The sequence below is a fragment of the Pseudomonas sp. Tul2A7 genome, assembly GCF_054790505.1.
The window spans coordinates 1972501-2083647 of the sequence record NZ_CP186499.1 but is presented as its reverse complement, the minus strand read 5'-3'; the positions used below and the strand labels follow the sequence as shown (position 1 = coordinate 2083647).

The following is a 111147-nucleotide window of genomic DNA, read 5'->3' as shown; positions in this document are numbered from 1 at the left end:
CAAGATCAGGAGTGACCTGTGGAAAAGTTTAAAGGCGCCTTGCTGGTAGGCGCTCTGCGGCTGTTTGCCCTGCTGCCATGGCGGGCCGTGCAGGCCGTGGGTTCGGCGATCGGCTGGATCATGTGGAAAACCCCCAACCGCTCCCGCGACGTGGTGCGGATCAACCTCGCCAAATGTTTTCCCCAGATGGATCCGGCCGAACGTGAACGTCTGGTCGGGCAGAGCCTGAAAGACATCGGCAAGTCGCTGACCGAAAGCGCCTGCGCGTGGATCTGGCCCGCGCAGCGTTCGATCGATCTGGTGCGCGAAGTCGAAGGTCTCGATGTGCTGAAAGATGCCTTGGCCTCGGGCAAAGGCGTGGTCGGCATCACCAGCCACTTGGGCAATTGGGAAGTGCTCAACCACTTCTATTGCAGCCAGTGCAAACCGATCATTTTCTACCGTCCGCCGAAGCTCAAGGCTGTGGACGAATTGCTGCGCAAACAGCGCGTGCAACTGGGCAACAAAGTCGCCGCGTCGACCAAGGAAGGCATCCTCAGTGTCATCAAGGAAGTGCGCAAGGGTGGTGCAGTGGGCATTCCCGCTGACCCGGAACCGGCCGAATCCGCCGGGATCTTCGTGCCGTTCTTCGCCACGCAGGCGCTGACCAGCAAATTCGTGCCGAACATGTTGGCTGGCGGCAAAGCCGTCGGCGTGTTCCTGCATGCGCTGCGCCTGCCCGACGGTTCTGGCTACAAAGTGATCCTCGAAGCCGCGCCGGAAGCCATGTACAGCACCGATACTGCCGAGTCCTGCGCAGCGATGAGCAAAGTGGTCGAGCGTTATGTCGCGGCGTATCCGAGCCAGTACATGTGGAGCATGAAGCGCTTCAAAAAGCGTCCGCCGGGCGAAGAGCGCTGGTATTGAGCTGATTGGCATGATCTGTGGATAACCTCACGGGCGAGGTTATCCACAACCGTTCATCAAAGGGCGCAAGAAGATGTCCGAACAACGTAAATCCTTCCGCATCAAGATCACCCACGACAGCTTTGGCGAATGCCTGGGGCAGACGCGCAATCTGTCGCCCACCGGGGTGTTTGTGCAGCATCCGGTTTTGGCTTCTTTGCCCAAAGGCGCAGTGGTTTACGGCCAGGTGCAGGGGTTACCCACAGGCGCGCCACGGGTGCGCATGGAAGTGGTGACGGTAGATGCCGACGGTATCGGTCTTCGCTACCTTTGACTTATTGCGGCTGACGATCGAGCTTCTTCAGAAACACCGTCATTTCCTTTTCGGCCTGCTTGTCGCCATGGGCGCGGGCCGCTTCCAGACCTTGTTCCCACGCTTGCCGCGCGGCGGCGTGATCGCCCAGCGCCAGATGCGCCTTGCCCAATAGTTTCCATGCCGCCGAATACTTCGGATCAAAACCGACACAGCGCTGGAAATGCTCGGCAGCCTTGGCGTTTTCGCCCAGATCCAGATAACCCTTGCCCAGGCCGAAGCGCAGCAGGGAGTTATCCACACCCTTGGCGAGCATTTTTTCCAGGGATTCGAGCATCGGTGGAGTCCTTTCTTGGGTGTCAGGTGTTGATGGGGTTTATTGAGACCGCCTTCGCGAGCAGGCTCGCTCCCACAGGGGAAACGCATTCCAAATGTGGGAGCGAGCCTGCTCGCGAAGGCGCCGGTGCCGTCAGCGCAAACCTCAGAAGAAGCTCAACCCCACATGAAACAGCTTCTCCACATCGCGAATATGCTTTTTATCCACAAGGAACAGAATCACGTGGTCGCCCGCTTCGATCACCGTGTCATCGTGGGCGATGATCACTTGTTCATTGCGGATCACCGCACCAATCGTGGTGCCCGGCGGCAGGCCGATCTTCTCGATCGGTTTGCCGATGACCTTGCTCGACTTCGCATCACCGTGGGCAATCGCCTCGATGGCTTCTGCGGCACCGCGACGCAATGAATGCACGCTGACGATATCGCCACGGCGCACATGGGCCAGCAGGGTGCCGATGGTCGCCAGTTGCGGGCTGATTGCGATGTCGATATCGCCGCCCTGGATCAGGTCGACATATGCCGGATTGTTGATGATCGTCATGACCTTCTTCGCCCCCAACCGTTTGGCCAGCAGCGACGACATGATGTTGGCTTCGTCATCGTTGGTCAGCGCGAGGAAAATATCGGCGTCGGCGATGTTCTCTTCCAGCAGCAAATCACGGTCCGACGCGCTGCCCTGCAAGACCACGGTGCTGTCGAGGGTGTCGGAGAGATAGCGGCAACGCGCCGGGCTCATCTCGATAATCTTCACCTGATAACGGCTTTCGATGGCCTCGGCCAAACGCTCGCCAATCTGCCCGCCGCCAGCGATGACGATGCGTTTGTAGGTTTCGTCGAGACGGCGCATTTCGCTCATCACTGCGCGAATATTCTCACGGGCAGCGATGAAGAAGACTTCGTCATCGGCCTCGATCACCGTATCGCCTTGCGGCAGGATCGGCCGGTCGCGGCGGAAAATCGCGGCGACGCGGGTTTCGACATTCGGCATGTGCTCACGCAATTGACGCAATTGCTGACCGACCAGCGGCCCGCCGTAATAAGCGCGCACCGCCACCAGTTGCGCCGCGCCTTCGGCGAAGTCGATCACCTGCAAGGCGCCGGGATGCTGGATCAGACGCTTGATGTAGTTGGTCACCACTTGCTCGGGGCTGATCAACACGTCGACTGGAATCGCTTCGTTCTGGAACAGTTGCTCCTCGCGATTGAGGTAAGACGCTTCGCGCACCCGGGCAATTTTGGTCGGGGTATGGAACAGGGTGTGGGCGACCTGGCAGGCGACCATGTTGGTCTCGTCGCTGTTGGTCACCGCCACCAGCATATCGGCGTCGTCGGCGCCGGCCTGACGCAGCACCGACGGCAGCGAGCCACGGCCCTGCACGGTGCGAATATCGAGGCGATCGCCGAGGTCGCGCAGGCGCTCGCCGTCGGTGTCGACCACCGTAATGTCGTTGGCCTCGCTGGCCAAATGCTCGGCCAGCGAACCGCCGACCTGTCCCGCACCGAGGATGATGATTTTCATCCAGTCACTCCGTTGAATCCGTTTAGCCGCGCGCGGCAGCGATCTTGATCAGCTTGGCGTAGTAGAACCCGTCATGCCCGCCCTGCTGGGCCAGCAATTGGCGACCATGGGGCTGTTTGATTCCGGCCGTGGTGGCCAGATCCAGTTCACGGGCGCCCGGCGTACGCTCAAGAAACGCGGCGATGACCTCGGTGTTTTCGGTCGGCAGCGTCGAGCAGGTGGCGTAGAGCAGGATGCCGCCGACTTCGAGGGTTTTCCACATGGCGTCGAGCAGCTCGCCTTGCAATTGCGCGAGGGCAACGATGTCGTCCGGTTGACGCGTCAGCTTGATGTCTGGATGGCGGCGAATCACGCCAGTGGCCGAGCATGGTGCGTCGAGCAGAATGCGCTGGAACGGTTTGCCGTCCCACCATTTCTCGGTGTCGCGACCGTCGGCGGCGATCAGTTCGGCGTTCAGGCCGAGGCGCTCAAGGTTTTCCTTAACGCGCACCAGACGCTTGGCTTCCAGATCCACCGCGACTACGCCGGCCAGTGCCGGTTCGGCTTCGAGGATGTGGCAGGTCTTGCCACCGGGGGCGCAGCAGGCGTCGAGCACGCGTTGGCCCGGGGCCAGATCGAGCAAATCGGCGGCCAGTTGCGCCGCTTCGTCTTGCACACTGATCCAGCCTTCGGCGAAACCTGGCAGGCTGCGTACGTCGGCAGCGGCTTCGAGGATGATGCCGTCGCGGCTGTAGACGCACGGTGTTGCGGCAATCCCGGCCTCAGTGAGCAAACCAAGGTACGCGTCGCGGCTGTGATGACGGCGATTGACCCGCAGGATCATCGGCGGATGCGCATTGTTCGCCTCGCAAATCGCTTCCCACTGTTCCGGCCAGAAGGCTTTCAGGGATTTTTGCAGCCAGCGCGGGTGAGCAGTGCGCACCACCGGATCACGTTCCAGCTCAGCGAAAATTGTCTCGCTTTCGCGCTGGGCGTTACGCAGCACGGCGTTGAGCAGGCCTTTGGCCCACGGCTTCTTCAGCTTGTCGGCGCAACCCACGGTTTCGCCGATGGCGGCGTGGGCCGGCACGCGGGTGTAGAGCAATTGGTAGAGACCGACCAGCAGCAACGCTTCGACATCGGCGTCGGCAGCTTTGAACGGTTTCTGCAGCAGTTTCTCGGCCAATGCCGAAAGACGTGGCTGCCAGCGCGCGGTGCCGAAGGCCAGATCCTGAGTGAAACCGCGATCGCGATCCTCGACCTTGTCCAGTTGCGTCGGCAGGGAGCTGTTCAGCGAGGCTTTACCGCTGAGCACGGCGGCGAGTGCCTTGGCGGCGGCCAGACGTGGGTTCATTGCGCGTCCACCGCTGCGCCAAGCACGGTACCGACGGCAAATTTCTCACGACGGCTGTTGAACAGGTCGCTGAAGTTCAACGCCTTGCCGCCGGGTAATTGCAGGCGGGTAAGGCACAGCGCTTGTTCGCCGCAGGCGACGATCAGGCCGTCCTTGCTGGCGCTGAGGATTTCACCGGGTGCGCCTTTGCCGTCGGTGAGTGTTGCCGCCAGGACTTTCAGCGCTTCACCGTTAAGGGTGCTGTGGGTGATCGGCCATGGATTGAAGGCGCGCACAAGGCGTTCCAGCTCAACCGCCGGGCGGCTCCAGTCGATGCGTGCTTCGTCTTTGTTCAATTTGTGCGCGTAAGTGGCGAGCTCGTCGTTCTGCACTTCGCCTTCCAGCGTGCCAGCGGCCAGACCGGCAATCGCCTGCACCACGGCTGGCGGGCCCATTTCGGCGAGGCGGTCATGCAGGCTGCCGCCCGTGTCTTCGCCGGTGATCGGCGTGACGACCTTGAGCAGCATCGGTCCGGTGTCGAGGCCGGCTTCCATACGCATCACGGTGACGCCGCTTTCCGTGTCACCGTGTTCCACGGCGCGTTGAATCGGCGCCGCACCGCGCCAGCGTGGCAGCAAGGACGCGTGACTGTTGATGCAGCCCAGACGCGGAATATCCAGCACCACTTGCGGCAGGATCAGGCCGTAGGCGACCACCACCAGCAAGTCCGGTTTCAGCGCGGCCAGTTCAGCCTGGGCGTCGGCGTTACGCAAAGTCGGTGGCTGCAACACCTGGATATTATTTTCCAGGGCGAGCTGTTTGACCGGGCTCGGCATCAGTTTTTGCCCGCGACCGGCCGGACGATCCGGTTGGGTGTAGACCGCAACGATCTCGTAAGGGCTGTTCAGCAGGGCCTTGAGGTGTTCGGCGGCGAATTCCGGGGTGCCGGCAAAAACGATGCGCAGTGGCTCAGTCATGAAGGGCGTCTCATAAAAAGAAAAAGGCTTGCCGCAGCAAGCCTTTGAAGGGGGGGCATCAAGCGTTCTGGCGGTGCTGCTTTTCCAGTTTCTTCTTGATCCGGTCGCGTTTGAGCGTGGACAGGTAATCGACGAACAATTTGCCGTTGAGGTGGTCGCATTCGTGCTGGATGCACACCGCGAGCAGGCCTTCGGCGATCAGTTCATAGGGCTTGCCGTCGCGGTCCAGCGCCTTGATCCTGACCTTTTGCGGGCGATCGACGTTTTCGTAGAAACCCGGTACCGACAGGCAGCCTTCCTGGTATTGGTCCATTTCTTCGGTCAGCGATTCGAACTCGGGGTTGATGAACACCCGCGGTTCGGTGCGGTCTTCGGAAAGGTCCATCACGACGATACGTTTGTGCACGTTGACCTGGGTCGCGGCAAGGCCGATGCCCGGCGCTTCATACATTGTTTCAAACATGTCATCGACCAACTGACGCACTTCGTCGTCCACTACAGCCACAGGCTTGGCGATAGTGCGCAGACGCGGGTCCGGGAATTCGAGGATGTTTAAAATGGCCATAGGCTTTGATTGCTGCACACGTTGAGTAAAGTCGGGCGATGGCCTGGCAGGTCCGAAGATGCAGGCTACCGTTGTGAAGCGTAGCTTGTGCATTTTGCACAAGCGAGCCACGGGGGCTCTGACGGTTCACGCGAATGCACATGATAAAGGGATTCACTGCATGAGGAAAACACTACTCGCCCTGCTGCTGTTGGCTTCGGCCGGCGTGGCACAAGGGCAAGTGCAACTCAGGGATGGTTTTCCACAGCAATACACGGTGGTTTCGGGGGATACGCTCTGGGACATTTCCGGCAAATACCTGCGCGAGCCCTGGCAGTGGCCACAACTGTGGCGGGCCAATCCGCAAATCGAAAACCCCAACCTGATCTATCCCGGCGACACGCTGACGCTCAGCTATGTCGACGGCCAACCGCGTCTGACCCTCAATCGTGGCGAGTCGCGCGGCACCATCAAGCTCTCGCCACGAATCCGCACCAGTCCGGTAGCCGAGGCGATTCCGAGCATTCCGCTGAAGTCCATCAACAGCTTTTTGCTGAGCAACCGCATCGTCGACAAGGTCGAGGACTTCGATAAGGCGCCGTACATCGTCGCCGGTGATGCCGAACGCGTGCTCAGCGGCACTGGTGACCGCATCTTCGCACGCGGCCATTTCGATCCGGATCAGCCGGTCTATGGGATCTTCCGTCAGGGCAAGGTCTACACCGATCCGCAGACCAAGGAGTTTCTCGGGATCAACGCCGATGACATTGGCGGCGGTGAAATCGTCGCCACCGAAGGCGACGTCGCCACCCTCGCCCTGCAACGCACCACCCAGGAAGTGCGCCTCGGCGACCGTCTGTTCAGTGGCGAAGAGCGTTCGATCAATTCGACCTTCATGCCCAGTGCGCCAACGACCAGCATCAACGGCGTGATCATCGATGTGCCGCGCGGCGTCACCCAGATAGGTGTGATGGACGTGGTCACGTTGAACAAAGGCAAGCGCGACGGTCTGGCCGAAGGCAACGTGCTGGTGGTGATGAAAACCGGCGAAACCGTGCGTGACCGCATCACGGGTCAGCCACTGAAGATTCCCGATGAACGCGCCGGGTTGCTGATGGTGTTCCGCGCTTACGACAAACTCAGTTACGGCCTCGTCCTTAACGCTTCACGCTCGCTGGCGGTGCTCGACAAGGTGCGAAATCCGTAAGCTTGCTTCACAAGTTACCAACAGAGTTATCCACAGCTTGTTCCGAATGGTTCGGGGCTTATAACGATCAAGGATGATCCATCATGTTGCCTGTCTGTACGCCAGTTTCCCCGGCGGAACTGGAAGCGCGTCTGCGCCTGCACCGCTTGCGGGATGTCGGCCCGAAACGCTTTGCCAAATTGCTCGAAGCCTTTGGCTCGGCGTCCAAAGCCATCAGCGCGCCGGCCAGCGCCTGGCGTTCCCTGGGTTTGCCGGCGACGTGCGCCGAAGCGCGGCGCTGTCCCGAGGTTCGCGACGGCGCCAGCCATGCAATGCGCTGGCTAGAGCGCCCGGAGCATCATTTGCTGATGTGGGACCAAGCGAATTACCCGGCGTTGCTGGCGCAGATTCCCGATCCGCCACCACTATTGTTTGTTGCCGGTGATCCGTTGATTCTGGAAAAACCGCAACTGGCGATGGTCGGCAGTCGCCGTGCCTCGCGTCCGGGGATGGACACGGCGGCGGCGTTTTCCCGCAGCCTCGCCGGGGCCGGTTTTGTCATCGTCAGCGGTCTGGCATTGGGCATCGATGCCGCTGCGCATCAAGCGGCGCTGGATGTCGGCGGGCTGACTGTCGGTGTGCTTGGCACGGGACTGGAAAATTTTTATCCACAGCGCAACCGCCGCCTGGCTGACGCGATGATTGCATCCGGCAGTGCGGTGCTTTCCGAGTTTCCACTGGACGCCGGGCCAACGGCGAGCAACTTCCCGCGCCGCAACCGCATCATCAGCGGTTTGTCCCTAGGTGTGTTGGTGGTCGAGGCCAGCGTGGCCAGTGGTTCGCTGATCACCGCGCGGCTGGCGGCGGAACAGGGACGCGAGGTTTACGCGATCCCTGGTTCGATCCATCACCCCGGTGCGCGCGGTTGCCATCAGTTGATCCGGGATGGCGCGGTACTGGTGGAAACCATTGAACATATCCTCGAAGCCCTGCGCGGTTGGCAGCATCTGCCGCTGTCCAATGACACGGCGAACGTCGATCACCCGTTACTCAGCCTGCTCCACGCCGCCCCGCACACCAGCGAAGGCTTGGCCGACAGCAGCGGCTGGACATTGCCCAAAGTGTTGGCGGCGCTCACCGAACTGGAAATGGACGGCCGTGCGGTCTGCGAAAACGGCCGCTGGTTGGCCAGGACACGCTAGGTTTTACAAAGAAGATCGGTAAACTGCGCGAAACCTGATTGCGGAGAGTTTTTTCATGGTCAACAGTTGGCGTGTGCAACAAGCCGCACGAGAGATTCGCGCCGGGGCGGTGATTGCCTATCCAACCGAAGCCGTCTGGGGGCTGGGTTGCGACCCGTGGAACGAAGAAGCAGTGGATCGTCTGTTGGCGATCAAGAATCGTTCGGTGGACAAGGGCCTGATTCTGGTCGCCGACAACATTCGCCAGTTTGACTTCCTGTTCGAAGACTTCCCGCAAGAGTGGATCGACCGCATGGCCAGCACCTGGCCGGGACCGAACACCTGGCTGGTGCCGCATCAGAATCTGTTGCCGGAATGGGTTACCGGGGTGCACGACACCGTGGCGTTGCGGGTCAGCGATCATCCGCAGGTGCGCGATCTGTGCTCGATGGTCGGACCGCTGATTTCAACGTCGGCCAATCCGCAAGGGCGCCCGGCGGCTCGCACGCGTTTGCGGGTTGAGCAATATTTCCGTGGGCAGGTGGATCTTGTGCTGGGTGGCAGCCTTGGCGGACGGAAAAACCCCAGTGTCATCCGCGATCTTGCCTCCGGTAGGATCATCCGTCCCGACTGACCCGATATCTTCCTGATTGCTTGCGAACTCCTCGACTGTATTGGCGAGGAGTTTTTCGCCTGCGTGAGATTTATCCTTTAACTTGCTGCGGAACTTAAACAGTCTGTTGTTTATATGGGTTCTTCGTGTGTCAGATAAATCTATAAGTTAAAATTTTCAGTAACTTTTCCCACGTCATTATCAGAAGTCGCGCAGTGGCGATATTTCTAAAAGCATCCATTATTTCAATGCGCTCAGAAAACTTCGATAAGTTAACGTCTGCGGAGAAGGAATGGATACTACGAACTTACAGCTCAAGGATTATCTGCAGGGGCTTCAAGAGAAATTAATCAGGCAGCACTCTGAATATCGTATCGCTACTCTTGATGCGGGATCAGATGCCCGCGAGTTTGAAAGATTCATCGGGCGGCAGTTTCGTCTCCGATTAAAGCATTACATGCTGACGTCCAGAGCCCGGGCACTTGAAGCAAAGCTGGCGATTTCATCGCGCAGTACGCATTTTCTGCTGTACCAGCGCGAGCAACTGACGGCGGTTTTGAGAGTGACCCCTTCGCCGTTCGAATGGGCTTCATTGACACACCAGTACGTCTCGCCGACCGTGGCGCTGGCGCGGCATGTCGAGTTCAGTCGTCTGATCACACATTCGCAACAACACCGGCCCGTGCCGATCAATGCACTGCTTGCCGCCGCCACTGAATGGGCGATCGATCGCGGATACCAGGGCGTTACCGCCTTGTGCAGATCGCCACAACGGCGGCTGTTCCAGCGTTTTGGCCTGACCCCGATCACCTCTGACTCGCTTCATATCGAACATCGCGCTCGCGGCGATTACTGGCTGCTGTCTGCGCAATGGCGGCAAATCCTCACAGCGCTTCAACAACCCTTTCCCATGAACGCCAACTACCCGGAGAGTCGCGATGAATGCATCCATCAGTTTTGAACAACAGTTGATTCTGCTCGATCAGCGAATCGAAAAAACATGGGCCGATATCCTGGACAACTCCCGGCTGGTGAAGGCGATACGCGAGGGCAGTGTTTCCAGGGCGCTATATGCCATCTATATGATCGAAACCTTTCATTACACCGCGCACAATGCGCGGAATCAGGGGCTGGTGGGTGTAAGGCATGCCGATAACCCTGTTTATGCAAAGTTCTGTTTTGAACATGCTGCGCAAGAAGTCGGTCATGAAAAAATGGCTTTGCATGATGTCATGAGCCTGGGATTGAAAAGTGACAACTTTGATATACCGCTGGCACTTGCAGAAACTGAAGTACTGATCGCTTACTTGTACTGGATTTCTTTCACCGGTAATCCGTTACAACGACTGGGATACAGCTACTGGGCGGAAAACGCCTATCACTTCATCACGCCACTGATAAACCAGCTGAGTGAAACACTGGCGCTGAAACCTGCACAACTGACGTTTTTCATCGCTCATTCAGATATCGATGTCGAGCACTTCAACGAAATCAAAATCATCCTGCAGCGTACCTGCAAGCGCCAGGCTGACTGGGATGCCATCGCCAGCGTGATGGAAACCAGTCTGCGCCTGACCGGCAATATGCTTGAGGCCGTTTATAAGCAATACGAAGCCTGGCAAAGCGGCGATGCGCCCCGCTACGAATTCCTCCATGCCCTGGATAACTCATGACGTCTTCACATGCATTTTCAAAATGGGCAGGGGGAGGTCGAGATGGCTGATTACTTCGAGCGGTTGAACTACTCGCTCGGGGATGAAGACACGGCGCTCGAGTACGCCCTTCTTCCTCAGCATGCCAGGCATGTGGTGGGCGTTGCCGGTTGTGGTGGTCGGCTTCTGCCATTGCTGGCCCGCAGTCCGGCCCGCATGACCTGCGTTGATATCAGTGCGCCGCAACTGGCTTTTACCCGCTTGCGTTTTGCCCTGCTGGAGCAGACCGATCACGAGTCATTCATGGACTTCATGGGTTTCCTGTCGGGGGCCTCTGCGAAACGGCGCCAGTCCATTTTTCGCCATCTGGACCTGCCTCCGCCGGATCGCCGCTGGCTGGCGGATTTGTTTCACTCTCGTCACTGGGGGGCACCGGTGTACATGGGGGCTTTCGAGCAGACTTTGCAGCGGCTGGCAAAGATCAACGGACTGTTCACGGGCAAAGCGGGCCGGGCGATTTTCCAGTGCCGCGACCTCGGTGAGCAATCGGCTTATTACCAACGACACTTCCCCCAAAAGCGCTGGAAGGTCGTGATTGCATTGTTGGGTAATGCAGCGGTGCTCAATTCGCTGCTGTACCGGGGGGCATTTCCTCGCAACAACCTGGGGATCCGTTCCCGTGAGGCGTATCTGGGTATTTTCCATACCTTGTTTACCACTCAAGTGGTGCGCGACAGCTTTTTCCTGCAAATGCTGTTCTTCGGTGAACTGCGGTATCCGCAAGGCTTGCCGCTTGAGTGTGATCCGCAGATATTCCAGCGGGCTCGCAAGGCACTCCAGGGGTGCGAGTTGGCCGTGGTTCAGGGCGACATTTTCGACTGCGTTGCCGCGTGCAGGGATGTCGATTTTGCCTCGCTTTCCGACGTGCCTTCATTCCTGCCCCCGGCGATTGGCACCCGTGTCCTGCAGCGAATTCAGCCTGCCTTGGGCAAACATGCGCTGACGGTCATTCGTGGCCATTTGCATGTGGTCAGGCCCGATTGCAATGGCTTCTGCGACGTTACCGCGCAGTTTCAGGACGCAATCGCACGTGAAAAAACCCAACTCTGGCGAGTACAGGTCTACCGCCAGACCTCACCTGTGCAGGTATTTCGATGAATACACCTCATCCGACCGTCAATTGGGTCAAGAACCGCGTTCGCCAGGCCCGTGACGATCAGCAGCAATTATTCGATGCCGGCCTCAATGGCCTGAAGTTGGTAAAGCGCGAGGGCAAGGTCATCGAGTTGGGCAATGGCGAGCGGTTGACCGAGTTTCTCTCATGTTCCTATCTGGGACTTGAGAGCGATCCCCGTCTGATTCAAGGCGCAGTGCAAGCCGTCGAGTCTTTCGGTGTGCAATTCGCGGCCGCCCGCACCCGAGCGCTACTGCCGCCGATGCGTGAACTTGATGAGCAGTTGAACCGCATATTCCAGGGGCATACGGTGACCTTCAATTCTGTGGGCAGTGCCCATCTCGGTTGTTTGCCGCTATTGGGCTCCGGCGAGTTGCCGTCGTATCCCTTGCGGCGTGGGCCAGGCTGGATCGTTGACCGCGCCGCTCATGCCTCGATGCAAGTGCTGCAAGGCATTCTGTGGCAGTTCGGCCCCGTGCAGCGCTGCGATTGCAGTGATCTTCAGCAAGTCGAAGACGCTTGTTCCACCGCTGTTGCTGCCGGCAATACGCCCATTATTCTGACTGACAGCATTGGCTCGATGCGGGGACTTTATCCCGTCAATCGGCTGCTGCAACTGGCTGAGCGCTTTGAGGGTTATCTGTATGCGGATGACGCTCACGGCACTTCGATTCATGGCGCGGCCGGGGGCGGTTATGCCCTCGTGTCTGCCAATGAGCCGTTGCGCGCCCGTTTGATCCTGCTGTCGTCATTGTCCAAGGCCTTCGGTGCAACCGGCGGTGCGATTACCGTGCTGACAGCGGCCGATGCCGAGATGATTCGGCGCCATGCGTCGACTTATGCCTTCGGTGGGCCGCTGTCCATGGGCGGTGTCGGCGCGGCAGTCGCCTCGGCCAGGATCCATCTTTCTGCACAGCTGGGCCGGTTGCAGGCCTCGCTATGGCGAAATGTGGCGGTCATTGACGATCTGCTCGGGCCGGTACTGGGCAACCATCAGATTGCTTCACCGATACGTTTCGTCCGGGTCGGCGCCGAGCGTGACGCCATCAACCTGGCGTTGCACCTGCGTCGGCAAGCCATCGCGGTCACCACCGCATTGTTTCCGGTGGTGGCAAAAGGCGAAGCGATCCTGCGGCTGGCCATCAGCGCGAATCATAGCCATGTCCAGTTGGAACATCTGGCCAGCGCCGTCAACGACGGTTTTGCTGAGTTAGGTATTCGTCAGGGAGAGCCGCGTCATGCGCGTTGACCCGATGATGCATGCCGGTTCGACGGCTGTTCTCGCTGCCGCAACAGAGGCCTTCGCGCTTAAATTGGCCCATGCGCGGTCACTGTCATGGTTCTGCGCATTGTGTCCGCAGATGCGGCACGTTCGGACCGCAGAGGATTTGCACCGGTTGCCGATCCTGGCCGTGGAGGACGCACAGGGCGGATTGCTGTTTACGCACCTCGGCGAGGCATCACACCGTGCGGCGGGCGGTGGGCTGACCCTGACTTCGGGTGGCAGCACCGGCAACTGCAAACACATCACCCATTCCTGGGCATTCAACGACAGCATCGTGCCCTTGGGCGCGCGGGTGTTTGGTGCGACCGATGACCCTCCTCGTGTCGTCATCAATTGCCTGACGCCTGGCGAAATGCAGGGCGCCTTCCAATACGCGGCGGGCATCGTCCGGCACATTGGCGCGCGCCTGCTGCCTGCAGGCGCGCTGATGGGTATTCAACGCATAGCCCGGTTGATTCACTCCCAAGCGGTCGATGCATTGATCTGTACCCCTTCATTTGCGGCGGCATTATTCAATCATGCCGATGTCGATGAGGCGCAGTTGAGCAGTCTGAGATGGCTTTATTACATTGGAGAACCCTGCCACCAGCCTCTACGCGAGCAACTGGCCCGGGACTGGCCGGCCTTGAACATACGGTCATTGGGCTATAGCTCGACGGAGACAGGGCCGATCGGCTTCCAGTGCGCGCACCTCGAACATGGTTTCTATCATCTGCATGCGGACGCCATGCTGCTGGAAGTGGTTGATCCCGTCAGTCTGCGAGCGGTGGCCGACGGTGAAACCGGCGAGTTTCTGCTGACGCCTTTGCTGCCCGATCACGCGCCGTTGCTGCGATATCGCATTGGCGACCGTGGACGAATCCTGGGCGGGCAATCAGATTGTGCCTGTGGCAGTGCTCTGCCAATACTGGAGCTGCAGGGGCGAGTCGAAACCTCGATCAAACTGGGCGGTGCGATCATCACTCAACGCCAGGTTCTTTGTATCCTCGCAGAGGCGTTGCCCGAACTGCACGCTTCGGATGTGCAGGTGCAAATTGATCGCCAGGCCAACGGTGCGCATCTGCATTTGCTCATCGCTCAGGAGCGATTACCGGCCGGAGCAGAACGCGTTATCGAAGAGGCTTTACACAAGGAGGCGCAGGCGAACGCATTGCTCGGGTTGCCCGGTGTGCTGGGCTTGCAGGTGCGGCGTCTGGCTCGTGGTGACTTTGAAACCACCGTGGCCGGCAAAACGCCGTTCTTTGTTGAGGTGCGAGGCGCCCCGGCCAAGTCATGACGCCTGGCCGGGGGCTTCGTCTGCAAGCTACCTGTCAGGGTTGCAGGACGGTAGAGCCGGTGGTGCGCCGCGCCGACAGTTCGGTTTGCGCCTTCGCCGCATCAGCCAGTGGATAACGCTGGCTGATGTCTACCTTCAACTTGCCGCTGATGATCATCTCGAACAGTTCATCGGCCATTCGCTGCAGGTTCTCGGCATTGTTGGCATAAGTCGCCAACGTCGGCCGGGTCACGTAAAGCGAACCCTTGGCTGCCAGAATGCCCAGATTCACGCCGTCTATCGCACCGGAGGCATTGCCGAAACTCACGACCAGGCCGCGCGGCGAAACGCTGTCGAGTGATGTCAGCCACGTGTCCTTGCCGACACCGTCATAGACCACCGGGACTTTCTTGCCATCAGTCAATTCCAGCACGCGCTGCGCAACATTTTCGTGGCTGTAATCGATGGTCGCCCAGGCGCCATTGGCCTTGGCCAGTTCGGCTTTCTCTTTGGAACTGACGGTGCCGATCAGCTTTACGCCCAACGCCTTGGCCCATTGGCAGGCCAGCGAACCGACACCGCCGGCCGCCGCGTGGAACAGAATGGTTTCGCCACCCTTGAGCTCATAGGTCTGACGCAGCAGATATTGCACGGTCAGGCCCTTGAGCATCACCCCGGCAGCGGTTTCGAAACTGATTTCGTCGGGCAGGTGCACCAGATTGTCCTGGGGCAAAACGTGAAACTCGCTGTAAGCGCCCAATGGGCCGCTGCCATAGGCCACTCGATCGCCGACCTTGAACCGGGTGACGTCGCTGCCCACGGCATCGACGATGCCTGCACCCTCAGCTCCCAGGCCGGATGGCAAGGCGGGCGGCGCATACAGACCGCTGCGGTAATAGGTGTCGATGAAGTTCAGGCCGATGGCCTTGTTGGCCACGCGCACTTGATTCGGGCCGGGCGCGGCGGGTTCGTAGTCAACATATTCGAGTACTTCGGGACCGCCGTGGGCGCGGAACTGGATACGCTTTGCCATCTGCCTGCTCTCCTTGGGTCTTTTGTAAGCCCCCTATCCAACTCCCATGCTTGATCTTCGTCAACTGCGGCGCGTCGCTATGCGGTGGTATGCTACGCGCCCATTTGCGTCGCCCGTCTGCCGGGGCGCCGCCCGATTCAAGGTGAAGCCATGACGACCCGCACCGACGCCGTAAAGGCCTATCTGCTCGATCTGCAAGACCGCATCTGCGCTGTCCTCGAAACCGAAGACGGCGGCACGCGCTTCGTCGAAGACGCCTGGACCCGGCCGGCCGGCGGTGGCGGGCGTACCCGCGTGATCGAAAACGGCACAGTGATCGAAAAGGGCGGCGTCAACTTTTCCCACGTGTTTGGCAGCGGTTTGCCGCCTTCGGCCAGCGCCCATCGCCCGGAATTGGCCGGTCGCGGTTTTGAAGCCCTTGGCGTGTCGCTGGTCATTCACCCGCACAATCCGCATGTGCCGACGTCCCACGCCAACGTACGGTTTTTCATCGCCGAGAAGGAAGGTGAAGAGCCGGTCTGGTGGTTCGGCGGCGGCTTCGACCTGACCCCGTATTACGGCAACGAAGAAGACTGCATCCACTGGCACCGCGTCGCCGAGCAGGCCTGTGCGCCGTTCGGGGCGGACGTCTACCCGCGTTATAAAGCCTGGTGCGACACCTACTTCCACATCAAGCATCGCCACGAACCGCGCGGTATCGGCGGTCTGTTCTTCGATGACCTGAACGAGTGGGACTTCGACACCAGTTTCGCCTTTATGCGCGCCATCGGCGATGCTTACATCGACGCCTATCTGCCGATCGTGCAGCGCCGTAAAAACGATGCCTTCACCGCGCAGCAGCGTGAATTCCAGGAATTCCGCCGTGGTCGTTATGTCGAGTTCAACCTGGTTTATGACCGTGGCACGTTGTTCGGCCTGCAATCGGGCGGGCGTACCGAGTCGATCCTGATGTCGCTGCCGCCGCAAGTGCGCTGGGGCTATGACTGGAAGGCTGAGCCGGGCAGCGAAGAAGCGCGCCTGACCGAGTACTTTCTGCAAGACCGCGACTGGCTGGCCGAGGCCTGAGGACATCCGATGGATCGTTACGTCGTTTTCGGCAACCCGATCGGCCACAGCAAATCGCCGATGATTCACAAGCTGTTCGCTGATCAGACTGGTCAGAGCCTCGACTACAGCACCTTGCTGGCGCCGCTTGATGATTTCGCTGGCTGCGCCACGGCGTTTTTCCAGGAAGGTCGCGGCGCCAACGTTACCGTGCCGTTCAAGGAAGACGCTTACCGTTTGGCCAATAGCCTGACTGCTCGTGCGCAGCGGGCCGGCGCGGTGAACACCTTGAGCAAACTCGCCGACGGTTCGCTGCTCGGCGACAACACCGACGGCGCCGGGCTGGTGCGGGATCTGACGGTGAATGCCGGGTTCAGCCTGACGGGCAAACGCATCTTGCTGCTCGGCGCCGGCGGCGCCGTGCGTGGGGCGCTGGAGCCGTTGCTGGCGGAGCAACCGGCGTCGGTGATCATCGCCAATCGAACAGTGGACAAGGCTGAGTTGCTGGCCGAGTTGTTCTGCGACCTCGGGCCGGTGTCGGCCAGTGGTTTTGACTGGTTGCGTGAGCCGGTGGACGTGATCATCAACGCCACGTCGGCGAGTCTCTCCGGCGACGTGCCGCCGATTGCGCCAAGCCTGATCGAGCCGGGCAAGACCCTGTGCTACGACATGATGTACGGCAAGGAACCGACCGCGTTCTGCCGTTGGGCCAGTGAGCATGGCGCGGCGGTGGCGATGGATGGCTTGGGAATGTTGGCGGAGCAAGCTGCTGAAGCGTTTTACCTGTGGCGCGGCGTACGCCCGGCCACGGCGCCAGTATTAGCCGAACTGCGCCGCCAACTGGCGCAGTAATCCCCTGTAGGAGTGAGCCTGCTCGCGATAGCGGAGTGTCAGATAAAATCTCATCGACTGACACTCCGCTATCGCGAGCAGGCTCACTCCTACAGGGTTATGCGGTGCTATCGGATCAATCCTCAAACCGGATCGGGCATTTCTCCGGCCCTTCAAGTTTCCGCAACTCTTCCACAACCTGCGGCCGCGCCCGGCGCAACGTCAAACTGCGATTCTGGCGTAACAACCGTCGCGCCTCCTGATGCAGCATCTCCACCCCCGAATAGTCGATGAAGTTGATCTGCTGCGCCTCGATCACCACTCGCGCACCGTGCATGCGTTGCAATCTCACCTGCAGATAATGGCTGGCGCCGAAAAAAATCGAACCGCCGACGCGCAAAATATCGTCCTCGCCATCGCGCCAGTGCTGCACGCGCGGTTGCGAGGTGCGCTTGAGATAGAAGAACAGCGAGGCCAGCACACCGGCATAAATCGCCGTCTGCAACTCCAGCAGCAACGTCGCCAGACACGTCAGGGCCATGACCACGAACTCGGCGCGGCTAACCCGCAACAAGGCGCGAATGCCGCGATGATCGACCAGGCCCCAGGCAATCAAAAGAATGCTGCCCGCCATCGCCGGAATCGGTATGTGCGCGATCAGCCCGGCGCCGAATATCGCAAACAACGCCACCCAAATCGCCGAAAACACCCCGGCCAGCGGCGAGCAGGCACCCGCCTCGTAACTCAAACCCGAGCGAGTAAACGAGCCTGCCGACAACGACCCGGAAAAGAACGCCCCGACAACATTCGATAAACCCTGCGCGCGGACTTCCTGATTGGCATCGAGCAACTGTTGCGACCGCGCCGAAATCGAGCGCGCAATCGACAGACTGGTGACCAACCCGAGCATGCCCACTGCGACGGCGCTCGGCAGCAGGCGCAAGATCAAATCAAGATCCAGCGGCAACGCACTGAACGGCGGCAACCGCCCGACAAACGCGCTGACCAGATGCACATGGCCGAACATCGCCGGCCACAGCCACACCAGCAGACTGGCCAGAGCGAGGGTTATCAACAGCGTCGGCCAGCGCGGCAGCAATTGTTTCAACACCACACCGACAACCACCGTCGCCACACCGAGTACCAACGAAGGTTTATCCACAGCCCTGAAGTGATGCAGCAGATCCATCAGACTCGCCAGCGCCGTGGCTTTCGCCGGCAACTCCAGCCCCAACAGATTCGGCAACTGCCCGATGGCAATCACCACCGCCGCGCCAAGGGTGAAGCCCAGCACCACCGAATGCGAAACGAAATTCACCAGCGCACCGAAGCGCAGCAGGCCGAGCAGCCATTGGAAAATTCCGGCAAGCAAGGTCAGCAACAAGATCAGCGTGATGTAGTCCTGCGACGCCGGGACCGCTAAGGGACTGACACTGGCAAACAGCACGATCGAAATGGCTGCCGTCGGGCCGCAGATCAAATGCCACGACGAACCCCACAGGCAGGCAATCAGCACCGGGATGATTGCGGCGTAGAGGCCATATTCAGGTGGGAGACCGGCGATCAGCGCGTAGGCGATCGACTGGGGTAACGCGAGAATCGCACCGCTGAGGCCGACGATCAGATCCCGTCCGACGCTGGCGCGGGTTTGCCGCGGTAGCCAGGTGAGGAAGGGCAAGAGAGAGTGGCGGCTGGGGAAGGCCATGGGTCCTCGCGGTTGGGGTTTTGTTCAAGGTTATCAGGGTGCCAGGGGAAAAGGCCCCTCACCCTAGCCCTCTCCCGGAGGGAGAGGGGACTGACCGTGGTGGATGAGGGAGGTACGCTGACCTGAGATATCCAGTCGAACTCGGGTTTTGAATAGCATAAAGATCGGCTCCCTTTCCCCCTCGCCCCCCTGGGGGAGAGGGCTGGGGTGAGGGGGCAAAAATCTCAAGCCGAGCAAAATTCAAAAAAACCCACAATCAAAGCTTCGCTTTCACCGCCGCCAACGCATCCTTGCCATCCACGGTCTTCACCCCCTCCAGCCACTTGTCCAACACTGCCGGATTCGCCTTGATCCACGCCTTCGCCGCTTCGGCATTGGTGACCTTCTTGTTCACCACTTCGGCCATGATGCTGTTCTCCATCTCCTGCGTGAACGACAGATTGGTCAGCAACTTACCCACATTCGGACACGCCTCGGCATACCCTTTACGCGTCAGCGTAAACACGCTGCCAGTGTCGCCAAAGTACTTCTCGCCGCCCTTGAGGTAATGCATCTTCAACTGCACATTCATCGGGTGCGGAGTCCAGCCGAGGAAGGTGACGAATTTCTGCTTCTTCACCGCTCGCGACACTTCCGCCAGCATCGCCTGTTCGCTGGACTCGATCAGCTTCCACTGGCCCATGTCGAAGTCGTTCTTCTTGATGATCTCCTGCAGCGAGATGTTGGCCGGCGCGCCCGAGCCGATGCCGTAGATCTTCTTGTCGAATTTGTCCGCGTATTTGTTCAGGTCGGCAAAGTCATGCACACCCGCGTCCCACACGTAGTCCGGCACGGCGAGGGTGAACTCGGTGCCGTCGAGGTTCTTCGCCAATTGCGTGACGTCACCGGTAGCGACGAACTTGTCGTAGAAGCCCTGCTGCGCCGGCATCCAGTTGCCGAGGAACACATCCACCTGGCCATCCTTCAACCCGCCAAAGGTGATCGGCACTGCGACAGTGTCGACCTTGGCCTTGTAGCCCATGCCGTCCAGCAGAAACCCGGTGATCGCATTGGTCGCGGCAATATCGCTCCAGCCCGGGTCGGCCATTTTCACCGTGTCGCAGCTCTGCTCGGCGAAGGCCGAAGCGCTGCTCATCGCGATCAGGCCAACCGTCACTACTGTGGATAACTTGCGCATGGACTTCCCCTTAACATTATTGGTTTTGGCAGGGTTGTGGATAACGTGCTTTGCGCTCCAGATCATCGAGATCGATGTGGTTGCGCATGTACTGCTGACTGGCGTCCACCAGCGGCTGGTGATCCCAGCTCTTCAGCTTGCCGATGGTCAGCGCGTCGGCAACAAAACGCCGGCGGCGCTGGCTGGCAAGGACTTGCCGGTGAATCGCCGGAATGTTCCATTTGGCCCGCGCTTCGGCAAGAAAATCGTCGAACAGCGGGCGATGCTGCGGCGATTGGCTGAGTTCTTCCAGTTCGCGCGGATCGTTGTCTACATCGAAGAGTAGGCAGGGGTCGCTTTCACTGTAGATAAATTTGTAGGCGCCGCGACGGATCATCATCAACGGGCTGATGGTGCCCTCGGCCATGTATTCGCCGAACACTTCGTCATGACCGCCCTGCCCTTGCAGGTGTGAAACCAGTGAGCGGCCGTCCAGCGGCAAACCCGGCTCCAGCGTGCCGCCGGCCAGTTCAACGAAGGTTGGCAGCAGGTCGGCGGTCGACACGGCTGCGCTGACGCGGCCTGACTCGAACTGCCCCGGGGCACTTATCAACAGGGGCACACGGGCTGCCATTTCGTACCAGTGCATTTTGTACCAGAGGCCTTTCTCGCCGAGCATGTCGCCGTGATCACCGGAGAAAACGATGATGGTGTCATCGATCAGCCCGGTTTCTTCCAGTGTTTGCAAAAGTTTGCCGACGTTGGCGTCGATATAGCTGCAGGCACCGAAGTACGCCCGGCGCGCATCGCGAATCTTGTCCACAGGCAGTGGTTTATCCCACAGGTCGTAAACTTTGAGCAGGCGCTGCGAGTGTGGATCGAGTTCGTGTTGATCTGGCGTTGTAGGCAACGGGATATCGGCATCGTCGTACAAATCCCAGAACGCCTTGGGAATGGTGTACGGATCGTGTGGGTGAGTCATTGATACGGTCAGGCAGAACGGCTGATCGCCCTCCTCGCGAATGTGATCGAACAGGTATTGCTGCGCCTTGAACACCACCTCTTCATCAAAATCGAGCTGGTTGGTACGCACACACGGACCGGCCTGCAGCACTGAGGACATGTTGTGATACCAGCTCGGGCGCACGTCCGGCTCGTCCCAGTTCACCGCCCAACCGTAATCGGCCGGGTAGATATCGCTGGTCAGGCGTTCTTCGTAGCCGTGCAACTGATCGGGGCCACAGAAATGCATCTTGCCCGACAGCGCGGTGCGATAACCGAGGCGGCGCAGGTAATGGGCGTAAGTCGGTACATCGGCAGGGAAATCAGCGGCATTGTCATAAGCGCCGATCTTGCTCGGCAACTGGCCACTGACCAGGGTAAAACGCGACGGCGCGCACAACGGGCTGTTGCAGTAAGCGGCGTCGAACACCACGCCTTGGGCGGCGAGGCGGGAAAGATTCGGCAGTTTGATCGGCGAAGGGCCGTAGAACGGCAACATTGGCGCGGCCATCTGATCGGCCATGATGAAAAGAATATTCTTGCGCTTCATGTGATCGCGGCATTCCATAGTGAATATTTATGCGACATTGCTGCGATCGAGCATGGAGTCCATGCTGAATCCGGTAAAGCCCGTGCCGGACAATGACTAGGATAAGCACAGCTTATGTATGAAGCCTTGGGTGATCTGTCGCTCGACCTGCTCCGCGCCTTCGAAGCGGCGGCTCGGCAGCGCAGTTTTACTGCTGCCGCGGTTGAGCTTGGCACCACGCAACCGGCGATCAGCCAGCAGATCAAACGGCTGGAAGAACAGCTCGGCACGCGCCTGTTTGACCGAATCTACCGAGGCATCGAGCTGACCGAAGTCGGCGCGATCCTGTTTGAGCAAGTTTCCTTGGGTTTGCAGAATATCGACGCTGGATTGAGTGCGATCAGCGCACAACAGCAACACGAGGTGCTGCAAGTCGCCACCGATTTTGCCTTCGCCGCTTATTGGTTAATGCCACGCTTGCACCGTTTTCACGAAGCCAATCCGCAGGTTGACGTGAGCCTGGTGACCAGCGAACGCAACCACAATATGCTGCGCACCGACATCGACGTGGCGATCCTGTTTGGCGACGGGCGTTTCAAGCAGGGCGAAAGCCATTGGCTGTTCAGCGAGGAAGTGTTCCCGGTGTGCAGTCCGCAGTTGCTCAAGGATCGCGCCCTGCCCCTGCCTGCTCAGGCGTTACTGGAGTTTCCGTTGTTGCACCTGCGCGGGGAAAACAGCAGCAACTGGTTTGACTGGAGTGGTCTGTTCCGTGAACTCGGTATCAATACACCGCCGGCGCCGGGGCAATTGCGCTTCGACAATTACACGCTGTTGATTCAAGCGGCGATTGGCGGGCAAGGCGTGGCGATTGGTTGGCGGCACCTTGTGGATAACTTGCTCACTCAGGGTTTGTTATGCCGGCCGATTGCTGAAACGACGCTGTCGCGGTTGGGTTATTACGTGGTGCTGCCGCAACGCAAACGTCGGGGCGCGCTGATTCAGCAGTTTGTCGATTGGTTGATGGTGGAGCAGGCGAGCAGCGCGCAATCCTTGAGTGGGCTGGCGCTGCCTTCGATTGCGGTTTGAAAGTCAAAAGATCGCAGCCTGCGGCAGCTCCTACATCTGGAACGCGGTCCCCTGTAGGAGCTGCCGAAGGCTGCGATCTTTTACGAATCTGAAGCCGCCACAAAATTCACGTGCTGACCCACATGCAAATTCAGTCTTAGCTCATCGGCTATACCCACCGCCACGCGATTCAAACGCTCCAACGGTTCAGCCAGACCCGGTTCGAGATTGCCGCCAACCTGACTGAAATGCTCAATCGTCAGCCCGGCCACACCGTGCGGCGCATTCACCAGCGTCCAGTGCAGCGGACTGCTTTGCACGGCTTCGAGAATTTCTTCGGCGGCATGGCGTTGCAGGCGATCATCGACATCCGGCTCATCGAGCACGGCAAAATCCCCCACCAGAAACAGTCGCGAAACATTGGCGGCTTGCAGGCCATCGACCAACGCGTCGACGGCCAACACCTGCTCGACCGGGCCGAGCACGACCGAGCGTTCCACATGATCGCTGCTGAACGGCAAGCCCGGCGCATCCAGTAAACAGATGACCGCCGAGCTGCCGGCCACACTCTGATTGACCCGCTCCAGATCGAACAGATCACCCGTTTTGGTGCGCAAGCCAGGACGCGGCGCCAGTGCGGTCAAATCGTCGAGAATGGCAATGACTTCATGCTGACGGCGCAGCAATTCAGCCATCAACGCGCTGCCCAGGCTACTCATGGCACCATAGAGCACCACTTTTACCGCCGGGGTTTCGGCATTTTTCATGGCTGATCCCTTTTGTTATCCCTTGTATGGCGTGTGACATACGGGCAACGCCGAGGGTTCGAACCGATTCAGAGGCTTTCAGATGCAAGCGATCAAGGGTTACCACGCCCACGTCTATTTCGACGCCGGCACCATCGATCAGGCGCGCGCGTTGTGTGAGCAAGCCGCGCAGTTGTTTCCATTGAAAATGGGCCGCGTCCACGAACGCCCGGTCGGCCCGCATCCGGACTGGAGCTGCCAATTGGCCTTCGGCCCGGAGCTGATCGCCGATGTACTGCCGTGGCTGGCGCTCAATCGCCAAGGCCTGGTGGTATTCCTGCACCCGGATACGGGCGATGACCTGCTCGACCACACTGAACACGCGATCTGGATGGGCGCGATGCGACCGCTGAATCTGTCTGTTTTCTGATCACAGCGTTTCTTCGGCTTCGCCCGGCAGATGCTCGTCCAGATGCAGCCAGGGCAATTGGCTGTCCGTCCAGATGTGTCGCTCGGCGGGTGCCTGCTCTGGGTGATCAAGTGTGGCGATGGTCACGTCGATGCTTTCAGGGCTGAGCAACGTCACCAACGCCAGTTGCGCGCCACACCGCGGGCAGAAGTACCGCGCGCAACTGTCGGATGAGTCATAACGCGCCGGCTTAGCGGCCAGCCATTGAAAATTCGCCGCCGGCACGGTGATCCACGTCGTGACGATTCCACCGCTGACCTTGCGGCAAATCGAACAATGGCAATGGGCGATATCCTGCAACGCCCCGCTGAACTGATATCGAATGTGTCCGCAATGGCAGCCGCCGCTGTGCAATTCGCTCATGGCCAAGGCCCTCCTTCCCGTGTTTATTGACTCTGGTTCGCATCCGACGGCCGGTTGACCGTTCACCCAAAGCTTTCTGCAGCGAAAGGTAGCTGAAAGCTTCCCGGATTAGGATCGCCTCACTTCCGGCAACAGACCGGTTGGCCAATGCGTGTGATACCTCGCACGAACGGCCCAATTAACAACAACAATGGTGATTCTGATGTCCTCTGTAGCCCGCCTCCTCGCTCTGACTCCGCCCGTACGCCTCGTGCTTCCCGTTCTGCGCTGATCCACCCGATCCGCTCATTTAACTAGCCGCGCTACGCCTGGAGTATTCCCATGCTGACTTTCCTTGGCTTCGCCATGGTCATCACGTTCATGTTCCTGATCATGACCAAGCGCCTGTCCGCGCTGATCGCTCTGATCATCATCCCGATTGTCTTCGCCCTGTTCGGCGGTTTTGCACCGAAGATCGGTCCGATGATGCTCGAAGGCATCACCAAGCTCGCGCCGACTGGCGTGATGCTGATGTTCGCCATTCTCTATTTCGCCCTGATGATCGACTCCGGCCTGTTTGACCCGGCCGTGCGCAAGATCCTCAAACTGGTCAAGGGCGACCCGCTGAAGGTTTCGGTCGGCACCGCCGTACTGGCGCTCGTCGTTTCCCTCGATGGTGACGGCGCGACCACTTACATGATCTGCGTGGCCGCCATGCTGCCGCTGTACAGCCGCATCGGCATGAGCCCGCGGATCATGGCCGGTCTGATCATCCTCGCCGGTGGCGTGATGAACATGACCCCGTGGGGCGGCCCGACCGCGCGTGCGGCGAGTGCGTTGCATGTCGATCCGTCGGACATTTTCGTGCCGATGATTCCGGCGATGGCGGCTGGTGTTCTGGCGATCCTGGTCATCGCCTACTTTTACGGTAAGCGTGAGCGTGCGCGTCTCGGTGAGCTGCATCTGGTTGGCGATGATGTCGATCACAGCGAAATCAGCGTGTCGCAGTTCCCGGATGCTCGCCGTCCGAAACTGATCTGGTTCAACGGCGCCCTGACCTTCGGCCTGATGTGCACGCTGATCGCCGGCCTGCTGCCATTGCCGGTGTTGTTCATGGTCGCGTTCAGTATTGCCATGATCGTCAACTACCCTTGCCTGCAGATGCAGAAGGATCGCGTCGCGGCTCACGCCGGTAGCGTGCTGGCAGTGGTCGGGCTGATCTTTGCGGCGGGTATCTTCACCGGTATCCTGTCCGGCACCGGCATGGTCGATGCGATGTCGAAGAGCCTGTTGGCAGTGATTCCGGATTTCCTCGGCCCGTACCTGGCCGTGATCACGGCGCTGGTGAGCATGCCGTTCACCTTCTTCATGTCCAACGATGCGTTCTACTATGGCGTGTTGCCGGTGTTGGCCGAAGCCGCCAGCCACTATGGGATCACTGCAGTGGAAATGGCCCGTGCCTCGATCGTCGGTCAGCCCGTCCACTTGCTGAGCCCGTTGGTGCCATCGACGTATCTGTTGGTGGCCCTGGCCGGCATTGATTTTGGTGACCACCAGCGTTTCACCCTGAAATGGGCGATCCTGGTTTGTATCTGCATCCTGATTGCTGCACTGCTGTTGGGGACTTTCCCGGTGTTCAGCACTCTATAAGCCCAAGACTCACCGTTTCGGGTCCTGGCTTCGCGGTTTGAAGCCCGGACCTTTTTCGGTTTAACAATCGCTCAAAGGAATACACATGGAATGGCTGACCAACCCCGAAATCTGGGTTGCCTTCTTCACCCTGACCGCCCTGGAAATCGTCCTCGGCATCGATAACATCATCATGATTTCGATCCTGGTCAGCCGCATGCCCAAACACATGCAGCAGCGCACCCGGATCTTCGGTCTTGGCCTGGCCATGATCACCCGCATCCTGTTGCTGCTGTCGATCACTTGGGTCATGCGCCTCACCGCTGACCTGTTCGAAGTGTTCGGCCAAGGCATTTCCGGCCGCGACCTGATCCTGTTCTTCGGTGGCCTGTTCCTGCTGTGGAAGAGCTCGCAAGAGATGTACCACGCGCTGGAAGGCGAAGACGAAAGCGACGAAACCCCGGGCGGCAAGGGTGGCAACTTCCTCTACACCATCATCCAGATCGCGATCATCGACATCGTCTTCTCGCTGGACTCGGTGATCACTGCCGTGGGCATGGTTTCTCATGTGCCGGTGATGGTCGCGGCGATTGTCGTGGCAGTGCTGGTGATGATGCTGGCCTCGGGCAAGATCAGCGAGTTCATCGACAAGCACCCGTCGCTGAAAATGCTCGCGCTGTCGTTCCTGCTGGTGGTCGGTACCGTGCTGATCGCCGAGTCGTTCGATGTGCATGTACCGAAAGGCTACGTCTACTTCGCCATGGCGTTCTCGCTGGCGGTGGAAGCGATCAACATCAAGCTGCGCGGCGCAATGGCCAAGAAGCGACAGCAGCAAGATCCGGTGAAACTGCGCAAGGACATTCCGGGCCAGTAACCCGGTAGTCTGGCAATACGCAGTACCCCTGTGGGAGCGAGCCTGCTCGCGAATACGGAGTGTCAATCGACAGAAATGTTGGCTGACCCACCGCTTTCGCGAGCAGGCTCGCTCCCACATTTGTTTAGGTGCACTGAATAATCTGGGTCAGCCACAAGACCTGTAGGAGTGAGCCTGCTCGCGATAGCGGTCTGTCAGTCACAACAATGTTGAAGCTGATGGCTCTATCGCGAGCAGGCTCACTCCTACAGGGGATCGTGTTGATTTCAGATGAGGTGAATGAACCCGTTTTCATGACACTTTTGTTTCAATCCACACTTTAGCTGTGCAATGCTGGCGCCCAGACCGTTAGCCAACTACAGCTTAAGTATCAAAAACGTAGAAACCGCGCGGTACCGTCCACTTGCCCCTCTGGGGCGCTGCTACTACAGGGGGTTTGTATGCTCACCCTGCTCAATCTGCTTTCCGCCGTCGCCCTGCTGATCTGGGGCACGCACATCGTTCGAACCGGCATCCTGCGGGTGTACGGCACCAACCTGCGCCATGTGATTGGCCAGAACATGTCCAAGCGCTGGCTGGCCTTTGTCGCCGGCATCGTCGTGACCGCGATGGTGCAGAGCAGCAATGCCACGGCCATGCTCGTTACCTCTTTCGTCGGCCAGGGCCTGATGGCGCTGACCCCGGCACTGGCGACCATGCTCGGCGCCGACGTCGGTACCGCGCTGATGGCGCGGGTGCTGACCTTCGACCTGTCGTGGCTGTCGCCGCTGCTGATTTTCCTCGGGGTGATTTTCTTTCTGTCGCGCAAACAGACGCGGCTTGGGCAGATGGGCCGGGTGTCCATTGGCCTCGGGCTGATCATTCTCGCGTTGCAATTGATCGTCGAGGCCGCTGCGCCGATCACCCATGCCCAAGGTGTGAAGGTGATTTTCGCTTCGCTGACCGGCGACATCCTCCTCGACGCCTTGGTCGGCGCGTTGTTCGCGATGATTTCCTACTCCAGCCTCGCCGCCGTGCTGCTCACCGCGACGCTGGCCGGTGCTGCGGTCATCAGTTTACCGGTGGCAATTGGTCTGGTGATCGGCGCCAACATCGGCAGCGGCATTCTCGCCTTTATGAGCACCAGCATGCAGAACGCCGCTGGCCGGCAAGTGGCGCTGGGCAGTCTGCTGTACAAACTGATCGGCCTGCTGCTGATCATCCCGGTGCTCGACCCGCTGGTGCACTGGATCGACAGCCTCGATTTCAGCCCGCAGGAAATGGTCATCGGCTTCCACTTGCTCTACAACACCGCGCGCTGCCTGATTCTGCTGCCAAGCGTCGGGCCGATGGCACGCCTGTGTGCTTGGCTGCTGCCGGAGCGACCCGAAGTTAATGGCACGGCCAAACCGCGTCACCTCGACGCGACGGCGCTGGTGACGCCGAGCCTGGCGCTGGCCAACGCCGCGCGGGAAACCCTGCGCATGGGCGATCTGCTCGACAACATGCTTGATGCGACGCTCGATGTGTTGCGCGGCAAGCAGACCGCCGTCACCCAGGAAATGCGTCGGCTGACCGATGACGTCGAAGCGCTGTACAGCGCAATCAAGCTGTACCTGGCGCAAATGCCCCGCGAAGACCTCGGCGAGCACGACAGCCGGCGCTGGGCCGAGATCATTGAACTGGCGATCAACCTGAAACTGGCCAGCGACCTGATCGAACGCATGCTGCGCAAGATCCAGCAGCAGAAGACCTCGCAGCGCCGTTCGTTTTCCGAGGAAGGCCTGGAGGATCTGGCCGGATTGCAGCAGCAACTGATTTCCAACCTGCGTCTGGGCCTCTCGGTATTCCTCAGCGGCGACCGCGAAAGTGCCCGGCAGTTGTTGCGCGAGAAACGCCGCTTTCGCGCGCAGGAGCGCCGGTTGGCCCATGCGCATGTCAGCCGTTTGCAACGCAAGATCGTGCAGAGTATCGAGACCAGTTCGCTGCACCTGGAGTTGATTGCCGACATGAAACGCCTGAATTCGCTGTTTTGCGGCAGTGCGTATGTGGTGCTGGAAACGGCGGACACCGGGGCGCTGGCGGCGGATGATATTGCCGATATAACGCATTCGCCTTGAACGACTGGGGTTAAGGTCAGTCAGTAACACAGAGTTCAGCCTCAAGGGCCTCATCGCTGGCAAGCCAGCTCCCACAGGGTTTTGTGAACGCCGCAAATCCTTGTGGGAGCTGGCTTGCCAGCGATGGGCCCCTGACTGACGACACGGATCTCCAAATCAGCCGTATGGAAGCCTGTTATGCGTTGCCTGTTGTTCGCCTGTCTGTTGCTCGGTTCCCTGCCCGCCTTTGCCCTGGATCGTTTTCAGGTCGAAGGCTATGCGCTGCCCAACGGTTTGCAACTGATGCTCAAACCCGGCACCGAGCGTGGGCACGTGGCGATCCGGCTGGTGGTCGGCGTCGGCCTTGATGATTTCGATTGCGATGAAAAGGAGCTGCCGCACCTGCTTGAACACTTGCTGTTCAGCGGCATCGATGCCACTGGCGAAGGCGGCCTGGAAGAACGCATGCAAGCGCTGGGCGGTGACTGGAATGCGTTCACCAGTAATGCCGACACCACGTTCGTCATCGAAGCGCCGGCGAAAAACCAGCGCAAGGTACTCGACCTGCTGCTCGCTCTGCTCACACAAACGCGCATCGACGACAACGCCATCAACGCCGCCAAGCGTGTGGTTGAACGTGAAGATGGCGGCCATTACACACGGCTGCAACGCTTTCTCGATCGCCAGGATCTTGGCCACACCGCGAGCAATCAGCTCGCCGTCGAACTGGGCCTGAAATGCCCGCAGCGTGCCGAAGTCGGTCACCTGACTCAGGAGCAGTTGGAAAAGGTGCGCAAAGCCTGGTACGCGCCAAACAACATGACCCTGATCGTCGTCGGCGAACTCGACAAACTGCTGCCGGCCTATCTGGAGCGCACGTGGGGCGCGCTCGACGCGGTCGAGCCGAGCGAGCATCGGCCACTGCCGGACATCAGCACCAGCGCCGCCCATGAACGCACCCTGACCCGTGGTTTTATCGGCGACAGCGCCAAGCTGCACTGGCTGGTTCCGGAACCGGTGATCGATGATCAATACGATCAGACCTTCGACATTCTCAAGGATTATCTCGACTGGGCGTTGTACCGACAGATCCGCCTCAACCACGGTTTGTCCTACGGGCCGTGGGCTGAGCGTGAGGTGTTTGGCGGCGTAGGTTTCATGAGCCTGAATGCCGATCTCGATCGCGACGATGTCGACGAGGCCATTCAGGTGCTGGAAGATCTCAAGGCCGACCTGCTGAAAAACGGCCTCGACCCGGATACCTTTGCGCGGATCAAGCAGGCTTCGATCGCCCATCAGGCTTGGGCGGTACAGGGCAACAGCGCGATGGCGGATTATTACTGGAGCGCCCTCGCTGATTACCAGGACGGTCGCTTTGCCAACCCCGCGCGCGAGCTGCAAGGAGTGACCTTGGAAGCGGCGAACAAGGCCATGCGCGAGTTGCTGCTGCAACCGGGGTATCTGCGGATCGAGAAGCCATTGATCAGTGATGATCAGGTGTTGTGGTTGAGTGCGGGTGGCTTGGGTCTGGTGTTGCTGATCCTGATCGGCTGGCGTTTGCACCGCCGCCGAAAACCCGCCGAACACTAACCCTGTAGGAGTGAGCCTGCTCGCGATAGCTGTCTACCAGACGAAGAGATAGTGACTGAACGACCGCTATCGCGAGCAGGCTCACTCCCACAGGGGGAATGCGTTGGCTTTAAGTGACCGGCAGCCTCGCCACAACGCCCGACGGGCGCTACTCTGTCGAGGTTTTTTCCTATCCAGTCGTGAACCGCCCAAATGCCGAAAATACAGCTCCTGATCCAGCGCATCCTCGAACTGATGAAGCGCTATCCCGGGGTTATTGCGCTCGGCGGTTTCATTTCCGGGGTCGGCAGTTTCATCATGGTCGATCGTCAGCAAGGGCTGGCGAGCTGGATCACCGTGATCATGCTGCTCAGCTGGATCTGGCTGATGCTGGAAAACACCCTGACCGGCCTCTTCACCCGCATTTTCAAACGCGAGATTCCCCAGCCACTGCTGCGTTACGCGACGCAGATGATCCATCAGGAAAGCCTGTTTTTTGTCCTGCCGTTTTTCTTCATCACCACGACCTGGAACAGCGGCCAGTTGTTCTTCACCGGCCTGCTCAGCGTCGCCGCGTTGATTTCCATCGTCGATCCGCTCTATTACAAATGGCTGGCGCCACGGCGCTGGGCGTTTCTCGCGCTGCACACCCTGACCCTGTTCGCCGCCCTGCTCACTGCGTTGCCGGTGATCATGCACCTGACCACGGCGCAGAGCTTCAAGTGGGCGCTGGGCATTGCCGTGCTGTTGTCGTTCCCGAGTCTGGCGTCGATCTTCCCGATCCGCACGCTGCGCAATGCTTTGGCGATCCTGTGCATTACCGTTGGTATTGGCGGCGTCGGTTGGGCGTTGCGTTCGTGGGTGCCGCCAGCGACGCTATGGATGACCGACGTGGCGATCAGCACGCAAATGCAGGACCGCACTCCCGGTGCCAGCCTCGACACGGTCAGCGCCGAGCAGATTCGTGGCGATGGCCTCTACGCCTACACCGCGATCAACGCGCCGCGCGGGCTCGATGAGCGGATTTATCACGTCTGGCAATTCAACGGCAAAGAGGTCGACCGCATCGCCCTCGACATCCACGGCGGGCGCAAGGAAGGCTACCGTGCCTGGACGCACAAGCAGAACTTCCCCGGCAACCCGGCGGGCAAATGGCAGGTGCGGGTGCTGACCGAGGATGGCCAGTTGATTGGCGTACTGCGCTTCGAAATCACAGACAGCACAGCGATCAAAGAAAAGTAATCCGGTTCGTGCTATTACGTTAGTTCGCATAAAGGCCGAACAAGCACGGAGCTTATGACCAGCAGCTCGATCAGCGGTAATGCCCAACTGGACACGTCGATCAGCCCTGCCCGCTTGCGGGTCACGGGGGACTGGACGCTTGCCCATTACGCCGAGCTCAAGACGCTCAGCGAAAAGCTCCACGGCCAGTACGACGCCAACACTCCGATCGACCTCAACAGCCTCGGCGCCCTCGACACCGCTGGCGCCTCGCTGCTGGTTGAACTGCTCGGCTCCGAGCGCCTCGGCAAATCCGCCGAACACCCCGATTGCACCCTGACCTCCGCCGACCGCGCGCTGCTGCAAACCGTGTACTGCTCAATGACCGACTTCTGCGTGCCGATCAAGGAACCGGAAATCAGCGTCAGCGTGCAACTGCTGACGCGCATTGGTCGCGCCGTCGACACCGTCTGGCAAGACACCCTGCAACTGCTCGGTTTCGTCGGCCTGATCATGGAAACCATCGCGCGCAGCCTGTTCCGGCCCAAGCGCTGGCGGATCACACCGATGATCGCGCACATTGAACAGACCGGCCTCGACGCCGCGCCAATCGTGGCCTTACTGACCTTTCTGGTCGGGGCGGTGGTGGCGTTTCTCGGCGCGACGGTGCTGGCCAGTTTTGGCGCGACGATTTTTACCGTGGACCTGGTGGGCTTCTCGTTCCTGCGCGAATTTGGTGTGCTGCTCACGGCAATCCTCATGGCCGGACGCACCGCCAGCGCGTTCACCGCGCAGATCGGCTCGATGAAGGCCAACGAAGAAATCGACGCGATCCGCACCCTCGGCCTCGACCCGATGGAGCTGCTGGTGGTGCCGCGCGTGCTGGCGATGCTGGTGGCGCTGCCGATGCTGACCTTCCTGGCGATGCTCTGCGGGATCATCGGTGGCGGCGTGGTGTGTGCGGTGTCGCTGGATATCTCGCCGGCGATGTTCCTGACGTTGTTGCAGTCGGACATCGGCGTTCAGCACTTTCTCGTAGGCTTGGTGAAGGCGCCGATCTTCGCCTTCATCATTGCCGCGATTGGTTGCCTGGAAGGCTTCAAGGTCAGCGGCAGTGCCGAGTCGGTCGGTGCCCACACCACGTCCGCCGTGGTCCAATCGATTTTCGTGGTCATCGTGCTCGACGCGGTGGCCGCGCTGTTCTTCATGGAGATGGGCTGGTGAGTCGTCTACCCCGCGCGCCCTCGGAGGCGGTGATCGAAGTCCGTGGCCTGTGCAATCGCTTCGGCAGCCAGAGCGTCCACGAGAACCTCGATCTGGATTTGTACAAAGGCGAAATCCTCGCCGTGGTCGGCGGTTCCGGCAGCGGCAAATCGGTGTTGCTGCGCAGCATCGTCGGTCTGCGCCGGCCCAGCGAAGGCATGGTCAAAGTGTTTGGCAAGAACCTGCCGAGCCTGTCCGAGCACGAGCGTTCGCTGGTCGAGCGGCGTTTTGGCGTGCTGTTTCAGAAAGGCGCGCTGTTCTCCTCGCTGACGGTCACCGAGAACGTCGCCCTGCCCCTCATCGAACACGCCGGCCTCAGCCGCAACGACGCCGAGCACCTGGCGGCGGTGAAGCTGGCGCTGGCCGGATTACCACTGTCGGCGGCGGACAAATACCCGGCGTCACTGTCCGGCGGCATGATCAAACGCGCGGCGTTGGCGCGGGCCTTGGCGCTGGATCCGGACATTCTGTTTCTCGACGAACCCACCGCCGGTCTCGATCCGATTGGCGCGGCGCAATTCGATCAATTGATCCTGACCCTGCGCGATGCGCTCGGCCTTAGCGTGTTTCTGGTGACCCACGACCTCGACACGCTCTACACCATTACCGACCGCGTGGCGGTGCTGGCGCAGAAAAAGGTCTTGGTCGCAGGGCCTATCGACGTCGTCTCGGAAACCGACGACGCGTGGATTCACGAATACTTCCACGGCCCGCGCGGCCGCTCGGCGCTGGACGCCGCCAAATTGCTCAACGAGGTCTGACATGGAAACCCGAGCGCATCATGTGTTGATCGGCCTGTTCACCGTGATCGTGGTGGCAGGCGCCCTGCTCTTCGGTCTGTTCCTGGCCAAGTCCAGTGTCGACACCGAGTTCAAGGATTACGAGATTGTCTTCAGCGAGGCGGTCAGCGGCCTGTCCAAGGGCAGCCCGGTGCAGTACAGCGGGATCAAGGTCGGCGATGTGATCAATCTGCGCCTTGATCCAAAGGATCCACGGCGGGTGCTGGCGCGGATTCGTCTGGCCGGTGATACGCCGGTCAAGGAAGACACCCAGGCCAAACTGGCGCTGGCCGGGATCACCGGGACGTCGATCATCCAGCTCAGCGGTGGTACGCCCGAGAGCCCGAAATTGCGTGGGCATGACGGTAATCTGCCGACCATCGTCGCCTCGCCCTCGCCTATTTCGCGCTTGCTCAATGACTCCAACGATTTGATGACCGGCATCACTGCGCTGCTGCAGAACGCCAATCAGATGTTCTCTGCCGAGAACGTCGAGCGCGTCAGCAAAACCCTCGCGCATCTGGAGCAAACCACCGGAACGATCAACGATCAGCGCGGTGACATCAAACAGGCGATGCAGCAACTGGCGACCGTCGGCAAACAGGCCGGCAGTATGCTCGAACAGACGTCGCTGCTGATGCGCAACGCCAACGGTTTGATCAACGATCAGGGCAAGCAAGCGCTGGGCAGCGCCGAGCAAGCGATGAAGTCGCTTGAGCAAAGTACGACCACCATCAGCACGTTGCTCAGCAAAAACGAAAACTCCCTCGACAACGGCATGCAGGGCCTTAATGGCCTGGCCCCGGCAATCCGCGAACTGCGTGAGACGCTGACCTCGCTGCGCGCCATCTCGCAACGCCTTGAGGCCAACCCCAGCGGCTACCTGCTGGGCCGTGACAAGAACAAGGAATTCACGCCATGAAGCTGACTCGACTTGCCCTCTTCGCCGGCTTCACGCTGATCTGCGCCTGTTCGATTCTGCCGCAGTCCGAGCCGTCGGATGTCTATCGCTTGCCCACCGCACAGGCGCCCGCCTCGGCCAGTTCGGCGGCGACTCAGTCCTGGTCGTTGCGGCTGAACAAGTTGCAGGCCAGTGAAGCATTGAACCGGCCGACTATTGCGGTGATTCCGCAGGGCGATGTGATCAGCAGCTACAAGGGCTCGCGCTGGAGTGATCCGGCACCGGTGCTGGTGCGTAATCGTTTGCTCGACGGCTTTCAGCGCGATGGCCGGGTGACGCTGCTCAGTACCGATGACAGCAACTTTGCTGCGGATCTGGAATTGGGCGGGAATTTGCAGGCGTTTCAGACTGAATATCAGGGCACGCAGGCCAGCGTTGTGGTGCGGGTTGATGCGTTGCTGGTGCGCGGTTATGACCAGCGCATTCTGGCCAGCCGCCGCTTTGAAGAGCGTCAGTCTCTGAACGATGTGCAGGTGCCAGCGGTGGTCGCCGGGTTTGGTCAGGCCAGTGATCGCCTCACCGCCAAAGTCGTGGCCTGGGCCGTCGACCAAGGCCAGAAACTGGCCCCCCAAAGACCTTAAGCCCCAACACCAACCCCTGTGGGAGCGAGCCTGCTCGCGAAGGCGTCGTGTCAGACACATCAACGTGAATGACACACCGCTTTCGCGAGCAGGCTCGCTCCCACATTGGATATTTGTTCAGCCGAAGAACCAGTAGCAGACGAAAATAGCCCCGACCACACCGGCAAACTCCGCCAACAACGCACACCCCACCGCATGCCGCGCCCGCTGAATTCCCACCGCACCGAAATACACCGCCAGCACATAGAACGTGGTTTCGGTACTGCCCTGAATCGTCGCCGCGACCAGCGCCGGGAAGCTGTCGACACCGGACGTCTTCATCGTCTCGATCAACATCGCCCGCGCCGCGCTGCCGGAGAACGGTTTGACCATCGCCGTCGGCAACGCATCGACAAACCGCGTGTCCCAGCCGGCCCACTCGACCAGATACCGAATGCCGTCCAGCCCGAAGTCCAGCGCCCCCGATGCGCGCAATACGCCCACCGCACAGAGCATCGCCACCAGATATGGCAGCAGGTTCTTCGCGACATCGAAGCCTTCCTTCGCGCCTTCAACGAACGCTTCGTAAACCTTCACTTTCCTTAAAGCGCCGATGATCAGAAACAGCATGATCAACCCGAACAGCGTGAGATTGCCGAGGATCGACGACAATCCCGCCAATGCCGTTGCCGATAGTGTGCCCAGCAGCGCCATAAAGCCACCGAGAATCAGCGCGCCGGGAATCAGATAAGCCAACACCACCGGATCCCAGATCCGCAGCCGCTGCATGAACGCCACCGAGAGGAAGCCGACAATTGTCGAGCAACTGGTCGCCAACAGAATCGGCAGGAACACCAGCGTTGGATCCGGCGCGCCTTGCTGGGCGCGGTACATGAAGATCGTCACGGGCAGCAGGGTCAGGGAGGAGGCGTTGAGCACCAGGAAGAGGATTTGCGCGTTACTGGCGATGGTGGCACTGGGATTGAGCTCCTGCAGCGCCTTCATGGCTTTCAGGCCGATCGGCGTGGCGGCGTTGTCCAGACCGAGGCCGTTGGCGGCGAAGTTCAAAGTGATCAGGCCAAGGGCAGGGTGACCGGCCGGGACTTCCGGCATCAGCCGCAGGAACAAAGGGCCGAGCACCTTGGCCAGCCATTCGACGATCCCGGCCTTTTCGGCAATGCGCAGAAAGCCCAGCCACAGGGTGAGGGTGCCGAACAGCAGCACCATGACCTCGACCGAGAGCTTGGCCATGGCGAAAATGCTTTCCACCATCGCCGCAAAGATCCCGGCATTGCCGCCGATCAGCCACTGCGCCAGCGCCGAAACGGCTGCCACGATGAAGAAGCCAAGCCACAGGCCATTAAGCATCAGTCAAATCCCCCGAAGAATGCGGCGAATGATAGCGGGGTCGCCAGAAACGACAAACCCCGGATTTCTCCGGGGTTTGTATGGCTGACTCGGTCCACTGTAGGAGTGAGCCTGCTCGCGATCGCGGTGTATCAGACAACAGAGATGTTGAATGTACAGCCCTCATCGCGAGCAGGCTCACTCCTACAGGGATTTGTGTCAGTTCTTGGAAATCTCGCCTGCCGGCAGTTTTTCCTTGCTGCGCCAGTGCGGCAGGGAGTTCCAGTAGCGCTGGCCCTTGGCGTCGTCGTACATGCCTTCCCAACGTGCGATAACCAGTACCGCCAGGGCGTTACCAATCACGTTCAGAGCGGTACGCGCCATGTCCATGATGCGGTCGACACCGGCGATGAACGCCAGACCTTCCAGCGGAATGCCGACGCTGCCCAGAGTCGCCAGCAGTACCACGAAGGACACGCCCGGTACGCCGGCGATGCCTTTGGAGGTGACCATCAGGGTCAGCACCAGCAGCAGTTGTTGGCTGATCGACAGATCGATGCCGTACAGCTGAGCAATGAAGATCGCGGCGATCGACTGGTACAGGGTCGAACCGTCGAGGTTGAACGAGTAACCGGTCGGGACCACGAAGCTGCAGATGGCTTTCGGTGCGCCGTAGGCTTCCATCTTCTCGATCACGCGCGGCAGCACGGTTTCCGAAGAAGCGGTGGAGTAGGCCAGTACCAGCTCATCCTTGAAGATGCGCATCAGCTTGATCACCGAGAAGCCGAACAGCTTGGCGATCAGGCCCAGTACCACGAAGGCGAAGAAGGCGATGGCGACGTAAACCAGGATCACCAGTTTCGCCAGCGGCAGCAGCGAGGCGAAGCCGAAGTTGGCGACGGTCACCGCGATCAGGGCGAATACGCCGATCGGCGCGTAGTTCATGATCATGTGGGTGACTTTGAACATGCTTTCCGAGACGCCCTGGAACATCTTCACCAGCGGCTCACGCAAGTCCGACTGCAGGCTCGACAGGCCGAGACCGAACAGCACGGAGAAGAAGATGATCGGCAGCATTTCGCCGCGGGCCATGGCCGCGAAGATGTTCGACGGGATCAGGTTGAGGATGGTCTCGATGAACGCGTGTTCATGCTGTACTTCGGCGGCAGTCGCCTGGTACTTGGAAATGTCCACCGTACCCAAGGTGCTCATGTCGATGCCGGTACCTGGATGGAACAGGTTGGCCAATACCAGACCGACGACGATGGCGATGGTGGTGACGATTTCGAAATAGATGATCGTCTTCAGGCCGATACGCCCCAGCTTTTTGGCGTCGCCCACGCCGGCGATGCCGACGATCAGGGAAGAGATGACGATCGGAATCACGATCATCTTGATCAGACGGATAAAGATATCGCCTGCCGGTTGCAGGACGTTGCTGATCCACCAGGCCTTTTCGGCACTGAAGTGATTGAGCAACGCACCAATTGCAATACCCAAAACCAGACCGATGAGGATCTGCCAGGCGAGGCTAATTTTTGCCTTCTTCATTATCTTTACCCTTACTTGCGTTTGACTCAGGCACATGCAGGAACTGGAACGCTCTTTAGCGGAAAAGTCTGTGCATCTGCCTCCGTATAAGGTGCCCCGAAGCGCGTATTTACAGCTCTTCGGCAGGCGAAAAAAGGCGCAACTATTCCGATGCAAGGTTGCGCCGTCTAATGCCGTAAACGCCTACCCTATGCCGAATCGGCATGAGCTTTTTTTAATGAAACTGGCGTCCCAACCGGTTCGATTGTGACATTTCGGCCGGCATAAGTGCCGTGAACCGGTCATCACAGCGAAGGTTGGTTGTTTTTTGAACAAGAAAAATCGACTAAAAACTTAGGAAAAAGCCTACGTTGGAAGACTAGAAGTCCTACTGTTTAAACGGTTTTTTTGTCGATATACGGTCGCCAGGAAACACCGCGTAATGTTTTCGCGCGCAGTGTCAGCGATAAAAGGAATGAGCTGGACGCTCTGGATCAACGTTTTAACTGATTGAAAGCTCAGCGCAAGTCCGTCGAACCACTGTGGGTCGGCGAACCTGCGGCGCAGCTTTTACCCTGACCCGGCCCTTGCGCAGGCACTCCCTGTACCCGTAGGTCACTCCGACCCTGCAACAGTCAGAACGTCCCGGCCCCTTGGTCATGCGCCTGCCTTCCTCAGGTGGGCGCAATGGAAAGCAGCAGGGGTGCTGCTTTCATGTTCGAATCAGTACCACTTCGGATCTTTCTTCAGGGTTTCCATCAAAAGATCCTGCATGCCCTGGTCGGGTTTGCCGAGGAAGCGGTAGGTGGCATGTCGCGTTGGCGACTTGTCGGCCGGCAATCCTTCGGGCACATCGACGAGCATGGCGTAAGCATCTTTCTTGTCGAAACTGAAGGCGACGATCAAGCGGTGGTTGAGGCATTTGTCCGCAGATTCGCAGAGCGGTCCAACCAGATATTGATCGCCATCTTCAGTCACGGCATTCATCTGCTGGTCAGGCGTGCCGGACAGGTTCATCACCCATTCCGGCAGGCGTTCTTCCTTCTTCACCACGCCTTCCCAGGTTTCGCGGTATTGCGGGTCGGAACTCAGGAGTTCGTTGACCCGCGTCTGGCCGTCATTGGCCGCCATCGCCATGGCACTACCGCCCAGAAGCAGGGCGGCTGCCAGTGTCTTTAACGCACTCATCGTTAACCTCGGCCGCGACGGCCAAAGAAGAAGGAAGCGATGAACATCACCAGGAACACGACAAAGAGAATCTTGGCGATACCCGTGGCGGTGCCCGCGATACCACCGAAGCCCAGTACTGCAGCGATGATGGCAATGATCAAGAATGTAATTGCCCAGCTCAACATGGTGATTCTCCTTACTTCTCTATTTGGGGGTGTTACGTGTTCCGACGCGTTGCGTCTGAATCTGTTCAATCAATTAGAAAACCCAGCGCTCTTCACGTGGCATCTGATCCTGTGGTTGCACTTGATCGACGTCCATCATGCGCATCGAGGTGGTCTCGGTATGGCTGCTGCTGACGGCGCTGAAGTGCACTTGTGTCGCATGCTGCACCGAGATCAACGGCTCTGGGCGCTGGCTGTTTTCCCAGCTCAGGTACTGCTGGCAGGCAATCAGGGTGATCAACAGCGCAAGTACGCCGAACAGGCCTTGCTGGATATGCAGTGGCGAGATACGCACTTGGGCGGCACGTTGGCGAGTCATCCTGGGTTCCTCACTCTTATTCGGTTGGGGCAGTTCATTTCTGCCCGGGGCTGAGTGAGTTATTGCAGCCTGCGTGCCAGTTTTTTAATTGAAAAATATTCAATAAAATCAATGGCTTGTAAGCCGGATGAAAAACATCCGCGACGCATCCTGCACGATGGGTCATCTGGGATCGTGCGCAATGCACGATTTTTTCGTAGGAGATTTCAATCTTATGGAATTGAGAGCGGGGCGCAGATGTCAGAAAAGTACGCAGGGAATGCCCTGCAAATCGGTGATGGTTTAAAAAATCAACAAAACCAATAACTTGGCTGTAAAGGCAGGAGAGAGCTACCCTCCTATGGCTGGCATCGTTCAGAATCAACCATGCAACTTGCCCGATTTCTCCGGGACTAACATAAGACCAATCACTATGGAGCGTAGGAAAAATGGAATCTGCCACTGAGCATCAAGGCCGCATTCTGCTGGTGGACGACGAGTCCGCCATCCTGCGTACCTTCCGTTATTGCCTCGAAGATGAAGGCTATACGGTTGCCACAGCCAACAGCGCGGCTCAGGCCGACGCCTTGTTGCAACGCCAGGTCTTCGACCTGTGCTTCCTTGATTTACGCCTGGGCGAAGACAATGGGCTCGACGTGTTGGCGCAGATGCGCATTCAGGCGCCGTGGATGCGCGTGGTGATCGTCACCGCGCATTCGGCTGTCGATACCGCCGTCGATGCGATCCAGGCAGGCGCCGCCGACTATCTGGTCAAGCCGTGCAGCCCGGATCAACTGCGTCTGGCCACCGCCAAACAACTGGAAGTGCGCCAACTGTCCGCGCGCCTCGAAGCCCTTGAGGGCGAGATCCGCAAACCCAAGGACGGTCTCGATTCCCACAGCCCGGCGATGAAGGTCGTACTGGAAACGGCTCGCCAGGTTGCCAGCACTGACGCCAACATTCTTATCCTCGGCGAGTCCGGCACCGGTAAAGGCGAGCTGGCCCGAGCGATTCATGGCTGGAGCAAACGCGAGAAGAAATCCTGCGTGACCATCAACTGCCCGTCGTTGACCGCAGAATTGATGGAAAGCGAGTTGTTCGGCCACAGTCGTGGTGCGTTTACCGGTGCCAGCGAAAGCACCTTGGGTCGAGTCAATCAGGCCGACGGCGGCACACTATTTCTCGACGAGATCGGCGATTTTCCCCTGACCTTGCAACCGAAGTTGCTGCGTTTTATTCAGGACAAGGAATACGAACGGGTAGGGGATCCCGTCACCCGTCGCGCCGACGTACGCATTTTGGCGGCGACCAACCTCAATCTGGAGGACATGGTCCGTGACGGCCGCTTCCGTGAAGACCTGCTCTATCGACTGAACGTCATCACCTTGCACTTGCCGCCACTGCGCGAACGTGCCGAGGACATTCTCACCCTGGCCGACCGTTTCCTCGCGCGCTTCGTCAAGGAATATGCACGTCCAGCGCGCGGCTTCAGCGACGAGGCCCGTGAAGCGCTGCTCGGTTACCGCTGGCCGGGCAATATTCGTGAACTGCGTAACGTGGTCGAACGGGCAAGCATCATCTGCCCGCAGGAACGCGTGGAAATCAGCCATCTCGGCATGGCCGAGCAACCGGCCAACAACGCGCCACGAGTGGGCGCGGCGTTGAGTCTGGATGAGCTGGAGAAAGCTCACATCGGTGCAGTTCTGGCCACCGCCGGAACCCTGGACCAAGCAGCCAAAACCCTGGGCATTGACGCCTCGACCCTGTATCGCAAGCGCAAGCAGTACAACCTGTGAGTGCCGGGCGATGAAACTGGCGATGAAGTTGCGGACCCGGTTGTTTCTGAGTATCTCCGCACTGATCACCGTGGCCTTGCTCGGGCTGTTGCTTGGGCTGGTCAGCGTGATGCAGATGGCCGGAACGCAAGAAGCTTTGGTGCGCAGCAACTTCGTCACTTTGGATCTGGGGCTCAAGTTGCGGCAGACGTTGGGTGATCAACTGATCATCATGCTCGCGGAAAAGCCGGATCCCGTGGCATTCGAAGCGTCGAAGCAGCATTACTTCGAGTTGCTGGACCAAGGCATCGCCCAAGAGCAAGAGGGCGATGGCCGGCTATATGGCTTCAGTCGGGCAAAAGCGGATTATCTGAGCTTTCTGGAAGCATTCGATTTGTCGCGTGACCCGGCCGGCTCCATAAGCAGCAGCGCTGACTTCAGGGAGCGCTTCAACACGCTGCGCAACGGACTGATCACCGAGCACAAGCATGCACTGGACAACATCAACGCGGTACAGAGTGAGGCGCGTGACCGAGCCTTGTTGATTGCGGGTCTGCTGGGATTTGTCGGATTGGCGGTGCTGATCATCGGTTTCATCACGGCCCACGGCATTGCCCGGCGTTTTGGCGCGCCGATCGAGGCTCTGGCGAAAGCGGCGGACAATATCGGCCAGGGCAATTTTGAAGTAACCCTGCCGATTTCTTCGGCGATGGAGATGAATCTGCTGACCAAACGCTTCGGCCTGATGGCCGAGGCACTGCGCGAGCATCAGGCGACCAATGTCGACGAATTGCTCGCCGGTCAGCAACGCTTGCAGGCGGTGCTCGACAGTATCGATGACGGTTTGCTGATGATCGACCGACAAGGGCATCTCGAGCACCTCAATCCGGTCGCCCAGCGACAATTGGGCTGGGAGGATGATCGCCTCGGCCAGGGGCTGGGCACGGCGCTGGAACGCCCAGAGCTGGATGCGCAGCTGCAACTGGTGCTGCGTGGCGGCACGCTGGAGCGGGCGCCGGAAGATTTGAGTATCGAGGTCGACGGCGAATCACGCTTGCTGACCTACAGCCTGACCCCGGTCAGTCACACCCAAGGTCATATCCTCGGCGCGGTGATGGTGTTGCACGACGTCACCGAGCAGCGCGCCTTCGAACGGGTACGCAGTGAATTCGTCTTGCGCGCCTCCCATGAACTGCGCACGCCGGTCACCGGCATGCACATGGCGTTCGGTTTGTTCCGCGAACGGGCGAAGTTTCCAGCGGAGTCGCGCGAGGCTGATCTGCTCGACACCGTGAACGAGGAAATGCAGCGCCTGATGCAGTTGATCAATGACCTGCTCAACTTCTCGCGTTATCAGAACGGCCTGCAGAAACTCACGCTGGCGCCGTGCTCAATCGAAGATTTGCTGGAGCAGGCGCAATTGCGCTTTGCCGATTCGGCGGCGGCCAAGGGCATCGCCCTGAATGTCGAAGTGCAGGGGCCGCTGCCACGTTTGCAGGCCGATCAGGCGCAACTCGATCGCGTGCTCGACAACCTGATCGACAACGCGCTGCGTCATACCGCCCGCGACGGTCAGATCCGTTTACAGGCGCGTCGACATGGCGAGCGGGTGATCATCAGCGTCGAGGACAATGGCGAAGGCATTGCCTACGGCCAGCAAGGCCGAATCTTCGAGCCGTTCGTGCAGGTCGGCCGCAAAAAGGGCGGTGCCGGGCTTGGTCTGGCGCTGTGCAAGGAAATCGTCCAGCTGCATGGCGGACGTATGGGGGTTTATTCGCGGCCGGGGCAGGGCACGCAGTTCTATATGGCGCTCGCCGTTTAGGCTTCGTCGTCCATGCGCCTTCCCGCGAGGCGTCGGCCACGGGTGATCAATTCAATGAATTGCACCGCGCTCAGCGCATGGGCGAACAACCAGCCCTGACCGAACTTCACGCCTTCGCTGCTGAGCAATTGCGCCTGTGATTCCAGCTCGATGCCTTCGGCAATCACTTTCAGATCCAGCGCCTGGGCCATGTGAATGATGTGCGGGGCGACGCCGCTGCTCGCCGCGTCATGGCCCAGTGCATCAATGAACGCCTTGTCGATTTTCAGGCAATCGACCGGCAAGGTCTGCAGGTAGGCGAGGCTGCAATAGCCGGTGCCGAAGTCATCAATCAGCACTTGATGGCCGACATCGCGCAAGGCTTGCAGGTTTTCCCGCGCCACCACCACATCAATCAACCCGCGTTCGGTAACCTCGAAGGCAATCTGCCGCGCGGCGACTCGGTGCAATGTGAGCAAGCGCGCCATGACCAGACCGATGCGCGGCACCATCACGTCGCAGGCTGCGAGGTTGACCGAGATATACAGCTGCGGATTGGCGCGCAGCAATTGGCCCAATTGCTCCAGCAAACGCTGCAGGACGAAGTCGGTCATCTGGCGGATCTGCCCGGTGTTTTCCGCCATGGGGATAAACAGGTCAGGGCTGGTCAGTGTGCCGTCCGGGCGGCGCCAGCGCAGCAGGGCTTCGGCGCCCACGCAGTTGCGGCTGTCGAGATCGAAGATCGGCTGATAGAGCACCTGCAACTCACCGCGACGAATCGCGCCGTGAAGCTCGGCGTCCATCGACTGACGCTGGCGCACCAGCAGGAAAACGAAGAATCCCGAAAAGGCGCCAAGCAGCACACAAGCCGGGACCATCCACCACCAGATGGCAGGAATATGCATACCGGTTCTGGGTGTGATCAGCACCAGCTGATATTCCGGGTTGTCGGTGGGCATGCGATAGATCAGCCGGGTTTGTGTGACTTGCAAGGCATCGCGGCTTTTCGGTGGCCATTGTTCCGTGGGTGGCCAGGCTTGCGCCAGGCCGAGTACCGGAATGGCCCGGGTGCCGTGATCGAGTACTACCAAAAGGCTGCTGCCGGGCGACAGATCGACCATGTCGGTCAGGTGCCCGCGCGAAGTGGCTACGCGGAAATTGCCGCGCCCCAGCATCAGCGCCGCGCGGTTTTCATCGGGTTCGGTGGTGGTGTTCAGCCAATAGCTGTAAGTCGGCCCTTTGATATCCGGCGCCCGCACTACCGACACGCCTTCCTGACGCGGACGGTTGGAGCAGATCCGTGAGGCGTCCATATAGGCTGCTTCATAGACGAAGCGATAGTTGAAGGTGACTTGCTGCAGGGTGGCGATCATTTCATCGTCACAACTGCGCAATGGTTGCGCTTCGAGGTCGTCGAGACTTTCGCGCAACTGGCCGAACAATTGTTCGAGGCGGGCGAGGAAACGCTCGCCTTGCGCGTTCATTTCCTGACTTTCGCTTTGCTCGACCTGACGCATTGCCACGAACATACCGCCGGCGATCAGCAGGCTGGCACTGAGGACAGCCGCGATCATCGCCAAAAACCAGGGGCGATAAAACCAGCTACGCAGCGTCTCTCGGGTAGCAACCATTATGGAATATCCGAAGAATTACCAATGAGTTATAGCTGCTGATTGCGATTTCGCCCTGACCGTCGGGCGGGCGTCATTATTTTGTCTGGTTCAGTACCAGCAACAGCGCTGCCGTTTGCGCATCCGGCGTGCCATCGAAGCGCGAAGGGCGGAAGTGCATCTGGAAGGCCGCGAGGACATGGCGCGTTGCGACATCCAGCTCGCCGGTCTGCGGCGTGTCGTAACCAAGGTGCGCCAATTGCGCCTGGAACCAACTGATGCTCGGCAGCTCGCCGTTGTTGAAGAGCATTTGCTGGCGCGCCACTGCCTGTTCATTCGGCCACACACCCAAACCCTCCGCGGCCAGGCGTTTCCACGGAAACAACGGCCCGGGATCAAGCTTGCGAAGAGGCGCGATGTCGCTATGGCCGATGATGTGCTGCGGGCTGATGCCGTTGCGTTTGCTGATGTCCTTGAGCAGTACGATCAGCGATTGAATCTGCGCTTCGCTGTACGGATACCACAGCCGTCCGGTCGGCGTGTCCTTGAAGCCCGGGTTGACGATTTCGATACCGATCGAGCTGGAGTTGAGCCAGGTGCGGCCCTGCCATTGGCTTTCGCCGGCGTGCCAGGCGCGCTGGTTTTCGTCCATCAGCTTGTAGATGGTGCCGCTCTTGTCGTCGCCGATCAGGTAATGGCTGCTGACTTCGCCGTGGGTCAGCAATTGCAGCGAGCGCTCCAGCGAGGCCGACGTGTAATGCACGACCACAAACTGAATGCGGCTGTCGTAATTGGCCGAAGGATGGCTGGTGTCGTAGCGCGGGGCGCTGGCACAACCGGCCAGAACGAGCAGCGAAGCGAGGAGGGCAAAGAATTTCATGGCAGAAGGCAGTACACGCAAGACAGTAATGCAACAGTGTAACGTACTGCCTTGCGTCTTGACGGTCAGTGGGCGGATTTAAACAAAATGGAACAAATTGCTCAGCCCAACTCGACCCGATTGCGCCCCGCATTTTTCGCCCGGTACAACGCCTGATCGGCTCTTTTCAGCACCAGATCGCTGTGTTCTCCGGCACGGAATGTCGCCAGCCCCATGGAAATGGTGATGGTTACCCGCTCGCCCTTGAAGTGGAACGGGCAGGCTTCGATCGCTGCGCGCAGGGTTTCCAGCAGTTTGGCGCCGAGCGCTGGCGGGGTCGCCGGCATCAGCAGAACGAACTCCTCACCGCCGAAACGGGCTATGAAGTCGGAGCCGCGCAGGCGTTTGCGCAGCACGGTGGCGATGATTTTCAGCACCTTGTCGCCAGCCAGATGGCCGTAGTTATCGTTGATCCGTTTGAAGTGATCCAGATCGAGCATCGCCAGACTCAGGGTGTTGCCGTGCTGCTGCCACTGCTTGATCTCATGCTCGAGGCGTTCGCTCCACGCCGCGCGATTGGGCAGGCCGGTGAGCGGGTCTATAAGGGCTTTCTGCCGCTGTACTTCAAGGTGTTCGCGGAAGCCCTGGGCTTCCTGCTCCATATGCGCCACGCGCTCCGACAGGCTTTTCAGCCGCGTGGCGACTTCTTGCTCGCGGGCATCGCGCTGCTTCTGGTGCTGGTCCATGGTGCCGAGCAGGCCTTCGAGATGGTTCTCCAGCACTTGCTTGAGGTCATCCAGATCTGCAGCTTCCTGCATGCTGGTCTGCAAGCCGTCGACTTGCTCACGGATTTGCGTGTCCATCGCTCGCGCTGCCGAGCTGTTATCGGCGTGACCTTCACTGGCGGCTTGCAGGTTGCTCTGGAACGCTTCGAGGCGTTCGTTGAGCTGTTGCAGATAGGCTTCGAATTCGTGCTGACCGCTGTCAGTGATCGCCAGCATTAATGTGGCGAGATCGTCGAGGATCGGGATCAGTTCGTACCAGTTCAAGCCGTGCTTGAGGCGCTCGCGCATTGCCTCGGCCTGCGGGCGGTGGCGCTCCGGCAGGGTCAGGTCGTCGAGCAGCCCAATCAGGGTGTCTTCGATGTGCTTGGCCACGGAGCTGTAGGACGGCTCTGGAGTGTCCGGCAGGGCGAACAGGATGTCGTGCTCGGGCTGCTCCGGGTCGATGGCCGCCAGTGCCTGAGCAATCGGTTCGGGCAGGGGCAGGCTGTCGAGGATCAGCGGTGTCGGGTCGCCGGGGTGGATCAATTCGTCGGGGTTGAAACTGGAGACCGTGACTGGTGTCGGCCTGACACTGGGCGCCATGGCAACTTCAGGTTCGGCCTGCGCTGCTTCAGCGGCAACGGGCGCTGCTGCGCTGGGGAGGGGTGGTTGAAACGCAACCACGTCAGGTTCCGGCTGAGGTTCCGAGAGCGGTGAGGGTATCTCAGTCGCGGGCTCGAGTTGTTTGATCACGGCGGCGGTGATGACCGGCCCTGCAACAGCGGCAGTCTGCAAGGGCGCTGGTTCTGGCTCGGCTTCTGATGCGACAGGCGCTTGCGCATCACGTGGTGCCGGAGTTGGCGCGGTTGCTTCTGCGCTCGGGGCTGGCGCTTCTTCGCTGTCACGGCTACCAAACAAACGCTGCAACAATCCTGGGCGTCCCGGTTCGGCTGGCGTTTCCAGCTGACTCAAAGCCTTGCCCTGCAAGCCGCTGAGTTCACTCAGCAGCAATGGCATTTCTCGCGCAGAGCCGACGCGGCCATCCAGTTGTTTGGCGAACTTTTTCAGTGGCTGAGCGACTTCACGCGGCAGCGGCAATGCCTGCAACTGAGTGACCAGCGACGTCAGCGCGGTACTGACCTGATCGATACGGGTTTCGCGGCGCTGCTCGGAATCGAGCACGGCTTTTTCCAGGCGCGGCAGCAGGGCGGCGAGGCCGGCGTCCATGTCGTCAGTGCGCACTACGTCGCGCATCTCCTTCATGCACTGATCAACGACTTTATCGGTGCCTTCAGCCGCCAGTGTGCTGCGCACCAGACCGCGACGCAGCAAATCGAGCCTGGCGGCCCAGCGGCGTTCGAGTTTGTCCTGTTGTTCGATGCTTTTGAGGTACTTCTCTTTCCAGCGCTGGGCGTCGTCGCTCATTCAGGGGTTCCGCGAGGGGCAGGACTCAACGCGGGCAATGCATCGGCCGTGAGCGAACCCGGCAGACGAATCTCTACCGCGACCGGCAGGTGATCGGAAATCGGTTGGGCCAGCACTTCGACCTTTTCAAGGGTCAGGGTCGGGCTGAGCAAAATATGATCAAGGCAACGCTGAGGACGCCAGCTGGGGAATGTCGCTTCCACCTGCGGGGCCAGCAGGCCGAGATCGCGTAACGGAGAATGTTGTAGCAGATCGCTGGCGTGGGTGTTCATGTCACCCATCAACACTTGGTGTTTATAGCCACCGATCAGCTCACGAATATAGGCCAGCTGCAGGCTGCGGGTTCGCGCGCCAAGGGCCAGGTGCATCATTACCACCACCAGCGCTTCCGGGCCTTCGCCGAAACGCAGAAGGATCGCGCCGCGACCTTTCGGGCCGGGCAGCGGGTGATCTTCGATCGCCGACGGTTTCAGGCGACTGAGCACGCCATTGCTGTGCTGGGCCAGCCGACCGAGGTTGCGATTGAGTTGTTGGTACCAGTAGGGGAAGGCGCCGAGATGGGCCAGGTGTTCAACCTGATTGACGTAGCCTGAACGCAGGCTGCCGCCATCGGCTTCCTGCAGCGCGACCAGATCGAAGTCGCCGAGCAGGTCGCCGATCTTTTGCAGATTGCCTGAGCGTCCGGTGTGCGGCAGCAGATGCTGCCAGCTGCGGGTCAGGTAATGTCGATAACGCTCGGTGCTGATACCGACCTGGATATTGAAGCTAAGCAAGCGCAGACGATGGTCTGCTGGCAAGCCTGTCGATGCCAGGTGGTGCTCGTTGACCTGCGGGTCATGCAGGCCAACGATGCGCTCCGACTTCCAGCGGCGCATGGCAGTTGCCGCGCTTAGTTGGCAGCAGCCTTGGTTGCCGCTCGCTCTTTGGCGACCAGTTGGTCAGCCAGTTGCAGCGCTTGCTCGGCACCACCGGCAGAGCCGATGTCGAAGCGGTATTTGCCGTTGACGATCATGGTTGGCACGCCAGTGATTTCATACTTCTTGGCCAGTTCACGGGCCTTGACGATCTGGCCTTTGATGGCGAACGAGTCGAAGGTGGCGAGGAACTTGTCCTTGTCCACGCCTTGGGTGGCGAGGAAGTCAGCCATGTCGTTCTTGTCGGTCAGCTTCTTGTGTTCTTTCTGGATTGCGTTGAACACGGCGTTGTGAACCTTGTGCTCGACACCCATCGCTTCCAGGGTCAGGAACATTTGACCGTGAGCGTCCCACGGGCCGCCGAACATGGCTGGAATACGCACGAAGTTGACGTCCTTGGGCAGTTTTTCAACCCATGGGTTGATCACCGGCTCAAACGCGTAGCAATGCGGGCAGCCATACCAGAACAGCTCGACCACTTCGATCTTGCCAGGCTCTGCAACCGGCACCGGGTTGGCCAGTTCCACGTAAGGGGCGGCAGGTGCTTCGGCGGCTTGAGCGGTCACGCCGAACAGGCTGGCAGCGACGAGGGCGGCGCTGATGATCAGATTACGCATGCTTTACTCCTGGACAATTTGGGTCGCCTCGCGCGACCTGTTTTCAGACAGATCCTGGCGGGCATGAGTTCTGTAGTGTAACGGCAGCGGCCACAAAAAAGGGCGGCCAAAGCCACCCTTTTTATACTTGCTGCGACGGATTAATCGAGCGTTAACGTTGCGCGAGATCTATCGCTGCCAAATGCTCTTAGTGCAGACCTTGAATGTAGCTGGAGACCGCGGCGATGTCTTCGTCGCTCAGGCGCTTGGCGATGGTCTGCATGGTCATGGTGTCGCCGTCGTTGGTACGACCGCCTTCTTCCTTGCGGAAATCGGTCAGCTGCTTGGCGATGTATTGAGCGTGTTGGCCACCCAGATGCGGGAAGCCGGCCGCGGCGTTGCCGGTGCCGTTCGGTGAGTGACAGCCGGTGCAGGCTGGCAGGCCTTTGGCGAGGTTGCCGCCACGGAACAGCGCTTCACCGCGAGCGACGATCTTCGGATCGGCGGCGCCGACGCTGCCTTTCTGGCTGGCGAAGTAGGCGGCGATGTCGGCCAGGTCCTGATCGCTCAGGTTGGTCAGCAGGCCGGTCATTTCCAGAACGGTGCGCTTGCCCGACTTGATGTCCTGCAATTGCTTGGTCAGGTAGCGTTCACCTTGACCGGCCAGTTTCGGAAAGTTTGGCGCCATGCTGTTGCCGTCCGGGCCATGGCAGGCTCCGCAAACGGCGGCTTTTGCCTGGCCCGCTGCGGCATCACCGGCAGCATGGGCGAAACCTGAGATTCCCACGGTCAACAGCAGACTCACGATCAATTTGTTCATCAGCTAATCCAACTACGGCTAAGGGTTAAGTTATGGACCGGGTTTACTCGCTCATCCAAAGGATGATGGCTTGGTAATCCTCGGCACTGCAGTCCATGCACAAACCACGCGGCGGCATCGCCTTGAAACCCTGGGTCACGTGTTGCACCAGCGTCCCCATACCTTTCGCCAACCTCGGCGTCCAAGCTTCCTGATCGCCTCTTTTGGGCGCCATGGGTAGTTGGCCGGAATGACAGGCACCACAAACACGGTTGTACACAGCTTCCGGATCCTGTGTAGCCTGTGCGCTGTAAAGCGGCATCAAGACTCCGGCAGCCAGCAGCCATTTCGTCATAAAACGACCTTTTCAGGGTTGAGAGCGTTCTGCGTTCTAATGCGCAATCAAGGTCTGTCGCTCTCGTGAACTTCATCCTACGCTGGGACAAAGCACACACAAAATCTGCGGCATTATATACTGGCGTCACTGAAACGGAAGCGACACCGCGTTCCGCGCCCAATCCCGGCGCCGCCCACATCGGAAATCCCATGCAACTCAAGAATCCCATCCTCGGCCTGTGCCAACAGTCCACGTTCATGCTCAGTGCCGCCAAAGTCGATCAATGCCCTGACGACGAAGGCTTCGAAGTAGCGTTTGCCGGTCGTTCCAACGCCGGCAAATCCAGCGCACTGAACACCCTGACTCACGCCAGCCTGGCGCGTACCTCGAAAACCCCGGGTCGCACACAGCTGTTGAACTTCTTCAAGCTAGACGAAGATCGCCGTCTGGTCGACCTGCCGGGCTACGGTTACGCAAAAGTACCGATCCCGCTGAAGATGCACTGGCAGCGTCACCTTGAGGCTTACCTCGGTGGCCGCGAGAGTTTGAAGGGTTTGATTCTGATGATGGACATCCGTCATCCAATGACCGACTTCGACCTGCTGATGCTCGACTGGGCCGTTGCGGCCGGCATGCCGATGCACATCCTGCTGACCAAAGCCGACAAGCTGACGTACGGCGCAGCCAAGAACACCCTGCTCAAAGTGCAGTCGGAAATCCGCAAGGGCTGGGGCGATCTGGTTACCATCCAGCTGTTCTCCGCGCCAAAACGCATGGGTCTGGAAGAGGCCTACACTGTACTGGCCGGCTGGATGGAACTGGCAGACAAAGGCGCCGAGGCGGCTGAGTAATCAGGGATCTGGAAAATTGGCTGTGGTGCGCGCAGGCAAGGCGGAAGTGCAGCTCGAAAGCGGAGTTTAGGGGCCTAAATGAGCATTTCGAGCTGCACTTCCAACGCAGCCTGAGCGTGCCACAGCCGATTTTTGGGCAAAAAAAGCCCCGGATTTCATTGGGGAGGGAGAAATTCCGGGGTTTAAGTTCCGAACCGCTAGGGCGGGGTTCAGATATCTGCCAACACTTAACACAACATAGGAGCATCGAAGGGCTTCACCAGCCATTCAGTATCTCTGAGTGGTGTCCTTCCAGATTAGTTCAGATTTTTTTCAAAAAGCTTTGGAATAATCTCAAGCGCCTTTCGAAATAAGCAGGTATTACCGTCGCTGCCGCGACAACAGGTCGCGGCAAACCGTGTTCAAAAGGCTCAGTGAGCCTCATCCCAATTGTTGCCCACACCCACTTCGACCAGCAGCGGCACATCCAGTTTCGCCGCTTCGCTCATGTGCACGCGGATCTCGGCACTGACCTGTTCGACCAGATCCTCACGAACCTCCAGCACCAGTTCATCGTGTACCTGCAGGATGACTTTGGCGTCCAGCCCGGACGTCGCCAGCCAGTTATCCACAGCCACCATGGCTTTCTTGATGATGTCCGCAGCCGTGCCCTGCATCGGCGCGTTGATCGCCGTGCGCTCGGCGGCAGCGCGCTCCTGCGGCTTGTTCGAGTTGATTTCCGGCAGGTACAGACGACGACCGAAGAACGTCTCGACATAACCCTGATCCGCCGCCTGCGCGCGGGTGCGATCCATGTATTCGCGAACCCCCGGATAACGGGCGAAGTAGGTGTCGATGTAAGCCTTGGCGGTCTTGGTGTCGACGCCGATGTCCTTGCCGAGCTTCTGTGCGCCCATGCCGTAGATCAGGCCGAAGTTGATCGCCTTGGCGCCACGGCGCTGGTCGGAGGTGACTTCGTTGAGTTCGACTTTGAACACTTCGGCAGCGGTGGCGGTGTGCACGTCCAGGTTGTTGCGGAAGGCATTCATCAAGCCTTCGTCCTTGGACAGGTGCGCCATGATCCGCAGTTCGATCTGCGAATAGTCCGCCGCCAGCAGTTTGTAGCCTTTCGGTGCGACGAACGCCTGACGAATACGCCGGCCTTCAGCGGTACGCACCGGAATGTTCTGCAAGTTCGGATCGCTGGAGGACAAACGCCCGGTCGACGCCACAGCCTGGTGATACGAAGTGTGAATACGCCCGGTGCGCGGGTTGATCTGCTCCGGCAGACGATCGGTGTAGGTGCTTTTCAGCTTGCTCATCGAGCGGTGCTCCATCAGCACCTTCGGCAAGCGGTGATCGTCTTCGGCGAGTTTCGCCAGCACTTCTTCAGCGGTGGACGGTTGACCCTTGGCGGTCTTTTTCAGCACCGGCAGGCCGAGTTTCTCGTAGAGAATCACGCCCAATTGCTTCGGCGAACCAAGATTGAATTCTTCCCCGGCGATCTCGAACGCTTCGCGCTCCAGCGCGACCATTTTGTTGCCCAGCTCGATGCTCTGGATGCCGAGCAGTTCCGCATCAACGAACGCGCCTTGACGCTCGATGCGCGCCAGCACCGGCACCAGCGGAATCTCGATGTCGGTCAGCACGCTGGCCAGGCTCGGAATGGCGCTGAGTTTTTCGAACAAGGTCTGGTGCAGTCGCAGAGTGATGTCGGCGTCTTCGGCGGCGTACGGCCCGGCCTGTTCCAGGGCGATCTGGTCGAAGGTCAGCTGCTTGGCGCCTTTGCCGGCGATGTCCTGGAAGCTCACGGTGGAGTGATCCAGGTACTTCTGCGCGAGGCTGTCCATGTCGTGGCGGGTGGCGGTGGAGTTGAGCACGTAAGACTCAAGCATCGTATCGAAGGCGATGCCGCGCACGGTGATGCCGTTGTTCTGATCGCCGCCGATGGCGCAGTTGGCCAGGATATTCATGTCGAACTTGGCGTGCTGGCCGACCTTGAGCTTGCTCGGGTCTTCGAGAATCGGCTTGAGTGCGCGCAGTACGGTGTCGCGATCCAGCTGCTCCGGCACGCCGATGTAGGAGTGGGTCAGCGGAATGTACGCGGCTTCGTTGGCCTGTACGGCGAACGATAGACCGACCAGTTGCGCCTGCTGCGCGTCGATGCCGGTGGTTTCGGTGTCGAAGGCGAACAGCTTGGCGTTGTTGAGTTTTTCCAGCCAGACGTCGAAACGTGCCTGATCAAGGATGGTTTCGTAGGCAGCTTCGGCGGGAGCGGCAGGCGCTTCTTCTGCTGGCGCGCTGAACAGATCGCCGGCCGGTGCAGGCTCGATGGCCGCGCTCAGTTCCAGACGTTTGGCGTCGCGATCCAGATCATTGATCCAGCTTTTGAATTCCAGCAGCGAGTACAGCTCGTAGAGCTTGGCCGGGTCTTCCGCGCCCATCTGCAGATCATCGAGTTCGACGTCCAGCGGCACGTCGACCTTGATGGTCGCCAGTTGATAGGAGAGGAATGCCATCTCCTTGTGCTCTTCGAGCTTGGCCGGCAGGGTTTTCGCGCCGCGAATCGGCAGGGTCGGGACGATGTCGAGATTGGCGTACAGCTCGGTGAGACCGCCATTGACCCCGACCAGCAGGCCGGATGCGGTCTTCGGGCCAATGCCCGGAACGCCCGGAATGTTGTCGGACGAATCGCCCATCAGCGCCAGATAATCGATGATCTGCTCCGGTGCGACGCCGAATTTCTCCTTCACGCCTTCCACGTCCATCGAACTACCGGACATGGTGTTGACCAAGGTAATGTGGCCGTCGACCAGTTGCGCCATGTCCTTGTCGCCGGTGGAGATCACCACCGGGCGATCCGCCGCGGCGCTGCTGCGAGCGAGGGTGCCGATCACGTCGTCGGCCTCGACGCCTTCCACGCACAGCAGCGGGAAGCCGAGGGCGATCACGCTCTGGTGCAGCGGCTCGATCTGCACGCGCATGTCGTCGGGCATGCTCGGGCGATTGGCTTTGTATTCGGCGTACATTTCATCGCGAAATGTCCCGCCCTTGGCGTCGAACACCACGGCGAACGGGCTGTCCGGGTACTGCTTGCGCAGACTCTTGAGCATGTTCAACACGCCTTTGACCGCACCGGTCGGCAGGCCTTTGGAGGTGGTCAGTGGTGGCAGTGCGTGAAAGGCGCGGTACAGGTAAGACGAACCGTCCACCAGGACGAGGGGGGCTTGGCTCATGAGCAGGATCAACCTTTTCGGCGGGTCCGGCGCTAGAATAGCGGGACCGTTGACGACAAAGGGACAAGGTTATCATGCGTACGTTAAATCGCTTGCTGCTGGTCGGTCTGATTGCTGCCTCACCGTTGGCCGCGATGGCGGCGGATGATGCGCCGTCGGGAGATCCTGAAGTCACCATTCGCACGGAAGGCGACAAGACGATTCAGGAGTACCGGCAAAACGGGTTCCTGTACGCGATCAAAGTCACGCCGAAGGGCGCACCACCGTACTTTCTGGTGCGCGCAGACGGGACGGATGCCAACTTCATCCGCTCGGATCAGCCGGATATGCTGATTCCGTCATGGAAGATTTTCGAATGGAAGTAAGTTTTTAATTCACCCGGCGCCGCGATTGGCGGCGCCCGTATTGGCAGTTAAAACATGTCTGTGTTCACTCCCCTGGCTCGGCCCGAGCTGGAAACCTTTCTCGCCCCTTACGGGCTTGGCCGTCTGCTTGATTTCCAGGGGATCGCCGCCGGCAGCGAAAACACCAATTTCTTTATCAGCCTGGAGCAGGGCGAGTTCGTCCTGACCCTGGTCGAGCGCGGCCCGGTGCAGGAGATGCCGTTCTTCATCGACCTGCTCGACGTGCTCCACGAAGCCGACTTGCCGGTGCCGTACGCGTTGCGCACCACTGATGGCGTGGCGCTGCGTGAGCTGAAAGGCAAACCGGCGCTGCTGCAACCGCGCCTGTCTGGCAAGCACATCAAGGTCGCCAATGCTCAGCATTGCGCGCAGGTCGGCGAGTTGCAGGCGCACTTGCATCTGGCGACCCAGGGCGAGCGCATGATCAAGCGCAAGACCGACCGTGGCCTGGACTGGATGCTGGAAGAGGGCACGGAGTTTCTCTCGCACCTGAGCGAAGAGCCGCGTGCGCTGCTGCACAAGGCGTTGGAGGAGATCACCGAGCGCAAAGACAAGATTCTCGCGCTGCCTCGGGCGAACATTCATGCCGACCTGTTCCGCGATAACGCGATGTTCGAAGGCACGCACCTGACCGGGCTGATCGACTTCTACAACGCCTGCTCGGGGCCGATGCTGTATGACGTGGCGATTGCCTTGAATGACTGGTGCTCGAACGAGGACGGTCTGATTGACGGGCCGCGTGCCCGCGCGTTTCTTGGCGCTTATGCGGCGTTGCGACCATTCACGGCGGCGGAGGCCGAGCTGTGGCCGACGATGCTGCGCGTGGCCTGTGTGCGGTTCTGGCTGTCGCGGTTGATCGCGGCGGAGCAGTTTGCCGGGCAGGACGTGTTGATTCACGATCCGCAGGAGTTTGAACAGCGCTTGGCGCAGCGGCAGCAGGTGCACACACCGCTACCTTTCGCCCTTTAAAAGCTTCTTCGGAACGCCGCCCGGAGCAGGCTCGCTCTCACATTGGTTCTGGGCCGGGCACAAATCTAATGTGGGAGCGAGCCTGCTCGCGAAGACGTCGGTACATTCAGTCTCTATGTTGACTGACACACCGCTTTCGCGAGCAGGCTCGCTCCCACAGGGTTTGAGTTGTTACAACGATTCCAGGCACCCGGCCAGATCGTTGCCCAACTTCTCCAACACCTGCTCATAGCCCTGAGCCGTCGCCGGGGTGTACCCGCCCAACGCATCCAGCTCAGCCAGTTTCACTGGCAGGCCAGCGACCAAGGTTTCGGCCAGACGCGGACGCAACGGTGGCTCGCTGAACACACAGGTCTTGCCCACTTCCTGCAAACGCTTGCGCATCGCCGCAACATGCTGCGCACCAGGCTGCACTTCGGCGGCCACACTGAACACGCCGCTGTGCTTCAGGCCGTAAGCCTCTTCAAAATAATCAAACGCCTCGTGGAAGACGAAGTAGGGCTTGCCTTCAACACTGGCCAGACGTTTCTTCAAACGCTGATCCAGTGCGTCCAGACGTTCGTCAAACGCCTTGGCGTTCTTCTGATAGCGCTCGGCATTGGCCGGATCTGCGGTGCTCAAGTCAGCGGCCATTTTGTCGGCAATCACCCGCGCATTCACCGGCGATAACCACAAATGCGCATCCAGCGAGCCCGGACGGTGATCGTGATCATGTTCGTCAGCGTCTTCGGCGTGGGAATGGCTGTCCTCAGCAAAACGCCGCAGTTTCATCCCCGGCAAATCCTGCACGGCGACGCTCGGCAGCGTACGACCGTTCAGCACGCGCGGCAGGAAACCTTCCATGTCCGGGCCGATCCAGTAGAGCAGATCGACCGATTGCACCTTCCGTACGTCGGATGGCCGCAGTGCGTAATTGTGTGGCGACGCACCCGGCGGCAGCAGCACTTCGGGAATCGCCACGCCGTCCTGCACGGCCGCTGCAATCAGCTGCAACGGTTTGATGCTGGTGAGGACTTTGACCTCGGCCTGAGCCGAACCGATCAGCAGAAAACTGGCGACAAAAGCCACAAAAACAGAAAAAAGTCGGGACACGATGACCACTCAAGGAGGCGAGAACGGGTAACATAATAACGTCTCTATCAAAACTCGTCGCCGCCCATGCCTATTACACCGATCGCCAGCCGTCCCCACGACCACTCACATTGCGTGCACAGCGCTTTGTCCGAGGCCGATACCTTGTGCGCCCAGAAAGGCTTGCGCCTGACCGCGTTGCGCCGCCGGGTGCTGGAATTGGTATGGCAAAGCCACAAGCCGTTGGGCGCCTACGACATTCTTGCCGTGCTGAGCGAGCAGGACGGTCGCCGCGCTGCGCCGCCAACCGTGTACCGTGCGCTGGATTTCCTTCTGGAAAACGGCTTGGTGCACCGCATCTCCTCGCTCAACGCCTTCGTTGGCTGCGTGCACCCGGAGCACGCGCATCAGGGCCAGTTCCTGATTTGCCGCGATTGCCACGCCGCCATTGAACTTGAGCAAAAAGTGATCAGCGACGCGATCATCAACAGCGCCAAAGACGTCGGGTTCATCGTCGAAGCGCAGACCGTCGAAGTCGTCGGCCTGTGCTCCGGTTGCCAGGGGGCTTGATGAGCAATGCGCTGATCCGTCTGGAGCAGGTCGCCGTCACATTTGCCGGGCAGGCTGTGCTGGACAACATCGAACTGAGCGTCGAGCCGGGGCAGATCGTCACCCTGATCGGCCCCAATGGCGCCGGCAAGACCACGCTGGTGCGTGCCGTGCTCGGGCTGTTGAAACCGGACAGCGGCAGCGTCTGGCGCAAGCCGAAACTGCGCGTCGGTTACATGCCGCAAAAACTCCACGTCGATCCGACTCTTCCGCTGTCGGTGCTGCGCTTTCTGCGCCTGGTGCCGGGCGTTGATCGTCCGCGTGCGCTGGCGGCGTTGAAAGAAGTCGGCGCCGAGCATGTCATCGACAGCCCGGTGCAAAGCGTTTCCGGCGGTGAAATGCAGCGCGTACTGCTCGCTCGGGCGTTGCTGCGCGAACCGGAACTGTTGGTGCTGGATGAGCCGGTGCAAGGCGTCGACGTCGCCGGGCAAGCCGAGCTGTACAGCCTGATCACCCGTCTGCGCGACCGCCACGGCTGCGGCGTGTTGATGGTGTCCCATGATTTGCATCTGGTGATGAGCACCACCGACCAGGTGGTCTGCCTCAACCGTCACGTCTGCTGCTCCGGGCATCCCGAGCAGGTCAGCGGCGATCCGGCGTTCGTCGAGCTGTTCGGCAAGAACGCGCAGAGCCTGGCGGTCTATCACCACCATCACGACCACGCTCACGACCTGCACGGTTCGGTGGTCAAAGGGCCGGTTATTGGCCAACCTCACGTTCACGGAGACAACTGCAAGCATGGCTGATTTTCTGTTGTATGCCCTGCTTGCAGGTCTGGCGTTGGCGATCGTTGCAGGTCCGCTGGGTTCGTTCGTGGTCTGGCGGCGCATGGCCTATTTCGGCGATACCCTGTCCCACGCCGCGCTACTCGGTGTGGCGCTGGGCTTTTTGCTGGATGTCAGCCCGACGGTCGCGGTGACCGTAGGCTGTCTGTTGCTGGCGGTGCTGCTGGTCACGCTGCAACAGCGCCAACCGCTGGCGTCCGATACGCTTTTGGGAATTCTCGCACCGAGTACGCTCTCTCTCGGCCTGGTGGTACTAAGCTTCATGCATGAAGTGCGGATCGACCTGATGGCCTATCTGTTCGGCGACCTGCTGGCGATCAGCCCGACCGATCTGGCGTGGATTCTCGGCGGCAGCGCGGCGGTGTTGGTGTTGCTGGTGACGCTGTGGCGGCCATTGCTGGCGATCACCGTGCACGAAGAGCTGGCCAAGGTCGAAGGCCTGCCGGTCGCAGGTCTGCGTATGGCGCTGATGTTGTTGATTGCGGTGGTGATTGCGGTGGCGATGAAAATCGTCGGTGTGTTGCTGATTACTTCACTGCTGATCATCCCGGCGGCTGCGGCACAGCGTCACGCCCGCTCACCGGAGCAGATGGCACTGGGCGCGAGCCTGCTGGGCATGCTCGCGGTGTGTGGCGGGCTGGCCTTGTCGTGGTTCAAGGACACCCCGGCCGGGCCGTCAATCGTTGTGACGGCGGCCGCACTGTTTCTGCTGAGTTTTGTTCTGCCCCGTCGCGGGGTGTAGACTTGGCCGCTTTTTGCGCAAATAGAGAGTCGCAGGAATGAAGCCGTTCGCCTCCCGTTATCTGCTCCTTGTCGCATTTTCAGTGCTGCTGGGCGCCTGCCAAAGTACGCCGCCGGTGGCTGAAGTCCCCGATGCGCGGGCTACGGCCATTGCACAGCTGGAACAAAGCCTGGCCAGCAGCGAATTGGCCACTGCCGAAGATCAGTTGGCCGCTTTGCAGAAAGAAACCCCAAACGATCAATCCCTTGAGCAGTACCAGCGGCAATTGGCCGAGGCGTATCTGCGCCGCAGCCAGATCGTGCTGCAGAAGGGCGATGTGAATGCAGCCGCCACGGCGTTGAGCCGGGCCCGTGCGTTGATGCCGAAAGCACCGGCGCTGACCGGTGGCGTCAATGGCGCCATCACTGAAGCGCGCAAGGCTGAGCTGGAAAAGGCTGAAGCGGCGCTGTTGGCAGCCGAAGCCAAGCCGAAAGCCAAAGTGATCGATCCAACTGCCGAGAGCACTACGGTGGCGTTGAATATCACTGATAGTCGCAAACTTCGTCGCCAACTGGATGCGATCGCTGCGGATGTGGTGAATTATGAGTGTGGGGTGACGATTCAGGCGCCACGGACGAATGATTATCCTTGGTTGGCGACGTTGCTGAGCAAGCGGGTCAAGAAATTGAATCCGGATTTTGATCTGAAGATTGTGAAGCAGACCGTGCGCACCGTGCCGGCGCAGATGGTTTTGAGCCCGCGTAAACCCTAAAAGCTTCGCGAGCAGGCTCGCTCCCACAGGGATCTCCAGTGAACACAAAATTCGTGTTTATAGGAGAACCCTTGTGGGAGCGAGCCTGCTCGCGAAAGCGGTCTGTCTATTCCCGAAGATCTTAAGCCGGAATGGCCTTGGCTTTAGGCTCCCGCTCCCAAACCCGATGCTGCCCGATCGCGGCGAAGAATGGTTTGGTCAGCGCCGGTACATCCTTGCCTTGCAGCAACCCGGCATCCGCCTCCAGCTTCAGCAAATCCTGCAATTGCTTGGCATCGCCGTGCAGCGCAATCGCCTTCAAATGCTTGTACGCCTCCAGCAGGTAATGCAGCGCAACGCCGTCGCCGCTCAACGCCTTCACCGACGCCGCACCACCTGGTACAAACACCGCATCGAAAATCACCGAAGGCATGCCTTCCATGGACGCATCCACTGGCAGGCTTTTCCCGTCAGCGGTCTTCACTGGCGCCGAAGTCGGCCCCAGCAACTTGGCATGCGCACCTTCAGCGGCCAATGCCTTCTTCATTGCATCAATCGCGGCACCATCGACGCCGTTGGCAGCTAGAATCGCCACTTTCCGGGTTTTGATGTTTTCCGGCAGCAGGTTGGCCTGGCTCAATGACGGCGAATGATCGAAGGAGGTTTTACGAACCTCGACCGTGCCTTTGGTAGGCGCAGGCAGACCCAGATTAGCCGCCACACGCTTGGCCAGTTCCAGATCGATGTTGGCCAGAATCTCGTTCACTTCCCGCGCACGGATGAACTCACGCTCAACCTTGCCCAGCTCGAAGCTGTAAGCGGCAATGATGTGCTCCTTCTCGTGATCGCTCATGCTGTTGAAGAACAGCGTCGCCTGAGAGAAGTGATCGCTGAACGACTCGCTGCGCTGGCGGATCTTGTTGGCATCGATGCGCTCTGGATAACTTTCGAAACCACCGTCCTGCGCGGCTGGCGGCGTTTCTTTCGGCCAGCCACCATCAATCGAGTTCGGCTCGTAAGAGGCGCGTCCCTTGTCGATCACCGTGCGGTGCTGGGCATCACGCTGGCCATTGTGGAACGGCGCCACCGGGCGGTTGATCGGCAACTCGTGAAAATTCGGCCCACCGAGTCGGCTGATTTGCGTATCGGTGTAGGAAAACAGTCGGCCCTGCAGCAACGGGTCGTTGGAGAAGTCGATGCCCGGCACGATATGGCCAGGGCAGAACGCGACCTGCTCGGTCTCGGCAAAGAAGTTGTCCGGGTTGCGGTTCAGGGTCATTTTGCCGAGCGGCGTGATCGGCACGATTTCTTCGGGGATCAGTTTGGTCGGGTCGAGGATGTCGAAATCGAAGTCATGCTCGTTTTCCTCCTCGATGATCTGCACGCCGAGTTCCCATTCCGGGTAGTCGCCCATCTCGATCGCTTCCCAGAGGTCGCGACGGTGGTAGTCAGTGTCTTTACCGGCAAGCTTCTGCGCCTCGTCCCACACCAGCGAGCAAGTACCCGCAGTAGGGCGCCAGTGGAATTTGACGAAGCGCGATTTACCCTCGGCATTGATCAGGCGGAAAGTGTGCACACCGAAGCCCTGCATGCTGCGCAGGCTTTTCGGGATCGCGCGGTCGGACATCGCCCAGATGACCATATGCGCCGATTCCGGCACCAAGGACACGAAGTCCCAGAAAGTATCGTGGGCCGAGCCGCCGGTAGGGATTTCATTGTGCGGCTCGGGTTTTACCGCGTGGACGAAGTCGGGAAACTTGATCGCGTCCTGAATGAAAAACACTGGCATGTTGTTGCCGACCAGGTCGAAGTTGCCTTCATCAGTGAAGAACTTCACCGCGAAACCACGCACGTCGCGCACGGTGTCGCCGGAACCACGCGGCCCCTGCACCGTGGAAAAGCGCACGAATACCGGGGTCTTTTTCCCCGGATCCTGTAGGAAACCGGCCTTGGTCAGCTCCGAATGGTTCTCGTACGCCTGAAAGAAGCCATGCGCGCCAGTGCCGCGCGCGTGAACAATGCGTTCCGGGATCCGCTCATGGTCAAAATGCGTGATCTTTTCCCGCATGATGAAGTCTTCAAGCAGCGACGGCCCGCGCGGCCCGGCCTTAAGGGTGTTCTGATTATCGGCGATCTTCACACCCTGGTTGGTGCGCAGGGCCTGGCCGGTGGCGTCGGAGCGAAACTTCTCCAGGCTGTCGAGTTTGGCGTTGGTGTTGGCGCGATCCGGGGCATCGGTTCCGGCCATCTGGCTTTTATCGGTCGTAGGCTTCTTGCTCATCAGTCGTAAACTCCTCGGTTGACCCCGATGCTCGCCGGGGACTCTTGAGTGGTTCCCGGGCACGGCACCCAGGGTTTTCAAGTCGCTTACTTAGTGACTGATGGGCTGCTTTGGACGTTCCTTTTTTATGACCTTTGATCTTGTTATTGCCAAATCGAAGGTTAATTGCGAAATAAATGCTAAGAACCTCTATACGGACAGGCTAAAATGCGCGCCCGGCTAACCGCTGATCCTTTTCTAACGCGCCCCACAAGGTTCGCTACGTGATCGAGTTTCAAAACGTCCATAAGACTTACCGCGTCGCCGGTAAGGATATTCCCGCGCTGCACCCGACCAGTCTCTCTATCGAGAACGGGCAGGTGTTCGGCTTGATCGGCCATTCCGGCGCGGGCAAAAGTACCCTGCTGCGTCTGATCAATCGCCTGGAGAACTCCAGCGGCGGCAAGATCATCGTCGACGGCGAAGAAGTCACCGCGCTGGACGCCAACGGCCTGCGCCGTTTCCGTCAGCAAGTCGGGATGATCTTCCAGCACTTCAACCTGCTCGCCTCCAAGACCGTGGCCGACAACGTTGCGTTGCCGCTGACCCTGGCCGGCGAACTGTCGGGCAGCGAGATTGACAAGCGTGTTGCCGAATTGCTGGCGCGAGTCGGTCTGTCTGACCACGCCAAGAAGTATCCGGCGCAATTGTCCGGTGGCCAGAAGCAGCGCGTCGGCATCGCCCGCGCCCTGGCGACCAAGCCAAAGATTCTGCTGTGCGACGAGGCCACCAGTGCCCTCGACCCGCAGACCACCGCGTCGGTCCTGCAACTGCTGGCCGAGATCAACCGTGAACTGAAACTGACCATCGTCCTGATCACCCACGAGATGGATGTCATCCGTCGCGTCTGTGATCAAGTCGCGGTGATGGATGCCGGCGTGATCGTCGAGCAAGGTTCGGTGGCCGATGTGTTCCTGCATCCAAAGCACCCGACCACCAAGCGCTTTGTTCAGGAAAGCGAGCAGATCGACGAGAGTGAACAGCGTGATGACTTTGCTCACGTGCCGGGGCGCATCGTGCGTCTGACCTTCCAGGGCGAAGCGACCTACGCGCCGCTGCTCGGTACCGTCGCCCGGGAAACCGGCGTCGACTACAGCATCCTCGCCGGTCGTATCGACCGCATCAAAGACATTCCGTACGGGCAATTGACCCTCGCCGTCACCGGTGGCGACATGGAAGCGGCTTTCGCCCGCTTCACCGCCGCTGACGTTCACATGGAGGTATTGCGCTAATGGAAGACCTGATCAGTTTCTTCACCAATATCGACTGGTACGAAATCTGGCTGGCCACCGGCGACACCATGCTGATGCTCGGCGGTTCGCTGCTGTTCACCGTGTTGCTCGGCCTGCCGCTGGGCGTGTTGCTGTTCCTCTGCAGCCCGCGTCAGCTGCTGGAAAACCGTGGCCTCTACGCGTTCATGTCGCTGGCAGTGAACATCCTGCGTTCGCTGCCGTTCATTATTCTGTTGATCGTGATGATCCCGTTCACCGTGCTGATCACCGGCACCTCGCTGGGCGTGGCCGGTGCGATCCCGCCGTTGGTGGTGGGTGCTACACCGTTCTTCGCGCGTCTGGTGGAAACCGCGCTGCGTGAAGTCGATCGCGGCATCATCGAAGCGACCCAGTCGATGGGCGCGACCACCCGGCAGATCATCATGAACGCCCTGCTGCCGGAAGCCCGTCCGGGCATCTTCGCGGCGATTACGGTGACGGCGATTACACTGGTGTCCTACACGGCAATGGCGGGTGTGGTTGGCGCCGGTGGTCTGGGTGACCTGGCCATCCGTTTCGGCTACCAGCGTTTCCAGACTGACGTGATGATCGTCACCGTAGTGTTGCTGTTGATTCTGGTGCAGGTGTTGCAAATGGTAGGCGATCGACTGGTTGTGCATTTCTCGCGCAAATAAACCGGTCTGGTCATTAAGAGATGAGCCGGCCATTCGCTGGCAGGCGCCAGACGGGCGCCTCATAAGGAGTTAGCTGAATGAAAAAACTGATCGCTGCTTTTGCTGCCGTTGCAGCATTCTCGGCCCACGCCGAAACCCTGACCGTTGCCGCCACTCCGGTGCCGCACGCGGAAATCCTCGAGTTCGTGAAGCCGGCCCTGGCCAAAGAAGGCGTGGATCTGAAGGTCAAGGTCTTCACCGACTACATTCAGCCGAACGTACAGGTCGCGGAAAAGCGTCTGGACGCCAACTTCTTCCAGCACCAGCCGTACCTCGATGAGTTCAACAAGGCCAAGGGCACCAGTCTGGTTGCCGTGACCGGTGTGCACCTGGAGCCACTGGGCGCCTACTCGAGCAAGCTCAAGGATCTGAAGGATCTGCCAAGCGGCGCCAACGTGGTGATCCCGAACGACGCCACCAACGGCGGCCGTGCGCTGTTGCTGCTGGCCAAGGCGGGCGTGATTACGCTGAAGGATCCGAGCAACATCCTGTCGACCGTCAAAGACATCGCGACCAACCCGAAAGACCTGAAGATCCGTGAACTGGAAGCCGCGACCATCCCGCGCGTGCTGACCCAGGTCGATCTGGCGCTGATCAACACCAACTACGCGCTGGAAGCCAAGCTCGATCCGTCCAAGGATGCGCTGGTGATCGAAGGTAATGATTCGCCGTACGTGAACATCCTCGTGTCCCGCGCGGACAATAAGGACAGCGACGCGATGAAGAAACTCGCTGCTGCGCTGCACAGCCCGGAAGTGAAGAAGTTCATTACCGAGAAGTACAAGGGTGCGGTATTGCCGGCGTTTTGATTTGGATGGCTGCAATGAAAAAGGGGACGCCATGCGCGTCCCCTTTTTTGTGTCTGGTGCTTGGCTTTGGACCTGCTCTGAAGCTGCCCCTCACCCCAGCCCTCTCCCGGAGGGAGAGGGGGCCGACCGAGGTGTCTTGCGTCATACATCGACCTGAAAGATCGAGTCGATTATGGATTCAAAGAAGCACGTTCATTTCGGCGTAATTCTTGAATATCCCCCATTCAGTCCCCTCTCCCTCCGGGAGAGGGCTAGGGTGAGGGGCTTTTCGCTCTTCAGCTTTTATTTGCGGTTAAGCATGACCGGCAGTTGCGCAACCAGTTTGGCATTATTCAACGGCGCTCGAATAAACCCCCGCTGCGTCCCGTCCGGGCCGATCACCGCCAGATTGCCGCTATGGTCGACGGTGTAATTCGGCTTACTGGTATCCGCCGGAATAAACGGAATACTCACCGCATTCGCCACCTTCTGCAGCTCTTCAATCGAGGTCGGCGTGAGGCCAATGAACTGCGGATCGAAGTAGCCCAGATACTGCTTCAACTGCTTCGGGTTATCGCGGTTCGGGTCAACGCTGACCAGCACGATCTGCAACTTGTCCACGGCATCCTTCGGCAGTTCACTTTTGATCTGGCGCAGTTGTGCGAGGGTGGTCGGGCAGATGTCCGGGCAGAAGGTGTAGCCGAAGAACAACAGACTCCACTTACCTTTGAGCTCATTGATCGCCACCGGTTTGCCGTCCTGATCGGTCATCGTCACGTCCGGCAGGTTGCGGCTCTGCGGCAGCAGGATAATGCCGGCGTCGATCAGCGCGGTCGGGTCGCCCTGGCCCTTGCCGCTCAGCACTTTGTTGACGGTCAGGCCGAGGATCAGCGCGATCACGGCGACGAGGATGAAGACGGTTTTCTGGGTTCGAGTCATAGGTTCAACGGTAAGTAGTGGTCTACGAGCAGGGCGATGAACAGCAGAAACAAGTACCAGATAGAGTACTTGAAGGTGTTGATCGCCGCGTGCGGCCGAGTGCCACGGTACAGCACCACGGCCCATTGCAGAAACCTTGCGCCCAGCGCGAGCGCGCAAATCAGGTAGAGCATGCCGCTCATGTGGATCACGTACGGCAGCAGGCTCACCGCCAGCAGCGCGAAGGTGTACAGCAGAATGTGCACCTTGGTGTAGTGCTCGCCGTGGGTGACCGGCAGCATCGGGATGTCAGCCTTGGCGTATTCCTCTTTGCGATGGATCGCCAGCGCCCAGAAGTGCGGTGGCGTCCAGGCGAAGATGATCAACACCAGCAACAACGGTTCGGCGCTGACGTGGCCGGTGGCGGCGGTCCAGCCGAGCAGCGGCGGGGCGGCGCCGGCGAGGCCACCGATGACGATGTTTTGCGGCGTCGCGCGTTTGAGGAAACCGGTGTAGATCACGGCGTAACCGAGCAGCGAGGCCAAGGTCAGCCAAGCGGTCAGCGGATTGGTGAAAGTCAGCAGCAAGGCCTGACCGAGCAGCGCCAATACCAATGCAAAGGTCAGCGCCGCGGCCGGTGAAACCCGTCCTTCGGCCAATGGCCGTTTGTGCGTGCGCGCCATCACCGCATCGATGCGTCGATCCACCACATGGTTGACCGCCGCCGCGCCGCCGGCACACAACGCAATCCCCAGATTGCCAAACACCAGCACCGTCCACGGCACCCCGGCGCGAGTCGCGAGGAACATGCCGACCAGCGAAGTGATCAGCATCAGCACCACGACTTTCGGTTTGGTCAGTTCCAGATAATCTCGCCAGATCGCCTGATGCGGGCGCTCGCCAATCAGAATCGCCACGGCGTTTCTCCTTTTAGGGTGATGGGCGCGGCCGCGTGTTTACGCGGACTCAGACGCCAGCGTGCGAGCACCGGTTGTTTGACCCGGACCAGACTGGTCCGCGCGTGATAGTTGACCAGCACCATCGTCAGCAACAGCGCCGCACCGCCGGCGTTATGCGCGACCGCCACCGGCAGCGGCAGATGGAACAGCACGTTGCTGATGCCGAGGGTGATCTGTGCGGCGAGGGCGATCAGCACCAGACCGGCCAGCCGCGTCATGCCGACCACTTTTAGTTGCCAAGCCAAGCCGAGCAGAACCAACGTCACCAGCAAAGCGCCGATACGGTGAGTCAGGTGAATCGCCGTGCGTGCATCGCTGTCGAGTTGTCCGCCGAGATAATTCGGGCCGATGTGTTGAGTCAGGTGAAAACCATTGGCGAAATCCGCTGGCGGCAACCATTGCCCGTGGCAGGTCGGAAAATCGATGCAGGCCACCGCCGCGTAGTTGGAGCTGACCCAGCCACCCAGCGCGATCTGGCCGATCACCAGCAACAATCCCGCCGTCGCCCAATACTGCAAACGCTTGGGCACGGTCAGCGCCGGCAGCACGCCGGACAATCGCAACGTCAGCAAAAACAGCAGACTCAACGTCGCAAAACCGCCGAGCAAATGCCCGGTGACCACCTGCGGCCAGAGTTTCAGCGTCACCGTCCACATGCCGAACGCCGCTTGCGCAAACACCACCGCCAGCAGAAACAGCGGCAGTTTCAACGGCTGCCCCGGATGACGACGATTGACCCACGCGCGCCCGGCGAGAATCGAAATCAGCAGGCCGAGGGTGCCGGCGAAATAGCGGTGAATCATCTCGTTCCAGCCCTTGTGCGCCTCCACCGGCGAGTCGGGGTAATGCAGTTCGGCATGAGCCAGTTGCGCTTCGCTTTTCGGCACGCTGATAAAGCCGTAGCAGCCCGGCCAGTCCGGACAGCCGAGGCCAGCGTGGGTCAGGCGCGTATAGGCGCCGAGCAGCACCACAATCAGTGCCAGCAGGGTGGCAAACAGCGCGAGGCGAAATCCAGGTTTGGCCATGACGATGCCCTTATCCGATGTTCGACAGTTTCAGCAGGTGACGCAGGTCGTTGAGCAGATCCTTGCCCTTCACATTCGGCTCGTAACGCAGCACGAGGTTGCCGTGCGGGTCGATGATCCACAGTTGCGGCGTGGCTTTGTCGCCAGTGGTTTTACTGAACACACCAGCGTCCAGCGGATAGCGTTGCAGCTGTGGATATTCACGGGTCAGCTTGGCTTCGTAATCGGCGCTCACTGGTTGCGCCACGGCGAGGGCATGGCTGGCGCGGCCGGCCTCGCGACCGAGGCCGATCTGGATCTGCCGCGCCAGGTACACCAGTTGCTGGCAGTCCACCGCGCAATCCTTCGGCGCGGTGACCAGCATCTGCCAGCGTGCTTCATCGGCTTGCACGCCGAGGTCGGCGCGGGTCTGGCCGTTGCCGATCAGCTCACCGTGATAGCTGCGACCTTCCGGCACCCAGAACTGCAATTTGTACATGCCGGTGGCGAGCAGCATCGGGCCGACCACGCCGAGCACAATCAGCAACAGCTGAATGCGCCCGCGACGGCGGCTGGCGGCAGGTTTTGCCTCAGACATGCTGGGTGGATTCATGGCCGTTCCCATGGTGTTTCTCCTTTGCGTTGTGCAAGCCCAAATAGATGTAGAGGCCGAGCAGGGCGGTGGCCATGGCGAACCACTGCACGGCGTAACCGAGGTGTTTTTCCGGGCCCATGGCGACCACCGGCCAATCGGCCTCGTAGCTGGCCGGGCCGGGTTCGGCGCGTAATTCGTAGGCGAAGCCGTCGCGCTCGAGGGTTTGCCACAGCTTGGTGGGCTCGACGGCAGTGATGGTTTGCGGCCAGGTGTTGCTGACCGGATCGGCGTGCAACTGGAAGGTCGCGCCGGGGGCGACGTAGACCCACGCTTCGATATTCAGCGCATCGGCAGGCGTGGTGAATTGCGGCGGCACGCGGCGATCCGGCCACGGCAACCAGCCACGATTGACCAGCAGCCACAAACCGCTGCGTTGGTCCTGAAACGGTTGCAGCAGCTCGACGCCGACCTTGCCGTTTCGCTGACGGTTATCCAGCAGCAAGCTGTGCGCGGCATCGAACTGGCCGTGCAGATGCACACGGCGATAGGCCGGATCGGCGCTGCTCAGCAACTCGCTGCTGGCCATCGGTTCGGCGGCGCGGCGTTCGGCGTAACTGGCGAGCAGGGCGGTTTTCTCGGCACCCCGGCTCAATTGCCAGAAGCCTAGCGAAACCAGCAGCGGCAGCAACAAGGCAACCACCACGGTCGGAATCACGCCCGGACGAAAGCGCTTCATGGCCGCGCCACAAAGTCAGTCGTTGCGATCGCTATACTCAACTGCATCGCCTGTCCCCCGGAGTTCTTCCCATGCTCAAAACAGCGATCGTCCTGATGCTGATTGCCACGGTGATCAGCCTGTTCAGCGGCCTGTTTTTCCTGGTCAAGGACGACAGCAGCTCCAATCGCCTGGTCATCGCCTTGAGTGTTCGGGTGGCATTGGCCGCTGCTACCGTCGGCTTGATCGCCTGGGGCTTTTACAGCGGCCAACTGGTGTCGCATGCGCCTTGGTAGCGTTGCTCCTCAGAGCACGTAAACGAAGATGAATAAGCCGATCCACACCACGTCGACGAAGTGCCAATACCAGCTCGCCGCTTCGAAACCGAACTGGTGCTCGTTGTCGAAATGACCCTTCATGATGCGCATCAGCATCACGAACAGAATGATCGTGCCGATGGTCACGTGGGCGCCGTGGAACCCGGTGAGCATGAAGAACGTCGCGCCATAAATGCCCGAACCGAGGGTCAGCCCCAGTTCGTGATAGGCGTGGATGTATTCCTCAGCCTGGAAACCGAGAAACGCGCAGCCCAGCAGCACGGTGATCGCCAGCCAGATTTTCAGTGCGCCGCGATGGCCCTTCTTCAAAGCATGGTGGGCAATGGTGATGGTCACGCTGGAGCTGACCAGCAGAATCGTGTTGATCAGCGGCAGGCCCCACGGGCTGATGATGTCTTTCGGTGGCGGGAACAGTTTCGGATCCGGCGTGTGCAGCAGCGGCCAGGTGAACTGGAAGTTCGGCCAGAGCATGTGCGCGATGCCTTTCGGGCCTTCACCGCCGAGAGCCGGACCCGAGATGTGCCGCACGTAAAACAGCGCACCAAAAAAGGCGATGAAGAACATCACCTCGGAGAAGATGAACCAACTCATGCCCCAGCGGAACGAGCGATCCAGCTGCGCGCTGTAGAGTCCCGCGCGGCTTTCCTTGATCACCGTGCCGAACCAGCCGAACAGCATGTACGCCACCAGCAGGCCACCGACGAAAAAAATCAGCGGGCCGTGGGATTCCGGGCGCGCGGCCTTCAGATCGTTGAACCAGGTGGCCAGACCGTACACGGTGACGAGCATCCCGACCGTGGCAATGATCGGCCATTTGCTCTGGGCCGGAACGAAATAGTGCTCATGAGTTGCCATTTATTGTTCTCCTTATCGGGCACGCTCAACCGCCGGCGTTTACAGCCACCGGCGGATGTCGGGCGGTGATATCGAACAGCGTGTAGGACAGCGTCAGGTGCTTCACATCCTTGGGCATGTCGCGGTCAACAATGAAGCGCACTGGCATCTCGATCTGCTGACCGGGCTGCAGCACTTGCTGGGTAAAGCAAAAGCATTCGGTCTTGTGGAAGTACGCCGCCGCGTTGCTCGGCGCGATGCTCGGCACCGCTTGCGCACTCATCGGTTTGTCGGTGGGATTGCGCGCGATGAAAATCATCTCGTTGACCGCGCCGGGGTTGGCGGTGAGTTCGTCATGCTTGGGGTAGAAGTCCCATGGCATATCGGCGGTGTTGGTCGACAGAAACTGCACGCGCACCTGGCGTGAGGTGTCGACCACCTGCTCACCCTCGTACTGCCCGGCAGTCTTGCCGTTGATGCCGAAGGCCTTGCACATCACGTCGTAGATCGGCACCAGGGCAAAACCGAAGACAAACATCGCCACCACCACCCCGAGCAGGCGGGTGACGAGTTTTTTCATCGAGATCGAGTCAGCCATGGTTCATGCCTCTCATCAGATCCCTTGTGGGAGCGAGCCTGCTCGCGAAGCAGACCACTCGGTGCATCAGATGAACCGCGTCATCGTTCTTCGCGAGCAGGCTCGCTCCCACAGACAGATCTGTGTTCATTTCACTTCCGGCGGTGTGGTGAAGGTGTGATACGGCGCCGGTGACGGCACGCTCCACTCCAGACCTTCCGCACCATCCCAAGGCTTGGCCGGTGCAGGTTCGCCACCCCGAATGGTCTTGATCACGATGAACAGGAAGAAGATCTGTGTGGCACCGAACATGAACGCGCCGATCGACGAGACCATGTTGAAGTCGGCGAACTGCAGGTTGTAGTCCGGAATCCTTCGCGGCATCCCCGCCAGTCCGACGAAGTGCATCGGGAAGAAGGTCAGGTTCATGCCAACGAACGACAGCCAGAAATGCAGCTTGCCGAGGGTTTCGTCGTACATGTGCCCGGTCCATTTCGGCAACCAGTAATAGGCCGAGGCGAAGATCCCGAAGATCGCCCCCGGCACCAGCACATAGTGGAAGTGCGCGACGACAAAGTAGGTGTCCTGATACTGGAAGTCCGCCGGGGCGATAGCCAGCATCAGCCCGGAGAAACCGCCGATGGAGAACAGGATCACGAACGCCACCGCGAACAGCATCGGTGTCTCGAAGGTCATCGAGCCTTGCCACATGGTGCTGGCCCAGTTGAACACCTTGACCCCGGTCGGAACCGCGATGAGCATGGTCGCGTACATGAAGAACAATTCGCCCACCAACGGAATGCCCACGACGAACATGTGGTGCGCCCAGACGATGAACGACAGGAACGCAATGCTCGCCGTTGCATAGACCATCGAGGTGTAGCCGAACAGCGGTTTGCGCGCGAAGGTCGGGATGATCTGGCTGACCGCGCCGAACGCCGGCAGGATCATGATGTACACCTCAGGGTGCCCGAAGAACCAGAACACATGCTGGAACAGCACCGGGTCACCGCCACCGGCAGCGCTGAAGAAACTGGTGCCGAAGTGGATGTCCATCAGCATCATCGTCACGCACCCGGCCAGCACCGGCATCACCGCGATCAGCAGGAACGCGGTGATCAGCCAGGTCCAGACGAACAGCGGCATTTTCATCAGGGTCATGCCGGGGGCGCGCAGGTTGAGAATGGTCGCGATCACGTTGATCGCGCCCATGATCGAACTGATCCCCATCAGGTGGATGGCAAAGATGAAGAACGTCACGCTTTCCGGCGCATAGGTCGTCGACAGCGGCGCGTAAAAGGTCCAGCCGAAGTTCGGCCCGCCACCGGGGCTGAACAGGGTCGAGACCAGCAGCAGAAACGCCGCCGGCAGCAGCCAGAAGCTGAAGTTGTTCATCCGTGGCAGGGCCATGTCTGGCGCGCCGACCATCAGCGGGATCATCCAGTTGGCGAGGCCGACGAATGCCGGCATCACCGCACCGAAGACCATCACCAGACCGTGCATGGTGGTCATCTGGTTGAAGAACGCCGGTTCGACGATCTGCAAACCGGGCTGAAACAGCTCGGCACGGATCACCATGGCGAACGAGCCGCCAAGCAGGAACATCAGGAACGCAAACCACAGGTACAGCGTGCCGATGTCCTTGTGGTTGGTGGTCAGCACCCAGCGCATCAGGCCTTTGGCGGGGCCGTGGGCGTGGTCGGCATGACCGTGGTCATCGATGACAGCGCTCATGGCCGGTCTCCTTTACGTGAGTGGGCGGGGCGGGCCGGGGCGTGGTGCCCCGACCGGTTCACGAGGTACGCGATAGACCGGCTCATTTGCTTTCCGCCTGTTTCAGCTCCAGCACTTCTTTTGGCGTGACCATGTCGCCCTTGTTGTTGCCCCAGGCGTTACGTTCGTAGGTCACGACCGCTGCGATATCGACTTCCGACAGCTGTTTGCCGAACGCCGCCATGGCGGTGCCGGGCTTGCCGTGGAAGACAATGCTCAAGTGATCCTTGATCGGGCCGGTGGCAATTTTCGAGCCCTTGAGCGCCGGGAACATCGGCGGCAGGCCCTGGCCTTCGGCCTGGTGACAGGCAACGCAGGTGGTGTGATACACCTTGTCGCCGCGCTCCTTGAGTTCGTCGAGGGTCCAATCCTTACTGGTCAGCTCTTTAAGCTGCGCGGCCTCAGCCTTGCGCTCGGCGAGCCACTTGTCGTAATCGGCCTTGTCCTTGACCTCGACCACGATCGGCATGAAGCCGTGATCCTTGCCGCACAGTTCGGCGCACTGGCCGCGGTAAATGCCGGGCTTGTCGACACGCGTCCAGGCTTCGTTGACGAACCCCGGAATCGCATCGCGCTTGACCGCGAAGGCCGGCACCCACCACGAGTGGATCACGTCGGCGGAGGTTACAAGGAAGCGCACCTTGGCCCCGGTCGGCAGCACCAATGGCTTGTCGACCTCAAGCAAGTAGTGCTCGCCCTTGGCTTCCTTGTTGTGGATCTGTTCGGCGGGGGTGGCCAGGTTGCTGAAGAACTCGACGTCCTGGCCCAGGTATTTGTAGTGCCACTTCCACTGATAACCGGTGACCTGGATATCGATGTCCGGCTCACTGGTGTCGTACATCTTGATCAGCGTCGCGGTGGCGGGAACGGCCATGGCCACCAGAATCAGCAGCGGCACGACGGTCCACATGATTTCGACGCCGGTGCTTTCGTGGAATTTTGCGGCGACCTGCCCGGTAGAACGGCGGTGCACCATCATCGACCAGAACATGGCGCCGAAGACGATGATCCCGATCACCACACAGATCCAGAAAATGGTCATGTGCAGGTCGAATACTGCGTGACTGATTTCAGTCGCTCCAGGCGCCATATTCACAGTCCAGGCGGCGTTGGCCTGGCTGAAAATCGACCACAACAGGAGGCCCATCCAGACGTGTGGATGTCGCATCATTGCGGGTTCCCCTTATCGTTCTTGTTATCCCGCCGGCTTTCGCCTGCGGCAAGGGAGCGGCTGCATCAGACTACGAACTTGAATCGCCGGGCCTTGCTGCGGGTGCAGTCGGGCGTCATCAGCTAACTCCATTCACTGGCGAGTATAGACAGCGACGGGAAATTGCAATGTGCACACGTAAATGAACTGAAACAGCGGGGACTTGCGTTCAAGGGCACGAATGGAGAAGGATGCAGACGAGTGGTGGCAAACCGATATAACGCAGGCGCATCAAGGATGAAATAATTATGACAAATGCGTCTTAGCATTTTTCGTAAGCCAGCTAAGTTATGTCTTCCCTATTTCATTGCCTTGTTTCCTGGAGTTTTCATGAACACCGCCGCATTGCGCGAGCAGATCCAAAGAGCCCAACAACACGAAAAAGAAACCGGCCTGCTGACCCGTCAGCTGGAAAGCAAGCTGCCTCATTTACACCCGGCGATCCAATTGCCGGAAGCCGACGCCCAGGGCGTGCTGACGCGTTTTGTCGCCGCCTATATCGATGAAGTGCCAGACCTGCTGGATGCAGCCAATGAAGTCGCCAGGGAAGCGGGAATCGAATCGCAGATCAAACCGGTGCTGAAAATCGCCGAGCAGTATTTCCTCCAGCCGCCAGCCATCATGGCCGGGCACGTTGGCCTGGACAGCCTGCTTGATGAAGCCTATCTGGCGCACCGTTTTGTCGAAGAGGTCAACGACCTGTACATCAAGCATTTCGGCCAGCCACTGATCCCCCTGGACATGACGGTCGCCAACTTGATTGCTCACCAATTGATCGGTGAGGAATTTGCCAACCAACTGGACGAAGCGGTGCATCACGCCATTGACGAGATGCTCAACGATGAGAGTTTTGCCCTGGAATCGGTAGAGGTCTACCGCGAAAAACTCAGCAGCCCGGACACCGGCGCCGCGTGGAAACGCTGGCCGTGCATGGGCCGCCGACTGGGTGTGGGTCTGGAACTGGACCAGCCTGCTGCCTGAGTTATACACAATCCAATGTAGGAGTGAGCCTGCTCGCGATGGCGATAGATCAATCAACATCTTTGTTGACTGACCCGCCGTCATCGCGAGCAGGCTCACTCCTACAGGGTTTGAGTTCAACCGGAGATTTAACCGGCCGCGCCGATCCCGGTAGTCGTTCGAATCCGCCCCTCAAGCCTGCGCTTCAACCCGCGCGACTCAATCAACAGCTTCGACCCTTTCGCCGCATTCGCCCGGCCCCACTCCTCGAGCAACTCCAGACACGAATGGTCGATGTAGCTCAGGTTATTGAGCGGCACATGCACCGTGGTGCCCTGCGGAATACTGCCCAGTACCTGGGTCAGCGCCGGCACCTTGAGGAATGTCGCCGCACCGACCAGACGCAACTCCATTTCGCCATCCTGCGGCAGGTCGATCAGGCTGATCTTCAAACGCGAAGCCTTGAACGCCAGTTTCAACATCGTCAGACCGAAACCGATCAACACGCCCGTCAGCAGGTCAGTGAAGATGATCGCCAGCGCCGTCGCCGCGTAGGTGAACATCGGCATGCGCCCATAACGTCCCAGGCCTCGAAACGCTTTGAGATCGACCAGTTTGAACCCGGTGTAAACCAGCACACCGGCCAGACTCGCCACCGGAATGCTTTGCAGCACACTCGACAGCAGCAACACGAACGCCAGCAGCCACAGGCCATGGAAGATCGTCGAGTAACGCGTGGTCGCGCCGGCCTGGACGTTGGCCGAACTGCGCACGATCACCCCGGTCATCGGCAGCGCGCCGAGCAGACCGCAGAGCATGTTGCCGACACCTTGCGCCGACAGTTCGCGGTCGAAATCCGAACGCACGCCGCTGTGCATGCGATCCACCGCAGCTGCGGACAGCAACGTTTCCGCGCTGGCGATAAACGCCACCGCAAACGCAGCAATCAGCAGCGTCGGATCGGCAAGGCTAAGCAGGTCCGCAGGTTTGAGCCAATCGATGGCCTCCGCCAGATTCGCCGGCACTTCAACGCGTTTCACCTGCAACGCCAGCAGCAGACTTGCCCCGGTCGCGAGACCGACACCGAGCAATGCGCCCGGAACGAAGCGCAGCGAATGCGGGCGAAATTTTTCCCACAACCACATCACCGCAATCGTCGACAGCCCGAGCAGTCCGGCCTGCCAGCCGAACGACGGCAAGGCCTGCGCCACCGCCGCCGGGAACGCCGTAAGGTTATCCAGGCCCGAGGGCTTCGGTGACGCATCGAGCATCACATGCACCTGCGACAGCACAATCAACACGCCAATCCCCGCCAGCATGCCGTAGACCACCGCTGGCGCCGTGACCCGAAACCAGCAACCGAGCTTCAAGCGCCCGGCGACCAGTTGCAGGAAACCGGCGAGCAGCAGAATCGGCCCGAGCATCTCGATGCCGTGCTGGCGCACCAGTTCGAACACCAACACCGCCAGACCCGCCGCCGGCCCGCTGACCTGCAACGGCGAACCCGCCAGCCAACCGACCACCAGACCGCCGATGATCCCAGTGATCAAACCCTTGGCCGGTGGCAACCCTGACGCAATCGCGATACCCATGCACAGCGGCAACGCGACCAGAAACACAACCACTGAAGCGAGCAACTCCCGTGGCAACACCGCTTTCAATTGAGCCGCACGCATGGCGATTCTCCCGAAGTTTTCTTCAGGCATGGCTTCGCCGAACCGCTGAAACAGCGGCCGGCGTCAAACCACACAGATTTTTAGGAAGATTTAGAAGCGCGCTTTGGGCGTCGCCACCGGAATCGGATGGCTACCGTCGAGCGGCAGGAAACGGCCCTGATCCGCGTCGTAAGCTTTGATTTCGCTGGTTTCGATGTCGTAGACCCAGCCATGGATGAACAAATGACCGTTCGCCATGCGTGAGGCTACCGAAGGATGGGTACGCAAGTGCTGCAATTGGGCGATGACGTTTTCCTCGGTGAGGATCGGCATGCTTTCTTTTTCGTCGGCGCAGTTACAGTTCTCATGCACCATGGTTTTCGCGACTTCAGCGTGGCGCAGCCAGGCTTTGACCGTCGGCATTTTTTCCAGGCTGTCCGGATTGAGCACTGCACGCATGGCGCCGCAATCGGAGTGGCCGCAGATAATGATGTGTTGCACACCGAGCGCCAGTACCGCGTATTCGATCGCGGTGGAAACGCCGCCGTTCATCTGCCCGTAAGGCGGCACGACGTTGCCGACGTTACGGGTCACGAACAGATCACCGGGCGAGCTGTGGGTAATCAGCTCGGGGACGATGCGCGAGTCGGCGCAGGTGATGAACATCGCCTTGGGCGCCTGGGCCGTGGCGAGTTTCTTGAAGAGCTCTTCCTGCTGTGGGAAGACCTCATGATGAAAATGCAAAAAGCCGTCTACGATCTGGCGCAGCGCTGCATCGGCGGATTCCGCTTCAGGGGTTTGCGCCGACGCAGCCAACGGCTGTTTATCCTTGTCACTCATGATTCATCCTCTTTGGCGGATTAGGGGAGTCGTTCCCATGTATTCCGGTATGAAGCCAGTGGCTGTTTAAAACATCCGGGTCATCCCGACCCGTCAGTCACTCGATGAACAAGGTAGCCGCCGAAACTTAACTCAAACTGAATCAAACGCTCTAGAACGTGTGTTCCAGGTCACAAAAAACGTGACTGGGTGTTTTCGGCGGAAGGATTCCAACCCCTCAACCATAGGCCAATTGTCGCTAAATCAACGACATCTGGCGACCCGGCGGACAGAAGGCCGTGCAATCGAGGTTGTAGCCTTCGCGATGATTCATGCCAAGACGCTTTATGGCTTTGGCAAATCGTTGCGCGAGCAGGTCGGCGAACACCCCTTCACCACGCATCCGCGCCCCGAAACGGCTGTCGTAGAGGTCGCCGCCACGGCTCTGGCGGATCAGGCTCAGCACATGCGCGGCGCGTTGCGGATAGTGCGCCTGAAGCCATTCTTCAAACAGTGGCGCCACTTCCAGCGGCAGACGCAACATCATGTAGGCAGCGCTTTGCGCACCAGCGGCGTGGGCTTCGGTGAGCAGGTTCTCGATCTCGCTGTCGTTGATCATCGGGATCATTGGCGAACACAGCACGCCGACCGGAATGCCGGCTTCGCGCATCACCCGAATGGCGCGCAACCGCGCTTTGGGTGCGGCGGCGCGCGGTTCAAGGATGCGTTTGAGTTCGTCGTCCAGCGTGGTCAGGCTGATCATCACCGCCACCAGCCGTTGCTGCGCCAGCTCGGTCAGCAGGTCGAGGTCGCGCAGAATCAGCGAGCCTTTGGTGACGATGGTCACCGGGTGCTTATAACGCAGCAGCACTTCGAGGGTCTGGCGGGTGATTTTGTGTTCACGCTCGATGGGCTGGTACGGGTCGGTGTTGGAGCCCAGGTTGATCGGCGCGCATTGATAGCCTTTTTTCCCGAGCTGTTCTTCCAGCACTTGGGCGGCGTTGGTCTTGGCGATCAGCCTGGTTTCAAAATCCAGCCCCGGTGACATGTCCCAATAAGCGTGGCTGGGCCGTGCGTAGCAATAGATGCAGCCGTGTTCACAGCCACGATAAGGATTGATCGAGCGGTCGAAGGGCAGATCCGGAGAGGTGTTGCGAGTAATGATGGTCTTTGCGGTTTCGATCATCACCTCGGTGCCTTGGGTCAGCGGCACTTCCTGATACCAGCCATCATCCTCGGCCACCGAACGGTTTGGCGCGAAGCGGTTGTGCGGGTTGCTGGCGGTACCGCGACCGCGCGGGGGGAGAGGGCTGATCATTTGCGCGAACCTCATGTCTGTACATGCATACAGTACAAGGTTAAGCCCTGAGTGATCCAGTACCGTTCGGCTCAGGAACACAGGTGAAGTTCAGGTCTGCCATGTGCCGGGGTTGTTCATATAAATAACTGGAACAAGAGACAACCCACGAAACATATGTCGGGTTGTGAAGGAAAGTTATCAATTATAGCCTTCGCAACTTACCGGCACTGATGTCTGTGTATGAACTCTAAAAGGATTTAATTTATGTCGTTTCTCAATCAACGTGGTGTATTCCTACAAATGTAGAACTGGCCAAGGTTTATGTAAGTATCGTCAATCCGTAACAGAAAGTTTTTACTCGCTGTAACCGGCACAAAAGAAGCCCTGGATAAAGACTGATGCAGGGCTTTATAGCTGTATAGCTGATTCCTTTCGGCGACTCCTGCCAACTCAAGTCGCGCATCGGATTCATTCAGCGTAGTTTCTCATTGAAACAAACGAAGTCGCGATATTGACGAAAATCAGCTTGTCATTGGTATCAGAGTCGTCATCACCGTCAGCATCGATGTTGAATTTGCCGTCGCCCACCAATGTATCCTCCACCTTATAAAAGCCTGTGGCATTGATCTTTAACTTCACGTTAGCGTCAGGATGAGACAGATCGCTATTTGAAACTTTAAACAGATCAATACTCACGTGAGTCGGTTTATCCGTTTTCGCCTCACTGTCTGACGATATGAGGATGCAGCTATACAGGCGGCCTTCGCCCACAGTGCTCAAACCTGCCAACTTCGAGGCAAGACCCGCCGCGACGGTGTAGGTGTCCGTATCATATTCGTCGACCCCGTCATGTCCCTCCACATCATCCACCCCGGCGGCGCTGTGGTACTCGCCTTGGTCGTTGGCGTAAGCCGTGACCGTTACATCAGGCTTGAGATTATTTGCATAGCCATTGTTATAACGGGAAATTACAGCCTCTTGCTTGCCGTCTGTATTAGTGTCCTTAAACTCAACCACGACTGAATAGCTCATGTGATTTTCTCCATGCCTGCGCAATATCAAGATTTGAATTGCGTCACTTTGGACAGTAATTCAGACCACAAATAACGGCTACTGTCAGAGTTGACAGGTGTATGCATTCACAGTGTCGAGGTCAGCACGTGGCGGAATCTTTATCTGCTGTTCGGATATACACCAGTTCAGCTCCGACAGTAGTTGAGGTTTTCCCAGGTACCGCTGATACAGCACAAAAAACTCATGCTGCATCAACGTGCCAGGCACTCCAACAGTCAGTTATGCGTGGTGACCTGTCCCAGGTCATCCCCGGAAGTGGTTTGCATATCGTTCTTGCGCAGGCTTGTGACATCGCCAGCTGTGACCGGCGCGCCTTTGTTACCCCAACTGCCACGAATGAAACTCACCACATCCGCCACTTCTTGGTCGGACAGGCGCCAAGCAAAGCCCGGCATGGTGAAGGTCGAAGGCGCAGTGTGCGTCGCTGGCAGCGTACCGCCCTTGAGCACGATGTGGATCAGCGAGGTCGGATCTGCCGATTGCAGCACCGGATTGCCCGCCAGCGCCGGGAACACGCGGGTGTAGCCGTGGCCGTCGGTGCGGTGGCACGCCGCGCAGTTGTCGATGTAAACCGCAGCACCACGCTGACTGTCGTCACCGTTCCACAAGGCTTTGGCGGCTTTCTCATCGTACTGATGCGGTTGATCGTTCGGATCAGTGGCCGGCAGCGATTTGAGGTAGCGAGCAATCGCGGTCAGGTCGGCATCGGTCATGTATTGCATGCTGTGGGTGACCACGTCGCTCATGCCGCCGAACACCGCGCTGCGATCGCTGCGCCCGGTCTTGAGGAACTGCACCAGTTGCGCCTCGCTCCAACTGCCCAGACCGTCCTTGTGATCGCCGCGCAGGCTCTTGGCGATCCAGCCTTCCAGCGGCGCACTGCCGGCGAGGAAGGTGGTGCCGTCAGTCGCGCTCAGGGATTTTTCCTGCATGGTCAGCGCGCGTGGCGTATGGCATGCGCCGCAATGGCCGAGGCCTTCGACCAGATATGCGCCACGGTCGATCACCGGATCCTCTGACGTGGCTTTGTAGTCCTCGACCTTCGGCGCAAACATCCAGCGCCAGCCCATCAGCGGCCAGCGCATGCTGAGTGGCCATGGAATGTCGCTGGCCTTGTTCTCTTGCGCGACCGGTGCGACACCGTGCATGAAGTACGCGTACAGCGCTTGCATGTCGGTTTCGCTGACACGGGCGTAGGACGGATACGGCATCGCCGGGTACAACGTACTGCCGTTTTTGGCGACGCCATGGCGTACGGCCTGATCGAAGTCTTCGAAGCTGTATTCACCGACGCCGGTTTTGTCCGGGGTGATGTTGGTCGAGTAGATCGTACCGATCGGCGTTTCCATCGGCAGACCACCGGCGAACGGTTTGCCGTTCTTGGCGGTGTGGCAAGCCACGCAGTCACCGGCGCGGGCGAGGTATTCGCCCTGTTTGATCAAACGTTGATCAACTTCAGCCGCATGGAGTGTGGCACTGCCGAGCAACGCCAGGGTCGCGATAACGAGAGTCTTCATGGTCATCGCTCCTTAAGCCTGAACCAGCGGGCCGGGGTTTTTCAGGTACTGCTCGCGAATTGCCTTCGCCGACCAATAGGTCAACGCCGCGACCAGACCGGTCGGGTTATAACCCAGGCCCTGCGGAAATGCCGAAGCACCCGGAACGAAGACGTTGTGCACGTCCCAACTCTGCAGGTAGCGGTTCAGCGCGCTCTTCTTCGGATCGGTGCCCATGATCGCGCCACCGTTAAGGTGGGTGGTCTGGTAAGACGCGGTGTTGAAGTGATCGCCGACCTTCTTGCCGATCACTGCAATCGCTTTCGGCCCCATCGCTTCAGCGACCTTGCCCATTTTCTCGACCATGAAGCGGTTCATCTTGATGTCGTTTTCCTGCCAGTCGAAGGTCATCCGCAGCAGCGGCAAACCGTAGGCATCGCGGTACACCGGATCAAGATCGAGGTAGTTGCCACGATAGGACTGATGCGCGCCGTGGGCGTCCATCGACACCTGGTGGGTGTAGTAATCGGCGGTCGCGCGTTTCCAGTCACTGCCCCACGCCGGGGTGCCCGGCGGGTTCGAGGTGCCGGCAATCGGTCGGCTGCCAGCCTGGTTGACCCACATCGGCGAGCCGCCGACGAAGCCGTGCGGGCCGTGGTCGAAGTTGTCGGCGTTGAAATCGTCCAGCGCCACGCCGTTACCGCCGGCGCCGATGAAGTTGTTGGTGTGGGTGTCCTTGTCGAAGAACGCCTTGATGGTCGCCATGTTCTGGTAGGCGAAGTTACGCCCGACCACGCCTTCGCCGCTGATCGGGTCGTACGGCTTGCCGATGCCGGACAGCAGCATCAGACGCACGTTGTGCAACTGGAACGCGCCGAGAATCACCAGATCCGCCGGTTGCTCGATCTCGCGACCCTGGCCGTCGATGTAGGTCACGCCGGTGGCTTTGGATTTCGTGCTGTCGAGGTTGACGCGCAGTACGTGCGAGTTAGGCCGCAGCTCGAAATTCGGCAGCGGTTTGAGCGCCGGCAGAATGTTCACGTTCGGCGAAGCCTTGGAATACATGTAGCAGACATAACCGCTGCAGAAACCGCAGAAGTTGCACGGGCCCATTTGCGCGCCGTAGGGGTTGGTGTACGGCCCCGAAGTATTCGCGGATGGCAGGTTGTAGGGTTTGTAGCCGACTTCTGTCGCCGCTTTGCCGAACAGCTGTGCGGACACCGTGTTCTTCTGCGCTTCCAGCGGGAACGGGTTGGAGCGGTCCGGCGCGTATGGGTTGCCACCCTTGCCCTGACCGACCAGTTGGCCTTTCACCGTCCACGCTTGGCCCGAGGTGCCGAAGACTTTTTCGGCGAAATCGAAGAACGGCTCCAGTTCTTCATAGCTGACGCCGAAGTCCTGGATGGTCATGTCCTTGGGGATAAAGCTTTTGCCGTAGCGCTCTTCGTAGTGGCTGCGCATGCGCAACTCGATCGGGTCGACCCGGAAGTGCACACCCGACCAGTGCAGGCCGGCACCGCCGACGCCATTGCCCGGCAGGAACGCGCCCAACTGGCGGTTCGGCAGGGCGATGTCATTGACGCTGTGGCGAATGGTGACGGTTTCTTTGGAGATGTCCTGAAAGAGTTTTTTGCGCACGCTGTAGGTGAGTTCGTCGATCACCTGCGGATAGTTGCCGTCGGGGTAGGTGTCCTGCATCGGCCCGCGCTCCAGCGCCAGCACGTTGAGGCCCGCTTCGGTCAGTTCCTTGGCCATGATCGCGCCGGTCCAGCCGAAACCGACGATGACTGCGTCAACCTTCTTCATTACCGTTGCCATGCTTACGCCCTCTCGCCGCGAATCGAAACTGCCGGGAAGGGGTATTGCTCGTTACGTTCCACCCAATCCATGAAATCGGCGCGGGCGCCGGGGAAGCCAATCATGGTCCAGCCGACCATGCCTTTGTTGCCGCCGTGGATCGGGTCGCAGAAGAACCCTTCCTTGGTGTTCTGCAGCAGCAGATTGAAGAAAATCTTCGCCGGGACCGCATCGAATTGCGGCTTGCCCGCTTCAAGTTGCTTGAGCAAATCGTTTCGGGTAGCGCTGTCTTGCTCAGCAAATACTTTACCGTTGATGGATTTTGCCCACTGATCCGTGGCGGCGATGCCGAGGCGATAGATCTCTTTGGGCACCAGTTTGCTCTGCCAACCCATCTCCGGCGCGGCGTCGGCATTGAACGGACCTTGCATGTACCAAAGGGCGCCGGCGGCGTACGGCGTGTTCATCTGGCGGTCGATGTATTCCGGCACACCGGCTTCGAGCGCGCCCGGGCCTTGGGCATCGTTGGGGATCAATTGCGCGACGGCGGCATTGATGAACGCCCATTCTTCGGCGGTGAAATAGTTCGGCTGATACACGCCGGCTTCAGCGCGAGCGGGTTGCGCGGGCGGTGCCGCAGGCAAGGCTTCGGGCGCCGCTTGCAGGACGCTGCTGCCCAGGCTGGTGCCAGCCAGGGTGACCACCGGGATCAAGGTCAGGGATTTGCGCAAAAACTCACGCCGCGGGTTGTCTCGATCTTCATCAGACATGGAGAAGCACCTCATCAGGGCATTAGGGGTGGCCGCTTCTGCGAGCGACTTGAAGATTTTTGTCGAGACGGGACCGGTCTGACCCGGAGAAAAGGGACGCGTCTGCAACATCATGTGACAAATGGTAGCAGGCTAAGGATCCGGATAAACCGATTCAGCGGAAAAAAGTCTGGTTTGTCGCCCCGGCGCGCGATGAAAGCACTCGGATTCACGTTTCTTTGACCAGCGGCTCACGGGGCTTTGACTGCTAACCATAGAAGCTGCGATTCCTTTCATCGATGAATCCCGAAACGGTCACCCCAGCATGTCCCAAGTTCGTTTTCTTTCTGTTTTGTGCCTGTCGCTTTTCGCTCTGTTGCCGCTAATGCCAGCCCAGGCTGCTGCCGGCGCCGCCACTGGCCGCCCGGCTGATTGGGCGCAGACGGTCGAAGTGCAATACAACTTGTTCCAGATGTCGCCGACCCTGTACCGCAGCGCTTTGCCTGACGCCGGCGCGGTGCCGCTGCTGAAAAATCTCAAAGTCGCCACGGTGATCAACTTTCTTCCGGAAGCCGATAGCAATTGGCTGTCCGCACCTGGCATCAACCAGGTGCAGTTGCCCTACCGCACCAATCATGTCGACGACGCTGATGTGCTCAAAACCCTGCGTGCGATTCAGGCTGCCGAAGCCAATGGCCCGGTGTTGATGCATTGCAAGCACGGTTCCGACCGCACCGGCCTGATGGCGGCGATGTACCGAGTGGTGATTCAGGGCTGGAGCAAAGAGGATGCCTTGAGCGAAATGACCCAAGGCGGTTTCGGCGACAGTACCCACTTCAAGGACGGTATTCGTTACATGATGCAGGTGGATGTCGACAAATTGCGCACGGCGTTGGCCAATGGCGATTGCAGTACCAGTGCTTTCGCCACCTGTTCGATGAAAAGCTGGTTCAAGTCCGCCCACGTCGAGTGATCGGTCAGTCCGGTTGCGCTGCTAGATCAGCGGCGACCGACTGGCCCGTAAAGGTTTCCAGCGCGCTGAACAGTGAAGTCGAATCACCAGAGAAGAACGCTTCACGCAGTTCCCGGCCGGTTTGCGCATTGAAGACCCCATCGCGCTCAAAGCGCTTGAACGCTTCACTGGCCAGTACGCCTGACCATTTGTAGGCGTAGACCGAGGCTTCGTAACCGGTCACCAGATAATCGAAACTGTTGGCAAAGCGGCAATAGGCGGGCAGTTGCAGCTGCGGTATTTGTTGCAGCACCGTTTCGAAGCACTGTTGCGCGTTTCGGCCGTTTTCTTCGCTGCGGTGCAATTCCAGATCGAATAAAGCCTCAAGCAGCAACGTGGCGGTATCGCGGCTGGTGTGCGTCGCGATGGCGGCAAGCGCTGACGTTAGCCGTGTGCGGCTTAGTGGCGCACGGGTTTTGTAGTGTACTGACAGCCACTGAAGCAGCTCCTCTGAAAGACCTAATTGTTCGAACAGTTGCCCGGCGAACTCGCCCGTATCACGCCCCAGTTGCGAGATACCCGACAGGTTGTGATGGGGCGAGCGGGTCAGCACCTGTTGCAGGCAATGCCCGAACTCATGGAAAAGCACGCGCAGGTCTTTATGTGAAAGCAGGCAGGGATGCTCGCTGGTCGCGGACGGGAAGTTGCAGTGGAGGATGGCGATCGGCAGGGCTGGCCGGCCCTCGGCATTGATGCGTCGGTTGCGCACAGTATTGGTCAAGGCAAAGTCCGGGGCGTCCTCGCGATGAAACGGATCAACGTAGATGTACCCCATCACCTGATCGTATTCGCTGACTTCCAACAGGCGCACATCCTCGTGCCAATGGCTGAGGTCTTGCTGCTCTGCCAGTTTGATACCGAACAGGTGTTCATTGAACTGGCAGAACCGGCGCAGCGTTTCATCCAGCGGAAAATACTCACGAAGTCCTTTCAGTGTGCTCGCCGAGCGTTGCTGGCGTAATTGCTCAGCAAAAAACTCGAAATCCCAAGCCTGCAGTTCTGCGACGCCCTGCGTTGCGGCGAATGCTTGCAGCGCCTGTATGTCCTGCTCCAGTGATGCGCGAGTGTGCTCGATCTGCTGCTTTAGAAAGTGTTCGACCTGAGCGGGCGAGTTGGCCATGTGATTCGAAAGCCGCAGATGGGCAAAGCTCTCGAAACCCAGCAACCTGGCTTTTTCATGGCGTAACCCGAGTAACTCTTGCAAGACCGGACCGTTGTCGAACTGAAGAGCCTGCGGGCCTTGATCCGAGGCCCGGGTGCAATAAGCGCGGAAATACTCTTCGCGCAAACTCCGGTCTCGCGCATTTTTCATGATGTATTCGTAAGTATTGCGATCCAGCGTCAGCAACCAGCCGCTTTTTCCCGTTCGGCGCGCATTCAGCGCCAGTCGATCCTTGAACGCGGCTGACAGGCCATCGAGCGTCGCCGCGTGGTCAATCTGCTTGCTCCAGGCGGCATTGCTGCGCTCCAGATTGATCTGGAACAATTGCTCCTGAAACTCGATGTCGAGGTTTATCGCGGTTAACCGCTGTCGCTGTTCGGCTGGCAATTCGATGCCCGACAGACGAAAAGCGCGCAGGGTCTTGGCTAACGACGCTTTGCGAAAGTCATCGAAGCTGTCGGCGATCGAACTCTGCTGCAGACGTTGATAGGTGTGATAGAGCTCCAGGTTGGCAAACTTCTGCACCCGATAGCGTGCCGCAGTAATACTGCACAGGGCGCTCTGCTCTACCCAGTCGACATCAGCACTTTTGACCGTCGAGAGCACGTCGATGAGAATCATGGTTTCAGCGAGCCGTGCGTCGGCTTCGGCGACGGCTATCACCAGATCATCCCAGTTGGGGTGGTCGGTCTGGGTGGCGATCACTTCGGCGATGATCTGCTGGTTATCGGCCACGATGGCATTGATGGCGGGTGCCAGGTGCTCGGCCTTTACGTCGGACCAGGCCGGCAGTTGCCAGCGTTGTAGCAGGGGATTGGTAGGGGGCATCGCGTCTTCCTTGACTGCAGGTTGAAAAAATTCAGCCTACGGAGAAAGCGCAAGGGCAAGGCATTAGATAGATACCACCTCGCACCGCTGATTCGGTGCGAGGCAGTCATGGCTCAATTGGGCTGGTCAGGCTTCTTTTTCAGTTTCGGGTTGGGAAAAAACTGCACGGCCTGCACGGTCTTGTCCGGCGCGGGTTTGTTCAGCGCGCTGGTGTTGACCCGCGTGCCCAATTCTTTCGGCACCGAAAGACCTTGCTCGTTGAGTGTGTCGGAGTAACCGCAAGCCACACATTCACGGTGCGGCACGCTGTCCTCGTTCCACATCATCAACTTGTCCGGCTCGCTGCACGCCGGGCAGACTGCCCCGGCGATAAAGCGTTTCTTGGTAATCACAGGCCCCTCACTCATGCTGCCGCGTCCTCACTCAGGCCGCTGTGGCGCAACAGTGCGTCAATCGACGGCTCACGGCCACGGAAGTCGACGAACAGCACCATCGGTGCCTGCGAACCGCCGCGCGCCAGAATCGCTTCGCGGAAGGCGCGACCGGTTTCTGCGTTGAGCACGCCGTCTTCTTCGAACTTCGAGAAGGCATCGGCCGACAGTACTTCAGCCCACTTGTAGCTGTAGTAACCCGCCGCATAACCGCCGGCGAAGATGTGCGCGAAGCTGTTGGGGAAGCGGTTGTAGGCAGGTGGACGCATCACCGAGACCTCGTCACGCACGGCCTCGAGCACTTGCAGCGGACTGCGGCCGTCACCGTGGGTGGCGTGCAATTCGAAGTCGAACAGCGAGAACTCGAGCTGACGGACCATCATCAGGCCGGACTGGAAATTCTTCGCCGCGAGCATTTTTTCCAGCAGGTCCTGCGGCAGCGGCTCGCCGCTTTCGTAATGACCGGAAATCAGCGCGAGACCTTCCGGCTCCCAGCACCAGTTTTCCATGAACTGGCTCGGCAGCTCGACCGCGTCCCAAGCCACACCGTTGATGCCGGAAACACCGGCGTGATCCACGCGGGTCAGCAGGTGATGCAGGCCATGGCCGAATTCGTGGAACAGCGTGGTCACTTCATCGTGGGTCAGCAGCGCAGGCTTGCCGCTGTCGGCCGGGGTGAAGTTGCACACCAGATTGGCCACCGGGCTTTGCAGCACGCCGTCGACGGTACGACGACGGTCGCGCGCGCCGTCCATCCACGCGCCGCCACGCTTGTTGGCGCGGGCATAGAGGTCGAAGAAGAAGCGGCCGACGTGCTGACCGTTTTCCTTGATCTCGAACAGGCGCACGTCCGGGTGCCAGGTATCGAAGCCTTTCTGTTCGGCGATTTCGATGCCGTACAGACGCTGGACGATGGCGAACAGACCGCCCAGCACTTTGTCGATCGGGAAGTAGGCGCGCAGGGTTTCCTGGGCGACGCTGTAGCGTTGTTCACGCAGCTTTTCGCCGTAGAAACCGCTGTCCCAGCTTTGCAGATCGGCGCAGCCTTGTTCGGCGGCATAGGCACGCAGTTGTTGCAGATCCTGTGCGGCAAACGGCTTGCTGCGCTTGGCCAGATCACGCAGGAAGCTCAGCACCTGATCGCTGGACTCGGCCATTTTCGTCGCCAGGCTCAGCTCGGAGAAGCTGGCAAAACCCAGCAGCTTGGCCAGTTCCTGGCGCAGGTCGAGGATCTCTTCCATCACCGGGCCATTGTCATTCTGGCCGGCGTTCGGGCCTTGATCCGAGGCGCGGGTGCAGTAGGCGGCGTAGACTTCTTCACGCAGCGCACGATCTTGCGCGTAGGTCATCACCGCGTAGTAACTCGGGAATTCCAGGGTGATCAGCCAGCCGTCGAGGCCTTTGGCCTGTGCGGCGGCAGCCATTTGCGCCTTGGCCGAATCGGTCAGGCCGGCGAGGGCGGCCTCTTCGGTGACATGCTTGGTCCACGCCTGAGTGGCGTCGAGCAGTTGATTGGAGAAGCGGCTGCCCAGCTCGGACAGTTTGCTTTGCACTTCGGCGTAGCGCTTCTGTTCGGCTTCCGGCAGGTCGATACCCGACAGACGGAAGTCACGCAGGGCGTGTTCCAGAATAGTCTTTTGCGCCACGTCGAAAGTGGCGGCTTCCGGGCTGTTGGCCAGCGCTTCATAAGCCTGGAACAGTTCGCGGTTCTGGCCCATCTCGGTGGAGTAGGCGCTCAGGGCTGGCAGGCACGACTCGTAGGCTTCACGCAGTTCGGCGCTGTTGCACACGGCGTTGAGGTGGCTGACCGGGCTCCAGGCAGCGCCGAGGCGGTCATTGAGTTCGTCCATCGCCAGGACCAGGCCGGCCCATGTAGGGTTCTGGCCTTGAGTCTTGAGAATTTCGGCGATGGCGGCGCGGTTGTCGGCCAGGATCGTTTCGATGGCGGGCAGGACGTGTTCGGCACGGATCGTGGAGAACGGTGGCAGGTCGTAGGACTGCAGCAGAGGGTTGTTCACGCTCACGGTTGGCACCTTGGCTGGGGAAACATTGCCCCATCTTAATTACAATCGACATCATCCGCAGCTATCGGCGACAGAGAGAGAAATTATCGTGTCCGTTCGCAAGTACCAGAATCACACCCCAAGCCTGAGCAAAGGCGCATTTGTCGACAGCTCCGCGGTGGTGATCGGCGACGTCGAAATCGGTGAAGACAGCTCGGTCTGGCCGCTGACCGTGATCCGTGGCGACATGCACCGCATCCGCATCGGTGCGCGCACCAGCGTCCAGGACGGCTGCGTATTGCACATCACCCACGCCGGCCCGTTCAACCCGGACGGCTTCCCGCTGCTGATCGGCGACGACGTGACCATCGCCCACAAAGTCATGCTGCATGGCTGCAGCGTCGGTAGCCGCGTATTGATCGGCATGGGCAGCATCGTCATGGACGGCGCAGTGGTTGAAGACGACGTGATCATCGGCGCCGGCAGCCTGGTGCCACCGGGCAAGCGTCTGCAAAGTGGCTTCCTTTATGTGGGTAGCCCGGTGAAGCAGGTGCGTCCGCTCACCGACAAGGAACAAGCCTTCTTCACCTACAGCGCCGCCAACTATGTGAAGCTCAAGGACCTGCATCTGGCCGAAGGCTACGACCAGCTCTGAATCGCCTTACACCTGATCAGGATTTCTCATGCATTACCAGACCGTACTGTTCGACCTCGATGGCACCCTGACCGACCCGCGTGAGGGCATCACCCGTTCCATCCAGTTCGCCCTTGCCAAGCTCGGTATCGATGAGCCGGACCTGACCAAGCTGGAGCACTTCATCGGCCCGCCGTTGTTGCAGGCGTTCATGCAGTTCTACGATTTTGATGAAGCCAAGGCGTGGCAGGCGGTGAATTTCTACCGCGAACGCTTCAAGGTCACGGGCCTGTATGAAAACCGTGTGTTCGACGGCGTTACGCCGTTGTTGGAAACCCTGAGCGGGCAGGGCCGGCAGCTGTACATCGCCACCTCGAAGCCGTGGGAATTTGCCCGCGAGATTGCCCGGCACTTTGATTTCGCCCGGCACTTCAAGGTGATCTATGGCAGCGAGCTGGACGGCACGCGGACCAACAAGGTTGAGCTGATTGCGCATCTGATCAAGGAAGAAGGGCTGGATCCGGCGAATACGCTGATGATCGGCGATCGTAAGCATGACCTGATCGGGGCGCGCAGCAATGGGCTGGATGCGGCGGCGGTCGGTTATGGGTTTGGCAGTTTTGAAGAGTTGGATGCCGAAGCGCCGGCTTATCACTTTGAAACGCTGGACGAGTTACATCAGGCGTTTCTGCAGCACTGATCAAATTGCCTTCGCGAGCAGGCTCGCTCCCACATTTGGAACGCGTTCCCCTGTAGGAGTGAGCCTGCTCGCGATGGCGACCTTTCAGCCAGCTCAGACTTTCGGATCTGCCAGTGCTTTCAGCGCCGCCTTACGCTCAGCCACCGGCAACCCACCCAACCGCTCAACCTCCGCATAAAACCTCAACCAATCCCCCCCGACCTTTTTGAACAACGCTGCAAACCCCGGCACCCACTGGTCATACAGCCCAAACGGCAACAACCGCGCATTGTTCAGCGGCGCATTCACCCAGGCGTCATAACGCTTGTCCCCAGCCCACTGGGTGTCTCGCTTCACCCGATAGTCCCGGCGAAACTGCTCGAACTCCGCTGCTTTGCGTTCACGCATTTGCTCAACCGGCAATGGCTGGGCATACAGTTTTTCCAGCCGTGAACGAGTATCGAGGACCAATTCAATAAACTGATCACGCTGCTTCAGCCGCGAATCGGTATCCGCCGGCAACCCACGAAACGCCCGCCACTGCCGCGTACCTTCCTGTTCGACAAACGTGGCAAACGACTCATTGAACTCGGTGTCGTCCTTCACATAGAAGCGCTGATGCGCCAGTTCATGAAAGATCAGCGTGGCCAGACGCTCATCGCCCCAGCCCATCATCGAGTTAAGGATCGGATCGTTGAACCAGCCCAGCGTCGAGTAAGCCTCAACGCCGCCGATCGACACGTCCATGCCTTGCAAGCGCTGAATCGCTGCTTCACCGCGCGCAGCGCTCTGGCTGTAGTAACCGCGATAGGCCACGCAGCCGGCAATCGGGAAGCAATGGTTCTGCGGCGTCAGGGAGAACTCCTGAGTGGCGAACACATTCCACACCACATACGGTCGATGAATGTCGGCGTAGAGGCGATAGCTCTGGTTGTCCGGCAAATGCAGATGCTCGCTGGCAAAGGCGCGGGCCTTCTGCGATTGAGCCAAGTGCGCGCGCAGTGTCGCGTCGCGGTTCGGGTCGTTGATCACCTTTTCCACAGGCTCGCGCGCCTGCAGCAATTGCAACTGACCGCTGGCCAACTGAGCGTAATAGCTGACGCTGGCGCAACCGTTGAGCAACAAAAACATCACACCCGGAAACAAAACCCGAAAAACGCGATCAAGTAACCCAAGGCTTGGAAACGGCCTGATCAAAATAAGAAATCCCCCGGAAAGTCTGCCCGCAAGACTATCCCGCCTAAAGGAGCACTGCTATGCGCATGTTGATGCTGTCAGGAAGCCTGCTGACGCTGGCCGGTTGTGCCGGATTCGGAATGCCCGACCCTGATCCCTCGCAAGCCTGGATCGATCTCGATGCCCGGCAACAGGACACGACCCTGCAAGCGCTCAAGGTCGACAGCCAGGCCGCAATCGATAAACGGTATTTCGAAGTACAGCCCGGCAGCCATGAATTGAAAGTGCGTTATCAATTCCCGGTTGAGGCGACCAACATCGGCCCTGATGCCGAGCCGTTGTGGCGCGATTGCCAGTTGAACGTGAAATTCAAGGATTTCAATGCCGGCCAGCGTTATCAGTTGCAGGCGGGCAGCATCGGTTTCCGGCCTTGGGCCAGGCTTTATGATGAGCAGCGCAAAGTCGTTGGGCAGGGCACACCGGCGGGCTGCCAGAAGACCTGATCGGCGGTATGCTGGATGTCCACATCAAAGGACATTGATCATGCGCAGGTTGACGTTGTTGCTGGTAGGAAGTGTGCTTGCCGGCTGTCAGAGCCCGCTGCCAGCGGTCGATCCGCAAATGGCCTGGGTCGACTTTTCGATGCCGACACCCGGTGGCAAGGTGCTGATGGCTGAACGCCTGGATAATCAGCGTCTGCGCGACGGGCGTTTTTTCCAGGTCACGCCGGGCAGCCATGAACTGACGGTGCGCTTCGATTTCGAGATTTTCGGCGGCGGTCAGGGAATGGATACCGATCCGCAGGAACGCCTGTGCTACATGACCGTGCCCTTTGACCACTTCGAAGCCGGGCATCGTTACCGGCTCGAAGCACGATCGCTGGCCTTCACGCCAAGCGCCCGGTTGATCAATCGTCAGGGGCAGATCGTTGCCGAAGAACGGCAGATCAACTGCGTGCCTTAAGCGTTATCAGGAGTCGTTCTTCTGATAGATGATCGCTTTGGTGCCGTTCTCACACGAACCCACCACCATGGCGATGTCGTGTTTGGCTGCCTCTTCCTTGCTGACGATTTCCAGCGTGTACGAGGGCACGGCGTTGGCCTGAATCTTCACTTCGATTTCGTTTTTCAGTTCTTCGCAACTTTTGGGTGCCGCAATAACAGAAGTGGCCAGTGCACTGCAGAGGATCGCCAAGCCAATACGTTTCATGAGTGAAGCTCCCTGAGGCAGCGCGCACGGGTGTGCGCTGAAGCTGCTGTCATGTATTCGACCATATTTCCATAAAACGAGTTCTGACTTCGCTCACAAGATGTACGCACACTTTCTGATTTGCGGTGATGTTGAGATCGCTATCGCGAGCAGGCTCACTCCTACATTTGATCTCCGGCGGACACAATTTCTGTGATCGACCGAAATTCCCTGTAGGAGTGAGCCTGCTCGCGATAGCGTCAGACCTGCTAACTCCGAATTAACTGACCAACGTCGCCTCAAGGCTGATCTGCGCATTCAGCACTTTCGACACCGGGCACCCTTCCTTGGCCTTTTTGCTCAGCTCATCAAACTGTGCCTGCGTGGCTCCCGGGATTTTCGCTTTGAGGATCAGCTTCACCGCGGTAATCGCGAACCCGCCATCGACCTGATCAAGGGTCACTTCCGCCTGAGTGTCGATGCTGTCAGCCTTGAGGCCGGCATCGCCCAAAATCATCGAAAACGCCATGGAAAAACAACCGGCATGCGCCGCGCCGATCAGTTCTTCCGGGTTGGTGCCCTTGCCACCCTCAAAGCGCGCCTTGAAACCGTATGGGGCTTCTCTGAGTACGCCGGTTTCAGTGGAAATCGAGCCGATACCGGTTTTCAGATCACCTGCCCAATGTGCCGATGCTTTCTTCACGATAGCCATGTCTTCCTCCTCGTCTCTGGCGCGGAAACGCCGCGTCGTCGTGGTTTTTGCTTGCAAGGCTTCTGAGGATAGACGCCGGAACAAAGTTCAGCCCGGTTGAATCGTTGACTTTTTTAGTAGGAAATTTCGACTCGGCTATTGAAACTCGGGTATATGCCCTCATTGCATAAAACACGCTTATGAATTCGGCAGGTTTTCGTTTGTATCAACAACCTGCCTCCCGACTCGGAGACGCAGGTTTATGAAGCAACTGTCCGACGTAAAATTTTCCACCCTCGATCTGGTGCCGGTGCGCGAGAACGGCAGCCCGGCGCAATCGCTGCGCAACTCGCTGGATCTGGCGCAGCACGTCGAGAAATTCGGCTATACGCGGTTCTGGGTGGCTGAACACCACAACATGGACGGCATCGCCAGTTCCGCCACTTCAGTGCTGCTCGGTTATCTGGCGGGCGGGACGTCGACCATTCGCGTCGGCTCCGGCGGCGTGATGCTGCCCAACCATGCGCCGCTGGTGATTGCCGAGCAGTTCGGCACGCTGGAAAGCCTGTATCCGGGTCGGATCGACCTCGGCCTGGGCCGCGCACCCGGTTCCGATCAGATGACGGCTCGGGCGTTGCGCCGTGAACGCTCCGGCAGCGCCGATGATTTCCCCGAAGATGTCGCCGAACTGGTGCGCTACCTCGGCCCGCGTACCCCGGATCAGCGCGTGATTGCCATGCCGGGCACCGGCACCAACGTGCCGATCTGGCTGCTGGGTTCCAGCCTGTTCAGTGCGCAACTGGCCGGTGAGCGCGGTTTGCCTTACGCCTTCGCCTCGCATTTCGCCCCGCGTTTCATGCATGAGGCGATCCGCGTTTATCGCAATCACTTCAAGCCTTCGGCGGTGCTCGACAAGCCGTACGTGATGCTCGGTGTGCCGCTGGTGGCGGCAGATACCGATGAACAAGCCGATTACCTGGCGACTTCGGTGTACCAGCGCATTCTTGCTTTGATGCGTGGGCAGAGTCTGGTGCAGCGTCCGCCGGTGAAAACCATGGACGGCCTGTGGCTACCGCATGAGCGTGAGGCGGTGGGGGATTTCCTCGGTCTGGCGATGGTGGGCAGCCCGCAGAAGATTCGCGCCAAGCTGGAGGTGTTGGTTGAGCAGACGCAGGCGGATGAGCTGATTTTTACCAGTGATCTCTACGAACACGCCGATCGCGTGCATTCCTATGAGTTATTGGCGCAGGTCATGAAGGGCTGAAAAGCCCCTCACCCTAGCCCTCCCGAAACGTCGGACCGCCCGGAGGGAGAGGGGACTGATCGAGGTGTTCTCGCGCTCGACATCGACCTGAAAAATCGGGTCGAACTCAGGGTCTGAACAGCCCCCGATCTGCTCCCTTTCCCCTCTACCCCTTGGGGGCGGTCCGACGTTTCGGGAGGGCTGGGGTGAGGGGGTTCGATTTCAAATCCACCAAAAATCCCAAATCCCGGACACAAAAAAGCCGACGCCTTCACGTCGGCTTTTGCATTTCAGTCACGATCAACCGCGCTTGTAGACGATTTCCTTGGAGCCAGCTTCGCAGGTGCCAACGACGTCGCCACCAGCGGCTGCGCCCTTATCGACAATCTCCAGCGAATACCCGGAAACGCCCTTGGCATCCAGCTTCGCCGCAATCTCGCTTTTCAGCTCTTCACATGGCTTACCGGCAGCAAACGCACCACCCGCAAGGCTCAACAAACCTACTGCCAACATGAACTTCTTCATCGGTCGCACTCCCTGGTCGGATTAAAAGAGGCGGGCATCGAGCGTTCACCCGATGCACTCACCCTGTAGCGCTTTGCCATTCCTATGGCACTCGGCCAGCGCGCAAGTTCAGAAGACTAGACCAAACTCAGCTGCTGGCAATCTTGAAGCCCACTTTCAATGTCACCTGAAAGTGCGCTGCCTTGCCGTCCTTGATGTGACCACGGGTTTCGGTCACTTCAAACCACTCCAGGTTGCGAATGGTCTTGTTTGCTTCAGCAATTGCGTTGTTGATGGCGTCTTCGATGCTGCTGGTCGACGAACCGACCAGCTCGACTTTCTTGTAGGTGTGATGGTCACTCATGGCGATCTCCTTGGCGTGTGGAATTGAGACTAGCAGTGAATCTGCACTGTTGAATTCGGTGGCTGCGCGCGGGCGAAGTTCAGATTTTCTGCACTTTCTCAAACCGCTGAAGTCCCAACCAACACACGCCACTCATCACCAATGCAGGAGAGCCACCATGGCCAACACCTCTTTACGTAAAGCCTCGTTGCAAAGCATGGAAGCCGAGATCGAGAGTCTGCTCAAATCGTTGGAAAGCTTGAAGGACGACGCTTCGGACGAGTCGCGCAAGACCCTCAAGGCGCTGAAAAGCAATGCCGAAAGCGCGCTGAAACATTCGCGTCACCTGCTCAGCGATGCCTATGAAGAAGTCAAAGTGAAAACCCGCGAAACCGGGATCGCCACCCGTGATTACGCCCAGGAGCATCCGTGGACGACGGCCGGTGTGGCAGTCGGTGCGATTGGTCTGCTCGCGGCTTACTTGCTGTTCAAGCGCGGCGAGTGATCCGTCTGGCGCAGCTCGTTCTTGAGCCATTGCGCCAGTTGCCGGGCGCGCCCGTCCGCGGCGCGCTTGGGTAGCCACAACGCCAGTTGCGCCGGGGTTTCACAGAAGCCCCAAGGCGCAACCAGGCGACCGGCCTTCAAATCTTCTGTTACCAGCGGCTCCGGCGCGATGGCCACGCCGAGACCGGCGACGGCTGCTTCCAGCAAATAATACAAATGCTCGAAACCTTGTCCCAACTTCAACGCCTTGGCGTCGAGGTGGTTTTGCTGTGCCCAGCTTGGCCAGGCTTGTGGGCGGGAAGTGGTGTGCAGCAGCGGTTCATCAAGCAATGCTGAGGCTGGCGCGCTTTGCAAGCGTTGGTAACCGCTGAACAATGGGCTCATGACCGGGCCGATGCGTTCTGCCGCCAGTTCATAAACCTGCATATCCGCAGGCCACGGTGGTTCGGCGAAGAGCAGCAAGGCATCCAGTCCCGGACGTCGTGGATCGAGATCGCCTTCACCCGCCGACAGATGCAGACGCAAATCCGGAAGATCGGCATTCAATCGCCCCAGACGCGGAATAAACCAGCGGGCCAGCAGACTTCCAGAGCAACCCAGGACGAACGGCGCATCAGCGGTGCTTTGCGTCAGCTCTGCGCAGACGCTGCGCAACCGGTCGAACGCTTCGCCACTGGCATCACGCAAACGCATGCCGGCATCTGTGAGTTTCAAGCCGCGTCCATCCTTGACGAACAGACTGACGCCCAGGTGTTCTTCCAGCACCTTGAGCTGCCGACTGACCGCGCCATGGGTAACGTGCAGCTGCTCGGCAGCCTGACTGACACTGTTCAGCCGGGCGGTCGCTTCGAACGCGCGCAAGGCGTTCAGCGGAGGAAGGTCGTGGCTCATGATATCTGTGAGTTTTCCTGACAGGTTGTGGCGATCTTATCGGTTTTCAGTCTGGATCGTCAGGGGTAGAGTGGTCGTCATTGTCTTTTGACCCGAATTCACCTGGAGCGACTCATGACCCAGACTTCGAACACCTCTGATCTGCGTAACGGCCCGGACGATAACGGCCTGTTCGGCTCGTTCGGTGGCCGCTACGTGGCGGAAACCCTGATGCCGTTGATCCTCGATCTGGCCCGCGAATACGAAGCGGCCAAGGAAGATCCGGCGTTCAAAGAAGAATTGGCCTACTTCCAGCGTGACTACGTCGGGCGTCCGAGCCCGCTGTATTTCGCTGAACGCCTGACCGAGTTCTGTGGCGGCGCGAAGATTTATCTCAAGCGCGAAGAGCTGAACCACACCGGCGCGCACAAGATCAACAACTGCATCGGCCAGATCCTGCTGGCGCGGCGCATGGGCAAGAAACGCATCATCGCCGAGACCGGCGCCGGCATGCACGGTGTTGCCACTGCCACCGTCGCCGCACGTTTCGGTCTGGATTGCGTGATCTACATGGGCACCACTGACATCGAACGTCAGCAGGCCAACGTGTTCCGCATGAAGCTGCTGGGCGCTGAAGTAATTCCGGTCGTGGCCGGCACTGGCACCCTGAAAGATGCGATGAACGAAGCCCTGCGTGACTGGGTGACCAACGTCGACAGTACCTTCTACCTGATCGGCACCGTGGCCGGCCCACACCCTTATCCGGCGATGGTTCGCGACTTCCAGGCCGTTATCGGCAAGGAAACCCGCGATCAGTTGCAGGCGCAGGAAGGACGTCTGCCGGACAGCCTGGTGGCGTGCATCGGCGGCGGTTCCAATGCGATGGGCCTGTTCCACCCGTTCCTCGACGACAAGAGCGTTGAGATCATCGGTGTTGAAGCCGCCGGTTACGGCATTGAAACTGGCAAGCACGCGGCGAGCCTCAACGGTGGCGTTCCGGGTGTGCTGCACGGCAACCGCACTTTCCTGCTGCAGGACGACGATGGCCAGATCATCGACGCCCACTCGATTTCCGCCGGCCTCGACTATCCAGGCATCGGCCCGGAGCACGCATGGTTGCATGACATCGGCCGCGTTCAATACACCTCGGTGACCGACGACGAAGCCCTCGATGCGTTCCACAAATGCTGCCGTCTGGAAGGGATCATTCCAGCACTGGAAAGCGCTCACGCCCTGGCTGAAGTGTTCAAGCGTGCGCCGAAGCTGCCTAAGGATCACCTGATGGTGGTCAACCTGTCGGGCCGTGGCGACAAAGACATGCAGACCGTCATGCATCACATGGAACAGTCCAAGCAGGAGAAACACTGATGAGCCGCCTGCAAACGCGTTTTGCCGACCTCAAAGAACAGAACCGCGCCGCGCTGGTGACCTTCGTCACCGCCGGTGATCCGGACTACGACACTTCGCTGGCGATCCTTAAAGGCTTGCCGGGTGCTGGCGCCGACGTGATCGAGCTGGGCATGCCGTTCACTGACCCGATGGCCGACGGCCCGGCGATTCAATTGGCGAACATTCGTGCCTTGGGTGCCAAGCAGAATCTGCTGAAAACCCTGCAAATGGTTCGCGAATTCCGTGAAGGCAATAGCGATACGCCGCTGGTGCTGATGGGCTACTTCAACCCGATTCACATGTACGGCGTTGAGCGCTTCATCGCCGATGCGAAAGAGGCCGGTGTCGATGGCCTGATCGTGGTCGACATGCCGCCTGAGCACAACGCCGAGCTGTGTGATCCGGCGCAGGCTGCCGGTCTGGACTTTATCCGTCTGACCACGCCGACCACCGACGATGCACGCCTGCCGAAAGTGCTCAATGGCAGCTCCGGTTTTGTTTACTACGTGTCGGTGGCCGGTGTGACCGGTGCTGGCGCTGCAACGCTGGAACACGTTGAAGAGGCGGTGACCCGTCTGCGTCGTCACACCGATCTGCCAATCAGCATTGGTTTCGGCATCCGTACACCGGAGCAAGCGGCGGCCATTGCGCGTCTGGCCGACGGTGTTGTGGTGGGCTCGGCATTGATCGATCACATCGCCAATGCGACCACGCCTGCTCAAGCCGTCGACGGCGTGTTGGGCCTGTGCTCGGCACTGTCGGAAGGCGTGCGTAAGGCCCGTGTCAGCTGAAGGTAAAGTTCCTGATACAGAGGAATTAGCACCTCAAAGCACAGACTAATTCAGCAAGACCGAGGGCTTCAGAACATCGTTCTGAAGCCCTTTTTGCTGTTTGTGCCGTGAGGAAAGACCCGATGAAAATGCCGAAACGTCTGATGGCCGGACTGGGCGTTCTGATGATCAGTGCCACGCCGCTGCTGGCCAGCGCCGATCCGCGCGACGATCACGACCACGGCGGCCCGCAGCAGGGCCATTACGATAACCGTGGCGACAATCATGGCGACGAACACCGTGGCCCGCAGAACGATCACCGAGGCGGCCCGCCACCGCGCGACTTTGGTCCGGTGCGTCAGACCATTCGTGACAACCATGGCTACTTTGTACGCGGTGCACCGCCACCTCCGGGGATTCATCTGGAGCGTGGTCGACCGTTGCCGCATGGGTATTACGGTGAACGTCTGGACGGTCGCGCGTTGGGTCGTTTGCCGGTGTATCCGGGTTATGAATGGCGTCGGGCGGGGGGCGATATCGTGCTGATCGCGGTGGGCACCGGGATCGTCTACGAAATTCTGGATGGCGTTTTGTATTGATCCGCAGGCAATAAAAAAGACCGCAGCCAATGGCTGCGGTCTTTTTTTCAGGGTAGCTCCAGTCCGCCGGAGGCCTTGTGCAGTTTGCGCAGATGCGCGCCAATCTGCTTCACGTTCTCCTCACTGGCCGCAATCTCCGCGGCCCGCTTCGGCTCCAGCAACTTGCGTACTTCGGCGTCCAGATCACCGGACAGTGCCAGCAGCTTCTTCTGCCGCTGGCTGCTCTCCGCTTCGAGGCGACTGAACTCGGTCGGCTGCGGCAATCCGTAACCCTTGGAATCGAGCAATTCTGCCGGACGGCTAAGGAACCCGCTGTTGGCGAGAATTTCCTGCAAGGTCGCGTTGGCCTTGTCCATGCCGCCGTTTTCCAGTTCGCGCGCACCGAGGTAACGCTGCTTGACCTCGTCTTGTGCCAGCAGCAACTGGCGGCGATAACTCGCCTGCTCCAGCAACAACAACGCGGCGCTGGTGCGCAGATCCGCACGCTCGAACCACTCACGGCGCTCTTCGGCTGTCAGCGAAAGCCATTCTTCAACGGTGTTCTGCTTGATCGGCAATTGCTTCTTCAGCACATCGAACATCGCCTGATAGCGATCGCGGAACGAGTCGAAGCGGTAACCCAGGCGCAACGCTTCTTTCGGATCATCCAGTACGCTGGTATCGGCGAGGCCGCGCCCCTTGAGCACTTCCAGCAAACCGTTGGGCATGATGCTGTCGAGGCCGGTGAGCTGCGCGTTGTTACTGCCGCTGCGCAACAGCTTCAGGCCTTCTACCGCACAGTTGTTGGAGAGGAAAAAGTAGTTGCCGTCATAGCTCCAGTGCATCTCGGCGGCGTGTTCGACCACGCCTTCGATCTCGTCCCGTGACAGGTTCAGCGGCACGGAAGCGAGGCTGCGCAGCTCGGTCTTGGTGTATTCGTCGATGACCTGCGCGAGCGGCAGCACGAACAGCCGCGACGGGTATTTGCCGACCAGTCCGTCCCAGCTCGACAGCTGTACATCGCCGACAAAGGCGCGGTAGGACAACACCAGATGCTGGTCCAGATCGAGTCGGCAATCCGGCCCGCGCGGGCGGCCCGGTGCGCAGATCACCAGGCGCAACATGCTGTGGCCCCAGCGGCTGACCCAGTTCTGATTGGCCTCGGCCAGCAGATAGTCGACGGCATAGACTCGTTCCGGATCGACTTGCCCCAAGGGTTGCTTGGCGAAGTCGTTGCCGGCATTGAGGAAGGAGAAGGTTTTGCTGCAGGCGTCCTTGGCCGGAGGAGCCCAACCGAAGTGCTCCTGGTAATAGCGATACAGCGCCGGGCGACGGCAGGCATAGCTCGGGTCGAGGAGGAAATACTCCATGTTGACCGCGACGAACTCCTTGGGGCTGGAGATTTCGTACAGGTCCGGGCTGCGCGCGATCTGCCGGTTGTGTTGTTCGCGTTCACCACGACGACCGACGTATTGCTGCCAACCGGCGAGGTCGAGCAGGCGCGGATCATCGCTGAGGGTGAAGCGCCGGCCGTTCTGGCCACGGCATTCATCGGGGATGCCGATCAGCCCGGCGCTGTTGAAGCGTCGAGTGCAACGCTGGATCAGCGTGCGCTCGGCACTCGGCCACAGGCGCGCGCGATCATAAATATGGGTGATTTCATGCAGCACCGTGGCGAGCAGTTCCTGACGCACAGTGCCGTGGGGGCGATTGGTTTTTTCTTTGGCCGCACTGCCGTCAGTCAGGCTGGCGAGCAGTTTGCGATTCAGGTCGAGTTCGGCGACCAGCGTGGCTTGGCCATAGGCGTTGCTCGGCATGTCGTCGGTCCAGCCGACATCGATGCGCCGATCCAGCCGCTCGATAAAGCTCGGTGGCAGCTTTTGCATCGCCTCATCGATCAGCGCCTGGCTGGCCTGTTGTTGGGCGGGGCTCAGACCGTCGGTCTTGAGCCGCAATTGCAGGCCGGCGTGGGCGCTGTTGCCAAGCAGCAACAACGCCCCGGCCAGTAGCCAGGTGCCGAGTGACTTCACAGTGCGAGGATGGCTTCGGCGAGCACCTGATCACTGGCGTCGCGCGCTTCCGGCACGCGAGTGCGCAAGGTATTGAACGCGGCTTCCAGGTGTGCGCCACGGATATCGCCATTGGACGCTACGAAGCTGGCAGCGTCGTCGTGGGCTTCGCGGATGATTTTCGAATCGCGAATCGACGTGGTGGTGTCGGAAGTGAAATCGATGGTGCGCTGGGAGGCACGAACGATGATGTTACTGGTGGCTACCAGGGTGTGCGCCTGGGCCACGTCGGCCAACAAAAACAGGCCAAGGGCGGCAGCAATCAGCGGGCTACGCATGGAACGACTCCGAAGGGGCAAGGATAACGGGGATACGGGATAACTATTGGACGAGAATTGCTTCTGCCAGTTCAAGGTCGCTGACATGAAGTTTCGGCCGGGTTTTGCGCAGGTAATGCAGCGCGGATTCCAGACGAGCACCTCGCCATTCACCGTCACTGGCAACAAATGCGGCCGCGTCATCATGGGCGGCGAGAAGCAGTTTACGGTCGAAAGGCGCGGAAGACACCATGCTGGTGGCGTAACCACTGACGACGGTGCCTTGGGTCGACGCGTTGAAAGCATCAAAGGCATTGACCGGCGCCGTCCAGCAGGCGGTGAACAATACGGAGGGAATCAGTAGATTTGGAAGAAAGCGCATCGGACTCGGTAATTTTTGGTGAGCCCAAAGGCTAGCGCAATGCCCGGGCCAGAGCCAGCGCCGAAACATCGGGACACGACGGGCGTGTCCCGATTGCACCTGGCGCTTAGATCGTCAGGATGGCCTGAGCCAGTTGTGCGTCTGTGGCTTGCAGCTGTGGCGCCTGGTGACGGATGTGATCCAGTGCGCTTTCCAGTTTCACCCCACGGATTTCACCTTCGCTGGCCACGAAGCTGGCAGCGTCGTCACGGGCGGCGAGGACGATTTTGTCGTCACGGAAAGATGAAGTCACATCGGACGTGGCGTCGGAAGAGGATTTCAGAGCGCCGACAACGGCGTCGGTGGTCACGATAAAGCTGGTGGCGCTGGCGTTGGCAGCCACGGCCAGCAGGGCGGCGGCACTGAGCAGACGAAGACGGGACATGATGTAACTCCTGTGGATAAACCGTAGAGAGAGGTGGCTCGGTATCTGAGGAGTCAGACGCCAGTGACACAACATTCGCCACGTTCTGTGTGGATATTAGGCGCAGAACCCGATACCTAACCAGCATCCAGACGAAAAACTGTAGGAGCTGCCGAAGGCTGCGATCTTTTGCTTTGGATTTTCAAGATCAAAAGATCGCAGCCTTCGGCAGCTCCTACAATTGTAATGGTCTTATTTCGAATGACGTGAACTGTACTGGTATGGCTTTTTAAGAGCCCAAAACGACAAAACCCGTCGTGGTTTCCCACGACGGGTTTTGTTTGTTCAATTCGGGTTGCTGGCGGTGGGTCTAACGACCAGAGCCAGCGACGCTACTTAGCGCCAGAACGGCTTGCTCAGCTCTTCGTAGCGTTGTGCTTCGCTGATACCGGCGTCAGCCAGCAGACGCGAATCCAGACGAGCCAGTTGATGGCGGCTGGAGATGCGGCGCTGCCACAACATCAGGTTGGCGATAACGCGCAGAGGCAGGGAAGCCTGGGTGTTTACAGCTTTGTCTTCGAAGAACAGTTCGGAACTGAGTGTACGTTCCATGGTTGACATCCTTCCGCTTGTGGCGGGATCAGGTAGTGGTTTGACTGGTGCCCATGATCCTCTCGTTTGCCAAGTCTCTCTAGATACAGTTCAACTGTATTGTGAGTGACCAGTTAACTGTTTAAAGGTGGTGTACGGGTCAAAAATGCGCAAACTGTACCTGTTAGCACTAAATCGGTGCATTTTTGCTCGAATCACTCGGAAAGGTAGGCAAAGTCTGTAGGAAATGACCAGTACAGCAGTACAGTTTTTGTCACGGAGGGAGACTTGAGAAAGTCCGCCGACGCAAACTGTGTTTGCGTCGGCGGTTTATCTGTGTGGATCAGACCGCGAGCATGCGCCCGGTTTCTTCCAGGTTGATGTGCCAGCTCAACGCTTCACGCAGGATGTGCGGGGTGTGGCCGCCGATAGCACAGGCCTTCGTGAAGTAATCATTCAGCGCCTGACGGAAGTCCGGATGCACACAGTTATCGATGATCACCCGTGCACGTTCCCGTGGCGCCAGACCGCGCAAGTCCGCCAGACCTACCTCGGTCACCAGAATGTCGACGTCATGCTCGGTGTGGTCGACGTGGCTGACCATCGGCACCACACTGGAAATCGCGCCGCCCTTGGCGATCGACTTGGTCACGAACACCGCCAGATGCGCGTTGCGCGCGAAGTCACCGGAACCGCCAATGCCGTTCATCATCCGCGTGCCGCAGACGTGGGTGGAGTTGACGTTGCCGTAAATGTCGAACTCCAGCGCCGTGTTGATCCCGATGATGCCCAACCGACGAACCACTTCCGGGTGGTTGGATATCTCCTGCGGACGCAGCACCAGTTTGTCCTTGTACTTCTCCAGATTGCCGAACACGTCGCTATTGCGCCGCTCTGACAACGTAATCGAGCTGCCCGAGGCAAAGCTCAGCTTGCCGGCATCGATCAGGTCGAACGTCGAATCCTGCAGCACTTCGGAGTACATGGTCAGGTCTTCGAATGGCGAATCGATCAGGCCACACATCACCGCGTTGGCGATGTTGCCGATCCCGGCCTGCAACGGGCCGAGCTTGTTGGTCATGCGCCCAGCGTCCACTTCTTGTTTGAAGAAAGTGATCAGGTGCTCGGCGATGGCGTTGGTATCGACATCCGGGGTCGACACCGTTGACGGCGAGTCCGCCTGCTGGGTGATGACGATGGCGACAATCTTCTCCGGAGGAATCGGAATCGCGGTGCTGCCGATGCGGTCGTCGACTTTTACCAGCGGAATCGGCGTGCGCGTCGGGCGGTAAGTCGGGATATAGATGTCGTGCAGACCTTCGAGGTTGGCGTTGTGCGCCAGGTTGATCTCGACGATCACCTGTTTGGCGAAAATCGCGAAGCTCGCTGAGTTGCCCACTGAAGTGGTCGGCACGATGTGGCCTTGCTCGGTGATAGCCACGGCTTCGATGACAGCGATGTCCGGCAGCTTCAGTTGCTGGTTGCGCAACTGCTCGACGGTTTCCGACAGATGCTGGTCGATGAACATGACCTCGCCGGCGTTGATTGCCTTGCGCAAGGTGCTGTCAACCTGGAACGGCATGCGCCGCGACAGTACGCCGGCTTCGGTCAGTTGCTTGTCGAGGTCGTTGCCCAGGCTGGCGCCGGTCATCAGGCTGATCTTCAGCGGCGTGACCTTGGCCCGCTCGGCCAGTGCGTGAGGGACTGCTTTGGCTTCGCCGGCACGGGTGAAACCGCTCATGCCGACGGTCATGCCGTCCTCAATCAGAGCGGCGGCGTCGGCGGCGCTCATCACTTTATCCAACAACGAAGGCAGGCGAATACGGTCACGGTACATGGATTATTATCTCGGGAAGCGAGTAGCAGGATGCGCAGTCTAGTGAATTTGACGGGTGCCTGTCCCGCTACCAAGGTCGCAAACGAGGCGTCTATTTAGCGGGTTTGAAGTAAAACACCGTTACTGGATCTGCAACAACGTGGCAAATTGTCCGACGTTTTGCGCAAACAAAAACGCCCCGACGAGTCGGGGCGTTCGGTCTTGCAGCGCGGGTATTACTCGACCGCTTTAACCATGTCTTCGATGACTTTCTTCGCGTCGCCGAAGACCATCATGGTCTTGTCCAGATAGAACAGTTCGTTGTCCAGACCGGCATAACCGCTGGCCATCGAGCGCTTGTTGACGATGATGGTCTTGGCCTTGAACGCTTCGAGGATCGGCATGCCGGCAATCGGCGATTTCGGATCGTTCTTCGCGGCCGGGTTGACCACGTCGTTCGCGCCGAGCACCAACACCACGTCGGCCTGGCCGAACTCGGAGTTGATGTCTTCCATCTCGAACACCTGGTCGTAAGGCACTTCGGCCTCGGCGAGCAAAACGTTCATGTGCCCCGGCATACGGCCGGCAACCGGGTGGATCGCGTACTTCACGGTCACGCCACGGTGAGTCAGCTTTTCGGTCAATTCCTTCAGCGCATGCTGTGCACGCGCTACTGCCAAGCCGTAACCCGGCACGATGATCACGGTGTCGGCGTTGGTCAGCAGGAAGGTTGCGTCATCAGCCGAGCCGGATTTCACCGGACGCGCTTCTTTGGCACCGGCCGGGCCAGCGTCAGCCGTGTTGCCGAAACCGCCGAGCAGTACATTAAAGAAGGAGCGGTTCATCGCCTTGCACATGATGTACGAGAGGATCGCACCGCTCGAACCCACCAGGGAGCCGGCAATGATCAGCATCGAGTTGTTCAGCGAGAATCCGATACCTGCCGCCGCCCAGCCCGAGTAGCTATTGAGCATCGACACCACCACCGGCATGTCGGCGCCGCCAATCGGGATGATGATCAGCACGCCCATCACGAACGCCAGCGCCAGCATCAGCGCGAACGCGGTGAGGTTGCCGGTGAACATGAAGGTCAGGCCCAGCGCCAGCGTTGCCAGACCCAACACGGCGTTGAGCTTGTGCTGCCCGGCAAACTGTACCGGTGCGCCTTGAAACAGGCGGAACTTGTACTTGCCCGACAGCTTGCCGAACGCAATCACCGATCCGGAGAAGGTGATTGCGCCAATGGCCGCACCGAGGAACAGCTCCAGACGGTTGCCCGCTGGAATCGAGTCGCCCAGCTGCTTGACGATGCCCAGCGATTGCGGCTCCACCACGGCGGCGATGGCAATGAACACTGCCGCGAGACCGATCATGCTGTGCATGAAGGCGACCAGTTCCGGCATCTTGGTCATTTCAACGCGTTTGGCCATGATCGAACCGGCGGTGCCGCCGACCAGCAGGCCAACGATCACGTAACCGATACCAGCCGTGGCCAGTTCAGCGCCCAACTTATAGATGAGGCCGACGGTCGTCAGAATGGCCAACGCCATGCCGAGCATGCCAAACAGGTTGCCGCGCCGCGAAGTTGTCGGGTGCGACAGACCTTTGAGGGCCTGGATAAAACAGATCGACGCGATCAGGTAGAGCGTCGTGACGAGATTCATGCTCATTACTTCGGCGCCTCTTCTTTTACTTTCGGGGCTTTCTTCTTGAACATCTCAAGCATGCGGCGGGTGACCAGGAAGCCACCGAACACGTTGACCGCGGCCAGCGCCACGGCGAGGGTGCCCATGGTTTTGCCCAGCGGGGTAACCGTCAGCGCAGCGGCCAGCATGGCGCCGACGATCACGATCGCCGAAATGGCGTTGGTCACCGCCATCAGCGGTGTGTGCAGCGCAGGTGTAACGTTCCAGACCACGTGGTAACCGACATAAATCGCCAGCACGAAGATGATCAGGTTGTAGATACCGGGGGAGATAAGCTCTTCCATCGTCTGAATCCCTGCTTAGGCGTTTTTGCGGATGACTTGGCCGTCGCGGCACATCAGGCACGCGGCGACGATGTCGTCTTCGAGGTTGACGTCGAACTGGCCTTCTTTGGTGAACACCAGCTTGAGGAAGTCCAGCAGGTTGCGCGCGTACAGTGCCGAAGCGTCTGCAGCGACTTCACCGGCCAGGTTGGTCGGGCCGCAAATGGTCACGCCATTCTCGATCACGACTTGATCAGCCACGGTCAATGGGCAGTTGCCACCCTGAGCCGCGGCGAGGTCGATGACCACCGAGCCCGGTTTCATCTGCGCCACAGTCTCCGCGCTGAGCAGCGTCGGTGCCTTGCGGCCCGGAATCAGCGCGGTGGTGATGACGATGTCAGCCTGCCTGGCGCGCTCGTGCACGGCCTGCGCCTGACGCTGCATCCAGCTCGCCGGCATTGGCCGCGCGTAACCGCCGACACCGACGGCGCATTCGCGCTCTTCATCGGTCTCGTACGGCACGTCGACGAACTTGGCGCCGAGGGATTCGATCTGCTCTTTCACCGCCGGACGCACGTCGGACGCTTCGATCACCGCACCCAGACGTTTCGCCGTAGCAATCGCCTGCAACCCGGCCACACCCGCGCCGAGAATCAGCACGCGCGCCGCTTTCACGGTGCCCGCAGCAGTCATCAACATCGGCATGAAGCGAGGGTAGTGGTGAGCGGCCAGCAACACAGCCTTATAGCCGGCAATGTTCGCCTGCGACGACAACACATCGAGACTCTGCGCGCGCGAGGTGCGCGGCGCCGCTTCGAGAGCGAACGCGGTAATCCCGCACTCGGCCATCTTCGCGATGGTTTCGTTGTTGAACGGGTTGAGCATGCCCACCAGCACCGTACCGCGCTTGATCAGCGTCAGTTCGGCATCGCTTGGCGCGACCACTTTGAGAATCAGCTCGGCGCCAAACGCGTCATTGGCACTGCCAATGGTTGCGCCTGCCGCTTCATAGGCACTGTCGACCACACTGGCGTTAACGCCGGCGCCGGTTTGCACAGTGACCTTATGACCTTGGCTGATCAGCTTTTTAATGGTTTCCGGGGTTGCAGCAACCCGTGTTTCACCGGTCTGGGTTTCGAGAGGAACACCAATGTGCACGTCAAATCTCCTGCGTGATCTTATTGAGTAAACCCATGCACTACGGATGGTGCGACTGGGGCGGCCGATCAGCACGATCCCGCCAAATCAGGGCGGGGCGCGGCATTTTGCAGGCGAACTTTATGCCCTTCAAGGGATTATGACGGGTGACGGAAAATTAACTACAAGTCATGCCGTGACCGAATGTCGCAGATGGCCAGCTGAATCCCTTGCAGGCCGTGCCTTGTAAGGATTCTGGCCGATTATGGAAAAATTTCTCATCGGTGACGTGAATAGGCAGCAATGTGTCGTTGATGAAGGCTCAAAGCCACGTCGTCAGGCGCTTGTGGGACGTCTGTACGACTTTCGGATACAGTCTGTTGAATTGCGACAATTAGTTATATCTGTAGGGCTTTGTATTTCCTGACTACGGGGTTAGTTATCTTTGTAAGCCTTTATCCTTCTAGGTTGTAGCTCTGCGCCTGGTTTACCAACCAGTCACGAAATGCCCTGAGTGATGCTGATTCGACCTTCCGCTCCGGAATCATCAAGTAATAGGCCTTGATGCTGGAGAGGGCCTGCGGGTTGGCGATCACCAGACGCTTCTCTGCAAGTTCGCGCTGAATCAGGAACGGTGGAATCAGCGCGATCCCCATGTCGTGCATGGCCGCTTGGGCGAGCATGGAGAATAGCTCGTAGCGGGGACCTGTCATGTCGCGGGGGATATTCAGGTGTTGCGAGTTGAACCATTGGCGCCAGGCGTAGGGGCGGGTGGTCTGCTGCAAAAGCGGTAGCTCGGCAATCTCGTCGGCTGTCAGATGAGTCTTGTTGCCGAGTAGGGCGGGGCTGCACACCGGCATCGGATTCTCGCCCATCAGTCTGTGGGATTCGGTACCCGACCAGTCGGCATCGCCAAAGTAGATCGCAGCATCGAACTCGGTATCGGCAAACAGGAAAGGGCGGGTGCGGTTGGTCAGGTTGACGGTGACCTCCGGGTGTTTGAGCTGGAAATCCTTGAGTCGCGGTAGCAGCCATTGCGTGCCAAAGGTTGGCACCACCGCCAGTTCGATCACATTGGTGCCTTGCTGGCCCATCACTGAAAGGGTGTCGCGCTCAACCGCATCGAGTTGCGTCGCGACTCGGCGGCTGTAGGAAAGTCCCGCCTCGGTCAGTTTCACGCCCCGCCGCGAGCGTCGGAACAGTTCCACGCTGAGGAACTCTTCAAGGCTGGCGATCTGTCGGCAAATCGCGCCCTGGGTGAGGGAAAGTTCTTCAGCGGCGCGGGTAAAGCTCTCGTGACGCGCGGCGGCTTCGAAACTGATCAGGGCCGTGGTGCTGGGAATCTTCCTGCGCATGTACGTCAACCTCACTAATGCGCCGCATAAAAGGCATTTCGCGACGTTTCGGAGTGAGAAATTAGCACAACAGAATGCGAAATCCTCGTTTGCCGCGACGGCGAACCGGGCCTAGGATCAATGCCACGTTAATTCACCCGATTTGCGAGGACACACTCATGGGCGGTAAAGCTAGCTTCAACTGGATCGATCCCCTGCTGTTGGATCAACAGCTCACCGAAGAAGAGCGCATGATCCGCGACACCGCCGAGCAGTTCGCTCAACAGAAGCTCGCGCCGCGTGTCCTCGAAGCTTTCCGTCATGAGAAGACTGATCCGGCGATCTTCCGAGAAATGGGCGAAGTTGGCCTGTTGGGCGCGACCATCCCTGAGCAATACGGCGGCAGCGGCCTCAACTACGTCAGCTACGGGCTGATCGCCCGTGAAGTCGAGCGGGTCGATTCCGGCTACCGTTCGATGATGAGCGTGCAGTCGTCGCTGGTAATGGTGCCGATCAATGAATTCGGTACCGAAGCACAGAAACAGAAATACCTGCCGAAGCTGGCTTCCGGTGAATGGATCGGCTGCTTCGGCCTGACCGAGCCAAACCACGGTTCCGATCCGGGCGCGATGATTACCCGTGCACGTAAAGTCGACGGCGGCTACAGCCTGACCGGCGCGAAGATGTGGATCACCAACAGCCCGATCGCCGATGTGTTCGTGGTCTGGGCCAAAGACGATGCCGGCGACATTCGCGGTTTTGTATTGGAGAAAGGCTGGAAAGGCCTGAGTGCTCCGGCCATCCACGGTAAGGTTGGCCTCCGTGCCTCGATCACCGGCGAAATCGTTATGGATAACGTGTTCGTGCCGGAAGAGAACATCTTCCCGGACGTGCGTGGTCTGAAAGGCCCGTTCACCTGCCTCAACTCCGCACGCTATGGCATCTCTTGGGGCGCACTGGGTGCCGCCGAGTTCTGCTGGCACACCGCTCGCCAGTACACCTTGGATCGTCAGCAGTTCGGTCGCCCATTGGCCGCTACACAGTTGATCCAGAAGAAACTGGCCGACATGCAGACCGAAATCACTTTGGCGCTGCAAGGTTGCCTGCGTCTGGGGCGTATGAAGGATGAAGGTACCGCGGCTGTCGAAATCACTTCGATCATGAAACGCAACTCGTGCGGCAAGTCGTTGGATATCGCTCGTATGGCGCGCGACATGCTCGGCGGTAACGGCATTTCCGATGAGTTCGGTGTTGCCCGCCATTTGGTCAACCTGGAAGTGGTGAATACCTATGAAGGTACTCATGACGTTCACGCGCTGATCCTTGGGCGTGCGCAAACCGGTCTGCAGGCGTTCTATTAATAGGAGAGCGACCATGGGCGCGCTGTCGCATCTGCGGGTACTGGATTTATCGCGAGTGTTGGCCGGGCCGTGGGCCGGGCA

The 111147-nt window shown here is 59.5% G+C and carries 111 protein-coding genes (1 of these 111 only partly in view); 49 read left to right on the top strand and 62 right to left on the bottom strand.

Annotated features, from left to right (window positions below; all coding sequences use genetic code 11):
* Positions 1-18: 18 nt before the first annotated feature.
* On the top strand, positions 19-906 hold the full coding sequence (locus ACOYXJ_RS09315; protein ID WP_008084359.1) for a lysophospholipid acyltransferase: 888 nt from the start codon (positions 19-21) through the stop codon (positions 904-906).
* Positions 907-979: 73 nt separating this feature from the next.
* Positions 980-1219 carry a PilZ domain-containing protein gene (locus ACOYXJ_RS09310; RefSeq protein WP_105704752.1) on the top strand — a complete coding sequence of 80 codons (240 nt, stop codon included), beginning with the start codon at positions 980-982 and terminating at the stop codon, positions 1217-1219.
* A gap of 1 nt (position 1220) precedes the next feature.
* Here ACOYXJ_RS09310 and ACOYXJ_RS09305 read toward each other — a convergent pair whose 3' ends face one another.
* The 5 genes from ACOYXJ_RS09305 to def form a co-directional block, all read right to left on the bottom strand.
* The gene (locus ACOYXJ_RS09305; RefSeq protein ID WP_212620703.1) at positions 1221-1535 is read right to left on the bottom strand and encodes a tetratricopeptide repeat protein; all 315 of its coding nucleotides are present in this window, start codon (positions 1533-1535) and stop codon (positions 1221-1223) included.
* 144 nt (positions 1536-1679) lie between these two features.
* Entirely contained in the window at positions 1680-3056 is a 1377-nt protein-coding gene (gene trkA / locus ACOYXJ_RS09300; protein WP_007911861.1) for a Trk system potassium transporter TrkA, read from the bottom strand.
* 22 nt (positions 3057-3078) lie between these two features.
* Positions 3079-4389, bottom strand: coding sequence for a 16S rRNA (cytosine(967)-C(5))-methyltransferase RsmB (rsmB, locus tag ACOYXJ_RS09295; RefSeq protein ID WP_007911860.1), 1311 nt, complete (start codon positions 4387-4389; stop codon positions 3079-3081).
* Complete coding sequence (gene fmt, locus ACOYXJ_RS09290) at positions 4386-5345, bottom strand: methionyl-tRNA formyltransferase (protein ID WP_460369099.1); 960 nt, start codon at positions 5343-5345, stop codon at positions 4386-4388. The genes rsmB and fmt overlap by 4 nt, the downstream gene beginning before the upstream one ends.
* Before the next feature lie 58 nt (positions 5346-5403).
* Positions 5404-5910, bottom strand: coding sequence for a peptide deformylase (def, locus tag ACOYXJ_RS09285; RefSeq protein ID WP_007911858.1), 507 nt, complete (start codon positions 5908-5910; stop codon positions 5404-5406).
* A 160-nt stretch (positions 5911-6070) separates the two neighbouring features.
* On the opposite strand from def, the gene ACOYXJ_RS09280 reads away from it, so the two are divergent.
* The 8 genes from ACOYXJ_RS09280 to ACOYXJ_RS09245 all read left to right on the top strand — a co-directional run bounded on the left by ACOYXJ_RS09280 (position 6071) and on the right by ACOYXJ_RS09245 (position 14256).
* Positions 6071-7096, top strand: a complete 1026-nt coding sequence (locus tag ACOYXJ_RS09280) for a LysM peptidoglycan-binding domain-containing protein (protein ID WP_460369097.1) — start codon at positions 6071-6073, stop codon at positions 7094-7096.
* 80 nt (positions 7097-7176) lie between these two features.
* Positions 7177-8277, top strand: coding sequence for a DNA-processing protein DprA (gene dprA, locus ACOYXJ_RS09275; RefSeq protein WP_460373112.1), 1101 nt, complete (start codon positions 7177-7179; stop codon positions 8275-8277).
* A gap of 55 nt (positions 8278-8332) precedes the next feature.
* Positions 8333-8890 carry an L-threonylcarbamoyladenylate synthase type 1 TsaC gene (locus ACOYXJ_RS09270; protein WP_095119679.1) on the top strand — a complete coding sequence of 186 codons (558 nt, stop codon included), beginning with the start codon at positions 8333-8335 and terminating at the stop codon, positions 8888-8890.
* Positions 8891-9161: 271 nt separating this feature from the next.
* Positions 9162-9830 carry a GNAT family N-acetyltransferase gene (locus ACOYXJ_RS09265; protein WP_095119678.1) on the top strand — a complete coding sequence of 223 codons (669 nt, stop codon included), beginning with the start codon at positions 9162-9164 and terminating at the stop codon, positions 9828-9830.
* Positions 9808-10542 carry an iron-containing redox enzyme family protein gene (locus tag ACOYXJ_RS09260; RefSeq protein ID WP_460369094.1) on the top strand — a complete coding sequence of 245 codons (735 nt, stop codon included), beginning with the start codon at positions 9808-9810 and terminating at the stop codon, positions 10540-10542. The genes ACOYXJ_RS09265 and ACOYXJ_RS09260 overlap by 23 nt, the downstream gene beginning before the upstream one ends.
* Positions 10543-10584: 42 nt before the next feature.
* Positions 10585-11679 (top strand): DUF3419 family protein, encoded by a 1095-nt coding sequence (locus ACOYXJ_RS09255; protein ID WP_460369091.1) that lies wholly within the window; start codon positions 10585-10587, stop codon positions 11677-11679.
* On the top strand, positions 11676-12944 hold the full coding sequence (locus tag ACOYXJ_RS09250) for an aminotransferase class I/II-fold pyridoxal phosphate-dependent enzyme (RefSeq protein ID WP_150795047.1): 1269 nt from the start codon (positions 11676-11678) through the stop codon (positions 12942-12944). Before ACOYXJ_RS09255 ends, ACOYXJ_RS09250 begins: the two co-directional genes overlap by 4 nt.
* Entirely contained in the window at positions 12934-14256 is a 1323-nt protein-coding gene (locus tag ACOYXJ_RS09245) for a phenylacetate--CoA ligase family protein (RefSeq protein WP_460369089.1), read from the top strand. Before ACOYXJ_RS09250 ends, ACOYXJ_RS09245 begins: the two co-directional genes overlap by 11 nt.
* A gap of 34 nt (positions 14257-14290) precedes the next feature.
* Here the strand turns inward: ACOYXJ_RS09245 and ACOYXJ_RS09240 are convergent, their stop codons facing one another.
* Positions 14291-15268, bottom strand: coding sequence for an NADPH:quinone reductase (locus tag ACOYXJ_RS09240; protein ID WP_460369087.1), 978 nt, complete (start codon positions 15266-15268; stop codon positions 14291-14293).
* A gap of 150 nt (positions 15269-15418) precedes the next feature.
* On the opposite strand from ACOYXJ_RS09240, the gene hemF reads away from it, so the two are divergent.
* Both hemF and aroE read left to right on the top strand, forming a co-directional pair.
* On the top strand, positions 15419-16333 hold the full coding sequence (gene hemF, locus ACOYXJ_RS09235; RefSeq protein ID WP_102902543.1) for an oxygen-dependent coproporphyrinogen oxidase: 915 nt from the start codon (positions 15419-15421) through the stop codon (positions 16331-16333).
* Between the two features lie 9 nt (positions 16334-16342).
* Positions 16343-17164 carry a shikimate dehydrogenase gene (gene aroE / locus ACOYXJ_RS09230; RefSeq protein WP_460369084.1) on the top strand — a complete coding sequence of 274 codons (822 nt, stop codon included), beginning with the start codon at positions 16343-16345 and terminating at the stop codon, positions 17162-17164.
* Between the two features lie 115 nt (positions 17165-17279).
* On the opposite strand, the gene ACOYXJ_RS09225 is transcribed toward aroE, so the two are convergent.
* From ACOYXJ_RS09225 to betC, 3 genes are all read right to left on the bottom strand, one after another.
* Positions 17280-18848: a SulP family inorganic anion transporter gene (locus tag ACOYXJ_RS09225; protein ID WP_460369082.1), complete on the bottom strand. Its 1569-nt coding sequence runs from the start codon at positions 18846-18848 to the stop codon at positions 17280-17282.
* Between the two features lie 256 nt (positions 18849-19104).
* Positions 19105-20025 carry a choline ABC transporter substrate-binding protein gene (gene choX / locus ACOYXJ_RS09220; protein WP_460369080.1) on the bottom strand — a complete coding sequence of 307 codons (921 nt, stop codon included), beginning with the start codon at positions 20023-20025 and terminating at the stop codon, positions 19105-19107.
* Positions 20026-20041: 16 nt separating this feature from the next.
* Complete coding sequence (gene betC / locus ACOYXJ_RS09215) at positions 20042-21556, bottom strand: choline-sulfatase (RefSeq protein ID WP_460369078.1); 1515 nt, start codon at positions 21554-21556, stop codon at positions 20042-20044.
* Between the two features lie 114 nt (positions 21557-21670).
* On the opposite strand from betC, the gene ACOYXJ_RS09210 reads away from it, so the two are divergent.
* Positions 21671-22621, top strand: coding sequence for a choline sulfate utilization transcriptional regulator (locus ACOYXJ_RS09210; RefSeq protein ID WP_460369076.1), 951 nt, complete (start codon positions 21671-21673; stop codon positions 22619-22621).
* An 80-nt stretch (positions 22622-22701) separates the two neighbouring features.
* Here the strand turns inward: ACOYXJ_RS09210 and ACOYXJ_RS09205 are convergent, their stop codons facing one another.
* Positions 22702-23367 (bottom strand): NAD(P)-dependent oxidoreductase, encoded by a 666-nt coding sequence (locus ACOYXJ_RS09205; RefSeq protein ID WP_110718227.1) that lies wholly within the window; start codon positions 23365-23367, stop codon positions 22702-22704.
* Positions 23368-23449: 82 nt separating this feature from the next.
* Here ACOYXJ_RS09205 and ACOYXJ_RS09200 point away from each other — a divergent pair, with 82 nt between their 5' ends.
* Positions 23450-23776 carry a DOPA 4,5-dioxygenase family protein gene (locus ACOYXJ_RS09200; RefSeq protein ID WP_150795054.1) on the top strand — a complete coding sequence of 109 codons (327 nt, stop codon included), beginning with the start codon at positions 23450-23452 and terminating at the stop codon, positions 23774-23776.
* Here ACOYXJ_RS09200 and ACOYXJ_RS09195 read toward each other — a convergent pair whose 3' ends face one another.
* The gene (locus ACOYXJ_RS09195; RefSeq protein WP_150795055.1) at positions 23777-24178 is read right to left on the bottom strand and encodes a GFA family protein; all 402 of its coding nucleotides are present in this window, start codon (positions 24176-24178) and stop codon (positions 23777-23779) included.
* 321 nt (positions 24179-24499) lie between these two features.
* On the opposite strand from ACOYXJ_RS09195, the gene ACOYXJ_RS09190 reads away from it, so the two are divergent.
* The 9 genes from ACOYXJ_RS09190 to ACOYXJ_RS09150 all read left to right on the top strand — a co-directional run bounded on the left by ACOYXJ_RS09190 (position 24500) and on the right by ACOYXJ_RS09150 (position 35112).
* Positions 24500-25807: a CitMHS family transporter gene (locus ACOYXJ_RS09190; protein ID WP_095119664.1), complete on the top strand. Its 1308-nt coding sequence runs from the start codon at positions 24500-24502 to the stop codon at positions 25805-25807.
* An 85-nt stretch (positions 25808-25892) separates the two neighbouring features.
* Positions 25893-26660 (top strand): TerC family protein, encoded by a 768-nt coding sequence (locus ACOYXJ_RS09185; RefSeq protein WP_007911817.1) that lies wholly within the window; start codon positions 25893-25895, stop codon positions 26658-26660.
* Positions 26661-27100: 440 nt separating this feature from the next.
* Positions 27101-28759: a Na/Pi cotransporter family protein gene (locus ACOYXJ_RS09180; RefSeq protein WP_095119662.1), complete on the top strand. Its 1659-nt coding sequence runs from the start codon at positions 27101-27103 to the stop codon at positions 28757-28759.
* Positions 28760-28936: 177 nt separating this feature from the next.
* On the top strand, positions 28937-30328 hold the full coding sequence (locus ACOYXJ_RS09175; RefSeq protein ID WP_460369072.1) for a M16 family metallopeptidase: 1392 nt from the start codon (positions 28937-28939) through the stop codon (positions 30326-30328).
* A gap of 192 nt (positions 30329-30520) precedes the next feature.
* The gene (locus ACOYXJ_RS09170; RefSeq protein WP_102902553.1) at positions 30521-31549 is read left to right on the top strand and encodes a DUF5924 family protein; all 1029 of its coding nucleotides are present in this window, start codon (positions 30521-30523) and stop codon (positions 31547-31549) included.
* Between the two features lie 54 nt (positions 31550-31603).
* Positions 31604-32752, top strand: coding sequence for an ABC transporter permease (locus ACOYXJ_RS09165; RefSeq protein WP_460369070.1), 1149 nt, complete (start codon positions 31604-31606; stop codon positions 32750-32752).
* Positions 32749-33552 carry an ABC transporter ATP-binding protein gene (locus tag ACOYXJ_RS09160; protein ID WP_007911797.1) on the top strand — a complete coding sequence of 268 codons (804 nt, stop codon included), beginning with the start codon at positions 32749-32751 and terminating at the stop codon, positions 33550-33552. The genes ACOYXJ_RS09165 and ACOYXJ_RS09160 overlap by 4 nt, the downstream gene beginning before the upstream one ends.
* 1 nt (position 33553) lies before the next feature.
* Positions 33554-34492: an MlaD family protein gene (locus ACOYXJ_RS09155; RefSeq protein ID WP_016986431.1), complete on the top strand. Its 939-nt coding sequence runs from the start codon at positions 33554-33556 to the stop codon at positions 34490-34492.
* On the top strand, positions 34489-35112 hold the full coding sequence (locus tag ACOYXJ_RS09150; RefSeq protein ID WP_460369068.1) for an ABC-type transport auxiliary lipoprotein family protein: 624 nt from the start codon (positions 34489-34491) through the stop codon (positions 35110-35112). The genes ACOYXJ_RS09155 and ACOYXJ_RS09150 overlap by 4 nt, the downstream gene beginning before the upstream one ends.
* Positions 35113-35229: 117 nt before the next feature.
* Here the strand turns inward: ACOYXJ_RS09150 and ACOYXJ_RS09145 are convergent, their stop codons facing one another.
* The 6 genes from ACOYXJ_RS09145 to ACOYXJ_RS09120 all read right to left on the bottom strand — a co-directional run bounded on the left by ACOYXJ_RS09145 (position 35230) and on the right by ACOYXJ_RS09120 (position 40123).
* Positions 35230-36459, bottom strand: coding sequence for a nucleoside recognition domain-containing protein (locus ACOYXJ_RS09145; protein WP_460369066.1), 1230 nt, complete (start codon positions 36457-36459; stop codon positions 35230-35232).
* Between the two features lie 198 nt (positions 36460-36657).
* A complete protein-coding gene (gene gltP / locus ACOYXJ_RS09140) occupies positions 36658-37989 on the bottom strand; it encodes a glutamate/aspartate:proton symporter GltP (protein WP_095119655.1) in 1332 nt (443 codons plus the stop codon).
* A 702-nt stretch (positions 37990-38691) separates the two neighbouring features.
* On the bottom strand, positions 38692-39156 hold the full coding sequence (locus ACOYXJ_RS09135) for an inhibitor of vertebrate lysozyme family protein (RefSeq protein WP_016986435.1): 465 nt from the start codon (positions 39154-39156) through the stop codon (positions 38692-38694).
* A gap of 2 nt (positions 39157-39158) precedes the next feature.
* Positions 39159-39323 (bottom strand): DUF1328 domain-containing protein, encoded by a 165-nt coding sequence (locus tag ACOYXJ_RS09130; RefSeq protein WP_003177151.1) that lies wholly within the window; start codon positions 39321-39323, stop codon positions 39159-39161.
* A 73-nt stretch (positions 39324-39396) separates the two neighbouring features.
* Positions 39397-39681 (bottom strand): hypothetical protein, encoded by a 285-nt coding sequence (locus tag ACOYXJ_RS09125; protein WP_460369064.1) that lies wholly within the window; start codon positions 39679-39681, stop codon positions 39397-39399.
* Between the two features lie 34 nt (positions 39682-39715).
* Positions 39716-40123 (bottom strand): hypothetical protein, encoded by a 408-nt coding sequence (locus ACOYXJ_RS09120; RefSeq protein WP_460369062.1) that lies wholly within the window; start codon positions 40121-40123, stop codon positions 39716-39718.
* Between ACOYXJ_RS09120 and algB the strand changes: the two genes are divergently transcribed.
* Together algB and ACOYXJ_RS09110 are read left to right on the top strand one after the other, a co-directional pair.
* The gene (algB, locus tag ACOYXJ_RS09115) at positions 40110-41456 is read left to right on the top strand and encodes a sigma-54-dependent response regulator transcription factor AlgB (protein ID WP_025112294.1); all 1347 of its coding nucleotides are present in this window, start codon (positions 40110-40112) and stop codon (positions 41454-41456) included. The genes ACOYXJ_RS09120 and algB overlap by 14 nt on opposite strands.
* 10 nt (positions 41457-41466) lie before the next feature.
* Positions 41467-43257 carry an ATP-binding protein gene (locus ACOYXJ_RS09110; RefSeq protein ID WP_460369060.1) on the top strand — a complete coding sequence of 597 codons (1791 nt, stop codon included), beginning with the start codon at positions 41467-41469 and terminating at the stop codon, positions 43255-43257.
* Here the strand turns inward: ACOYXJ_RS09110 and ACOYXJ_RS09105 are convergent.
* The 7 genes from ACOYXJ_RS09105 to ACOYXJ_RS09075 form a co-directional block, all read right to left on the bottom strand.
* A complete protein-coding gene (locus ACOYXJ_RS09105; RefSeq protein WP_150708330.1) occupies positions 43254-44867 on the bottom strand; it encodes an EAL domain-containing protein in 1614 nt (537 codons plus the stop codon). The genes ACOYXJ_RS09110 and ACOYXJ_RS09105 overlap by 4 nt on opposite strands.
* Before the next feature lie 76 nt (positions 44868-44943).
* Positions 44944-45726: an N-acetylmuramoyl-L-alanine amidase gene (locus ACOYXJ_RS09100; protein ID WP_460369058.1), complete on the bottom strand. Its 783-nt coding sequence runs from the start codon at positions 45724-45726 to the stop codon at positions 44944-44946.
* A gap of 101 nt (positions 45727-45827) precedes the next feature.
* On the bottom strand, positions 45828-47894 hold the full coding sequence (locus ACOYXJ_RS09095) for a GGDEF domain-containing protein (protein ID WP_460369055.1): 2067 nt from the start codon (positions 47892-47894) through the stop codon (positions 45828-45830).
* On the bottom strand, positions 47891-48769 hold the full coding sequence (locus ACOYXJ_RS09090) for an endonuclease/exonuclease/phosphatase family protein (RefSeq protein WP_150708333.1): 879 nt from the start codon (positions 48767-48769) through the stop codon (positions 47891-47893). Before ACOYXJ_RS09090 ends, ACOYXJ_RS09095 begins: the two co-directional genes overlap by 4 nt.
* A gap of 14 nt (positions 48770-48783) precedes the next feature.
* A complete protein-coding gene (locus ACOYXJ_RS09085; RefSeq protein ID WP_016986442.1) occupies positions 48784-49425 on the bottom strand; it encodes a thiol:disulfide interchange protein DsbA/DsbL in 642 nt (213 codons plus the stop codon).
* A gap of 187 nt (positions 49426-49612) precedes the next feature.
* The gene (locus tag ACOYXJ_RS09080) at positions 49613-50224 is read right to left on the bottom strand and encodes a c-type cytochrome (RefSeq protein WP_150795067.1); all 612 of its coding nucleotides are present in this window, start codon (positions 50222-50224) and stop codon (positions 49613-49615) included.
* A 43-nt stretch (positions 50225-50267) separates the two neighbouring features.
* Positions 50268-50558, bottom strand: a complete 291-nt coding sequence (locus ACOYXJ_RS09075) for a c-type cytochrome (RefSeq protein ID WP_038365005.1) — start codon at positions 50556-50558, stop codon at positions 50268-50270.
* Positions 50559-50749: 191 nt separating this feature from the next.
* On the opposite strand from ACOYXJ_RS09075, the gene yihA reads away from it, so the two are divergent.
* Entirely contained in the window at positions 50750-51391 is a 642-nt protein-coding gene (yihA, locus tag ACOYXJ_RS09070) for a ribosome biogenesis GTP-binding protein YihA/YsxC (RefSeq protein WP_007911767.1), read from the top strand.
* A 410-nt stretch (positions 51392-51801) separates the two neighbouring features.
* Here the strand turns inward: yihA and polA are convergent, their stop codons facing one another.
* Positions 51802-54606, bottom strand: coding sequence for a DNA polymerase I (gene polA / locus ACOYXJ_RS09065; protein ID WP_460369052.1), 2805 nt, complete (start codon positions 54604-54606; stop codon positions 51802-51804).
* Positions 54607-54680: 74 nt separating this feature from the next.
* Between polA and ACOYXJ_RS09060 the strand changes: the two genes are divergently transcribed.
* Positions 54681-54971, top strand: a complete 291-nt coding sequence (locus ACOYXJ_RS09060) for a DUF2782 domain-containing protein (protein WP_064389732.1) — start codon at positions 54681-54683, stop codon at positions 54969-54971.
* A 54-nt stretch (positions 54972-55025) separates the two neighbouring features.
* Positions 55026-55979, top strand: coding sequence for a homoserine kinase (locus ACOYXJ_RS09055; protein WP_460369049.1), 954 nt, complete (start codon positions 55026-55028; stop codon positions 55977-55979).
* A 171-nt stretch (positions 55980-56150) separates the two neighbouring features.
* Here the strand turns inward: ACOYXJ_RS09055 and ACOYXJ_RS09050 are convergent, their stop codons facing one another.
* A complete protein-coding gene (locus ACOYXJ_RS09050) occupies positions 56151-57071 on the bottom strand; it encodes a zinc ABC transporter substrate-binding protein (RefSeq protein ID WP_460369047.1) in 921 nt (306 codons plus the stop codon).
* Positions 57072-57137: 66 nt separating this feature from the next.
* Here ACOYXJ_RS09050 and ACOYXJ_RS09045 point away from each other — a divergent pair, with 66 nt between their 5' ends.
* Genes ACOYXJ_RS09045 through ACOYXJ_RS09030 form a run of 4 tightly spaced genes read left to right on the top strand, consistent with a single transcriptional unit; the run spans position 57138 to position 59937 of the window.
* On the top strand, positions 57138-57620 hold the full coding sequence (locus tag ACOYXJ_RS09045) for a Fur family transcriptional regulator (RefSeq protein ID WP_007911760.1): 483 nt from the start codon (positions 57138-57140) through the stop codon (positions 57618-57620).
* Positions 57620-58405 (top strand): zinc ABC transporter ATP-binding protein ZnuC, encoded by a 786-nt coding sequence (znuC, locus tag ACOYXJ_RS09040; protein ID WP_007911759.1) that lies wholly within the window; start codon positions 57620-57622, stop codon positions 58403-58405. Before ACOYXJ_RS09045 ends, znuC begins: the two co-directional genes overlap by 1 nt.
* On the top strand, positions 58398-59186 hold the full coding sequence (gene znuB, locus ACOYXJ_RS09035) for a zinc ABC transporter permease subunit ZnuB (protein WP_007911758.1): 789 nt from the start codon (positions 58398-58400) through the stop codon (positions 59184-59186). Before znuC ends, znuB begins: the two co-directional genes overlap by 8 nt.
* A gap of 37 nt (positions 59187-59223) precedes the next feature.
* A complete protein-coding gene (locus ACOYXJ_RS09030; RefSeq protein WP_102902567.1) occupies positions 59224-59937 on the top strand; it encodes a PA5502 family lipoprotein in 714 nt (237 codons plus the stop codon).
* A gap of 121 nt (positions 59938-60058) precedes the next feature.
* Here ACOYXJ_RS09030 and katE read toward each other — a convergent pair whose 3' ends face one another.
* Positions 60059-62200, bottom strand: coding sequence for a catalase HPII (katE, locus tag ACOYXJ_RS09025; RefSeq protein WP_460373110.1), 2142 nt, complete (start codon positions 62198-62200; stop codon positions 60059-60061).
* A 260-nt stretch (positions 62201-62460) separates the two neighbouring features.
* Here katE and ACOYXJ_RS09020 point away from each other — a divergent pair, with 260 nt between their 5' ends.
* The 3 genes from ACOYXJ_RS09020 to ACOYXJ_RS09010 all read left to right on the top strand — a co-directional run bounded on the left by ACOYXJ_RS09020 (position 62461) and on the right by ACOYXJ_RS09010 (position 64990).
* The gene (locus tag ACOYXJ_RS09020; RefSeq protein ID WP_016986453.1) at positions 62461-63468 is read left to right on the top strand and encodes a methionine ABC transporter ATP-binding protein; all 1008 of its coding nucleotides are present in this window, start codon (positions 62461-62463) and stop codon (positions 63466-63468) included.
* Positions 63468-64142 carry a methionine ABC transporter permease gene (locus tag ACOYXJ_RS09015; protein WP_016986455.1) on the top strand — a complete coding sequence of 225 codons (675 nt, stop codon included), beginning with the start codon at positions 63468-63470 and terminating at the stop codon, positions 64140-64142. Before ACOYXJ_RS09020 ends, ACOYXJ_RS09015 begins: the two co-directional genes overlap by 1 nt.
* A 77-nt stretch (positions 64143-64219) precedes the next feature.
* The gene (locus ACOYXJ_RS09010) at positions 64220-64990 is read left to right on the top strand and encodes a MetQ/NlpA family ABC transporter substrate-binding protein (RefSeq protein ID WP_150795072.1); all 771 of its coding nucleotides are present in this window, start codon (positions 64220-64222) and stop codon (positions 64988-64990) included.
* A gap of 282 nt (positions 64991-65272) precedes the next feature.
* On the opposite strand, the gene ACOYXJ_RS09005 is transcribed toward ACOYXJ_RS09010, so the two are convergent.
* From ACOYXJ_RS09005 to ACOYXJ_RS08985, 5 genes are read right to left on the bottom strand one after another with little or no spacing between them, the layout of a single operon-like run.
* Positions 65273-65908: an SCO family protein gene (locus ACOYXJ_RS09005; RefSeq protein WP_008081211.1), complete on the bottom strand. Its 636-nt coding sequence runs from the start codon at positions 65906-65908 to the stop codon at positions 65273-65275.
* Positions 65905-66804 (bottom strand): heme o synthase, encoded by a 900-nt coding sequence (gene cyoE, locus ACOYXJ_RS09000; protein ID WP_460369042.1) that lies wholly within the window; start codon positions 66802-66804, stop codon positions 65905-65907. The genes ACOYXJ_RS09005 and cyoE overlap by 4 nt, the downstream gene beginning before the upstream one ends.
* On the bottom strand, positions 66792-67871 hold the full coding sequence (locus tag ACOYXJ_RS08995) for a COX15/CtaA family protein (RefSeq protein ID WP_150795074.1): 1080 nt from the start codon (positions 67869-67871) through the stop codon (positions 66792-66794). Before ACOYXJ_RS08995 ends, cyoE begins: the two co-directional genes overlap by 13 nt.
* A gap of 10 nt (positions 67872-67881) precedes the next feature.
* The gene (locus ACOYXJ_RS08990; RefSeq protein ID WP_122596896.1) at positions 67882-68475 is read right to left on the bottom strand and encodes a hypothetical protein; all 594 of its coding nucleotides are present in this window, start codon (positions 68473-68475) and stop codon (positions 67882-67884) included.
* On the bottom strand, positions 68441-69181 hold the full coding sequence (locus ACOYXJ_RS08985) for an SURF1 family protein (protein ID WP_460369038.1): 741 nt from the start codon (positions 69179-69181) through the stop codon (positions 68441-68443). The genes ACOYXJ_RS08990 and ACOYXJ_RS08985 overlap by 35 nt, the downstream gene beginning before the upstream one ends.
* A gap of 71 nt (positions 69182-69252) precedes the next feature.
* On the opposite strand from ACOYXJ_RS08985, the gene ACOYXJ_RS08980 reads away from it, so the two are divergent.
* The gene (locus tag ACOYXJ_RS08980) at positions 69253-69456 is read left to right on the top strand and encodes a twin transmembrane helix small protein (protein WP_007911731.1); all 204 of its coding nucleotides are present in this window, start codon (positions 69253-69255) and stop codon (positions 69454-69456) included.
* Positions 69457-69465: 9 nt separating this feature from the next.
* Here the strand turns inward: ACOYXJ_RS08980 and ACOYXJ_RS08975 are convergent, their stop codons facing one another.
* The 4 genes from ACOYXJ_RS08975 to coxB form a co-directional block, all read right to left on the bottom strand.
* Positions 69466-70353 carry a cytochrome c oxidase subunit 3 gene (locus ACOYXJ_RS08975; RefSeq protein WP_460369036.1) on the bottom strand — a complete coding sequence of 296 codons (888 nt, stop codon included), beginning with the start codon at positions 70351-70353 and terminating at the stop codon, positions 69466-69468.
* Between the two features lie 25 nt (positions 70354-70378).
* On the bottom strand, positions 70379-70930 hold the full coding sequence (locus tag ACOYXJ_RS08970; protein ID WP_460369034.1) for a cytochrome c oxidase assembly protein: 552 nt from the start codon (positions 70928-70930) through the stop codon (positions 70379-70381).
* A 126-nt stretch (positions 70931-71056) separates the two neighbouring features.
* A complete protein-coding gene (ctaD, locus tag ACOYXJ_RS08965; protein WP_095119635.1) occupies positions 71057-72643 on the bottom strand; it encodes a cytochrome c oxidase subunit I in 1587 nt (528 codons plus the stop codon).
* A gap of 82 nt (positions 72644-72725) precedes the next feature.
* Positions 72726-73853, bottom strand: a complete 1128-nt coding sequence (coxB, locus tag ACOYXJ_RS08960; RefSeq protein ID WP_460369032.1) for a cytochrome c oxidase subunit II — start codon at positions 73851-73853, stop codon at positions 72726-72728.
* Positions 73854-74222: 369 nt separating this feature from the next.
* Here coxB and ACOYXJ_RS08955 point away from each other — a divergent pair, with 369 nt between their 5' ends.
* Positions 74223-74873, top strand: coding sequence for a hypothetical protein (locus ACOYXJ_RS08955; protein WP_460369030.1), 651 nt, complete (start codon positions 74223-74225; stop codon positions 74871-74873).
* Between the two features lie 128 nt (positions 74874-75001).
* Here ACOYXJ_RS08955 and ACOYXJ_RS08950 read toward each other — a convergent pair whose 3' ends face one another.
* The 7 genes from ACOYXJ_RS08950 to ACOYXJ_RS08920 form a co-directional block, all read right to left on the bottom strand.
* On the bottom strand, positions 75002-76528 hold the full coding sequence (locus ACOYXJ_RS08950; protein WP_016983437.1) for a SulP family inorganic anion transporter: 1527 nt from the start codon (positions 76526-76528) through the stop codon (positions 75002-75004).
* 90 nt (positions 76529-76618) lie between these two features.
* A complete protein-coding gene (locus ACOYXJ_RS08945; RefSeq protein WP_007911720.1) occupies positions 76619-77347 on the bottom strand; it encodes a carbonic anhydrase in 729 nt (242 codons plus the stop codon).
* A 238-nt stretch (positions 77348-77585) separates the two neighbouring features.
* Positions 77586-78644 carry a PA0069 family radical SAM protein gene (locus tag ACOYXJ_RS08940; RefSeq protein ID WP_460369028.1) on the bottom strand — a complete coding sequence of 353 codons (1059 nt, stop codon included), beginning with the start codon at positions 78642-78644 and terminating at the stop codon, positions 77586-77588.
* A gap of 450 nt (positions 78645-79094) precedes the next feature.
* Positions 79095-79658 carry a hypothetical protein gene (locus tag ACOYXJ_RS08935; protein WP_150795080.1) on the bottom strand — a complete coding sequence of 188 codons (564 nt, stop codon included), beginning with the start codon at positions 79656-79658 and terminating at the stop codon, positions 79095-79097.
* A 257-nt stretch (positions 79659-79915) separates the two neighbouring features.
* Positions 79916-81217, bottom strand: coding sequence for a c-type cytochrome (locus tag ACOYXJ_RS08930; RefSeq protein WP_460369026.1), 1302 nt, complete (start codon positions 81215-81217; stop codon positions 79916-79918).
* Positions 81218-81229: 12 nt separating this feature from the next.
* Positions 81230-83014 (bottom strand): GMC family oxidoreductase, encoded by a 1785-nt coding sequence (locus tag ACOYXJ_RS08925; RefSeq protein ID WP_007911713.1) that lies wholly within the window; start codon positions 83012-83014, stop codon positions 81230-81232.
* A 2-nt stretch (positions 83015-83016) separates the two neighbouring features.
* Complete coding sequence (locus ACOYXJ_RS08920) at positions 83017-83763, bottom strand: gluconate 2-dehydrogenase subunit 3 family protein (protein ID WP_460369024.1); 747 nt, start codon at positions 83761-83763, stop codon at positions 83017-83019.
* 304 nt (positions 83764-84067) lie between these two features.
* Here ACOYXJ_RS08920 and ACOYXJ_RS08915 point away from each other — a divergent pair, with 304 nt between their 5' ends.
* Positions 84068-84715, top strand: a complete 648-nt coding sequence (locus tag ACOYXJ_RS08915; protein ID WP_460369022.1) for a dual specificity protein phosphatase family protein — start codon at positions 84068-84070, stop codon at positions 84713-84715.
* A gap of 4 nt (positions 84716-84719) precedes the next feature.
* Here the strand turns inward: ACOYXJ_RS08915 and ACOYXJ_RS08910 are convergent, their stop codons facing one another.
* From ACOYXJ_RS08910 to prlC, 3 genes are all read right to left on the bottom strand, one after another.
* Positions 84720-86744, bottom strand: coding sequence for a M3 family metallopeptidase (locus tag ACOYXJ_RS08910; RefSeq protein WP_460369020.1), 2025 nt, complete (start codon positions 86742-86744; stop codon positions 84720-84722).
* Between the two features lie 113 nt (positions 86745-86857).
* Complete coding sequence (locus ACOYXJ_RS08905; protein ID WP_127925333.1) at positions 86858-87151, bottom strand: YheV family putative zinc ribbon protein; 294 nt, start codon at positions 87149-87151, stop codon at positions 86858-86860.
* Complete coding sequence (gene prlC / locus ACOYXJ_RS08900) at positions 87148-89199, bottom strand: oligopeptidase A (protein WP_150795085.1); 2052 nt, start codon at positions 89197-89199, stop codon at positions 87148-87150. Before prlC ends, ACOYXJ_RS08905 begins: the two co-directional genes overlap by 4 nt.
* A gap of 88 nt (positions 89200-89287) precedes the next feature.
* Here prlC and ACOYXJ_RS08895 point away from each other — a divergent pair, with 88 nt between their 5' ends.
* On the top strand, positions 89288-89833 hold the full coding sequence (locus ACOYXJ_RS08895; protein ID WP_150795086.1) for a gamma carbonic anhydrase family protein: 546 nt from the start codon (positions 89288-89290) through the stop codon (positions 89831-89833).
* A gap of 28 nt (positions 89834-89861) precedes the next feature.
* Positions 89862-90512, top strand: coding sequence for an HAD family hydrolase (locus ACOYXJ_RS08890; protein WP_460369017.1), 651 nt, complete (start codon positions 89862-89864; stop codon positions 90510-90512).
* 93 nt (positions 90513-90605) lie between these two features.
* Here the strand turns inward: ACOYXJ_RS08890 and ACOYXJ_RS08885 are convergent, their stop codons facing one another.
* A complete protein-coding gene (locus ACOYXJ_RS08885; protein WP_460369015.1) occupies positions 90606-91688 on the bottom strand; it encodes an aminopeptidase in 1083 nt (360 codons plus the stop codon).
* Positions 91689-91747: 59 nt separating this feature from the next.
* On the opposite strand from ACOYXJ_RS08885, the gene ACOYXJ_RS08880 reads away from it, so the two are divergent.
* A complete protein-coding gene (locus ACOYXJ_RS08880; RefSeq protein ID WP_150795089.1) occupies positions 91748-92170 on the top strand; it encodes a PA0061/PA0062 family lipoprotein in 423 nt (140 codons plus the stop codon).
* Positions 92171-92210: 40 nt separating this feature from the next.
* A complete protein-coding gene (locus ACOYXJ_RS08875) occupies positions 92211-92630 on the top strand; it encodes a PA0061/PA0062 family lipoprotein (protein ID WP_460369013.1) in 420 nt (139 codons plus the stop codon).
* A 6-nt stretch (positions 92631-92636) separates the two neighbouring features.
* Here ACOYXJ_RS08875 and ACOYXJ_RS08870 read toward each other — a convergent pair whose 3' ends face one another.
* Complete coding sequence (locus ACOYXJ_RS08870) at positions 92637-92876, bottom strand: DUF1161 domain-containing protein (protein ID WP_016983452.1); 240 nt, start codon at positions 92874-92876, stop codon at positions 92637-92639.
* A gap of 259 nt (positions 92877-93135) precedes the next feature.
* The gene (locus ACOYXJ_RS08865; protein ID WP_150795090.1) at positions 93136-93567 is read right to left on the bottom strand and encodes an OsmC family protein; all 432 of its coding nucleotides are present in this window, start codon (positions 93565-93567) and stop codon (positions 93136-93138) included.
* A 241-nt stretch (positions 93568-93808) separates the two neighbouring features.
* On the opposite strand from ACOYXJ_RS08865, the gene ACOYXJ_RS08860 reads away from it, so the two are divergent.
* A complete protein-coding gene (locus ACOYXJ_RS08860) occupies positions 93809-94810 on the top strand; it encodes an LLM class flavin-dependent oxidoreductase (protein ID WP_034152274.1) in 1002 nt (333 codons plus the stop codon).
* 279 nt (positions 94811-95089) lie between these two features.
* Here ACOYXJ_RS08860 and ACOYXJ_RS08855 read toward each other — a convergent pair whose 3' ends face one another.
* Positions 95090-95314: a DUF1161 domain-containing protein gene (locus ACOYXJ_RS08855; protein WP_150795092.1), complete on the bottom strand. Its 225-nt coding sequence runs from the start codon at positions 95312-95314 to the stop codon at positions 95090-95092.
* A gap of 127 nt (positions 95315-95441) precedes the next feature.
* Entirely contained in the window at positions 95442-95657 is a 216-nt protein-coding gene (locus ACOYXJ_RS08850) for a dodecin (protein ID WP_016985551.1), read from the bottom strand.
* A 157-nt stretch (positions 95658-95814) separates the two neighbouring features.
* On the opposite strand from ACOYXJ_RS08850, the gene ACOYXJ_RS08845 reads away from it, so the two are divergent.
* Complete coding sequence (locus tag ACOYXJ_RS08845) at positions 95815-96141, top strand: ElaB/YgaM/YqjD family protein (RefSeq protein WP_007911686.1); 327 nt, start codon at positions 95815-95817, stop codon at positions 96139-96141.
* On the opposite strand, the gene ACOYXJ_RS08840 is transcribed toward ACOYXJ_RS08845, so the two are convergent.
* Positions 96114-97031: a LysR family transcriptional regulator gene (locus ACOYXJ_RS08840; protein WP_460369010.1), complete on the bottom strand. Its 918-nt coding sequence runs from the start codon at positions 97029-97031 to the stop codon at positions 96114-96116. The two genes, ACOYXJ_RS08845 and ACOYXJ_RS08840, sit on opposite strands and share 28 nt — an antisense overlap.
* Positions 97032-97145: 114 nt before the next feature.
* On the opposite strand from ACOYXJ_RS08840, the gene trpB reads away from it, so the two are divergent.
* The 3 genes from trpB (at position 97146) to ACOYXJ_RS08825 (ending at position 99768) form a co-directional block, all read left to right on the top strand.
* On the top strand, positions 97146-98378 hold the full coding sequence (trpB, locus tag ACOYXJ_RS08835) for a tryptophan synthase subunit beta (RefSeq protein WP_110718260.1): 1233 nt from the start codon (positions 97146-97148) through the stop codon (positions 98376-98378).
* Positions 98378-99190: a tryptophan synthase subunit alpha gene (gene trpA, locus ACOYXJ_RS08830; RefSeq protein WP_150708360.1), complete on the top strand. Its 813-nt coding sequence runs from the start codon at positions 98378-98380 to the stop codon at positions 99188-99190. The genes trpB and trpA overlap by 1 nt, the downstream gene beginning before the upstream one ends.
* 122 nt (positions 99191-99312) lie before the next feature.
* A complete protein-coding gene (locus ACOYXJ_RS08825; protein WP_460369008.1) occupies positions 99313-99768 on the top strand; it encodes an anti-virulence regulator CigR family protein in 456 nt (151 codons plus the stop codon).
* A 47-nt stretch (positions 99769-99815) separates the two neighbouring features.
* Here the strand turns inward: ACOYXJ_RS08825 and ACOYXJ_RS08820 are convergent, their stop codons facing one another.
* The 10 genes from ACOYXJ_RS08820 to ACOYXJ_RS08775 form a co-directional block, all read right to left on the bottom strand.
* The gene (locus tag ACOYXJ_RS08820; protein WP_460369006.1) at positions 99816-101777 is read right to left on the bottom strand and encodes a DUF7844 domain-containing protein; all 1962 of its coding nucleotides are present in this window, start codon (positions 101775-101777) and stop codon (positions 99816-99818) included.
* Complete coding sequence (locus ACOYXJ_RS08815) at positions 101774-102094, bottom strand: DUF2388 domain-containing protein (RefSeq protein WP_095119612.1); 321 nt, start codon at positions 102092-102094, stop codon at positions 101774-101776. The genes ACOYXJ_RS08820 and ACOYXJ_RS08815 overlap by 4 nt, the downstream gene beginning before the upstream one ends.
* A 43-nt stretch (positions 102095-102137) precedes the next feature.
* Positions 102138-102455 carry a DUF2388 domain-containing protein gene (locus ACOYXJ_RS08810; RefSeq protein WP_077575231.1) on the bottom strand — a complete coding sequence of 106 codons (318 nt, stop codon included), beginning with the start codon at positions 102453-102455 and terminating at the stop codon, positions 102138-102140.
* Between the two features lie 106 nt (positions 102456-102561).
* Entirely contained in the window at positions 102562-102879 is a 318-nt protein-coding gene (locus ACOYXJ_RS08805; RefSeq protein WP_007911658.1) for a DUF2388 domain-containing protein, read from the bottom strand.
* Between the two features lie 375 nt (positions 102880-103254).
* Positions 103255-103470: a DUF1127 domain-containing protein gene (locus tag ACOYXJ_RS08800; RefSeq protein ID WP_007911656.1), complete on the bottom strand. Its 216-nt coding sequence runs from the start codon at positions 103468-103470 to the stop codon at positions 103255-103257.
* Between the two features lie 322 nt (positions 103471-103792).
* A complete protein-coding gene (locus ACOYXJ_RS08795) occupies positions 103793-105286 on the bottom strand; it encodes an acetyl-CoA hydrolase/transferase family protein (RefSeq protein WP_460369002.1) in 1494 nt (497 codons plus the stop codon).
* A gap of 215 nt (positions 105287-105501) precedes the next feature.
* Entirely contained in the window at positions 105502-106935 is a 1434-nt protein-coding gene (locus tag ACOYXJ_RS08790) for an NAD(P)(+) transhydrogenase (Re/Si-specific) subunit beta (protein ID WP_007911651.1), read from the bottom strand.
* Positions 106935-107255, bottom strand: coding sequence for an NAD(P) transhydrogenase subunit alpha part 2 (locus ACOYXJ_RS08785; RefSeq protein WP_003187417.1), 321 nt, complete (start codon positions 107253-107255; stop codon positions 106935-106937). The genes ACOYXJ_RS08790 and ACOYXJ_RS08785 overlap by 1 nt, the downstream gene beginning before the upstream one ends.
* A 15-nt stretch (positions 107256-107270) precedes the next feature.
* A complete protein-coding gene (locus ACOYXJ_RS08780) occupies positions 107271-108392 on the bottom strand; it encodes a Re/Si-specific NAD(P)(+) transhydrogenase subunit alpha (RefSeq protein WP_460368999.1) in 1122 nt (373 codons plus the stop codon).
* 434 nt (positions 108393-108826) lie between these two features.
* Positions 108827-109726, bottom strand: a complete 900-nt coding sequence (locus ACOYXJ_RS08775; protein ID WP_460368997.1) for a LysR family transcriptional regulator — start codon at positions 109724-109726, stop codon at positions 108827-108829.
* A gap of 158 nt (positions 109727-109884) precedes the next feature.
* Here ACOYXJ_RS08775 and ACOYXJ_RS08770 point away from each other — a divergent pair, with 158 nt between their 5' ends.
* Together ACOYXJ_RS08770 and ACOYXJ_RS08765 are read left to right on the top strand one after the other, a co-directional pair.
* Positions 109885-111066 (top strand): acyl-CoA dehydrogenase, encoded by a 1182-nt coding sequence (locus ACOYXJ_RS08770; protein ID WP_095049508.1) that lies wholly within the window; start codon positions 109885-109887, stop codon positions 111064-111066.
* 13 nt (positions 111067-111079) lie between these two features.
* Positions 111080-111147, top strand: the 5' portion of a protein-coding gene (locus tag ACOYXJ_RS08765) for a CaiB/BaiF CoA transferase family protein (RefSeq protein WP_460368995.1). The gene runs 1153 nt beyond the window's last position; 68 of the gene's 1221 nt are visible here — the first part of the coding sequence; the start codon lies at positions 111080-111082; its stop codon lies off the right edge, out of view.

Excerpts from the sequence above, each read along its gene's own strand:
- ACOYXJ_RS09310 (WP_105704752.1), top strand. The coding sequence starts at position 980 with ATGTCCGAACAACGTAAATCCTTCCGCATCAAGATCACCCACGACAGC.
- ACOYXJ_RS09305 (WP_212620703.1), bottom strand. The coding sequence starts at position 1,535 with ATGCTCGAATCCCTGGAAAAAATGCTCGCCAAGGGTGTGGATAACTCC.
- trkA (WP_007911861.1), bottom strand. The coding sequence starts at position 3,056 with ATGAAAATCATCATCCTCGGTGCGGGACAGGTCGGCGGTTCGCTGGCC.
- rsmB (WP_007911860.1), bottom strand. The coding sequence starts at position 4,389 with ATGAACCCACGTCTGGCCGCCGCCAAGGCACTCGCCGCCGTGCTCAGC.
- fmt (WP_460369099.1), bottom strand. The coding sequence starts at position 5,345 with ATGACTGAGCCACTGCGCATCGTTTTTGCCGGCACCCCGGAATTCGCC.
- def (WP_007911858.1), bottom strand. The coding sequence starts at position 5,910 with ATGGCCATTTTAAACATCCTCGAATTCCCGGACCCGCGTCTGCGCACT.
- ACOYXJ_RS09280 (WP_460369097.1), top strand. The coding sequence starts at position 6,071 with ATGAGGAAAACACTACTCGCCCTGCTGCTGTTGGCTTCGGCCGGCGTG.
- ACOYXJ_RS09270 (WP_095119679.1), top strand. The coding sequence starts at position 8,333 with ATGGTCAACAGTTGGCGTGTGCAACAAGCCGCACGAGAGATTCGCGCC.
- ACOYXJ_RS09265 (WP_095119678.1), top strand. The coding sequence starts at position 9,162 with ATGGATACTACGAACTTACAGCTCAAGGATTATCTGCAGGGGCTTCAA.
- ACOYXJ_RS09260 (WP_460369094.1), top strand. The coding sequence starts at position 9,808 with ATGAATGCATCCATCAGTTTTGAACAACAGTTGATTCTGCTCGATCAG.
- ACOYXJ_RS09255 (WP_460369091.1), top strand. The coding sequence starts at position 10,585 with ATGGCTGATTACTTCGAGCGGTTGAACTACTCGCTCGGGGATGAAGAC.
- ACOYXJ_RS09250 (WP_150795047.1), top strand. The coding sequence starts at position 11,676 with ATGAATACACCTCATCCGACCGTCAATTGGGTCAAGAACCGCGTTCGC.
- ACOYXJ_RS09245 (WP_460369089.1), top strand. The coding sequence starts at position 12,934 with ATGCGCGTTGACCCGATGATGCATGCCGGTTCGACGGCTGTTCTCGCT.
- ACOYXJ_RS09240 (WP_460369087.1), bottom strand. The coding sequence starts at position 15,268 with ATGGCAAAGCGTATCCAGTTCCGCGCCCACGGCGGTCCCGAAGTACTC.
- hemF (WP_102902543.1), top strand. The coding sequence starts at position 15,419 with ATGACGACCCGCACCGACGCCGTAAAGGCCTATCTGCTCGATCTGCAA.
- aroE (WP_460369084.1), top strand. The coding sequence starts at position 16,343 with ATGGATCGTTACGTCGTTTTCGGCAACCCGATCGGCCACAGCAAATCG.
- ACOYXJ_RS09225 (WP_460369082.1), bottom strand. The coding sequence starts at position 18,848 with ATGGCCTTCCCCAGCCGCCACTCTCTCTTGCCCTTCCTCACCTGGCTA.
- choX (WP_460369080.1), bottom strand. The coding sequence starts at position 20,025 with ATGCGCAAGTTATCCACAGTAGTGACGGTTGGCCTGATCGCGATGAGC.
- betC (WP_460369078.1), bottom strand. The coding sequence starts at position 21,556 with ATGAAGCGCAAGAATATTCTTTTCATCATGGCCGATCAGATGGCCGCG.
- ACOYXJ_RS09210 (WP_460369076.1), top strand. The coding sequence starts at position 21,671 with ATGTATGAAGCCTTGGGTGATCTGTCGCTCGACCTGCTCCGCGCCTTC.
- ACOYXJ_RS09205 (WP_110718227.1), bottom strand. The coding sequence starts at position 23,367 with ATGAAAAATGCCGAAACCCCGGCGGTAAAAGTGGTGCTCTATGGTGCC.
- ACOYXJ_RS09200 (WP_150795054.1), top strand. The coding sequence starts at position 23,450 with ATGCAAGCGATCAAGGGTTACCACGCCCACGTCTATTTCGACGCCGGC.
- ACOYXJ_RS09195 (WP_150795055.1), bottom strand. The coding sequence starts at position 24,178 with ATGAGCGAATTGCACAGCGGCGGCTGCCATTGCGGACACATTCGATAT.
- ACOYXJ_RS09190 (WP_095119664.1), top strand. The coding sequence starts at position 24,500 with ATGCTGACTTTCCTTGGCTTCGCCATGGTCATCACGTTCATGTTCCTG.
- ACOYXJ_RS09185 (WP_007911817.1), top strand. The coding sequence starts at position 25,893 with ATGGAATGGCTGACCAACCCCGAAATCTGGGTTGCCTTCTTCACCCTG.
- ACOYXJ_RS09180 (WP_095119662.1), top strand. The coding sequence starts at position 27,101 with ATGCTCACCCTGCTCAATCTGCTTTCCGCCGTCGCCCTGCTGATCTGG.
- ACOYXJ_RS09175 (WP_460369072.1), top strand. The coding sequence starts at position 28,937 with ATGCGTTGCCTGTTGTTCGCCTGTCTGTTGCTCGGTTCCCTGCCCGCC.
- ACOYXJ_RS09170 (WP_102902553.1), top strand. The coding sequence starts at position 30,521 with ATGCCGAAAATACAGCTCCTGATCCAGCGCATCCTCGAACTGATGAAG.
- ACOYXJ_RS09165 (WP_460369070.1), top strand. The coding sequence starts at position 31,604 with ATGACCAGCAGCTCGATCAGCGGTAATGCCCAACTGGACACGTCGATC.
- ACOYXJ_RS09155 (WP_016986431.1), top strand. The coding sequence starts at position 33,554 with ATGGAAACCCGAGCGCATCATGTGTTGATCGGCCTGTTCACCGTGATC.
- ACOYXJ_RS09150 (WP_460369068.1), top strand. The coding sequence starts at position 34,489 with ATGAAGCTGACTCGACTTGCCCTCTTCGCCGGCTTCACGCTGATCTGC.
- ACOYXJ_RS09145 (WP_460369066.1), bottom strand. The coding sequence starts at position 36,459 with ATGCTTAATGGCCTGTGGCTTGGCTTCTTCATCGTGGCAGCCGTTTCG.
- gltP (WP_095119655.1), bottom strand. The coding sequence starts at position 37,989 with ATGAAGAAGGCAAAAATTAGCCTCGCCTGGCAGATCCTCATCGGTCTG.
- ACOYXJ_RS09135 (WP_016986435.1), bottom strand. The coding sequence starts at position 39,156 with ATGAGTGCGTTAAAGACACTGGCAGCCGCCCTGCTTCTGGGCGGTAGT.
- ACOYXJ_RS09130 (WP_003177151.1), bottom strand. The coding sequence starts at position 39,323 with ATGTTGAGCTGGGCAATTACATTCTTGATCATTGCCATCATCGCTGCA.
- ACOYXJ_RS09125 (WP_460369064.1), bottom strand. The coding sequence starts at position 39,681 with ATGACTCGCCAACGTGCCGCCCAAGTGCGTATCTCGCCACTGCATATC.
- algB (WP_025112294.1), top strand. The coding sequence starts at position 40,110 with ATGGAATCTGCCACTGAGCATCAAGGCCGCATTCTGCTGGTGGACGAC.
- ACOYXJ_RS09110 (WP_460369060.1), top strand. The coding sequence starts at position 41,467 with ATGAAACTGGCGATGAAGTTGCGGACCCGGTTGTTTCTGAGTATCTCC.
- ACOYXJ_RS09105 (WP_150708330.1), bottom strand. The coding sequence starts at position 44,867 with ATGGTTGCTACCCGAGAGACGCTGCGTAGCTGGTTTTATCGCCCCTGG.
- ACOYXJ_RS09100 (WP_460369058.1), bottom strand. The coding sequence starts at position 45,726 with ATGAAATTCTTTGCCCTCCTCGCTTCGCTGCTCGTTCTGGCCGGTTGT.
- ACOYXJ_RS09095 (WP_460369055.1), bottom strand. The coding sequence starts at position 47,894 with ATGAGCGACGACGCCCAGCGCTGGAAAGAGAAGTACCTCAAAAGCATC.
- ACOYXJ_RS09090 (WP_150708333.1), bottom strand. The coding sequence starts at position 48,769 with ATGCGCCGCTGGAAGTCGGAGCGCATCGTTGGCCTGCATGACCCGCAG.
- ACOYXJ_RS09085 (WP_016986442.1), bottom strand. The coding sequence starts at position 49,425 with ATGCGTAATCTGATCATCAGCGCCGCCCTCGTCGCTGCCAGCCTGTTC.
- ACOYXJ_RS09080 (WP_150795067.1), bottom strand. The coding sequence starts at position 50,224 with ATGAACAAATTGATCGTGAGTCTGCTGTTGACCGTGGGAATCTCAGGT.
- ACOYXJ_RS09075 (WP_038365005.1), bottom strand. The coding sequence starts at position 50,558 with ATGACGAAATGGCTGCTGGCTGCCGGAGTCTTGATGCCGCTTTACAGC.
- yihA (WP_007911767.1), top strand. The coding sequence starts at position 50,750 with ATGCAACTCAAGAATCCCATCCTCGGCCTGTGCCAACAGTCCACGTTC.
- polA (WP_460369052.1), bottom strand. The coding sequence starts at position 54,606 with ATGAGCCAAGCCCCCCTCGTCCTGGTGGACGGTTCGTCTTACCTGTAC.
- ACOYXJ_RS09060 (WP_064389732.1), top strand. The coding sequence starts at position 54,681 with ATGCGTACGTTAAATCGCTTGCTGCTGGTCGGTCTGATTGCTGCCTCA.
- ACOYXJ_RS09055 (WP_460369049.1), top strand. The coding sequence starts at position 55,026 with ATGTCTGTGTTCACTCCCCTGGCTCGGCCCGAGCTGGAAACCTTTCTC.
- ACOYXJ_RS09045 (WP_007911760.1), top strand. The coding sequence starts at position 57,138 with ATGCCTATTACACCGATCGCCAGCCGTCCCCACGACCACTCACATTGC.
- znuC (WP_007911759.1), top strand. The coding sequence starts at position 57,620 with ATGAGCAATGCGCTGATCCGTCTGGAGCAGGTCGCCGTCACATTTGCC.
- znuB (WP_007911758.1), top strand. The coding sequence starts at position 58,398 with ATGGCTGATTTTCTGTTGTATGCCCTGCTTGCAGGTCTGGCGTTGGCG.
- ACOYXJ_RS09030 (WP_102902567.1), top strand. The coding sequence starts at position 59,224 with ATGAAGCCGTTCGCCTCCCGTTATCTGCTCCTTGTCGCATTTTCAGTG.
- ACOYXJ_RS09015 (WP_016986455.1), top strand. The coding sequence starts at position 63,468 with ATGGAAGACCTGATCAGTTTCTTCACCAATATCGACTGGTACGAAATC.
- ACOYXJ_RS09010 (WP_150795072.1), top strand. The coding sequence starts at position 64,220 with ATGAAAAAACTGATCGCTGCTTTTGCTGCCGTTGCAGCATTCTCGGCC.
- ACOYXJ_RS09005 (WP_008081211.1), bottom strand. The coding sequence starts at position 65,908 with ATGACTCGAACCCAGAAAACCGTCTTCATCCTCGTCGCCGTGATCGCG.
- ACOYXJ_RS08995 (WP_150795074.1), bottom strand. The coding sequence starts at position 67,871 with ATGGCCAAACCTGGATTTCGCCTCGCGCTGTTTGCCACCCTGCTGGCA.
- ACOYXJ_RS08990 (WP_122596896.1), bottom strand. The coding sequence starts at position 68,475 with ATGGGAACGGCCATGAATCCACCCAGCATGTCTGAGGCAAAACCTGCC.
- ACOYXJ_RS08985 (WP_460369038.1), bottom strand. The coding sequence starts at position 69,181 with ATGAAGCGCTTTCGTCCGGGCGTGATTCCGACCGTGGTGGTTGCCTTG.
- ACOYXJ_RS08980 (WP_007911731.1), top strand. The coding sequence starts at position 69,253 with ATGCTCAAAACAGCGATCGTCCTGATGCTGATTGCCACGGTGATCAGC.
- ACOYXJ_RS08975 (WP_460369036.1), bottom strand. The coding sequence starts at position 70,353 with ATGGCAACTCATGAGCACTATTTCGTTCCGGCCCAGAGCAAATGGCCG.
- ACOYXJ_RS08970 (WP_460369034.1), bottom strand. The coding sequence starts at position 70,930 with ATGGCTGACTCGATCTCGATGAAAAAACTCGTCACCCGCCTGCTCGGG.
- ctaD (WP_095119635.1), bottom strand. The coding sequence starts at position 72,643 with ATGAGCGCTGTCATCGATGACCACGGTCATGCCGACCACGCCCACGGC.
- coxB (WP_460369032.1), bottom strand. The coding sequence starts at position 73,853 with ATGATGCGACATCCACACGTCTGGATGGGCCTCCTGTTGTGGTCGATT.
- ACOYXJ_RS08955 (WP_460369030.1), top strand. The coding sequence starts at position 74,223 with ATGAACACCGCCGCATTGCGCGAGCAGATCCAAAGAGCCCAACAACAC.
- ACOYXJ_RS08950 (WP_016983437.1), bottom strand. The coding sequence starts at position 76,528 with ATGCGTGCGGCTCAATTGAAAGCGGTGTTGCCACGGGAGTTGCTCGCT.
- ACOYXJ_RS08945 (WP_007911720.1), bottom strand. The coding sequence starts at position 77,347 with ATGAGTGACAAGGATAAACAGCCGTTGGCTGCGTCGGCGCAAACCCCT.
- ACOYXJ_RS08940 (WP_460369028.1), bottom strand. The coding sequence starts at position 78,644 with ATGATCAGCCCTCTCCCCCCGCGCGGTCGCGGTACCGCCAGCAACCCG.
- ACOYXJ_RS08935 (WP_150795080.1), bottom strand. The coding sequence starts at position 79,658 with ATGAGCTATTCAGTCGTGGTTGAGTTTAAGGACACTAATACAGACGGC.
- ACOYXJ_RS08930 (WP_460369026.1), bottom strand. The coding sequence starts at position 81,217 with ATGAAGACTCTCGTTATCGCGACCCTGGCGTTGCTCGGCAGTGCCACA.
- ACOYXJ_RS08925 (WP_007911713.1), bottom strand. The coding sequence starts at position 83,014 with ATGGCAACGGTAATGAAGAAGGTTGACGCAGTCATCGTCGGTTTCGGC.
- ACOYXJ_RS08920 (WP_460369024.1), bottom strand. The coding sequence starts at position 83,763 with ATGTCTGATGAAGATCGAGACAACCCGCGGCGTGAGTTTTTGCGCAAA.
- ACOYXJ_RS08915 (WP_460369022.1), top strand. The coding sequence starts at position 84,068 with ATGTCCCAAGTTCGTTTTCTTTCTGTTTTGTGCCTGTCGCTTTTCGCT.
- ACOYXJ_RS08910 (WP_460369020.1), bottom strand. The coding sequence starts at position 86,744 with ATGCCCCCTACCAATCCCCTGCTACAACGCTGGCAACTGCCGGCCTGG.
- ACOYXJ_RS08905 (WP_127925333.1), bottom strand. The coding sequence starts at position 87,151 with ATGAGTGAGGGGCCTGTGATTACCAAGAAACGCTTTATCGCCGGGGCA.
- ACOYXJ_RS08890 (WP_460369017.1), top strand. The coding sequence starts at position 89,862 with ATGCATTACCAGACCGTACTGTTCGACCTCGATGGCACCCTGACCGAC.
- ACOYXJ_RS08880 (WP_150795089.1), top strand. The coding sequence starts at position 91,748 with ATGCGCATGTTGATGCTGTCAGGAAGCCTGCTGACGCTGGCCGGTTGT.
- ACOYXJ_RS08875 (WP_460369013.1), top strand. The coding sequence starts at position 92,211 with ATGCGCAGGTTGACGTTGTTGCTGGTAGGAAGTGTGCTTGCCGGCTGT.
- ACOYXJ_RS08870 (WP_016983452.1), bottom strand. The coding sequence starts at position 92,876 with ATGAAACGTATTGGCTTGGCGATCCTCTGCAGTGCACTGGCCACTTCT.
- ACOYXJ_RS08865 (WP_150795090.1), bottom strand. The coding sequence starts at position 93,567 with ATGGCTATCGTGAAGAAAGCATCGGCACATTGGGCAGGTGATCTGAAA.
- ACOYXJ_RS08860 (WP_034152274.1), top strand. The coding sequence starts at position 93,809 with ATGAAGCAACTGTCCGACGTAAAATTTTCCACCCTCGATCTGGTGCCG.
- ACOYXJ_RS08855 (WP_150795092.1), bottom strand. The coding sequence starts at position 95,314 with ATGAAGAAGTTCATGTTGGCAGTAGGTTTGTTGAGCCTTGCGGGTGGT.
- ACOYXJ_RS08850 (WP_016985551.1), bottom strand. The coding sequence starts at position 95,657 with ATGAGTGACCATCACACCTACAAGAAAGTCGAGCTGGTCGGTTCGTCG.
- ACOYXJ_RS08845 (WP_007911686.1), top strand. The coding sequence starts at position 95,815 with ATGGCCAACACCTCTTTACGTAAAGCCTCGTTGCAAAGCATGGAAGCC.
- ACOYXJ_RS08840 (WP_460369010.1), bottom strand. The coding sequence starts at position 97,031 with ATGAGCCACGACCTTCCTCCGCTGAACGCCTTGCGCGCGTTCGAAGCG.
- trpB (WP_110718260.1), top strand. The coding sequence starts at position 97,146 with ATGACCCAGACTTCGAACACCTCTGATCTGCGTAACGGCCCGGACGAT.
- trpA (WP_150708360.1), top strand. The coding sequence starts at position 98,378 with ATGAGCCGCCTGCAAACGCGTTTTGCCGACCTCAAAGAACAGAACCGC.
- ACOYXJ_RS08825 (WP_460369008.1), top strand. The coding sequence starts at position 99,313 with ATGAAAATGCCGAAACGTCTGATGGCCGGACTGGGCGTTCTGATGATC.
- ACOYXJ_RS08815 (WP_095119612.1), bottom strand. The coding sequence starts at position 102,094 with ATGCGTAGCCCGCTGATTGCTGCCGCCCTTGGCCTGTTTTTGTTGGCC.
- ACOYXJ_RS08810 (WP_077575231.1), bottom strand. The coding sequence starts at position 102,455 with ATGCGCTTTCTTCCAAATCTACTGATTCCCTCCGTATTGTTCACCGCC.
- ACOYXJ_RS08805 (WP_007911658.1), bottom strand. The coding sequence starts at position 102,879 with ATGTCCCGTCTTCGTCTGCTCAGTGCCGCCGCCCTGCTGGCCGTGGCT.
- ACOYXJ_RS08800 (WP_007911656.1), bottom strand. The coding sequence starts at position 103,470 with ATGGAACGTACACTCAGTTCCGAACTGTTCTTCGAAGACAAAGCTGTA.
- ACOYXJ_RS08795 (WP_460369002.1), bottom strand. The coding sequence starts at position 105,286 with ATGTACCGTGACCGTATTCGCCTGCCTTCGTTGTTGGATAAAGTGATG.
- ACOYXJ_RS08790 (WP_007911651.1), bottom strand. The coding sequence starts at position 106,935 with ATGAGCATGAATCTCGTCACGACGCTCTACCTGATCGCGTCGATCTGT.
- ACOYXJ_RS08785 (WP_003187417.1), bottom strand. The coding sequence starts at position 107,255 with ATGGAAGAGCTTATCTCCCCCGGTATCTACAACCTGATCATCTTCGTG.
- ACOYXJ_RS08775 (WP_460368997.1), bottom strand. The coding sequence starts at position 109,726 with ATGCGCAGGAAGATTCCCAGCACCACGGCCCTGATCAGTTTCGAAGCC.
- ACOYXJ_RS08770 (WP_095049508.1), top strand. The coding sequence starts at position 109,885 with ATGGGCGGTAAAGCTAGCTTCAACTGGATCGATCCCCTGCTGTTGGAT.